This window comes from Cyanobacterium sp. Dongsha4 (genome assembly GCF_036345015.1).
Classification (GTDB): Bacteria; Cyanobacteriota; Cyanobacteriia; order Cyanobacteriales; family Cyanobacteriaceae; genus PCC-10605.
Genome location: NZ_CP084098.1, coordinates 2,825,902 through 2,941,244 on the forward strand (window position 1 = coordinate 2,825,902; position 115,343 = coordinate 2,941,244).

Annotated in this window: 97 protein-coding genes, 1 tRNA gene and 1 riboswitch (1 of these 99 running past the window's edge); of the genes, 55 read left to right on the forward strand and 43 right to left on the reverse strand. The window is 33.5% G+C overall.

Annotated features, from left to right (window positions below; translation table 11 throughout):
• Positions 1-208: 208 nt before the first annotated feature.
• Positions 209-367, reverse strand: a complete 159-nt coding sequence (locus Dongsha4_RS12135; protein WP_330202635.1) for a hypothetical protein — start codon at positions 365-367, stop codon at positions 209-211.
• A gap of 437 nt (positions 368-804) precedes the next feature.
• On the opposite strand from Dongsha4_RS12135, the gene Dongsha4_RS12140 reads away from it, so the two are divergent.
• From Dongsha4_RS12140 to Dongsha4_RS12160, 5 genes are all read left to right on the forward strand, one after another.
• A complete protein-coding gene (locus Dongsha4_RS12140) occupies positions 805-1,002 on the forward strand; it encodes a hypothetical protein (RefSeq protein WP_330202636.1) in 198 nt (65 codons plus the stop codon).
• A complete protein-coding gene (locus Dongsha4_RS12145; RefSeq protein WP_330202637.1) occupies positions 999-4,139 on the forward strand; it encodes an FtsK/SpoIIIE domain-containing protein in 3,141 nt (1,046 codons plus the stop codon). Before Dongsha4_RS12140 ends, Dongsha4_RS12145 begins: the two co-directional genes overlap by 4 nt.
• Positions 4,140-4,232: 93 nt before the next feature.
• Positions 4,233-4,526, forward strand: coding sequence for a nucleotidyltransferase family protein (locus tag Dongsha4_RS12150; protein ID WP_425590760.1), 294 nt, complete (start codon positions 4,233-4,235; stop codon positions 4,524-4,526).
• Between the two features lie 138 nt (positions 4,527-4,664).
• Complete coding sequence (locus Dongsha4_RS12155; RefSeq protein WP_330202638.1) at positions 4,665-4,937, forward strand: WXG100 family type VII secretion target; 273 nt, start codon at positions 4,665-4,667, stop codon at positions 4,935-4,937.
• A 20-nt stretch (positions 4,938-4,957) separates the two neighbouring features.
• Positions 4,958-5,260, forward strand: a complete 303-nt coding sequence (locus Dongsha4_RS12160) for a hypothetical protein (protein ID WP_330202639.1) — start codon at positions 4,958-4,960, stop codon at positions 5,258-5,260.
• A gap of 182 nt (positions 5,261-5,442) precedes the next feature.
• On the opposite strand, the gene adhE is transcribed toward Dongsha4_RS12160, so the two are convergent.
• Together adhE and Dongsha4_RS12170 are read right to left on the reverse strand one after the other, a co-directional pair.
• Positions 5,443-8,082 (reverse strand): bifunctional acetaldehyde-CoA/alcohol dehydrogenase, encoded by a 2,640-nt coding sequence (adhE, locus tag Dongsha4_RS12165; RefSeq protein ID WP_330202640.1) that lies wholly within the window; start codon positions 8,080-8,082, stop codon positions 5,443-5,445.
• Positions 8,083-8,706: 624 nt separating this feature from the next.
• Positions 8,707-8,943 carry a NifU family protein gene (locus Dongsha4_RS12170; protein WP_015218565.1) on the reverse strand — a complete coding sequence of 79 codons (237 nt, stop codon included), beginning with the start codon at positions 8,941-8,943 and terminating at the stop codon, positions 8,707-8,709.
• Positions 8,944-9,966: 1,023 nt separating this feature from the next.
• On the opposite strand from Dongsha4_RS12170, the gene rpoD reads away from it, so the two are divergent.
• The 6 genes from rpoD (at position 9,967) to Dongsha4_RS12200 (ending at position 14,481) form a co-directional block, all read left to right on the forward strand.
• On the forward strand, positions 9,967-11,127 hold the full coding sequence (gene rpoD, locus Dongsha4_RS12175; RefSeq protein WP_330202641.1) for an RNA polymerase sigma factor RpoD: 1,161 nt from the start codon (positions 9,967-9,969) through the stop codon (positions 11,125-11,127).
• A gap of 121 nt (positions 11,128-11,248) precedes the next feature.
• Entirely contained in the window at positions 11,249-11,434 is a 186-nt protein-coding gene (locus Dongsha4_RS12180) for a type II toxin-antitoxin system HicA family toxin (protein ID WP_330202642.1), read from the forward strand.
• Between the two features lie 22 nt (positions 11,435-11,456).
• Complete coding sequence (locus Dongsha4_RS12185; protein ID WP_330202643.1) at positions 11,457-11,666, forward strand: type II toxin-antitoxin system HicB family antitoxin; 210 nt, start codon at positions 11,457-11,459, stop codon at positions 11,664-11,666.
• Positions 11,667-11,787: 121 nt separating this feature from the next.
• Complete coding sequence (locus Dongsha4_RS12190; protein ID WP_330202644.1) at positions 11,788-12,576, forward strand: RNA methyltransferase; 789 nt, start codon at positions 11,788-11,790, stop codon at positions 12,574-12,576.
• A 142-nt stretch (positions 12,577-12,718) separates the two neighbouring features.
• On the forward strand, positions 12,719-13,540 hold the full coding sequence (gene mazG, locus Dongsha4_RS12195) for a nucleoside triphosphate pyrophosphohydrolase (RefSeq protein ID WP_330202645.1): 822 nt from the start codon (positions 12,719-12,721) through the stop codon (positions 13,538-13,540).
• A gap of 122 nt (positions 13,541-13,662) precedes the next feature.
• Positions 13,663-14,481 carry an HAD family hydrolase gene (locus Dongsha4_RS12200; protein WP_330202646.1) on the forward strand — a complete coding sequence of 273 codons (819 nt, stop codon included), beginning with the start codon at positions 13,663-13,665 and terminating at the stop codon, positions 14,479-14,481.
• 74 nt (positions 14,482-14,555) lie between these two features.
• Here Dongsha4_RS12200 and Dongsha4_RS12205 read toward each other — a convergent pair whose 3' ends face one another.
• Positions 14,556-15,140 carry a rhomboid family intramembrane serine protease gene (locus tag Dongsha4_RS12205; RefSeq protein WP_330202647.1) on the reverse strand — a complete coding sequence of 195 codons (585 nt, stop codon included), beginning with the start codon at positions 15,138-15,140 and terminating at the stop codon, positions 14,556-14,558.
• Entirely contained in the window at positions 15,137-15,625 is a 489-nt protein-coding gene (locus Dongsha4_RS12210) for a GNAT family N-acetyltransferase (RefSeq protein WP_330202648.1), read from the reverse strand. Before Dongsha4_RS12210 ends, Dongsha4_RS12205 begins: the two co-directional genes overlap by 4 nt.
• Positions 15,626-15,650: 25 nt before the next feature.
• Here Dongsha4_RS12210 and Dongsha4_RS12215 point away from each other — a divergent pair, with 25 nt between their 5' ends.
• Positions 15,651-16,067 (forward strand): secondary thiamine-phosphate synthase enzyme YjbQ, encoded by a 417-nt coding sequence (locus tag Dongsha4_RS12215; RefSeq protein ID WP_330202649.1) that lies wholly within the window; start codon positions 15,651-15,653, stop codon positions 16,065-16,067.
• A gap of 91 nt (positions 16,068-16,158) precedes the next feature.
• A complete protein-coding gene (locus Dongsha4_RS12220; protein ID WP_330202650.1) occupies positions 16,159-17,220 on the forward strand; it encodes a YheT family hydrolase in 1,062 nt (353 codons plus the stop codon).
• A 92-nt stretch (positions 17,221-17,312) separates the two neighbouring features.
• Here Dongsha4_RS12220 and Dongsha4_RS12225 read toward each other — a convergent pair whose 3' ends face one another.
• Entirely contained in the window at positions 17,313-18,272 is a 960-nt protein-coding gene (locus Dongsha4_RS12225) for a sensor domain-containing diguanylate cyclase (RefSeq protein WP_330202651.1), read from the reverse strand.
• 119 nt (positions 18,273-18,391) lie between these two features.
• Here Dongsha4_RS12225 and Dongsha4_RS12230 point away from each other — a divergent pair, with 119 nt between their 5' ends.
• Entirely contained in the window at positions 18,392-18,718 is a 327-nt protein-coding gene (locus Dongsha4_RS12230) for a YbjQ family protein (RefSeq protein WP_330202652.1), read from the forward strand.
• Positions 18,719-18,788: 70 nt separating this feature from the next.
• Positions 18,789-20,912 carry a DNA helicase RecQ gene (recQ, locus tag Dongsha4_RS12235; protein WP_330202653.1) on the forward strand — a complete coding sequence of 708 codons (2,124 nt, stop codon included), beginning with the start codon at positions 18,789-18,791 and terminating at the stop codon, positions 20,910-20,912.
• A 12-nt stretch (positions 20,913-20,924) separates the two neighbouring features.
• Here the strand turns inward: recQ and Dongsha4_RS12240 are convergent, their stop codons facing one another.
• The 5 genes from Dongsha4_RS12240 to Dongsha4_RS12260 all read right to left on the reverse strand — a co-directional run bounded on the left by Dongsha4_RS12240 (position 20,925) and on the right by Dongsha4_RS12260 (position 24,939).
• Positions 20,925-22,946 carry a pentapeptide repeat-containing protein gene (locus Dongsha4_RS12240; RefSeq protein WP_330202654.1) on the reverse strand — a complete coding sequence of 674 codons (2,022 nt, stop codon included), beginning with the start codon at positions 22,944-22,946 and terminating at the stop codon, positions 20,925-20,927.
• Positions 22,947-23,018: 72 nt separating this feature from the next.
• Positions 23,019-23,252, reverse strand: coding sequence for a hypothetical protein (locus Dongsha4_RS12245; protein ID WP_330202655.1), 234 nt, complete (start codon positions 23,250-23,252; stop codon positions 23,019-23,021).
• Between the two features lie 54 nt (positions 23,253-23,306).
• Positions 23,307-23,684 (reverse strand): 6-carboxytetrahydropterin synthase QueD, encoded by a 378-nt coding sequence (queD, locus tag Dongsha4_RS12250; RefSeq protein ID WP_330202656.1) that lies wholly within the window; start codon positions 23,682-23,684, stop codon positions 23,307-23,309.
• A gap of 65 nt (positions 23,685-23,749) precedes the next feature.
• Positions 23,750-24,313, reverse strand: a complete 564-nt coding sequence (locus Dongsha4_RS12255) for a cupin (protein WP_330202657.1) — start codon at positions 24,311-24,313, stop codon at positions 23,750-23,752.
• Positions 24,310-24,939, reverse strand: a complete 630-nt coding sequence (locus tag Dongsha4_RS12260; RefSeq protein WP_330202658.1) for a methylthioribulose 1-phosphate dehydratase — start codon at positions 24,937-24,939, stop codon at positions 24,310-24,312. The genes Dongsha4_RS12255 and Dongsha4_RS12260 overlap by 4 nt, the downstream gene beginning before the upstream one ends.
• Before the next feature lie 46 nt (positions 24,940-24,985).
• Between Dongsha4_RS12260 and Dongsha4_RS12265 the strand changes: the two genes are divergently transcribed.
• Both Dongsha4_RS12265 and Dongsha4_RS12270 read left to right on the forward strand, forming a co-directional pair.
• On the forward strand, positions 24,986-25,204 hold the full coding sequence (locus tag Dongsha4_RS12265; RefSeq protein WP_330202659.1) for a DUF2997 domain-containing protein: 219 nt from the start codon (positions 24,986-24,988) through the stop codon (positions 25,202-25,204).
• Between the two features lie 141 nt (positions 25,205-25,345).
• Positions 25,346-25,738 carry a hypothetical protein gene (locus Dongsha4_RS12270; RefSeq protein WP_330202660.1) on the forward strand — a complete coding sequence of 131 codons (393 nt, stop codon included), beginning with the start codon at positions 25,346-25,348 and terminating at the stop codon, positions 25,736-25,738.
• A gap of 112 nt (positions 25,739-25,850) precedes the next feature.
• Here the strand turns inward: Dongsha4_RS12270 and Dongsha4_RS12275 are convergent, their stop codons facing one another.
• The 3 genes from Dongsha4_RS12275 to Dongsha4_RS12285 all read right to left on the reverse strand — a co-directional run bounded on the left by Dongsha4_RS12275 (position 25,851) and on the right by Dongsha4_RS12285 (position 26,838).
• Complete coding sequence (locus tag Dongsha4_RS12275; protein ID WP_330202661.1) at positions 25,851-26,168, reverse strand: nucleotidyltransferase family protein; 318 nt, start codon at positions 26,166-26,168, stop codon at positions 25,851-25,853.
• Positions 26,169-26,235: 67 nt separating this feature from the next.
• Positions 26,236-26,619, reverse strand: a complete 384-nt coding sequence (locus tag Dongsha4_RS12280; RefSeq protein WP_330202662.1) for a Uma2 family endonuclease — start codon at positions 26,617-26,619, stop codon at positions 26,236-26,238.
• 9 nt (positions 26,620-26,628) lie between these two features.
• Positions 26,629-26,838 (reverse strand): hypothetical protein, encoded by a 210-nt coding sequence (locus Dongsha4_RS12285; RefSeq protein WP_330202663.1) that lies wholly within the window; start codon positions 26,836-26,838, stop codon positions 26,629-26,631.
• 176 nt (positions 26,839-27,014) lie between these two features.
• On the opposite strand from Dongsha4_RS12285, the gene Dongsha4_RS12290 reads away from it, so the two are divergent.
• The 5 genes from Dongsha4_RS12290 (at position 27,015) to Dongsha4_RS12310 (ending at position 32,788) form a co-directional block, all read left to right on the forward strand.
• Positions 27,015-27,398 carry a DUF1257 domain-containing protein gene (locus Dongsha4_RS12290; protein ID WP_330202664.1) on the forward strand — a complete coding sequence of 128 codons (384 nt, stop codon included), beginning with the start codon at positions 27,015-27,017 and terminating at the stop codon, positions 27,396-27,398.
• Between the two features lie 190 nt (positions 27,399-27,588).
• Entirely contained in the window at positions 27,589-28,026 is a 438-nt protein-coding gene (locus Dongsha4_RS12295; RefSeq protein WP_330202665.1) for a ferredoxin, read from the forward strand.
• 9 nt (positions 28,027-28,035) lie between these two features.
• Positions 28,036-28,215, forward strand: a complete 180-nt coding sequence (locus Dongsha4_RS12300) for a hypothetical protein (protein ID WP_330202666.1) — start codon at positions 28,036-28,038, stop codon at positions 28,213-28,215.
• Positions 28,216-28,264: 49 nt separating this feature from the next.
• Entirely contained in the window at positions 28,265-29,335 is a 1,071-nt protein-coding gene (locus Dongsha4_RS12305; protein ID WP_330202667.1) for a glycerate kinase, read from the forward strand.
• A gap of 87 nt (positions 29,336-29,422) precedes the next feature.
• Complete coding sequence (locus Dongsha4_RS12310; RefSeq protein WP_330202668.1) at positions 29,423-32,788, forward strand: PAS domain S-box protein; 3,366 nt, start codon at positions 29,423-29,425, stop codon at positions 32,786-32,788.
• Between the two features lie 164 nt (positions 32,789-32,952).
• Here the strand turns inward: Dongsha4_RS12310 and Dongsha4_RS12315 are convergent, their stop codons facing one another.
• Positions 32,953-33,498: a hypothetical protein gene (locus Dongsha4_RS12315; RefSeq protein ID WP_330202669.1), complete on the reverse strand. Its 546-nt coding sequence runs from the start codon at positions 33,496-33,498 to the stop codon at positions 32,953-32,955.
• 126 nt (positions 33,499-33,624) lie between these two features.
• Between Dongsha4_RS12315 and Dongsha4_RS12320 the strand changes: the two genes are divergently transcribed.
• From Dongsha4_RS12320 to Dongsha4_RS12330, 3 genes are all read left to right on the forward strand, one after another.
• Positions 33,625-34,005, forward strand: a complete 381-nt coding sequence (locus tag Dongsha4_RS12320; RefSeq protein WP_330205433.1) for a DUF3119 family protein — start codon at positions 33,625-33,627, stop codon at positions 34,003-34,005.
• 43 nt (positions 34,006-34,048) lie between these two features.
• Positions 34,049-35,338 carry a DUF3086 domain-containing protein gene (locus Dongsha4_RS12325; protein ID WP_330202670.1) on the forward strand — a complete coding sequence of 430 codons (1,290 nt, stop codon included), beginning with the start codon at positions 34,049-34,051 and terminating at the stop codon, positions 35,336-35,338.
• 277 nt (positions 35,339-35,615) lie between these two features.
• The gene (locus Dongsha4_RS12330; RefSeq protein ID WP_330202671.1) at positions 35,616-35,885 is read left to right on the forward strand and encodes a YciI family protein; all 270 of its coding nucleotides are present in this window, start codon (positions 35,616-35,618) and stop codon (positions 35,883-35,885) included.
• Between the two features lie 47 nt (positions 35,886-35,932).
• On the opposite strand, the gene Dongsha4_RS12335 is transcribed toward Dongsha4_RS12330, so the two are convergent.
• From Dongsha4_RS12335 to Dongsha4_RS12350, 4 genes are all read right to left on the reverse strand, one after another.
• Complete coding sequence (locus Dongsha4_RS12335) at positions 35,933-36,985, reverse strand: potassium channel protein (RefSeq protein ID WP_330205434.1); 1,053 nt, start codon at positions 36,983-36,985, stop codon at positions 35,933-35,935.
• Between the two features lie 206 nt (positions 36,986-37,191).
• Complete coding sequence (gene aroH / locus Dongsha4_RS12340; protein ID WP_330202672.1) at positions 37,192-37,626, reverse strand: chorismate mutase; 435 nt, start codon at positions 37,624-37,626, stop codon at positions 37,192-37,194.
• Between the two features lie 3 nt (positions 37,627-37,629).
• Entirely contained in the window at positions 37,630-38,451 is an 822-nt protein-coding gene (sppA, locus tag Dongsha4_RS12345; protein ID WP_330202673.1) for a signal peptide peptidase SppA, read from the reverse strand.
• 192 nt (positions 38,452-38,643) lie between these two features.
• Positions 38,644-39,531, reverse strand: coding sequence for a ferritin-like domain-containing protein (locus tag Dongsha4_RS12350; RefSeq protein WP_330202674.1), 888 nt, complete (start codon positions 39,529-39,531; stop codon positions 38,644-38,646).
• Positions 39,532-39,830: 299 nt separating this feature from the next.
• Between Dongsha4_RS12350 and Dongsha4_RS12355 the strand changes: the two genes are divergently transcribed.
• The 5 genes from Dongsha4_RS12355 (at position 39,831) to dacB (ending at position 43,607) form a co-directional block, all read left to right on the forward strand.
• Positions 39,831-41,060, forward strand: coding sequence for a response regulator (locus Dongsha4_RS12355; protein WP_330202675.1), 1,230 nt, complete (start codon positions 39,831-39,833; stop codon positions 41,058-41,060).
• An 83-nt stretch (positions 41,061-41,143) separates the two neighbouring features.
• Entirely contained in the window at positions 41,144-41,320 is a 177-nt protein-coding gene (gene rpmF / locus Dongsha4_RS12360) for a 50S ribosomal protein L32 (protein WP_015219655.1), read from the forward strand.
• Between the two features lie 160 nt (positions 41,321-41,480).
• Positions 41,481-41,542: riboswitch (Glutamine riboswitch) on the forward strand.
• Between the two features lie 38 nt (positions 41,543-41,580).
• Entirely contained in the window at positions 41,581-41,727 is a 147-nt protein-coding gene (locus tag Dongsha4_RS12365; RefSeq protein ID WP_330202676.1) for a hypothetical protein, read from the forward strand.
• A 115-nt stretch (positions 41,728-41,842) separates the two neighbouring features.
• Entirely contained in the window at positions 41,843-41,995 is a 153-nt protein-coding gene (locus Dongsha4_RS12370; RefSeq protein WP_330202677.1) for a hypothetical protein, read from the forward strand.
• Positions 41,996-42,125: 130 nt separating this feature from the next.
• The gene (gene dacB, locus Dongsha4_RS12375) at positions 42,126-43,607 is read left to right on the forward strand and encodes a D-alanyl-D-alanine carboxypeptidase/D-alanyl-D-alanine endopeptidase (protein ID WP_330202678.1); all 1,482 of its coding nucleotides are present in this window, start codon (positions 42,126-42,128) and stop codon (positions 43,605-43,607) included.
• A gap of 104 nt (positions 43,608-43,711) precedes the next feature.
• Here dacB and Dongsha4_RS12380 read toward each other — a convergent pair.
• The 4 genes from Dongsha4_RS12380 to Dongsha4_RS12395 form a co-directional block, all read right to left on the reverse strand.
• Positions 43,712-43,785, reverse strand: a tRNA-Met gene (locus tag Dongsha4_RS12380).
• A gap of 57 nt (positions 43,786-43,842) precedes the next feature.
• Complete coding sequence (locus Dongsha4_RS12385) at positions 43,843-44,574, reverse strand: DUF3153 domain-containing protein (protein WP_330202679.1); 732 nt, start codon at positions 44,572-44,574, stop codon at positions 43,843-43,845.
• Positions 44,575-44,628: 54 nt separating this feature from the next.
• Positions 44,629-45,258 carry a GerMN domain-containing protein gene (locus Dongsha4_RS12390; protein ID WP_330202680.1) on the reverse strand — a complete coding sequence of 210 codons (630 nt, stop codon included), beginning with the start codon at positions 45,256-45,258 and terminating at the stop codon, positions 44,629-44,631.
• 37 nt (positions 45,259-45,295) lie between these two features.
• Complete coding sequence (locus Dongsha4_RS12395; protein ID WP_330202681.1) at positions 45,296-46,078, reverse strand: DUF2993 domain-containing protein; 783 nt, start codon at positions 46,076-46,078, stop codon at positions 45,296-45,298.
• Between the two features lie 229 nt (positions 46,079-46,307).
• On the opposite strand from Dongsha4_RS12395, the gene Dongsha4_RS12400 reads away from it, so the two are divergent.
• Complete coding sequence (locus Dongsha4_RS12400; RefSeq protein ID WP_330202682.1) at positions 46,308-48,797, forward strand: EAL domain-containing protein; 2,490 nt, start codon at positions 46,308-46,310, stop codon at positions 48,795-48,797.
• Positions 48,798-48,881: 84 nt separating this feature from the next.
• Here the strand turns inward: Dongsha4_RS12400 and Dongsha4_RS12405 are convergent, their stop codons facing one another.
• Complete coding sequence (locus tag Dongsha4_RS12405) at positions 48,882-49,586, reverse strand: hypothetical protein (protein WP_330202683.1); 705 nt, start codon at positions 49,584-49,586, stop codon at positions 48,882-48,884.
• A 408-nt stretch (positions 49,587-49,994) separates the two neighbouring features.
• On the opposite strand from Dongsha4_RS12405, the gene Dongsha4_RS12410 reads away from it, so the two are divergent.
• Positions 49,995-52,706 (forward strand): bifunctional acetate--CoA ligase family protein/GNAT family N-acetyltransferase, encoded by a 2,712-nt coding sequence (locus Dongsha4_RS12410; RefSeq protein WP_330202684.1) that lies wholly within the window; start codon positions 49,995-49,997, stop codon positions 52,704-52,706.
• Between the two features lie 112 nt (positions 52,707-52,818).
• Here the strand turns inward: Dongsha4_RS12410 and Dongsha4_RS12415 are convergent, their stop codons facing one another.
• Positions 52,819-53,814, reverse strand: a complete 996-nt coding sequence (locus Dongsha4_RS12415; protein ID WP_330202685.1) for a glycosyltransferase family 2 protein — start codon at positions 53,812-53,814, stop codon at positions 52,819-52,821.
• Between the two features lie 269 nt (positions 53,815-54,083).
• A complete protein-coding gene (psaK, locus tag Dongsha4_RS12420; RefSeq protein ID WP_099435413.1) occupies positions 54,084-54,356 on the reverse strand; it encodes a photosystem I reaction center subunit PsaK in 273 nt (90 codons plus the stop codon).
• A 157-nt stretch (positions 54,357-54,513) separates the two neighbouring features.
• Here psaK and Dongsha4_RS12425 point away from each other — a divergent pair, with 157 nt between their 5' ends.
• The 5 genes from Dongsha4_RS12425 to gltX all read left to right on the forward strand — a co-directional run bounded on the left by Dongsha4_RS12425 (position 54,514) and on the right by gltX (position 64,103).
• Positions 54,514-55,167 (forward strand): phosphoribosylanthranilate isomerase, encoded by a 654-nt coding sequence (locus tag Dongsha4_RS12425; protein ID WP_330202686.1) that lies wholly within the window; start codon positions 54,514-54,516, stop codon positions 55,165-55,167.
• Between the two features lie 380 nt (positions 55,168-55,547).
• Complete coding sequence (locus tag Dongsha4_RS12430) at positions 55,548-58,106, forward strand: EAL domain-containing protein (RefSeq protein WP_330202687.1); 2,559 nt, start codon at positions 55,548-55,550, stop codon at positions 58,104-58,106.
• Between the two features lie 16 nt (positions 58,107-58,122).
• Positions 58,123-60,822, forward strand: a complete 2,700-nt coding sequence (locus tag Dongsha4_RS12435; protein ID WP_330202688.1) for a hybrid sensor histidine kinase/response regulator — start codon at positions 58,123-58,125, stop codon at positions 60,820-60,822.
• Positions 60,823-61,076: 254 nt separating this feature from the next.
• On the forward strand, positions 61,077-62,423 hold the full coding sequence (locus Dongsha4_RS12440) for a diguanylate cyclase domain-containing protein (protein WP_330202689.1): 1,347 nt from the start codon (positions 61,077-61,079) through the stop codon (positions 62,421-62,423).
• A gap of 234 nt (positions 62,424-62,657) precedes the next feature.
• Positions 62,658-64,103, forward strand: coding sequence for a glutamate--tRNA ligase (gene gltX, locus Dongsha4_RS12445; protein WP_330202690.1), 1,446 nt, complete (start codon positions 62,658-62,660; stop codon positions 64,101-64,103).
• Positions 64,104-64,203: 100 nt separating this feature from the next.
• Here the strand turns inward: gltX and Dongsha4_RS12450 are convergent, their stop codons facing one another.
• The 3 genes from Dongsha4_RS12450 to Dongsha4_RS12460 all read right to left on the reverse strand — a co-directional run bounded on the left by Dongsha4_RS12450 (position 64,204) and on the right by Dongsha4_RS12460 (position 68,921).
• Positions 64,204-66,006, reverse strand: coding sequence for a hypothetical protein (locus Dongsha4_RS12450; protein ID WP_330202691.1), 1,803 nt, complete (start codon positions 66,004-66,006; stop codon positions 64,204-64,206).
• A gap of 143 nt (positions 66,007-66,149) precedes the next feature.
• Positions 66,150-66,779, reverse strand: a complete 630-nt coding sequence (locus Dongsha4_RS12455) for a HupE/UreJ family protein (RefSeq protein ID WP_330202692.1) — start codon at positions 66,777-66,779, stop codon at positions 66,150-66,152.
• A gap of 120 nt (positions 66,780-66,899) precedes the next feature.
• Positions 66,900-68,921 (reverse strand): Piwi domain-containing protein, encoded by a 2,022-nt coding sequence (locus Dongsha4_RS12460; RefSeq protein ID WP_330202693.1) that lies wholly within the window; start codon positions 68,919-68,921, stop codon positions 66,900-66,902.
• 343 nt (positions 68,922-69,264) lie between these two features.
• Here Dongsha4_RS12460 and Dongsha4_RS12465 point away from each other — a divergent pair, with 343 nt between their 5' ends.
• The 7 genes from Dongsha4_RS12465 to hypF all read left to right on the forward strand — a co-directional run bounded on the left by Dongsha4_RS12465 (position 69,265) and on the right by hypF (position 78,803).
• On the forward strand, positions 69,265-70,023 hold the full coding sequence (locus tag Dongsha4_RS12465; protein WP_330202694.1) for a biotin/lipoate A/B protein ligase family protein: 759 nt from the start codon (positions 69,265-69,267) through the stop codon (positions 70,021-70,023).
• Positions 70,024-70,155: 132 nt separating this feature from the next.
• Entirely contained in the window at positions 70,156-71,835 is a 1,680-nt protein-coding gene (gene hflX / locus Dongsha4_RS12470; RefSeq protein ID WP_330202695.1) for a GTPase HflX, read from the forward strand.
• Positions 71,836-71,939: 104 nt separating this feature from the next.
• On the forward strand, positions 71,940-72,881 hold the full coding sequence (locus Dongsha4_RS12475) for an RluA family pseudouridine synthase (RefSeq protein ID WP_330202696.1): 942 nt from the start codon (positions 71,940-71,942) through the stop codon (positions 72,879-72,881).
• A gap of 425 nt (positions 72,882-73,306) precedes the next feature.
• Positions 73,307-74,746 carry a Re/Si-specific NAD(P)(+) transhydrogenase subunit beta gene (gene pntB, locus Dongsha4_RS12480; RefSeq protein ID WP_330202697.1) on the forward strand — a complete coding sequence of 480 codons (1,440 nt, stop codon included), beginning with the start codon at positions 73,307-73,309 and terminating at the stop codon, positions 74,744-74,746.
• A gap of 219 nt (positions 74,747-74,965) precedes the next feature.
• Entirely contained in the window at positions 74,966-75,313 is a 348-nt protein-coding gene (gene hypA, locus Dongsha4_RS12485; protein ID WP_330202698.1) for a hydrogenase maturation nickel metallochaperone HypA, read from the forward strand.
• 87 nt (positions 75,314-75,400) lie between these two features.
• Positions 75,401-76,141: a hydrogenase nickel incorporation protein HypB gene (hypB, locus tag Dongsha4_RS12490; protein WP_330202699.1), complete on the forward strand. Its 741-nt coding sequence runs from the start codon at positions 75,401-75,403 to the stop codon at positions 76,139-76,141.
• Between the two features lie 295 nt (positions 76,142-76,436).
• A complete protein-coding gene (hypF, locus tag Dongsha4_RS12495) occupies positions 76,437-78,803 on the forward strand; it encodes a carbamoyltransferase HypF (RefSeq protein WP_330202700.1) in 2,367 nt (788 codons plus the stop codon).
• A gap of 143 nt (positions 78,804-78,946) precedes the next feature.
• Here the strand turns inward: hypF and Dongsha4_RS12500 are convergent, their stop codons facing one another.
• Positions 78,947-79,714, reverse strand: a complete 768-nt coding sequence (locus Dongsha4_RS12500) for an HAD family hydrolase (protein ID WP_330202701.1) — start codon at positions 79,712-79,714, stop codon at positions 78,947-78,949.
• Positions 79,715-79,786: 72 nt separating this feature from the next.
• Between Dongsha4_RS12500 and Dongsha4_RS12505 the strand changes: the two genes are divergently transcribed.
• The gene (locus Dongsha4_RS12505) at positions 79,787-80,260 is read left to right on the forward strand and encodes a CRR6 family NdhI maturation factor (RefSeq protein WP_330202702.1); all 474 of its coding nucleotides are present in this window, start codon (positions 79,787-79,789) and stop codon (positions 80,258-80,260) included.
• Between the two features lie 161 nt (positions 80,261-80,421).
• Here Dongsha4_RS12505 and Dongsha4_RS12510 read toward each other — a convergent pair whose 3' ends face one another.
• Positions 80,422-81,048, reverse strand: a complete 627-nt coding sequence (locus Dongsha4_RS12510) for a M23 family metallopeptidase (RefSeq protein ID WP_330202703.1) — start codon at positions 81,046-81,048, stop codon at positions 80,422-80,424.
• A gap of 175 nt (positions 81,049-81,223) precedes the next feature.
• Between Dongsha4_RS12510 and Dongsha4_RS12515 the strand changes: the two genes are divergently transcribed.
• From Dongsha4_RS12515 to Dongsha4_RS12530, 4 genes are all read left to right on the forward strand, one after another.
• Complete coding sequence (locus Dongsha4_RS12515) at positions 81,224-81,772, forward strand: thioredoxin family protein (protein WP_330202704.1); 549 nt, start codon at positions 81,224-81,226, stop codon at positions 81,770-81,772.
• 395 nt (positions 81,773-82,167) lie between these two features.
• Positions 82,168-85,191: an AAA family ATPase gene (locus Dongsha4_RS12520; protein WP_330202705.1), complete on the forward strand. Its 3,024-nt coding sequence runs from the start codon at positions 82,168-82,170 to the stop codon at positions 85,189-85,191.
• Between the two features lie 131 nt (positions 85,192-85,322).
• A complete protein-coding gene (locus tag Dongsha4_RS12525) occupies positions 85,323-85,802 on the forward strand; it encodes a DUF2752 domain-containing protein (protein ID WP_330202706.1) in 480 nt (159 codons plus the stop codon).
• A 25-nt stretch (positions 85,803-85,827) separates the two neighbouring features.
• The gene (locus Dongsha4_RS12530; protein ID WP_330202707.1) at positions 85,828-86,106 is read left to right on the forward strand and encodes a TM2 domain-containing protein; all 279 of its coding nucleotides are present in this window, start codon (positions 85,828-85,830) and stop codon (positions 86,104-86,106) included.
• Between the two features lie 207 nt (positions 86,107-86,313).
• Here the strand turns inward: Dongsha4_RS12530 and Dongsha4_RS12535 are convergent, their stop codons facing one another.
• From Dongsha4_RS12535 to Dongsha4_RS12545, 3 genes are all read right to left on the reverse strand, one after another.
• On the reverse strand, positions 86,314-87,678 hold the full coding sequence (locus Dongsha4_RS12535; RefSeq protein ID WP_330202708.1) for an NAD-dependent succinate-semialdehyde dehydrogenase: 1,365 nt from the start codon (positions 87,676-87,678) through the stop codon (positions 86,314-86,316).
• Between the two features lie 81 nt (positions 87,679-87,759).
• Positions 87,760-88,680 (reverse strand): histone deacetylase, encoded by a 921-nt coding sequence (locus Dongsha4_RS12540; RefSeq protein WP_330202709.1) that lies wholly within the window; start codon positions 88,678-88,680, stop codon positions 87,760-87,762.
• Positions 88,681-88,788: 108 nt separating this feature from the next.
• On the reverse strand, positions 88,789-90,429 hold the full coding sequence (locus Dongsha4_RS12545) for a DUF3352 domain-containing protein (protein WP_330202710.1): 1,641 nt from the start codon (positions 90,427-90,429) through the stop codon (positions 88,789-88,791).
• Positions 90,430-90,677: 248 nt separating this feature from the next.
• Here Dongsha4_RS12545 and Dongsha4_RS12550 point away from each other — a divergent pair, with 248 nt between their 5' ends.
• A complete protein-coding gene (locus Dongsha4_RS12550; protein ID WP_330202711.1) occupies positions 90,678-91,817 on the forward strand; it encodes a murein transglycosylase A in 1,140 nt (379 codons plus the stop codon).
• Positions 91,818-91,909: 92 nt separating this feature from the next.
• Positions 91,910-93,217 (forward strand): ABC transporter substrate-binding protein, encoded by a 1,308-nt coding sequence (locus Dongsha4_RS12555; RefSeq protein WP_330202712.1) that lies wholly within the window; start codon positions 91,910-91,912, stop codon positions 93,215-93,217.
• Between the two features lie 37 nt (positions 93,218-93,254).
• Here the strand turns inward: Dongsha4_RS12555 and Dongsha4_RS12560 are convergent, their stop codons facing one another.
• The 5 genes from Dongsha4_RS12560 to Dongsha4_RS12580 form a co-directional block, all read right to left on the reverse strand.
• Positions 93,255-93,695, reverse strand: coding sequence for a hypothetical protein (locus Dongsha4_RS12560; protein WP_330202713.1), 441 nt, complete (start codon positions 93,693-93,695; stop codon positions 93,255-93,257).
• 52 nt (positions 93,696-93,747) lie between these two features.
• Positions 93,748-94,287, reverse strand: coding sequence for a GIY-YIG nuclease family protein (locus Dongsha4_RS12565; RefSeq protein ID WP_330202714.1), 540 nt, complete (start codon positions 94,285-94,287; stop codon positions 93,748-93,750).
• A gap of 188 nt (positions 94,288-94,475) precedes the next feature.
• Entirely contained in the window at positions 94,476-94,841 is a 366-nt protein-coding gene (locus tag Dongsha4_RS12570) for a hypothetical protein (protein ID WP_330202715.1), read from the reverse strand.
• Positions 94,842-95,077: 236 nt separating this feature from the next.
• Positions 95,078-95,719 (reverse strand): dTMP kinase, encoded by a 642-nt coding sequence (tmk, locus tag Dongsha4_RS12575; protein ID WP_330202716.1) that lies wholly within the window; start codon positions 95,717-95,719, stop codon positions 95,078-95,080.
• A 7-nt stretch (positions 95,720-95,726) separates the two neighbouring features.
• Positions 95,727-97,052 (reverse strand): FAD-dependent oxidoreductase, encoded by a 1,326-nt coding sequence (locus tag Dongsha4_RS12580; protein ID WP_330202717.1) that lies wholly within the window; start codon positions 97,050-97,052, stop codon positions 95,727-95,729.
• Between the two features lie 142 nt (positions 97,053-97,194).
• Between Dongsha4_RS12580 and ebsA the strand changes: the two genes are divergently transcribed.
• From ebsA to Dongsha4_RS12595, 3 genes are all read left to right on the forward strand, one after another.
• Positions 97,195-97,572 carry a type IV pilus biogenesis protein EbsA gene (gene ebsA / locus Dongsha4_RS12585; RefSeq protein ID WP_330202718.1) on the forward strand — a complete coding sequence of 126 codons (378 nt, stop codon included), beginning with the start codon at positions 97,195-97,197 and terminating at the stop codon, positions 97,570-97,572.
• A gap of 130 nt (positions 97,573-97,702) precedes the next feature.
• Positions 97,703-98,773, forward strand: a complete 1,071-nt coding sequence (psbA, locus tag Dongsha4_RS12590; protein ID WP_015218695.1) for a photosystem II q(b) protein — start codon at positions 97,703-97,705, stop codon at positions 98,771-98,773.
• A gap of 194 nt (positions 98,774-98,967) precedes the next feature.
• Positions 98,968-105,510 carry an Hpt domain-containing protein gene (locus Dongsha4_RS12595; protein ID WP_330202719.1) on the forward strand — a complete coding sequence of 2,181 codons (6,543 nt, stop codon included), beginning with the start codon at positions 98,968-98,970 and terminating at the stop codon, positions 105,508-105,510.
• Between the two features lie 392 nt (positions 105,511-105,902).
• On the opposite strand, the gene Dongsha4_RS12600 is transcribed toward Dongsha4_RS12595, so the two are convergent.
• The gene (locus Dongsha4_RS12600; protein WP_330202720.1) at positions 105,903-108,308 is read right to left on the reverse strand and encodes a phosphoketolase family protein; all 2,406 of its coding nucleotides are present in this window, start codon (positions 108,306-108,308) and stop codon (positions 105,903-105,905) included.
• Between the two features lie 704 nt (positions 108,309-109,012).
• On the opposite strand from Dongsha4_RS12600, the gene Dongsha4_RS12605 reads away from it, so the two are divergent.
• A complete protein-coding gene (locus Dongsha4_RS12605; RefSeq protein WP_330202721.1) occupies positions 109,013-110,776 on the forward strand; it encodes a two-component system response regulator in 1,764 nt (587 codons plus the stop codon).
• A 97-nt stretch (positions 110,777-110,873) separates the two neighbouring features.
• Here the strand turns inward: Dongsha4_RS12605 and Dongsha4_RS12610 are convergent, their stop codons facing one another.
• The 3 genes from Dongsha4_RS12610 to psb35 all read right to left on the reverse strand — a co-directional run.
• A complete protein-coding gene (locus Dongsha4_RS12610; protein ID WP_330202722.1) occupies positions 110,874-113,444 on the reverse strand; it encodes a glycosyltransferase family 39 protein in 2,571 nt (856 codons plus the stop codon).
• 200 nt (positions 113,445-113,644) lie between these two features.
• The gene (locus Dongsha4_RS12615) at positions 113,645-114,982 is read right to left on the reverse strand and encodes a GTP-binding protein (protein WP_330202723.1); all 1,338 of its coding nucleotides are present in this window, start codon (positions 114,980-114,982) and stop codon (positions 113,645-113,647) included.
• A 176-nt stretch (positions 114,983-115,158) separates the two neighbouring features.
• A protein-coding gene (gene psb35 / locus Dongsha4_RS12620; RefSeq protein WP_330202724.1) for a photosystem II assembly protein Psb35 crosses the window boundary here: on the reverse strand, positions 115,159-115,343 show its 3' portion. It continues 28 nt past the right edge of the window; the window shows 185 of its 213 coding nt (coding positions 29-213); its start codon lies beyond the right edge, outside the window; the stop codon is at positions 115,159-115,161.

Genomic DNA, 115,343 nt, shown 5'->3' on the forward strand with positions numbered 1-115,343 from the left:
TTAACATTAAGAAATATTAAAATCTGTTAATTAATATTAACTTATCTTCGGGGTAATCATTGAAAGTAATTAGTAATGGGTCTTATAAGTTAAGGTGATGATGGAGTAAAAATAGGGGATTAGGGTGTTAGGGGCAATACCTTCACCAATTTTACATCAATAAAAAAGCGATCGCACCTCTACAAAAACTCGATCCCGAAGGGATCTGCTACGCAGCACGCACCCTCCGCAAAAACCCGATCGCACCTCTACAAAAACCCGATCGCACCCCCCACAAAGCTCGATCACATCCTCCACAAAAACCCGATCGCACCTCTACAAAAACTCGATCGCACCTCCCCCACAAAACCCGATCACACCTCCACAAAACCCGATCGCACCTCCCCCATAAAACTAAATCACTTTCAGATTGTATTCTTAAAGATATTGGTATATTATTAATGAATATGTCGATATAACTCCCTAAAATCTGATGGAAGGCAAGCACAAATACCTACACTATCAAGACCTCAAAGAATATTATGATTGTTTAAAGATAATTGACGATCAAATTAATCAATTATCTTCTGCTAAACAGGATTTGTCTTGGTGTGAAAGTAAGTTACAGGAAGGTGAGAAGTTAGTTAAATCATTTGGTTTTACTAATCAGAACATAATAAACTTTCCAGAAGTCGCTCTTTACTCAAAAAAATTGAAAAAGAAAAAGTTCAGAAGATTCTAAGTGCTATAAAAGAGGATGGACTGTTAATACTTGAAGGTCAGGAAGGTATTGTTGTATCAAATGAGCAAATAAATTCTTATGTGTTGTCTAAACCAATTTTATTAGAAAAATTAAAGCAATTAACAACAGAAAAATTATTGTTACAAATTGGTATTGTTATTTATTCTATTGTTTATGTAATCGTCATTGCAGGGCTATTATATATTGCTGTATATGTATTGTTATTTATATTTGCTCTTTGGGTTTTAGGTGCTATACTATCAGGGGCTTCAAAAAGATGAAAAAATCAAACAAATCTAGCTCCTCCGAATACTTTGACTTTTTTAATTTATTTGGACAACTAAAGAAAAAGAATGAAGAAATAAAAGAAATAAACAAAAAACTTGCTGATGACAAAAATATATTATATCTAGAAAATACAGAAATACCAAGATTATTGAATGTTATTTCTGAGTGTAAAAATCGAATTATCAAATTCTTTTCTGAATTGAATGAATATACAAAGTTAGCACATAAATTTAAACAAGAAAAAGAAGATGAATTAAAACAAATATTTCATGAAAAATCAGCAAATATTAATCAAATAATCAACAGAATTTCTATTTTAGATGATCCTAATGCCTCTATTAATCTATTAACTTTTCATTGGGATGATCCTTTATGGATTCCTTCCGAAAATGATCCCTCCCATTGGCAACCTCAAATCAATAATTTAGTCCCTGATATTGTCCGCATTGGAGAAATTGAACTAAATAACAATTATAACCCCCTCCGATTTCCCGCCCTTGTTCCCATTCGTGACCTTTCCAAGCAATTACAGGGTAGTAAATCTGGACACATTGCCTTTTATTCTCAGGATGCCAACTCTCGTCAAACCGCCCTTTTAGCCATACAATCCCTTGCTTTCAGAATGATTAGTACCTTCCCCGTGCGAAAATTTAAAGGCATCTTTATCGATCCTGTGGGTATGGGGGACACCTTTCCCTTTGGTAATTTACACGACTTTATCACCAGCCAAAGAATCTATACCCGTGCTGATGACATTCGGGAACAATTACGGGGTTTAACCGAACACATTGAGCAAGTAATTCAAAATTATTTAGGCAGTAATTACCCCACCATCGAAGATTATAACCTTGAAGCAGGGGCAATTTCCGAGCCTTATCGTTACTTATTTATCGCTGATTTTCCCACAGGTTTTGATCAACGTGCCTTAGAAGACTTAAAAAGTATTCTCCTCAACGGTCCAAAAACAGGGGTTTATGTCATTCTACACATCGACAAAAATTTAGAAAAGCCCAGAAATTTCGATTACCAAACCTTTAACGATTTCTGCTCTATTATCAATAAATTTACCAATAATTCTCAGTATCAGATTTATTTTCCCAATATTTCTCAGCCTTTCTCTTTGATTTTAGATAAACCTCCAGCTAACGAACTGTTTAACCAAATGGCAGAAGCCATTAATCAGGCAATCAGAAACGTCAAAGTTGATACCGTCGCCTTTTCCAAACTTTATCCAGATGTTAATTGGTATGCTGACAGTCGCAAAGAAATTAGAACCCCCATTGGTTTGATGGGTGCAAAGGATAAACTAGAATTTTGGTTCGGGGAAAATGAAGACGGAGGCATCGTTAGTAATGGTTTATTAGCAGGAAAACCCGGTGCTGGTAAAAGTTTTACTCTCCATGCCATTATTCTTAGTTTAGCTATGCAATATTCTCCCGATGAATTGGAATTATATTTATTAGATTTTAAGCAGGGAGTAGAATTTCAAATTTATGTCGATGCAGAAAAAGGCGAAAATCGTAATTCTAGGGAAGAATTAGACGAAACAAGGGCTTTACCCCATGCGAAAGTTATTTCCATCGAGAGCGATCGAGAATTTGGCTTAAGCGTCTTAGAATATGTTAATCAACAAATAGAAGAACGCAGTAAACTATTTAAGTCCGCAGGTAACTTTGAAAAAATCTATGAATACCGCAACGCTACAGGCAATAAATTACCTCGTATTTTGGTGTTAATCGATGAGTTTCAATATATGTTTCAAGAAAGTGATCAGATTGCCCAACGCCTTAACGTAGTCATGGAAAATATAGTAAGACAAGGACGAGCCTTTGGTATTCACTTATTAATCGCCTCTCAATCTCCCAATGTGTCTAATATGAATCGCAAAATCTATGACTTTCTCGATTTACGCATGGCGTTACAAATGCCTCAAAACACCGCAGGTTATGTATTAGATGAAGGTAACACTGACGCTATTGATTTATTAGATCGACCAGGTAAAATGATTTATAACCGCAACTTTGGCAACAAAAACTATAACGACATTGGGCAAGTAGCAGACATCTCCGCCGAAGAAAGGCATAAGGCTTTGATTAACATTCAAAACGTGGCAAAAGAAAGACAATATCAACGCCCCGAACCGCTAGTGTTATTCTACGGCTCAAAACCGACTCAATTAAAAGATAATCGCCAATTAGTGCAGTTAATGAAAATGAATCAATGGTTATCTTTAAGGGAATTAAACAAAAAAGTAATTAAAGATCCTGATTGGATTGTACCAGAAAGCCCCGGAGTATTTTGGTTAGGTGAACCCATGCGCATCGGCAATCACACTCAAGGAATATTTCGCCGTCGCCCTCGTAGTAATCTGTTATTAATAGGAAATTCGGAAGAAACCATTTTCGGCATTATTGGCGGTATTTTAATTAGTTTAATCCACTGCTATCAACCGCAAAAAGCAAAGTTTAATATCATTGATTTATCCATCGAAGATGAGGATAATTATTGGACAGAAATGACCGTTAATTTTAGGGATATGTTTGCTGAATTTTTCCCTGTTAAAATTGCTAAAAAATATAGTGATAAAGAACAACAAATAATTAAAGCTGAAGCCCTATTAAAAGAAACTTTTGAAGAATTTGAAAGAAGATTAAAACTAAGAGATGAAAACCCAGAACTTAACCCCGATGAATTAGGAGAATCATTATTTTTTGTCTATGCCATTGGAGGAATAAATAAAGCCTCAAATTTACGCCCTGTCATGGGAAGGAGAGAAGAAGAACCTTCCGAGGATGCTCAAAAAATTCTGGAGTTAATTTCTAAAGGTTCAGAGTTAGGTATTCATACTATTTTATGGTTAGAAGATATGAAAGGTTTTGCCAAACTGAGTGCTAATAATCGCCAGTGGTTAGGAAACTTTGATTTGCGAGTAGGTTTAACCATGTCAGGGGATAATTCCCGTTTATTATTAGGAGAATCTTTTGCAGAAAAATTACCCCGATTAAGGGCATATTTTAAGGATGATTCTTTAAGCATCGATTTAGATAAATTTAAACCTTATGCTGTCCCCAGTAAAACAGAAATGCTTGAATATAAAAATAATTTTAAGAAAAGGAAATCGCCCGAATAACAATTAAATTCTCCCCTTTGTTTAAGGGAGATTAGCGGGGATAAAATTCTTTTTTTAAGAAGAGTTAAGACGGATAAAATTGGAACTATTATTATGATGAATAAACAACAAGTTATCGATATTATCAAAGTACATCAAACACAAATCCATGATTTTGCCGTTAAAGAATTGTTTTTATTTGGTTCAGTGGCAAGGGGAGAAGAAACAGAAGATAGCGATGTTGACTTTTTAGTCAATTTTAATCAACCAGTAGGATTATTTACATTATTGAAATTAAAAAGTTATTTAGAAGATTTATTAGGGTGTTCCGTTGATATTGGTACATCTGAATCCTTACGTCCTCATCTAAAAGAAACAGTATTAAAGGAGGTTATTCGTGCCATTTAAGCAATAAGAAATATGGTAATTTATTAATCGCTTTAGCAGATTTAAGCTATAAGCCTTCTCAATTTATTGCAAGGCAACGAAAATGCTAGAATATAAAAATAATTTAAGGGATATTTTAAACTATCAGGGGAAAATTTGATGACACAGGATATTGATATTGATATTGATGAATTAAAGGAATTTATTGATGCTTTACAATATTTTCAATATGTCATGAGCGATCGATTTCAAGCAGTAGAATCTGATTGGAATCGTTGCGATGAATCTTGGGAAGGGGAATCAAAAAAACGTTTTACTGATGATTTTGAAGAAATGCACAGTCAAGTGAAAAGAACTTTATTAGCAGGAGAAGATGCCTTGGAATGGCTAAAAAAATATTATCAAATATTAAAAGATTTTGAAAAATTTTAATAACAATATAGGAGTAAAAAATGGCTGAACAAACAAAATTTAACCGACAAGATGCTGAAGATTTATTAAGACAATTACAAGAGTTTAATTACATTTTAAACGATGAATGGGTAAGAGTTTTAAATAAATGGAGAAATCTTGAATTATGTTGGCGTGACAAACAATTTGAAGAATTTGAGCCTCTTTTTCAAAAATTTAAAGCTAACTATCGAGATGCCGAATATAATAGTGAAGAATTTATCCGTTTTATTAAAGAACAAATAGCCATCAGTGAAGAAAGACAAAGAGTATTAAGTAATTTTCAGAGAATTAGAAGCTCATAATATTAATCGGAAATAAGAAAAAAATTAAATCATAGCGTTTATCTGAATGCTAAAGACATGACAATTATCCGTATTCGGGAATGGGAAATAAGCTGTATCTGCATTAGCATTAAAAAACTACAACACCTCAATACCCCAATACCTCAACACCCGCAACCTGAAACCTAACCTTTGTATAGCTTTTAACCCAAACTACTTAATTCTTCTGGTTGGTGATAAAATTGAGATTCGAGATTAAAGCCACGATATGCCATGATATACAATTCCTTCATGTCCTTAATTAGAGGATAACGGGGATTTGTACCAGTACATTGATCATCGAAGGCTTGTTCTGCTAAACTTTCGATCGCATCATAGAACTGTTGATCTTCTATTGATAACACTTCTCGGATGGTAAGGGGAATATTTAACTCTTTTTTCAAGTTTTCTACTGCTTCGACGAGTTTCTCAACTTTTTCATCCTCTGTTATACCCCCTAACTGTAAATAGTCCGCAATTTGGGCATAACGAAATTTAGCATTAGGATACTTATATTGAGGGAAAATCGCCTGTTTAAAGGGTGCATCCGTCGCATTGTAACGAATAACGTGGGAAATCATCAACGCATTAGCCAACCCGTGCGGTACATGGAAACTTGACCCTAATTTGTGAGCTAAAGAGTGACAAATTCCCAAAAAGGCGTTAGCAAAAGCCATTCCCGCAATAGTCGCTCCGTAGTGTACCTTTTCCCTTGCTTTGAGGTCTTTCGCTCCATTATGATAGGCACTGGGTAGATATTTAAACAAAAGTCCGATCGCTTTTAATGCTAAACCACTGGTAAACTCGGTGGAATAAATGGACACATAAGCCTCTAAAGCGTGGGTTAAAGCGTCAATGCCTCCAAATGCCGTTAAACTCTTGGGCATATTTAACACCAATTCAGGATCAACTATGGCAATATTTGGGGTTAAAGCATAGTCAGCAAGGGGGTATTTCATGCCCGTTTTTTCATCAGTGACGACAGCAAAAGGGGTTACTTCTGAGCCTGTGCCTGATGTGGTGGGAATGGCTACCATAATCGCTTTTTTGCCCAATTCAGGTAAATCATATACCCGTTTGCGAATATCCATAAACCGAGTGGCGATGCCCTCAAATTCGATGTCTGGGTGTTCGTACATTAACCACATCACTTTTGCCGCATCCATCGGTGAGCCTCCCCCCAAAGCGATAATAACATCAGGATTGAAGCTGTTTAACAGAGCTAAACCACGATTGACGGTGGCAAGGCAAGGATCAGGCTCAACATCGTAGAAAATGTCGTATTTTATGCCCATTTGCTCTAAAACGCTCTCTATTTTCTTGGTCATACCCAACTCATAGAGGGGTTTGTCGGTGACGATGAAAGCCTTTTCTTTTCCTGCTAAATCCCCTAAAGCAACGGGTAAGCTACCGTATTTGAAGTAAACCTTCGGCGGTACACGAAACCAAAGCATATTTTCTCGCCGTTCGGTGATAGTCTTAATGTTGAGCAAATGTTGCACTCCCACGTTACCACTGATGGAGTTACCGCCCCAACTACCACAACCGAGGGTTAAAGACGGATCAAGACGGAAGTTATACAAATCCCCGATCGCACCTACGGAAGAAGGAGTATTTACTAATACCCTAGCAGTTTCCATTTTACTTTCAAAATAAGCAATTTCTTTGTGTTTATCAGGACTAATATAAACAGAGGATGTATGCCCTTTTCCGCCAAATTCGACCAATTGAGCCGCTTTTTCCGTCCCATCTTCAAAGGTATCCGCTCGATACATTGCTAAAATGGGAGATAGTTTTTCATAAGCAAAAGGCTCATCATAACCTATTTTTTCTACTTCTCCAATTAATACTTTGGTATCGGTTGGAATGGTAATATTAGCTAGTTGAGCGATTTTTTGCACGGACTGCCCTACTATATCAGCATTAATCCTACCATCTTTGAGTAAAATATTCCTCAATTTATCGATTTCTTCATCTTTGAGAAAGTAAGCTCCCCTAAGCTCAAATTCTTGTCTAAATTCGTCATAAATGGCATTTTCCACTATAATCGACTGTTCAGAAGCACAAATCATGCCATTATCAAAGGTTTTACTGAGCATAATCGAAGATACAGCCATTTTGATATGGGCGCTTTTCTCGATAACGGCGGGGGTATTTCCAGCCCCTACCCCTAAAGAAGGATGTCCAGAGGAGTAAGCCGCTTTCACCATTCCCGGTCCTCCTGTGGCAAGAATTAGCTTAATATCTGGGTGTTGCATCAACGCTTGAGAGGCTTGTAATGTCGGTTCTTCAATCCATCCGATTATATCCTCTGGCGCACCAGCCGCGATCGCCGCATCTCTGACAATTTTTGCCGCTTCGATGGTACATTTTTTCGCTCTGGGATGGGGGGAGAGAATAATTGCGTTGCGAGTTTTGAGGGCTAAAAGGGTTTTAAAAATTGCGGTAGAAGTGGGGTTAGTAGTGGGAATAATTCCTGCGATTACCCCTAAAGGTTCGGCTATTTTTTCGATGCCATAACATTCATCTTTTTCGATAACTCCGCAGGTTTTTTCGTCTCGATATTTGTTATAAATAATCTCAGAAGCAAAGTGATTTTTTATTACTTTATCTTCAACAATTCCCATGCCTGTTTCCTCACAAGCCATTTTAGCTAAGGGGATTCGGGCAGAGTTTGCCGCTAATGCAGCCCTTTTGAAGATGCGATCGACTTCTTCTTGAGAAAAATGTGCATACTGTTGTTGAGCTTTTTTAACATTACTAATTAACTGCTCTAAAACTGCTAAACTATTAGCAAATTCCATAAGAAATAACTCCTATTTTTTAGGTCAAATGTAGAGATATATTGATTAAGAGTTGGAAGATAAAAAATCAATTTTTATTCTTTAACTTCATTATAGACAATTCTATAAATTGAATTATTTATTTTTTATTAAGCTATTTCTCTATTTCTTCCAAAAATTATCCCAATGCAACATATTTGGGTTTTATAACAGTTTGATTAAGATTAACATTTCACAAACAACATTAGCTATTATGGCTCTTCTGCAGTGATTGGGGCAAATTATTATAAATTAACTATTTTAATTAAACCTAAAACTTGCCATCTGAAACCTTTTTTTAGGGATAATCCATCATATCTCAAGTAAGATAGTTACTATCATTCTTTACCAAAGAATTTTTAATTTCAGGGTGTAAATATTTGTGTTGAAAACCAATAAATTAAATATGCGTTGATGAAAAAGTGAATGGAGGTTTTTTACTCTTAAGTAATGAATTACTATACTATCCAAACTCACAATATTATGTTACGAGAAGAAAATTCTTGCCTGTTGCCTACTTTCACTCAGATTAAGCGGTAGAAGTTATAAACTTCCTGAGTATAACAAGGGGCTTAAACCCCTCGCAAATCCATCATTACTAAAAAATTAAATTACTTGCTCTACTTCGGCAATTTCGGGGATATATTCTCTTAAACGGCGTTCAATACCCATTCTAAGAGTCATAGTAGAACTAGGACAAGAACCACAAGCTCCCTGTAATCTTAATTTTACAGTGGGTCCATCAATTTCGACTAATTCCACATTTCCACCGTCTGCCATGAGATAAGGGCGTAATTCATCTAATACTTGTTCCACATTTTCAGGTGTTAATGCTAGAGACATAATCGCTATTTCTTTTTCTTAATAACTTTTCCCACTATGATAACTAAAACCAAGACAATTAAGTTGAGCTGAATTGTTAAGCACGTTTTTAAACACATTTTAAAGATAGAGTGTTGGTAAATTAAACCATGATTGATGAAAGAAGCGATCGCACATTTTTAACTCAACTATATTACTGGTAAAGGTTATGGTCTAACATTACATTAAAACTGTTGCCCGTTGACCAATTTCACCCACCTCAAGTTATGCTTTTCCAGAGTATAATGTCACCCAACTAATCCTATCTGAAGGAAATCCATTAAAATTCGATGACAAATTATCAGTAAAATTACACAGACTATGCCCAAAATCGAAAAGGTTTGTTAACCTAGTGGTCAGGGATGATTAAGAAACAATCATAATTTACATATGTACCATAAAGAACATGAAGGCTCTATGATAGAAAAGTATCGTTTCTGGATGCTATTTTCTGTGAAATTCATTACAATATCTGAAGATTTTAATAATCAGACTTATTAAAAACTCCATGATGTTTATTTATATTGATATAAAAGTTTTAGGAGAATAACAAGATAAAGGGATTCAAGAGTTAATGGAAAAGAAGGAAAAGGAGGTAAGGTTAGTCAGCAATGAGAACCCTCAACCCTTCCTACTTTCTGTTAGCCAGAATCAAACACTTTTATCTTTCGCTGATCTACAAGTATATCAGACTGTGGAATTTTCCAAAATAAAAAGAAACAGTCGGCTAGACTTGCCTTGATTTATAAAGGTTAAGGTTATTAACTTCAGGTTGATTCCTGAATGTCTTTTCTCTAAAGTAAAACATTCACTAACTATATTTAGATGACACTACCAATTAATTTTCACTCTCTATTCGCTAATATCGATGCAATGGTGAGGGTTTTGTTGGTGTTAATTTATGGTGAAGTTGTTTTGGAGGAGAGATAATTTGTTGTATTTATTTTTTTGATTATCTAATCTATCTTCTCAGTAAATTTTCAGAAGGAGTACGAGGAAAACGGCATGACCCAAGCACAAGAAATTTTAGCAACTATCTCACCCGTTAATGATTTAGAAGAAATGTTCGATTATAATTCTTCGGTTTCTGGCAGGGAAGGAGAATTAAGTGAGATGATTGTCGAGGCTGATTCCATTGGTGTAGCAGATGTTAGTAGTAAAAAATCCCGCAAGTTATCTGCTACCCCCCGTCGTCGAGGTCAATCGAAGAAAAAGCCCTTTACGGAAGATTCAATTCGTGTTTACCTACAAGAAATAGGACGTATCAGGCTATTACGCGCCGAGGAAGAAATTGAGTTAGCTCGACAAATTGCTGATTTATTGGATCTTGAGTATATTCGTTCTACTTTAATTGAACATTTGGGGCGTGTGCCAACGGATGAAGAATGGGCGATCGCATCTGATATGCCAAATATGCGTCAATTTAATCGTCGTTTGCATATTGGACGCAGGGCAAAGGATAAGATGGTACAATCCAATTTGCGTTTGGTGGTATCTATCGCTAAAAAGTACATGAATCGGGGTTTATCTTTTCAGGATTTGATTCAGGAGGGTTCACTTGGTTTAATTCGAGCCGCCGAAAAATTTGACCACGAAAAAGGTTATAAATTTTCCACTTACGCTACATGGTGGATACGACAAGCAATTACAAGAGCGATCGCAGATCAATCTCGAACTATTCGTCTTCCCGTGCATCTTTATGAAACCATTTCTCGCATCAAAAAAACTACTAAGATGCTATCTCAAAAAATGGGACGCAAACCCACAGAAGAAGAAATTGCCGAAGATATGGAAATGACCATTGAAAAGTTACGCTTCATTGCAAAATCAGCACAATTACCCATTTCTCTGGAAACCCCCATTGGTAAGGAAGAAGACTCCCGTTTAGGAGATTTTATCGAGGCAGATGGAGAAACCCCAGAAGATGAAGTATCTAAAAATTTATTGAGAGAAGATTTAGAAAATGTGTTAGACTCCCTTAGTCCTCGTGAAAGAGATGTTTTAAGACTGCGCTACGGGTTAGATGATGGCAGAATGAAGACTTTAGAGGAGATAGGGCAAATCTTCAATGTTACCCGTGAAAGAATCAGACAAATTGAAGCTAAGGCTTTGCGTAAGTTACGTCATCCTAATCGGAATAGTATATTAAAAGAATATATCCGATAGATAATTGCTTGAGTTCGGAATTAGGAGTTAGGAGTTAGAACTCACATTTTCCTCATTATTTTGTAGTTTACAGGAAATTAATGATTAAATTACTGGTGAGTTTGCGACTTTAAAGATTTATATGAAAGTAAAAGAAATTCTTAAAATCATCGAAGAAGACGGTTGGTATTTAGTCAGAACAAAAGGTAGTCATAGACAATACAAGCATGATATTAAAAGAGGATTAGTTACAGTACCTGGCAAGTTATCGGATGATTTAGCTTTAGGTACAGCTAATAGTATTTTTAAACAAGCACAAATAAAATAATTCAACTACAGGAGTAAATTTTATGCGCTATGCGATCATAATCGAAAAAGCACTATCAAACTATTCTGCTTATTGTCCTGATTTACCCGGATGTGTTGCTACGGGTAATACTATGGAGGAAATAAAAAAAGAAATGGCAGATGCAATCTCCTTCCACTTAGAAGGGTTGCGAGAGGAAAATTTACCAATACCATTACCATTATCTGTAACTGATTATATTGAAGCTAGTTAGGATAATGGGAAGAAATATATTTAGGTGGTGGTGATGCGGAGTGTTATTCTGCTCTTATGATAAGTGGGTGAGTAAAATTAATTGTATATTTTACGCTAAAAATTAATTTAATATATTTTTTATGTTAACCAGTGCGCAGAATCCTCTTATTAAACAAGTTCGCAAATTACATAATAGTAAAGAAAGACATAAACAAAATTTGCATCTATTAGAAGGCACTAATTTAATTTCTGTGGCATTGGAAGTCAGTTATCCCTTAGTTACGGTGTTAACTACTGAGTTGTGGCAGAAAAAAAATCCCTTTTTATGGGAAAAATTACAGAGTCAAGGGGAAAGAGTTGAAACAGTTTCTGAAGAGGTGATGACGAAACTAGCAACTACTGTCAATCCCGATGGGGTAGTGGCAACTGCTAAAAGGAATTCGGTGGTGTCTCAACCTCGGCAAAATTTACAATTGGGGTTAATTCTCGATCGCATCCAAGACCCCGGAAATTTAGGTACTATTATTCGTAGTAGCGTGGCCATGGGTGTGGACTTTATCTGGTTAAGTGGAGATTGTGTCGATTTGGATAATCCTAAAGTAATGAGGGCTTCGGTGGGGGAATGGTTTAAGATTAAGGCAAAGGTAGAAGATAATTTATCACTTTTAATTACTGACTATCAAAAAAAAGGTTATCAAATTATTGCCACTGATTTACAAGGAGATATAAAACCTTGGCAAGTTGATTTAACTGCCCCCACGATTATACTTATGGGAAATGAGTCCAGAGGATTGTCGGCAAATTTAAAAAACTTAGCCACTCACAAGCTCAAAATTCCTCTACTTAATGATGTGGAATCCCTTAACGTTGCGATCGCATCTTCTTTGATCTTACATGAAAGAATGAGACAAATTGAAGTTTGGAGTTAAGGGATTGGGGGGTTAGGGAGAAGTTAATTCAACCCTGTTTTTTTGTCTTAATTGTTATTGTTAACTTTTAATTGTTAATCGTCTTTATCCTGTATCAATTGTCAACTATTATTTGACATTATAATCACCCTTTGAAATCATCATGACCAAATTTGCCAGTCACCCTAATCAAAAAATCTTAACTGCACTAGAACGCTTGATCGACATAGTAGCCAAGTTGCGATCGCCTCTAGGGGGATGTCCATGGGATTTAGCCCAAACTCAAGAATCTTTAATTCCCTACATTATTGAAGAAGCCTACGAAGCAGTGGACGCTATTCACTCTCAAAATCAGGCAGAAATAGCCGAAGAATTGGGAGATTTACTCTTACAAGTCGTTTTACAAGCACAAATTGCCCAGGAAAATGAATATTTCACCCTTGAAGATATTGCTGAGGGTATCAGTGAAAAACTAATTCGCCGTCATCCCCACGTTTTTGGTGATGTTGAGGTAACAAGTGAGGAAGAAGTACATCACAACTGGGAAAAAATTAAGCAAGAAGAAAAACAAAAAACCCATGCTTTATTAAGTGAAAAACTCAAAACTTATGTGCGTAGCTTACCTCCTCTGATGGCAACCTTAAAAATTTCTAAACAGGCAGCAAAAGCGGGATTTGAGTGGGAAAACGTAGAAGGAGTTTGGGATAAGTTTCAGGAAGAATTAAAAGAATTTCAAGAAGCTATTATTAAAGGTGATCTACAACACGCCGAAACGGAGCTAGGTGATTTATTATTTACAGTAGTTAACTTAGGGCGTTGGTATGGGATTGACCCCACTGTTGCCCTACAGGGAACAAATAATCGTTTTATTCAAAGGCTTTCCCTCATGGAGCAAAAATGCGATCGCCCCTTGCAAGAGTATTCATTGACTGAATTAGAAGCTCTCTGGCAATCTGCAAAGAAACAATTATCTATTGACGAGTAATTAGTAGAAGTCAGAAGTTTTTAATTCTTAATTCTTAACTATTGCCTTGTCTTAATTACTAATTACTGATTTTTAACTGCCTTTGCCCTGTGTTTTAATTAATTAACATTTACTATAAAAAAATGACAGATATAAAATTGCTAATTCTCGATATTGATGGTACGATTTCTGGGAAATCTAATCAGGTAACAGAAAAAGTAAAAAATGCCATTAAAGAAGCCCAAGAAAAAGGGGTAAAAGTTGGTTTAGCTACAGGGAGAATGTTTTGTTCTGCTTTAAGATTTCACCAAGAAATTAACGCTGACTTACCTATAATTGCTTATAACGGTGCTTGGATGCAAAGAGTTGATAATCAGGAAATACTTTTACATCAGCCTGTAAATAAAAACATTGCTCAGGAATTAATGCAATATTTTAGGGAAAAACAAATAGATAATGAATTAGAAATTCATCTTTATTATGATGATCAATTATATGTAGAAAATTTCTCAGAAAAAACAGATTTTTATGTTACTAGGTCTGGAATTAATTTTAATGTAGTAGAAAAATTAGAAACTTTATTAAATAATCATCCCACAAAAGTTTTAGCACAAAGTCCTGATGCTGATTTTATCGGCAACCTTTTACAAGATTTACAAATTCGTTACTCCACAGATGAACTATATTTAACTCAATCCAATCCTATTTATTTAGAAGCAACTCAAGCCAATGTCAATAAAGGTTCAACAGTAAAGTATCTTGTGGAAAAAATCTTAGGTTATAACCCCCAAGAAGTTATGGCAATTGGTGATAATTACAATGATTACACCATGTTGGATTATGTTGGTTTGGGTATTGCGATGGGGGATGCACCCCCAGAAATTAGGGCTATTGCGGCGGGAGTTACTCAAGATGTGGAAAATGATGGAGTTGCAAATGCGATCGCATCTTATATTTTATAGAAATCTTTGATTTATAGGTATTTTGGACTGTCACCTGTTACCTACTCTCAGGGACACTACTCCTTCATCAACCCCTAATTATCTTGATTATCAGCAATAAATTTCGCCGCTAAAACTCCTCCTAAAAAACCAAATAGATGAGCTAACCATGAAATACGAGGGTCTGTTGGTAATACGCCCCACACCATTCCACCATATAAAAAAATAACAATTAAGGAAACGGCGATAGAAGGGATATTTTTTTGGAATAAGCCCCTAAACATCAAAAATCCCAAAAAACCGAAAATCACCCCACTAGCACCCACCGTAACTGAGTTAGGAGAAGCAAATAGCCAGACTCCTAAGCCACTCACAATCATTGAGAAAAAAGTAACGATGAAAAAATCACTGGTTTTCCTTAACATGGTTAAGAATCCTAATATGATAAAAGGAAAAGTATTAGCGATTAAATGGGGTATATCTCCATGTAAAAAAGGGGCGAGAATGATGCCTCTTAAGCCTGTCAAATTTCTCGGTATAATTCCCAAATAATCGAGGCGATCACCGAAGAAAGTTAGATTTATAATTTCAATTAACCAGAAAATAATGACAAAAACGCCGAGGATGGTAAATTGAATTTTTACCTCTTTTGCCAATGCTTTTAAATTCTCATCGCTCATGAGTCTGATGTGTATGGAATAATTTTTTCCATTTTATAACGATCGAAGGCAACATCTCCATAATTTACTATTTCCATTTCAATCACGGTAAAACCGCAACGGGTAAAAACAGGATAGGAAAAAAAACTCGCTTCCGTAAAAAATCTCTTTATTTGTCGGTTAACACCTATATTTAAAACGTAATTTAACAGTTTAGTACCGTAACCCTGACGGGTATAATCTGGATGAATATATAATGAGGCGATATGTCCATTTTTGCGCAAACCGCAGAAACCAACTATTTGTTGCCTAATCAATAGTAAATATGTATCGGGATCGAAAATAAAATATTGAAAACTGTTAAAATTATCAGGGGCGGCAGACCATGCTTCTACTTGTGCAGGAGAATATAAGCTAGGGGCAAGTTTTTTAACCGTATAACGGTATATTTGTCTAAGGGTATCAAAATCCGCCAATGTTGCCATTGAAAAACTCAATTCTTCCATTTTTTTGTTTAATTATTTTACTGTTATGAAACTTCACCAACAAGTAATCCAAGTCAAAACTAGCGGTAAGTGCTTACATAAGATAACCTCTCAGGTGAATGACGTGGTCATTAATTCAGGTATTAAGACGGGTTTATGTACGGTTTTTATTCTTCATACTAGCGCAAGTTTAATTATTCAAGAAAATGCCGATCCTGATGTATTAGCTGATTTGAGTAGTTTTTTTAGTAAGTTAGTGCCTGAAAGTGCTGATTATCTCCATAGTGCAGAAGGTGTTGATGATATGCCTAGTCATATTCGCTCTGTCTTGACTAGCACTTCTGAGAATATCATAGTTCGTCAGAGGCGTTTATGGTTAGGTACTTGGCAAGGATTATATTTATGGGAACATAGGATGCGATCGCATCTTCGCCAAATAGCTGTCCATATTCAAGGGGAATAATTTTAGTTCGGGGTTGGAGTATTACGGTTAGTGTTAATTAAACACTCTTGCCCTTTTACCTACTACTACTTTTTTGATCAACCTCAAATATATGTGGCATTACGAACCGAGTATTTTTTTGCGTAGTGGTTTAATTCAAACTCTCTATATTGCCCTTTTTGCTCACAGAAATTGGCAGAAAACCATAAAATATAGTGAGCCGAATTATCAAGAACATATATTCTATGGTGCGAATAATGTACTCATTTATGGTTTAATAGCAATTCCTCCTCATGCTCAAGGTACGATTATTGCTACTTATGGCATTACAGGAAGTTTACAAGACCAATGGTTTTTAAAGATTTTGTCGGCTAAGGCATATGCTCAGAATTATGCGGTAGTTATGTTTGATTGGAGAGCTCATGGTAAAACGGCTTTACTTTCTCCAACCTTAACCTCTGATGGGTTATATGAAGGACAAGATTTTCTGTGTATTGCCTCTCAAAGTAAAAAATTAGGTTGCCCTCCGCAATTTTGGTTTACAGGTTATTCTCTGGGAGGAAAATTAACGTTATGGGGATTATATGAGGCATCCCATCTGAGTAAGTATGAAGATTCCTTAGAGTTATCACAAGAAGATATAGGCGGAGGTTGTGCGATTTGTCCGAGTTTGGATGCTTGGCAATCCTTAAATTATCTGGAAAATCATCCTGTAGGTAGTAAATTAGAGAAGGTAATTACCCGTAATTTACGACAATTGGCAGAAAAAATATTTCAAGCTCATCCTCATCATTTTAATCAACAACAACTCGATCGAGTCAATAGTATAAAAGAGTTCGATCGAAATTTAGTTATTCCTCAATTAGGTATTGATAGCTTAGAGGAATATTATCGACTTAGTAGCCCTCTGAGAATCATACCCCAAATAAAAAAACCGACCTTAATCTTATATGCTAAAGATGATCCCATGTTTGCCCCTAGCTTAATCGAAGAAGTTATAAAAGTAAGCGAAAACAATTCTTGGATTGACCTCACTCTTACAAAATACGGCGGTCATGTCGGTTATATTAGTAGTAAAAACTGTCAACGACAATGGAATGATCAAGATAAATGGTGGGCATGGAATCGGTTTTTAGAATGGATTACCCATTCTCAGAAGAAAAACAAAAAATAGAACCCTACTTAAATTGAAAACACTGACTCCTGAGTTTTGGATTCTTCCTTAACCACCACATCACAATTCAAATCAAATTTCTTTGATATAGTTTATTCAAAATTAGGTAGAGACTTTTCTAAATTATTAATGATAGAATTATAGTCCTGATTATATTCAGGAATAATCGTTAAAATTTCTGCGACGCACTGAAAACTTTTTTGGGCATTTGTTATTTTTGCTAAGGATTTGAAAATATTTTTTTTCACCCATAAAGCACCAGCACCATTCGTATTAGGAAGCATAATCATTATTTTATTATTCCCAAAATAAGCACCTAAATCAGCAGGACGTTTTATTTCTTCTTGAATAAAATAACCGATTTTTGCTAAGATTCTCGTATTAAATTCAGCTTCAAATCTTAATTTTAATAAAATTAATGAAAGAGGTTGTTTTTCTCTTGCTAATCTTCTCCATTCATAATCCAAACAATCAATAAAAGCTGAATAATTTGCTAAACCAGTTTGATCATCAAGAAGGGAATAAGATTGACATTGTTGCTGTGTTTCTATTAACTTATCAAAGATAATTTTTCGCTCTATTGCTAAAGTTAAAATACTAATAATTTCATCAATTTGTTTAATTTGTTCTTCTTGCCATTTACGCTCATAATTATAGTCATAAATAGATAAAATTCCCCAAAAATCAATATCTTCATTGACGGTTATAACTTGAGGTGTTTTTAGCTTAATGGGAAACAGTAATTCTGCTCTTTTTAAGGGATAAGTATCTTCCGTTAAATCATCACTGTCATGGGTAAAATAAGATTGTTGATTCTTCTTTATTTTTCCAATTAAAGAATCACTAATTTCATACAAATTATTTTCTTGAAAGGAATCTTTTTTTTTTGAAATTAGCTCTGAACCATTGATAATATTTTCTAATTCACCCCTAGAATTAAATTGACTAATAAATACTTGATCAACTTCTAAATCATGTTTGATTTTAGCAAGAATTGATAATATAAATGGATTAGGATCAATGGAAGAAAATAGTTGATTAAGGTCAATCATGGACAGTCATTTTCTATTATTAATTGATGATGGCTGGAGAAATTCTATTACTGTTGTTATTATATAATAATCTGAGCTTATTTAAAATTAGAAATTAAATTATATTTTCTTTTACCATAATGATTGTTACTACCACAGATAATATTCAGAATCGAGAAATTTCTTCTTACTTAGGTGTTGTTACAGCAGAGGTAATTTATGGCACTAATGCTTTAAGAGACTTTTTTGCGGGAATTCGTGATATGTTTGGAGGACGTACTGGTAGTTATGAAAAGGTTTTTGAAAAAGCCCAATTAGAAGCCATTGAAGAATTAAAAAAACGGGCAATTAAACTTAATGCGGATGCAGTTATCGGTATAAAAGTTGATACTGGTACAATTAATGTAGATCAAGAAGGTGTATTGTTATTGGTTACTGCCACTGGTACTGCGGTTAGTTTACAGTAGTGGTTATTGAGCCAAGTTGAGATGCTGAGTTTTGTTGATTGCAAGTCAGACAGAGGTAGGAATTTAGATAATGTCATCCTTACGCCAATCATTAAAGAAATACTTTGGTTATGATAGCTTTAGGGAAGGACAAGAAGAAATCATCCAAAATGCCCTCAATAATAATGATTTACTGATAATTATGCCCACTGGGGGCGGAAAATCTCTTTGTTTTCAACTTCCTGCTTTACTAAAAAAGGGGGTGACAATTGTTATTTCTCCTCTAATTTCCTTAATGCAAGATCAAGTTACATCGTTGCATGATAATGGTATTGGGGCAACTTTTATCAATAGCACCCTTGATTTTCAAGAAATTAAGCACCGGGAACAATTAATTCTTTCTGGTAAAATTAAGTTACTCTATCTTGCTCCTGAAAGGCTTATTAGTGAGAAGTTTCAGTCATTTTTAAATACCGTTGCCAAGACTAATGCGATCGCATCTTTTGCTATTGATGAAGCTCATTGTATATCTGAGTGGGGTCATGATTTTCGTTTGGAATATCGGCAATTAAGGCAATTACGTCAACGTTTCCCGCAAATACCAATTACGGCTCTAACTGCCACGGCAACCCCCAGAGTGCAACAGGATATTATTCAACAGTTACGGCTTCGTAATCCGATTATTCGTCGCTTTAGCTTCAATCGTCCTAATCTTTATTATGAAGTAAGACCACGAGAAAAACGCAACTATCACCAAATTTTGCAGTTAATTAATTCTTTAGAAGGTTCTGGTATTATTTATTGTTTAGCTCGTAAAACAACAGAAGATTTAGCCTATAGACTTCGTCAAGACAATATTTCTGCTCTACCTTACCATGGTGGCTTAACCGATGAGATGCGATCGCACCATCAAGATTGTTTTATTCGAGATGATGCCCGTATAATGGTTGCTACCGTAGCCTTTGGCATGGGTATAAATAAACCTGATGTCCGTTTTGTCATCCACCACGATTTACCTCGTAATATTGAAAGTTACTATCAAGAGTCAGGACGAGCGGGGAGGGATGGAGAACCAGCAAAATGTATTCTGTTATATAATCCTAGCGATGAATATAAAATCAATTATTTCATCAAACAAAAAGAAAATATCAACGAACAAAAACAAGCACGAGAACAACTTAAAAAAGTACAAGAATATGCAGAGACAAATTACTGTCGTAGAATAGTTCAATTAGGCTATTTTGGTGAAAAATATAAAGGGGATTGTGGCGGTTGTGATAACTGTTTAAACCCCAAAGAATTTATTGATTGGACTATTGAAGCTCAAAAATTTTTATCCTGTGTTGCTCGAACTAAAGAAAAATTTGGCATGAACCATATTATCAGCATTTTAAGAGGAGCAAAAAATCAAAAAATTTATCAATATGGACATCATTTATTATCCACTTATGGTATAGGAAAAGACCATACAACTAAAGAATGGCAATACTTAGGAAGATCTTTAGTTTATCAAGGCTTAGTAAGTCAAAGTAACGATGGTTATAAAATTTTAAAACTAAATAATGAAAGCTGGAAAATTTTACAACATAAAAGGAAAGTAACAATAGCTTTAAATAATGAGCAAAATAATAATTCTCAAGACCTAGATAATCCCAGAAAATTAGAAACAGAAATTTTACTATCCAGACTAAAAAAACTAAGAAAAAAATTGGCAGATGAAGAAAATATCGCTCCGTATGTTATTTTCGGTGATTCTACCTTAAAAGTCATGGCACAACTACAACCAATTTCCTTAGAAAGTTTAGGCAAAATATCTGGAGTTACAGAATATAAATTAAACAAATATGGAAACTATTTTCTCAGAGAAATAATTTCTTTTAATCATGAACAACCTGTAATAACTCCTTTACCTTCTCATACTCATATGAAAACATTACAATTCTATCAACAAGGTTTAACAGTGAGGGAAATAGCACAAAAAAGAGGCTTAACAGAATCAACAATTATTAGTCATTTCTGTGAATTAATTGAATTAAATCAACCCGTAAATATCGATGAATTTGTTAACCTAGAAAAACAGAAAAATATCAGTGAAGCCCTTAATAAAATAGGAGATAAATTTCTCAAACCTATTAGAGACTATTTAGGTAGCGAATATAGTTATGATGAAATCAAATTAGTTAAAGCTAAATTAGCTTCCTATAAAATTAAATAAATATTAGTAGTATTAATCCTTGATGAAGAGAGATTCTAAATAACTGTAAATTCCTCCACTATAATACAAATCATCAATTTTTACATAGCCTTTATTACCGTCAATTTTTATTTCAGAAGTAGGGATAAAACCTGCAAAAATTAGTTTATAATTTGGTTGAGCTTCGGAGATTTTTTGCTCACTTAAAACACATACTAAAAGGCTATTTTTTTCTATTTCAGCTTTACTAATTGACCATGAAATTTCCGTTAAATTTCCGCTACGGGTTTTAACCTGAATACCGATATTGGGATAATCTGTTAAGGTAAAGTCCACACCGCCATCACCATAATTATATAATTCGTAATCAACTTCGGTGACGAGATTTCCTAAGCGATGTTTTAATAGTGCTTCTCCTAATTTTCCTGTTAAATTATTAACGAATAGTTCAACGGATTTTGCATTTTGTTTAAATTTTTTATATTTATCTACCATCTCCCAAGAAAATGCCCTTAATTTTGCTGTTTCTTCGGTGGAAATAGTGGTTATTTCGCTATGGCTTCCTTCTAATGGGGATTCTAATAAATAGCCTTGTTTATATCTAGTTATAAAGTCTTTTTGTTGAGTTAATAAGTGGTTAAATTCTGAGATTATAGGAGATGATTGATAGTTTTTATTTAATAGGGTATTATCAAAGATTGTACCTGTCAGATTAGCACTATCAAAATTAGCTTTTAAGTTATAGCATATATAAACATTATCGAAATTAGCTTTTACACATTGACTATATCTAAAATTAGCATTTGTTATATTACATTTCTGCAAAATTGCATTATCTAAAATAGCCAAATCAAAAATACTTGAATATAAAGAACTTTTAGAAAGATTACTGTCAGATAAATTTGCTTGACTTAAATTTGCTTCAAAAAGAGTTGCTTTTGTTAAATTAACTCTTTTCATATTAGTTCTGTTTAAATTTGCATTTGATAAATCAGCTTCTTTTAAACAAGCTCCCTCTAAATCAAGATTACTTAAATTTAAACCTCTTAAATCACTATTTTGTAAATTAGCAAACTTTAAATTAATATATTTAAGTTGCTCAGTATTAATGTCTCTTAAATCGACAAAATCCAAATCTAATGGATACTCTAAAAATGTTTTGCTATTTTCATTAATCAAATTATTTATTAACAACCAAGCTATATATAATTTATTATTTTCAAAAACACTTTCATCGCCAATTATACCTCTTAAATTAGTATGATTAAATATTGCTGTTGCCAACTTAGTTCCACGAAAATCGACATTATCAAAATTTGTTTTTAACCAAATATAGCCACTGCTAGTTGTAAACCATTCATTCCAATGTGGATCAATTCCAGCTTTTGTTGAACTAAAATTTGTATTAAATAATGCACTATCAGTAAAATTTAGATTTTTCAAATCGGCAGATATAAACTCAGCATTAGTCAAATCGGACTTAGTGAAATTACAATTTATTATTGAAGGATAATGATAATGAAAACTAGGTGAATATCCTTCCAAATTTTGCATTTTTTTGAAATTGAATTTACTATTCTTTAAATTGCAGTTACTAAAATTAACATTAATTAATTTTGAAGCAGAAAAATCTGTCCCTTGTAAATTACAATTACTAAAGTTAATCTCTTTGAGATAACAAAAACTAAGGTCAAGATTTTGTAACTTATTCATGTTAGCTTGACCATTTACTATTCCCCAAACTTTATACCATTTAGAGTCAAGTCCCTGACAATTATCAATTCTAGTCTTATATAAGTATGTCCACTCTAATGATGAGTTATTTAATAATGCTTTTTCTAAATTGGTATTGGTAAAATTTGCTCCTACGAGATAAGAATACTCTAAATTTGCTCCTGTTAAATCAGCATCGCTGAAATCTGAAAAGGTTAAAATAGCACCTCTTAAATCAATATCTTTCAAAGATGCCCCTCTTAAATCTAGTTTTCCAAAAACTTTGCCCCGAAAATCTCTTTCGCCTTTTGCGTAACGCTCTAATAATTCTTGTGCTTCCATAATGTTTGAAATAGGATTAATTTTAATTAGTTATTAGCTATTATTTATTGTTTATTGTTTATTATTGATTAATTAAGATTCATCACTTAAATCCGCTAATCCTTTAATGATAAAAGTTTTATTTTCAGGAAATTCTGCCACTAATTTTAAACCTCCTCCTAAACCCTGAATATAGTTAGCTAAATAGGCTTTGCGTAATTCTCTTAATGTGATTTCTTCTGCGATTAATTGATTAGCTTCTGCTTGTATTTCTGCTTGTTCTTCAGGGGTAAAGTTTGCCATCATTTCTGATAATGTTTTAGTCATTTTTATCTACTTCCTTCGTTTGAGATATTTTGCAGAGTAGAAGCAACGAAACTCTCAAATTCTCATGTATCTTGCCGCCGCCGTGCAGGTTTCTTGGATTTCTACTGCATATAGGTTGGGCATTCCCATCGATTCTAATTTATTATATAGCCAAAGCGCGATCGCCTCGCTAGTGGGATTTTCTAAGCCCAATGATTCATTGAGGTAGTAATGATCTAAATATTGATCTAAAATAGGTTGTATATAAGCCTTAATATCACCATAATCCATAACCATGCCTTGTTTAGTGCCTTCGCTGACTAGATGATTACTACGGACATAAATTCTTGCTTTCCAACTATGCCCGTGTAACCTTGCACATTTTCCGTCATGGTGAGGTAATTTGTGGGCGGCTTCAAAGGTTATTTCTTTGTAAATAATCCATTCATCCATTTCAGTTAAGGGTAAGGAGTAGTCAATTCAATCGAAAGGAATACAGAGATTAGGGAAGATTTGTCTTAAGAGTCTAAACGAGAAAAATGTTGGGCAATGTCACTCCCCGTAAAATTAGCAACCCAACCTTCAGGATTATTAAAAAAGCGAATGGCAGTAAAATGCGGATTTTCCCCCATATCAAACCAATGACGAGTATTAGCAGGTACACTAATTAAATCTCCTCTAGTGCATAATACCTCAAACACTTGGTTATCGAGATGAAGACTAAACAATCCCCTACCATCCACAAAAAATCTTACCTCATCTTCGCTGTGGGTGTGTTCATTTAAGAATTTTTGTCTAAATTCCGCCTTTTGGGGATGATCTGAGGTTAAACTAACTACATCAACAGTTAAATAACCCTCCTCATCCATCAATTGTTTTACTTCCCGTTGATAGGCGTTTAATACTTCCTCTTGAGACACCCCAGAAGTTAAATTTTCCATGGTTTGCCACTGTTGAAAACGCACCCCCACTTCTTGCAGTTTATGGGCAATTTTGCTGATTCTATCCACTTCAGGAATACTATCACTATCAAAAATAGGTGTAGAGGGTTGATTATCTAAAAAGATTTTTAATGCTGTCATTTTCCGCCTTTAATCCTCATTATTTCTAATTCACACTTCATTAAATATTCTATCGCTTCTAAGTGGCGCAAGGCAGAAGCCATATCTTCCCCCCAAGTATATACCCCATGCCCTTTAATTAAATATCCCCAACAAGGCACACCAGTATTCAAATAATTAATCACTTCTTGAGCTAAATTGGCTATATCTTGAGTATTCTCAAAAATAGGAAGTGCGATCGCATCTTCATGAGTAGTTATACCACTAAAAGCCTTTAATAATTCGTATCCTTCTAATTGCCAATTATTATTATTTGTTATTAAACTAATGAGAGTGCTATTAAGAGAATGGGTATGTAAAACCGCTCCAATAGAGTCATCAAAACCATAGAGACTGGTATGGAGGAGGGTTTCAGCAGATGGTTTCTGGGGTGTTTGGGGTTTACCATCAAAATCAACTATCATAATATCATCGGCGATTAACCTGCCTTTATCTTTACCTGAAACGGTGATAGCACAATAATGGGTATCTAATTTTTGAGAAAAATTACTGCTAGTAGCAGGAGTCCATCCCTGAGAATATAAGTAGTTAGCAGTAGAAATAATAGATTGACAGGCTTGATCAAAGTCTTGTTGAGAATAAACCATAGGTTAAAATGAGAAACAATAATTTAGCTAAGGGGAAAATGAATCTATGTCTATGGAAACACTAGAATTTATAATATATCCTGATGGTAGAGTGCAAGAAAAAGTCACGGGCATTATCGGCAAATCTTGTCAGGAAGTAACGGAAGCTATTGAGGCACAATTAGGCAGGGTTATCTCTCAGGAAAAAACAGGAGACTATTATCAGGAAAATTTAGAAACTACTAATCAGGTTAATCATCATCAAACAAATAATTATAATTGGTAATTTTAAGGTAAGGGTTGAGTTATTTCAACCTTTATTCTATAAAATAATTATTAATTGAAAAATCTTTAAATAGTTTATATCTTATAAATTTATTAAGCGAATCCTCTTTATTTTTTATGACTCATCTCAGATTTGTAAATTATGTTAATTTTTTGTAAAAAACAGAAAAAATATAGCAATATTGTTCTTTTTAGAAATTTGCTAATCTTATTAATTCTTTCCTTATATGGTTGCCAATATAATAAAATATTTACTACAGAAAAAAATAACCAGAAAATAGAACAAAATTCTCAAGATTTATTAACGGATTCTTATACAGATAAAATAAATCAATCTACTTTCGATAATATAAAAGAAGGGATGACCTTACAAGATGTTCAAAATTATCTAGGTGTCAAAGGTTATAGAGGTGTAGCAAAAAGCGGAAATATAGAAATTGAAAGTTATTCTTGGTATTCAAGAGATGGATCAAAACTGATTAATGTTGCTTTTCAAAATGGAAAAGTAATATCTAAAACAGGAGCTGGATTTTAATAGTTTTTTCTAAGTTAGTTAACAAATTCTATGCCGCTTTAGTATTATTATTCATGATTCTTTTTTTGATACATTTTGCTTACACTTACCTATAAACTTACACGGATAAGGACTAACTTTCATATTGAATCACCGCTTCTTTGATAACTTTATCTCGAAAATAAGGACTTAATTCTTCTTTTGTTCTCAGGTCAATTTTTCGCCCATTAAATAATGTTGATAATACTCTTTCCATCTCTGATAATTTAAAGAATGTGGGAATATAATCGGCTTTAAATTCTACTAAAAAATCAATGTCACTATTTTCATTAAAATCATCTCTTAAAACTGAACCAAATAGAAATAATTTACTAATATGATAAAGTTGACAAAATTTATCTAATTTTTTTCTTGGTACGGTTATAGGTAATGACAATAATTGATTATTCATAATTTATTCTTCTTTATCGAGGTTTTTTGTGAAGATTTATCGAAAATAGTTATTGAATTATGTATTGCTATTTATTTGTAAACTTAACCCGTTTATATAAATCTGCCAAACTAATTTCTACCTCAACAGATTCTAAAGTTAACACATCCTCTTGACTCATTAATTCTGTTAATAACCATTGATTTTTACCTACTTTGCGATACAATTCAACCCGATAATCTTCTTGATCAATCAAAATATATTCTTTTAATTCAGGAATAGTGCGATAAAAGGCAAATTTTTGATTTTTGTCAAATCCCTCCGTCGAATTTGATAAAATTTCTGCAATTAAGCAAGGATTTGTCACCGCCGTTTGTTTCTCATTAGTAAATCTTGGCTCACCTTTAATTACCATAACATCAGGATAAAAATAATTCTCACCATCAGGAGGTAATAATTTCATATCACTCACAAAAATCTCCTAACTTTGATTATTGATTTCTAAGGGTAATAGACGGCTAAAATTAACCCCTAAACGATTATGATTAGCTGAAGCATCTGCCATTTTAATGATTTCTTCTTCGATAAATTCGTTTTTCTCCTTGCTGATTTCTTCTTGTGCCAGATATTCTTCAACGGTGATAGGAGATGTCTTAGACGTAGTCGCACCTTTGGTGATTGCCGTTACCATGTTAAACCTCGACTTTCGCTACTGGTATATTAATCAATTATCTTCTCTTTTTCGCTTCAATTATAACTAATCACACACTGTTCAAAAGAAGGTCTTTACAACCCTGATTTTTTGTTAAACTTAATGAATATAATTTTCATTTTGTCCGATTTAATCAAATTTAGTCATAAAAAACTATGTCTCACTTTAGCAGTATAAAGACTCAAATTCGGAATCTGGAATCATTACAAGCCTCTTTAAATAATTTGGGTATTGAGTGGAAAAATGGTCCTTTTAGCGTCAGAGGTTATCAAGGACAAACTACCCAAGCCCAAATAGTTATTGAACAAGAGAATAACTATGATATTGGTTTTGCTTGGAATGGTCAAGAGTATGAGTTAGTCGCTGATTTACAATACTGGCAACAGCCTTGGACTGTTGATGGTTTCTTACAACGTGTCACTCAAGGTTATGCTTTGCAGACAGTACTTCAAGAATCTTCTAAACAGGGCTTTTCTGTCACTGAACAACAAAAAAACAATGATGGTTCAATCCGTTTAGTTGTTCAACGTTGGAGTTAATCTCTTTTCTCTTTTTTACTGAAATTTGGGTTAATTATCCCGATTTCTGCTTGTTATATAACTTGAATACTCACCAATGATTGCGATAGACAAGGTTTAGATACGGATTTCCCATTCTACCTTGTTTATCCCAAAACTATTATATAGACAAACGATTATTATTACCATTGACAGTTTAATTTTTTTTATTATGTTAGATCAAGGGGATAGAGAATCAAAAACAGGTTTTGAACCAGAATTAGGAGGCATTTGGCGAGATAATCCCGATAGAAGTGGTTTTGAGCCAGAGTTAGGCGGTATTGAGAGAGAAAAAGGTGTTTATGTGGATGAGGTGACTTGTATCGGTTGTAAAAATTGTGTTCATGTCGCTCCCAATACTTTTTATATTGAGAATGATTATGGGCGTTCTAGGGTGTACAATCAGGATGGGGATACAGAGGAAATTGTTCAAGAAGCGATCGATACTTGCCCTGTGGACTGTATTCACTGGCTAGACTACACAGAAATCAAGAAAAAAGAAGAAGAAAGAAAATATCAAGAAATACGTCCTTTAGGTTATCCCCAAGTCCATAAATCGGGAAAAACTACGAATAATAATAAATCAAAAGTTAACCATTCACATATTTGAGGAAAAATCATGGCTGATCAAAAATCATCATCTCAATTATCTTGTGTTGCTCTAAGTCTATTAACCCCACCCATGGTTTTAGGGCAAATGTTGGGAAGCAATGTGATGAGTTTGTTGGTGGATATGGGGAAGGCTAGTGAAGAAATTTTCCGAGGGGAGAGATTGCCAGTTTTAAAAAATAATAATTAATGTTGTTGTAGAAAAAAATTACCTATACTCACTTTATTTAAGAGGTAATATGAATATATTATCTAAATCAGAGTTTAACTATTTAATCCTAAAGATTATTGAAAGGAAATCATTATCTTCCTCTGAGCAAGAAATATTAAAAACATTTACTCCTCATTCAAATTATCCATTTACCTATAATCAAGAGCCTGATTTATACCGAGAAAAACTTAATCTTTTACCTCTTATATATCCTTCTTTAAAAAAGATTTTACAGCAGTTAAATTTTACTGAATCAGAGAATTATGTAACAACTATTTGGTTTTTTTGGTTGCCCCTAGCATTGGAATTAGCTAATTTATACCAACAAAAATCTCATCCTATTATTATGGGTATTTTAGGGGGACAAGGTACGGGAAAAACTACTATTACAAAAATTCTTTCTTTAATTTGGCAATATTTGAATCTGTCTAGTGTTGCCATTTCTCTTGATGATTTATATAAAACTTATCAGGATAGAAAAGAGTTATTAAAATTAGATTCTCGTTTAATTTGGCGTGGCCCTCCTGATACTCATGATGTAAAATTAGGTCTTGATGTGTTAACTGCATTGAAAAATCGCCAATATCCGGTTAGTATTCCTCGTTTTGATAAATCTCTCCATCAAGGTAGAGGCGATCGCATCTCAGGAGAAATAGTCAATCACGCTGATATAATCATTTTTGAGGGCTGGTTTGTGGGAGTGAAACCCGTTGAAGAAGAAGTATTTAAAAATCCTCCGCCCCCTATCATAACAAAAAGCGATCGCACCTTTGCCCTTGACTGTAATCGAAGACTCAAAGAATATTTACCTCTTTGGGAAAAACTAGACTATCTGATGATACTAAATCCTGACGACTATCGCTATAGTCTCAAATGGCGCATAGAAGCCGAACAAAAAATGATAGCTCAAGGAAAAACAGGCATGAATAGTCAAGAGATAGAAGAATTTGTTTTCTACTTTTGGAAAGCATTGCACCCAGAAATATTTATCAAACCTTTAATCGAAAATCCTCAATCTGTAAATTTAGTTGCAAATATCGACACTAATCATCAAGTTAATCAGATTCTTAAACCATCGGAATTACACACAAATACATAAAATTTGTTGACAAAAATTAAAGAACAAACGATAAAAAAGTAAAATTATCAAATGTATGATTATTAATTAATCTATGGATTCAGCATAATGGAACAAAAATATAAGGTTATTACCAAAGATACTTTTCAGGAATGGCAAAGAATTATAGATGCGATAACCAATATAGCAGGAGTAACAGTAGGATTAATTACAAGAGTCTTAGGTAATCAGATTAAAACTATTGTTACCAGTCAAAATGCTGAAAATCCTTATGTTAAATTTAGTCGAGACTCTGTTATCGGTTCAGGAATATATTGTGAGCAAGTAATCAGAAATAAAAAAAGATTAATTATTAATAATGCCTTAACAAAACAAAACAGGGAAAATAATTTTGATTTACAGTGCAACCTTATTTCTTACCTAGGTTTTCCCCTAAGATATTCAGATAATCGCATCTTTGGGACAATTTGTTTGCTTAATAATCGAGAAACTTGTTATTCTGATGATCTTATCTATCTTCTGGAGAAAATGCGAGATGTGATAGAGTCTCAAATTCATGAGATAGAAAATAATTGGTTAGATCAATTATTCGTTAATAAATCATTGTTGAAGACGATTTTTGATACTATCCCAGTGGGTATCGGTTTGTCAGCTTTTCCCCCTAATTCGGCCGTTTTTTATGTAAATCCTCAATTTATTAACTTGTTTGGTTATATTACCAACGATATTCCCACTATCAATGATTGGTTTAACATTGCTTATCCAGACCCTCATTATCGCAGTCTTTCTTATAAATTATGGTTCAAGATGATTTTACAGGCAAGACAAAAAAAAGGAATTGTTGAGCCCCAAGAATTTCATATTACTTGTAAAAATGGAGATGTGAAGGATGTGTTAATCAGCGTCAAAATATTAGATAATATGATCCTCTCATCATTTGTTGATATTACGAAACAAAAACGCACAGAAGCACAATTAAGACTAAGTGAAAAAAGACATAGATTGTTAGCCGAATATGCCACAGATAATATTTGGACAATGACTCCTGATTTTCAGTTTGACTATATAAGCCCTTCTATTGAATATATAAGAGGTTATACCCCCGAAGAAGTTCGCCTTCAAACATTTGAACAGATTTTAGTTGCTCCTGATTCACTATTCAAAGGGTATCAACGGTTAAAAGAGGTTAGTCAATGTTCTCCTGAAAACGCGCCAAAATACGGTTTTAGGGATGAATTAGAGCTTTTGTGTAAAGATGGGTCTAGTGTGTGGACAGAAGTAATTATTACTCCCGTTTTTGATGAGCAGGGAAACTTAAAACAAATACAGGGTATAACCAGAAATATAACAGAACGCAAACAGAAAGAAGAAGAATTAAAGCAACTACAGCAAGAATACCTAAAAATTGTAGATAATGCCCCCATTGCGATCGCAAGTTATAATTCCAATAAAGAAGATCCAGAAATCACATTTCTCAATAAGCGTTTTCATGACATTTTCGGTTACACCCTGACAGATATGCCCACAATGTCAGAATGGGCTCAATTAGCTTATCCAGATGCGAACTATCGCACGAAAGTATTGAGTCAGTGGCATGATTTGGTCGAAAAGCAAAGAAAGACTGGCAAACGTGAATCATTACAATGTAAGGTTGTCAACAAATACGGCGAACAATTAGAAATATTATTCAGTGCTACTGCCCTAGAAAATCAAGTCTTAGTGTCCATGTTAGACTTAACGGATTTAAAGCAAGTAGAGTCAGAATTAGAAAAAGCTCGTCAAACCTTAGCACAAACTGCCCTCGCTATAACAGAAGCCATACCAGTGGGGACTTATACTATGGTTAAAAAGCCTGATAGCCCAATGGCTTATTTTTCCTTTATGAGTGAGCGTTTCTTAGAATTAACAGGATTGAAGCGAAAAGAAGCTGAAGAAGACCCTCTCAAGGGTTTTGCCTGTGTTCATCCCGATGACTATGATGCTTGGGTGGCATTAAATGCAGAGGTTTTTGCGAAGAAAACTCCCTTTTTCGGAGAAACTAGGGTTGTGATCAATGGCGAAGTGCGTTGGATTACTGCTGAATCTGTTCCCCGTGATCTTCCAGACGGCTCAACGGTTTGGGAAGGTGTTTTAACAGATATAACAGACCGTAAAAACTACGAATTTGAACTGAAAAAAGCCCATGATCAAATTATTCAAATTAATGCAGAGTTAGAAGAAAGAGTTAAAGAAAGAACTTTTGAACTAGAAGAAAGAGAAATTAGACTAGAAAAAACCAATCAAGAATTAATTAAAGCTAATCGTCTTAAAGATGAGTTTTTAGCAATGATGAGCCATGAATTACGCACCCCTCTTAATGCAATTTTAGGAATGACGGAAATTCTCCAAGAAAAAATTTATGGGGAAATTAACATACAGCAAGAACAAAGTTTAAAAACTATCGAAAATAGTGGACAGCACTTATTATCACTAATTAATGATATTCTCGATGTCACTAAAATCGAGGCAGGAAAAATTGATCTCAATTTAAAAAATATCTCTGTTTATTCTCTGTGTGAATCAAGTTTGGATTTAATTCAGGCTCAAGCTCAAAAAAACCAAATACAACTACAAAGTATTTTACCTCCAGATTTACCCGAAATTTACGCCGATGAGAACCGTATTCGTCAAGTTTTGCTCAATTTGCTGAATAATGCGGTAAAATTCACTCCAAATTACGGTCAAGTTACTTTAGAAGCTATTTATCCTCCTCTTTCTGATAATCAAGATTCTCATCATCTTCGTTTATTAGTTACAGACACAGGAATTGGAATTGCGAAGGAAAATATCAATAAATTATTTCAACCTTTTGTACAAATTGATAGTAATTTGAATCGTCAGTATGAAGGCACAGGATTAGGATTGGTTTTAGTTAAAAAATTTGTCGAACTTCATGGGGGTAAAGTTAGCGTTAGCAGTCGATTGGGATGGGGTAGTTGTTTCTTGATTGATTTACCCATTGCCCGAAATCAAGTTAAGCACAAGATTTCAACCTCTATCAATACCAATATCAATACAAGCAATACAAGCAACAGTAGAATAGAAACAAAAATAAATAAAAAACAACCTCTGATTTTATTAGCAGAAGATAATGAAGCGAATGTGATTAGTATGCAAAATTATTTAGAAGCTAAAGGTTATCGTCTTTTTGTCGCAATGGATGGACAAGAAGCAATATCAGCTTTGAGCGGAGAAAAACCAGACTTAATCGTTATGGATATACAAATGCCGAAATTAGATGGAATTCGCGCGATCGAATATTTGAAACAAAATTCTGACTACCGTAATATTCCCATTATTGCTTTAACAGCCCTAGTAAGTGAAAATGACCGAGAAAAATGCCTCAAAGCAGGAGCAGATGAGTATATGAGTAAACCTGTAAGGTTAAGAGATTTAGCTAATCATATTCAAAGATTATTGACACCTCTAAGTTAAATCTAAAACCATAAGAGTTTAACACTATTCAAACCTGCCACCCACTACCAACCTAGTTTACCTCACACTGTTTTTATCAAAATCTATTGGTTTTAACTCCGAATCCCGAACTATTATGATACCTAGCACCTATCCAAATAAAACTACTTTCTCTTGAGTAACTCCTAATTGTAAGAAGGGAATAAATCTTTGGGGAAATCTTCCGCACTTAAACAAGTCTCCATTGCTTTTACTGGATTAGAGGCTTGAGGAGTTCGAGATAATGCAATAACACACTCAGATTGCCTAGCGGGTAAAAGACTAGCCTGACAAGTGCTTAACGCCATCATTAAAGGAGATTGACTATTATCACCTTCCACTTTTGCCTGAGTATTTTTATTACTAGCAGTCAGTACAGTATTATTGATACTAACAACACAGTTACCTAAATCCACAGGTCTTCTAACTTGATAACAACTGGTTAAAGCATCCTTCGCACTGATACTTGTAGATTGACTGATATTGGTAACGCAACTAGATAATTCTCTAGGCACGAGGGCATCAGCACAACCCGTTTGAGCGTCTTCTATGGTAACTCCACTAGCGGTTAATTCTCTTAAACAAACATCAAATTGATTTTCCGCTCTGACACTATTAGAAAAAAACGCTAAATTAGCCAAAGAAAAAGCACCAGATATAGTAATAGTAGCTAGTTTAAGAAGATTATTCATTAGTCAATTATCGATTTTTATAATTTTATAGATAATCATAAAACAATATAATGGAATTAGTTACTCTTCAATCATTTTTTGGTACAATCTACATTAATTAAAACTATCTACAAATTGAATATTTCTGTGAATAGTACGACTTTAACTTCCGAAACCATTGAACTAACACCCCGTTATAATCTTCCAATTTTCATTATTATTTTAGGTGTTGGTTTGAGTCTTGTGCAAATGTTTGTCGGTATTATTACTATTTTATTTGGCTTTTTTCTACTTATACAAGCTAATATTATTAAGTTAAAATTTACTCCCAAGGCTTTGGAAGTTTATCGTCAACAAAATAAAATTAGAGAGTTTCCTTACACTGATTGGCAAAACTGGGCGATTTTTTGGCAACCCGTACCTATTTTATTTTATTTTAAAGAAGTGAAAAGTATTCATTTTTTACCGATCATTTTTGATCCTATTACCCTTAAAAAGTGCTTAGAGAAATATTATCCCTTACCATAATCAATAAAAAAAAGAGAGCAAATATTTAATTAATAAATCAATTATGTCAGAAATTAATAAAGAAAATCAAAACCAAAATTTCAGTATCGATGACTTTGATCATGAAGATGATTTATGGACTGATCAAGCAGAAAATAATGACGAGAATCTTCCTGATTTAGAGTTACCTTTATCTGAAGATGAAATTAATTCTGAAATAATTTCTAGTCATGAAAACAGCGAAAATAAAGAAGATATTAATCAGGATAATTCTTTTAATGAATTGGAAATAGAATCTGAAATAGAAAATTTACTAATAGAAGAATCAGAGATAAAAAACACCGATATTGATGAAAAAGTAATTAATAATCAAATACAAACAGAAACAGTCAAAGAAAATAAAGAGGAAATTAGTATAAATCCAGATAAGTCCGTTAGTGAAATTGAGCAAATAAAAAAACAACTTCTTCAACAACAAGAAGAAATAAGTAATAACATTAATTTGTTAGTAAAAGAAAGATTACAAGAGCTAGAAAATAAAAAACAAAATTTAGAAATAACCATTGAAAAATTAGAGCGTAGAAAAGAAAGAATAAATCAAGAAATGAAAGGCTCTTTTGCTGGTATTTCTCAAGATTTAGCCATTAGAGTACAGGGATTTAAAGATTATCTTGTGGGTAGTTTACAAGATTTAGCGGCCGCCGCCGAGCAACTAGAATTATCTCCACCATCACCCCAAACATGGGAAAATGAGTCTCCTCCAGTTGTAGCAGAGAATGAAAGGGGTAAAAATTCCAATCCTCAATTTGTGGAAAAGAGTTTTAAAGAGGAAACAAGAATCATTCGCCGTCTGTTAGATCAATATCGTACCAAACCAGATTATTATGGGTCTCCTTGGCAATTACGCCGTACCTTTGAACCAATACACGCCGAAAGGGTTTCAGATTGGTTTTTCTCTCAGGGCGGTAGGGGTGCTTTATCTAGTATGGGTTCTCGACTACAAAATATTCTCATTGCCTCTGCGATTATTTCCATTTTATATCAACTATACAGCGATCGCACCCGTGTATTAATTTTGGCAGACACCCCCGAAAAATTAGGGGAATGGCGTAGAGGTTTACAAGACTGTTTAGGTATTTCTCGCAGTGATTTTGGCCCCAGTCGAGGAGTTGTTTTATTTGAAACTCCAGAAGCACTTATTCAAAAAGGCGATCGCATCGTTGCTCAAGAGGACTTACCCTTAGTAATTATGGATTTAGATGACGATAAAGTGAGCTTATCATTATTAAAATTCCCGCTTTGGTTAGCTTTTGCACCGCAAAAAATGGTACAATCCCAAGATTATTACTACTAACGTTAAGCAATTATTTCGTTTAGTATATTGAGGTTAGGTTTCAGGTAGCAGGTTTCAGGTGTTAGGGGATTGGGGAAGAAGGGGCTTAGGATTTTGAGATATTAGGGGATTAGGGAGAAACCAATTCTGAAAGTGCTGAAGTTGATAATTACTAATTGTTTATTACCTTTGCCCTTTTTACTTTGTCCTTTGCTCATTCCCCATTCCCGATCTAAACTAAAAATTGTAACTTAATTCACCAACGCTGAAAAAAACTAACTATTTATTTTGATTAAGTATGGCAAAATATATTTTATTTGGTAGCTACTGTGAAAATGCTTTAGAAAAAAGAACTCCTTATCGTCAGGCACATTTAGAAGGATTAGCAAAACAAAAAGAAGAAGGTATATTAGTTACTTTAGGCCCAACAAAAGACAATACAAAAGTTTTTGGTATTTATGAAGCCGATAGTCAAGAAACTGTGGAAAACTTAGTTAAATCTGATCCTTATTGGCAAAATGGTATTTGGACTGAATATGAAATTAAAGAGTGGATTCAAGCGTTTTAATTAATTATTATTTGCCAATTAATTGTCTTCGCCCTTGTAAAATTTATTTACTCTCTCTTTCTGGGAATTCTAGGAGCGGAGATGGGCATTAAAATACCATTTAAAATTCTTAATTGTTCTGCCGTACCCATACAAATAAGGGAATCACCAGCTTCAAGAATACTTCCCCCTGTAGGTCCTGCGATTAGAATACCATTACTACGACGAATAGCAACCACTAAAGCTCCTGATTTTGCCCTTAAACCAGCTTCGATTAAAGTTTGTCCTAAACAAGGGCAGGTGTTTTCATCCAGCAAAAACTCTTCTAAATAAATAGATTTTTCCCCACCGCTTAAAATACCGTCAACAAAATCCATTACTTGAGGACGCAAAGCTGCAGAGGCGAGTCTTTTTCCCCCTGTAATGTAAGGAGACACAACCGCATCAGCTCCCGCCCTTTCTAATTTTTTCACAGCTTCTTCGGTACTAGCACGAGCGATCGCTCTTATGGTAGGATTAAGAGCCTTAGCGGAAATAACGGTATAAAGATTATCTGCATCAGAACTTAAAGCCGCAACCACACAAATAGCCGTTTCGATTTTTGCCATTAGTAAGCATTCATCAAGGGTGGCATCTCCCTGAAGGGCAAGATAGCCCATCTGACTGGCTTTTTCCACTTCTTCCTGCTCTGAGTCAAGGATAATAAAAGGGATTGCTTCGGCAGTAAATTCTTTAGCAACATAAGAACCCATCCGACCAAAACCGCATAATATATAATGTCCTGATAGTTTGTCAATCACGTTTCTTTTTTGTCTTAAACGAATACCTTGTTGGAAATAACCTTGTAAAAATGCTTCGGTAAAACGATTCACCATGTAACCAATGACGATAATACCCGTCAAAATCAATCCCATAGTGAAAAGGCGCGATCGCTCATCAAGGGGGTTAACTTCGCCAAAACCAACGGTTGATAGGGTTATCATGGTCATATAAGCGGAATCCAACAATGACCACTTTTCTACTAACCAATACCACAAAGTCCCTCCAATAAAAACACCTGCCAACCCTAGAGAACTGATAATTAATTCCTTTCTGAGTCTTTGATAGTAAGGATCAAGAATATATTGCTTTTTTGTGGGACGGTGAAAAAAGATAGCTTGTAACTCCTAAACCTGAAAGTTTACTGAGAAGGGAAAACCCCATTTTCATTTTACTTAGATTTGACCTTTTGATTAAACATTCAGTGACTTCCAAGAGTTTGTTATAGTCATTTCGCACCCTTGCCCTTTACCCATGACCAAGAAAATTTATCCCGAACTCAGGTCAATTATTTATTGCCCATAATCATATGAGTTAGATTCCAGTCAGGACGAAGATTTCTGGCTTTTCTTAGATAGGGATGATATATTTCTGCTTGAGGTTTATCTGTATTGAAATAAATTAAAACCCGAATACATTTTTCTAGGCTACCTCTCACCTGCATTTGTTGTAAATCCAAAAGAGGTACATTTTCCCATTGAGGATTTTCTCGTGCGATCGCAGCTGGAAAAGTTGCATCTAAATCAGGAGTAACAGTAAAAATTACACTTACAATCTCTTCATAGTCAAGTTGATTCCGAGTTTCAATTTCTGTTAACAATTCCGCTACAGCCTCTCTCATAGACTCAATAGTATTAGCGTCGGCAGTAGTTGCCCCTCGAATTGCTCGTACTTTAGTCATCAACGGTTTACTCATTGCTCCGATTTGTTGCCAATTTTCCATAATTTAAGGACGATATAGCCATAAAGGTTGACCACTGGTAGCCAGTTCAAATTCTAACCAATTAATAGCAGATCCTACACCTGATTTTACCTGACCACGACCACTAAAAACTCGATCGAGCAGAGATTTAGGTTCTTCAATAGTATGACATTCTGTCTTCTCTGGATCAAGTCCTACTAACTCACAAGCCCAACGACGGGCATCTTCTTCACTACCAAGGCGATCCACTAATCCGAGCTTTAAAGCCTGTTCTCCGCTAAAAATACGACCATCAGCAAAATTTTTAACCGTTTCCACACTTAGCTTTCTCCCCTCGGCTACAGTTTCCACAAATTGTTGATAACTACTGTCAATCAATTGCTGTAAGATTTCCTCTTCATCGGTAGTTAAATCTCGATCAAAAGACAATATATCTTTATAAGGGCCTGATTTAATTACTTTAAAAGAAACCCCCACTTTATCCAAGAGTTTTTCTAAGTTATTGCCCCGAATAATTACCCCCACACTGCCAGTAATAGTGCCGGGGTTTGCCATGATATGATTTGCCCCTACTCCGATATAAACGCCTCCAGAAGCAGAAATATTACCAAAACTAGCAACTATCTTGATTTTTTCTCCCAATTTTTTCAAAGCAGAGTATATTTCTTGAGAATCCCCAACTGTACCACCGGGGGAGTCAATTCTTAGCAGTAAAGCAGGATATTTTCTCTCTTCTACTTCTTCTAATGCTTCTAATACTCTTTCACGAGTAGCAGATGCGATCGCACCATTGATTTCAATTCTAGCAATTTGTTTACGAGTCGAAGGTTTAAAAGGCCAAATCATTCTTTAAGTATTTCTAAATTTTTTTGGTTAACAATTATATACATCCAAACAATTAATTATAACTCACCTACTCATTCTCAACACAATTTAACCAAAATGAATATGACCTTGTGCTGACTTTTAGGGGGAAACGAGCAGGAAAGAGAAAAAAGTGAGAAGAATTGAATTAAAAACCACTGAACTCAGATTAATTTAAGTTATGCTTGTTTTAACTGAATTAGAAATGCTTTTACTATTTTTCTCAGGAAGAATCCGAAGAACTTGATACGCCAATTTTGATAATCGAGGAAATAGCATCGGCTGTAATAAATTGCGATCGAATTTTGCCATTCGTTTTTCATTTTCTGCCAAGCAGGTAGCAAAAAATAATTTGGGAGTCAAATCTTCCATAAAATGACTTGCACCAGAAGCAGTGAAAGGATTCACCTCACCTTCTTCTTGAGTACCACCCAAATCAACATCTCCAAAAGAATCAACTAAGTTACGAATAGCACCCAAATAAGAAAGAAAAGTATTCACTCCTCTAAGTAAAGGAAACCCCTTTCCCGATTGAATTTGTAAATAAGTAACCCAGTTGACGAAAAAGACAATATGACGGGCTTCTTCATCCAGAATCGGATCAAAAATGGTGAAAAATGGTTCTGGTAAATACTGTGCTTGTCTAGCAATACCAAACATTCCAAAAGCAAAAAATGAATCTAAGCACTCCCCAAAACCAAATTCGATAAACTCTTTTTGAATATCTTTGGGTAATTCTTCTTTTTCTGGGGGGGCAATATCTAATTGATAATGATTGATCAGGTATTGAATTAATCTTCCATGACGTTGCTCTTCTCTACCTTGTAGTGCGATCGCATCCCGTATTAAAGGATCATCAATCGTATCCGCAAAGAAAGACACCATCCTTCCAGCCTCTTCCTCAATAGTTAAAGCCTCTCGCCAAAAAGGAATACTTTTCAAACGATTCAAATGAAATGAATCTAGCTCAGGCCAAGGTAAATCTTCTGGCTCGTAGTGAATATGACTATCAAGAAAAGTTTGACAAAATAATTTTTTGTGTTCTTTACTGCCTAATTTCATAGATTAATCAGAGGAAAATATAATCAGTAATAATTTAACTCAAAACTATTAACGTAATTAATAAATATTTTAAAGTTCACTAAATGTTAATAAACTTTTAAGGTTATATTTAACCTAGGTATTAATAAAATCAATAACACTCAAACGAAAATTTAATCAGTCATATTTAGTAATGAAATATTAAAAAGCCAAAATTTGTCATACTAGCAATAGCAATCAAACTATCATTCCTTAACAATAGCTCTCATTGTTAATTTCGTCATTTACCAACTAAAGTTAATATCATAAAAAGGAAAGAAATGAGTAGTTCAGGAGTATTTAAAAAAGCACTACTATCTCTGAAAGGGAAAAAATTCACAGGAAGAATTGATGTCAAAAAAGCAGACGGAAAAGAATGGCGTGTTTATTTTTGCTTAAGTCGTTTAGTCTGGGCAGATGGCGGTTATCATCCTTATCGTGAATGGCAAAGGTTGCTAGAAAAATATTGTCCTGATTTAGATACCCATCTTTTAGATATTCAAAAATCCAAAGAATTTGAATGTTGGAACTATCATTTAATAGTCTCTTTATTGCAAAGATTTTTAATTACTAAAGAACAAGCATTATCCCTGATTAAAGTTAGAATTAAACAGGCTTTATTTGATATTTATCAAGCAGAATTTCTTGAAAAATTAAAATATGATGTCATTACCATTGAAGATAATTTTCCAGAAGAATCAGGCTTAAAAACCTCCGTTAGTTTACTAAAAATCGAACCAATATTAATGGAGTTAGAACTAGAATGGCAACATTGGCAAAAATTTGGTTTAACCCATTTAATTCCCCATTTTGCACCTGTTATTAAAAATCCTGTCTTATTACAACAACATTTTAAAGGAAAAGAAAAAACCTACAAAAAATTAGTTTCTTTACTTAACGGGAAGTATCCTTTAACAGAAATAGCAGATAAATTAAACCTAACTATTTTTAAAATTACCGTGTGGTTAAAACCCTATTTTGAACAAGACTTAATTACTTTAGTCGAAATTGAGGATCAACCCGTTGCAATTACTCTAATTGGTGTCACAAACCAGAATTATAAAATAACAAAAACTACTTATCAACAATTAATCGTTTGTATTGATGATAGCTCACAAATTTGTGAAATAATGGAACATATTATCACTGATGCAGGTTATCAATATTTCTCTATTAGAGAACCTCTAAAAGCCTTACCACAAATATTGAAAAGAAAACCTGATTTAATCTTTTTGGATTTAGTCATGCCTATTATTAACGGTTATGAACTTTGTTCCCAAATTCGTCGTGTCTCTGCTCTGAAAGATGTACCTATCATTATTCTTACTAGCAACGATGGTATGATTGACAGACTCCGAAGTAAATTAGTCGGTGCTAATGGGTTTTTAGGAAAACCAATTGATCAAGAAAAAGTTTTAGCAAAGATAAAATATTGTTTGTCCGGCAAAAAAACAACCTCCGCCCTTGACTCCCCTGAAATGTTAGAGTTAACGACTGATACGGGCAAATAAACTATTGTCACTATCTATCAACTATGGTTACAATAGTAAAATTGTGTCAATAACTAAAATACTTATTATATTATTTAAAACCTATGGCAGTACCTAAGAAGAAAACATCTAAATCTAAACGTAATCAACGTCGCGCTCATTGGTTTAAAAAAGCAGAATTACAAGCTCAAAGAGCCTTATCTTTAGGTAAATCTGTTTTAACCGGTAAAGCAAACGGTTTCGTTTATCCCACTAAGGAAGAAGAAGAAACAGAAGAATAGTTGTTTTATTTCTTGAGAAATGAGGAATTAGTAATTAGGAATTAGTCAATACGCATAAAGTAGTTTTTTCAAAAACTCATACTCACAGTCTTTACAATTTGTTAGGGAAAAAAGTTGTCAAATTTGATACTTTTTAGTTATATTAAAAGGGTAAGGATAAATCGTTCATCTGCTTAACAGTCAGACGGAAGTAAGAAGTAATAGCTTCTGAAGGAACGCGCCTCGAATCTAAACTCATCGAAAATTAGAGGAGGCGAATTATGAACGCTAAATTCAATAATAACACCAACAATATCAGTTCTATTGGTCAACAAGCACGTTTATTAATGGTTGACAATCGTCAACGTAAAAGTAATCGTCAAGCTACTATGTTGGAAAGAGCATCTGAACAAGTAGGACTTCAATAGTCAATATCACTAAGCATAGGCAGAAGAGAAAATAGATATAGATTTGCTTTCCTGATTTTATCCTCTATTTCTCTCATTACATCTTTATTTGAATTTATATATAGGAGAAAAGAAAATGATTAGTCAAAAAACCCTCGAAAATGCCCGTCAAGCACACAGAACAAACTTAATTAAAAGTTTAGAGCATCGCATAGAAGTGGCAAAAGCAAAAGGTCAAACTGCTTTAGTTGAACAATTAGAAGCAGAAAAACTTTATTATCTTAAATAGATTAATGAGATATTGTGGCGAAAAGCGTTTTTATTGACGCTGCATTTTACTCATAATTATTGAATAATAATATAATTGCTAAATGTCGGGGATTGTTTCTCTGACATTTTTCTATTTATGGGTTTTGTTAATGATTAAAACAAATATTTTCTATAGAGCATTATTGAGTATATTAATCGGTTTTTATAATATTTTTTCTTATAGTTTAAGTAGTAAAGCAGAGATAAAAGAATCATCAGAATATAATCAAAGTCAAGTTTGTATTGAAGGTTTAGAATCAACTATTAATAACATTCTTAATCAGTCAGAAAGAAGTAAAGAAAATTGGGGTATTTTAATCGAAAAACTTAATCAAAATAAGACTTTATATAGATTAAATGAGAATAAATATTTTATTCCAGCTTCTAATGTTAAATTGTTCACTACAGCTTCTTTTTTATTAAATTTTGGGGAAAGTTTTACCATAAAAACTCCTATCTATATTAAAGGAAAAGAAGAATTTACAGATGAATTAATTATTCTGGGAAAAGGTGATCCAAGTATTACTAAATCTGACTTAGAAAATATAGCAGAAAAACTACAACAGTTAAATGTTAATCATGTTAAAAATTTAATTCTAGTAGAAGATTCTCCCATCAAATATCCTTTCAATAATAGCTGGGAATTTTCAGATTTATATTTTTACTATGCTGTTCCTATTAATAGTTTTATTTTAGAAGAAAATACTGTCACTCTCAGTTTAACTCCTAATCAAGTCGGTAAACCAATATTATTAAAATGGTCTGATAAATTAGCAGGAAAACAATGGCTTATTATCAATGAGGGGATAACTGTTAATGAAGATAATGAATATAGTATTAATTTAAAGCCTATGGGTTTGGAATCTAGGTTAAGAATTGAGGGAAATCTCCCTATTAATAATGGTGAGGATAATTGGTGGTTATCTATCCCTAATCCTGAGCAATATTTTCAAGATTCTTTAATTGCAATTCTGCAAAATTATGGTATCCAAGTGGAAAAAACGGAAATTATTGGTCAAAAAAATATAGATTTAAGTGATGCCAATTTGTTGTTAGAAATTAACTCTCCTAATAGTAAAAATTTAATTGAGGAAGTTAATCAAAATAGTAATAATTTATATGCCGAAATTTTATTAAGTTATTTAGCAACTAATCCAGACACAAAGTTTATTGCTCAGAAAAAGATATTAGAAAATTTAGGGCTATTCTCTCATGATTATTCACTAAAAGATGCTTCTGGTTTATCCCGTCAAAATTTAGTGACTCCCAGAAGTCTTGTAACTTTATTAAAATTAATGGATAAAACTGAATATGCAAAAACTTTCAGGGATTCTTTGAGTTTGGCGGGTGTTAATGGCACTCTTAAAAACCGTTTTCAGAATGAGGATATGATCAATAACGACTTATGGGGAAAAACTGGAACTTTAACAGGGGTGTCTGCTTTATCAGGCTATTTACAAGCTAAAGATGACGATATAGTTTTTTCTATCATGGTGAATAACTCCTCAGCACCAAGCAAAGAGTTAAGAGACACTATTGATAAATTAGTAGTTACTGTTGCCCAATCACAACATTGTAAAAACTACAATTGACACCACAATTCTAAGGTACAAGAAAACCCTAATCATATAATCACAAGCAACTACTTGAAAATTTTGCTTCAATCTTAAGTAAAACCGCTATAGATTTAATAAAATGGCGGGAGGCGGATTTGAACCACCGACCTTCGGGTTATGAGCCCGACGAGCTACCTGACTGCTCTATCCCGCGACGCATCTACTATGTTAACGTCTTTTTTTTACAAATGCAACCCCAACTTGAATATTTTTAAGTAAGAGGGAGTTTTTGGTATTTGAGATAGAATCCTAAAATGATGAAAAGCGCGATCGCACTTGCTCCTAAACCGATATAATTAGGAAGCCAGAAGACGGCTTGTAATTGATTAATTTGTCCTGCGGATAATTGAATATTGTATTGATTGTTGGGTAGTTTTTCCCATTGGGTAAATTCGTTGGTGGTGAGTTTAGCACCCAAAGGAAAATCAAACTGAATTTGTAAGTTAATTAAGTCTCCAGAAGAAATGATGATATTACCTTCACTGGATACCACTCCCAAAGGAGTTAAATCTGCATCAAAATTAAGGGTATTTCTCTCCAGAAACAATAAATTATTTTGTTTAATGGACATCTTTGCAGATAAATCCAAAAGGCTATTAGAATTATCATCTGAGATTTTTTGAGAAGATTTATCCCCTAATGTAGAAACAAAAAACTGGTTGAATTTCTTAACCAAATCTTGACCATTACTAAAAGGAATTGTAACCACTAATTCATCTTGAGAAAGCCGTTTACTCTTTCCTTGTAATTTTAATGCACGACGTTCAATACTATTTAACCACGCATTCCCTTCTTTTTCACTAAAGTTGGTTAGTTGTTCACCCAATTTGATATGTTGAATCATTGTACCATGATTAGCCTGTGGGAATTGAATACCGACATCATAGCGAACACATCCAGTTAAACAAAGACATAAGGCTAAAAAAATAAATATCTTTTTCATGGAGATAAATAGAATTATTAATAAATTAAATTACCGTTATTGACAAAAATATATCTATTCTGGTGAAGAATTAGAAGAGGCAAAAGATTGAACAAAAATTTCTCTTGTCATAGGTTGCTCTATAATTAATCCTTCTCCTCCTAAAACATCCAGAGGTTGCCCTTCTACACTAATCCAAACACTAGCATTAGGATCTAAACTAGTAGCAGTATAAATAACTTGTCCCAATCTGGAAATCATTGACTCACTACCCCCGCCGAGGGTAAATTCTTCCGATAAGTTTAGGTGAATACCATCTTCTTTTACTTCTAAATTCTCTAATTTTGTATTAGGGGGGATTGCACTATCTTGACTTTCTTCTTCAGATAATAATTGATTGAAAGCAGTAGTTAAGGTTGACTGAGGATTTTTTTCTATTTTAAGAGGAATACTTTTGGGAGTTAATTGGAGATTTTCATCTAATAGATATATAGCAACTAGCTGTTTTTGATTATTAGTTGGATTGTTGGGGATTACTTCTACATCTGTAGGAGGAGTGTCATCTGGTTGACTAACTTGATTTTTCGACTCTAGGTTACTATAAGCATACCATGCGGCAAAAGTCCCTACTGCTAAAACTGTAGTGGCAATGGAAGCAATAATTTTAGTCGAGAAAAAAGAATTTGGTTTTTGATCTTTTGCCATAATTGTTACTGTAATTAATACTGACTACTTAGTTATTTTATGGGGATTGGTTATCAAGATGAACAAATCCTGCTATTTCCAATTGATTATCCTCTATATTGAATTTTAATAGCCTTGCAATAATGCCATATTTTTCTAGTTTTTGTAAGGTTAACTGAGTATTTATGTTATCAGCAAATCCTTGTAATAGTTTAGATGATAGTTGTCTGTCGTTTAATGTTCCTTTAACATCCGTAATTTCTAGTTTATGACCTTTAACTAAGTCTAGGGTAAATTCTAAACTAATATTTAACAATTCTTCTTTTCTGATGGGTAATTTGGCTTTGGTATCGATGCGAATACGGTTATTTGTTTGTAAATCTAGGTTTAGATCTATAATTTCAACATCGGATTCTTCTGCTAATTTAGTCATAATTGACTTTGCTTGAGAAGAGGTTAGCATTTTGTTTAAATCATTTTGATTAATAATAATTCTTCCTGCTAAATTAAGGGGTGAATTTAATATTTTTTTCCACTCATTTTGTTCTATTTTCTTGAGATTTCTTAGTTGAGATAAGTTAAGGTTAATTTCATCGGTTTCTATCTCGACTAATTTTAAGGAAATATTCTCACTAGGTTGCCATTCTTTGAGACTAATTTGAATAGAATCTGCTTTTCCTTTTAAAAGTTGATGGGTGGGAACACTATGAACTCTAACATCTATTTGTTTTACTTCTTCTGAATTTTTTTCAATTACTTTGGTTAAAGAATTATTAACAAATAATCCCCCGAAAGATAAGCTCGATACTATAATGGTGAGTATAGTAGTAAAAATTTCCATATTATTTATTTTTTTTAGTTCACTTTTAGATCTTTTTATCTATTAGCTTTAATATTGTACATATTAATATTATTTTTTGTTAAATATTCATGTTGTTCTGTTTAATCTTGGAAATATTAAATTAATCAATAAATATAATTATTGCTGGGCTTATAGGGTAATAATCAATATAGTAAATTTGATGATAAATTTTTGATAGTTTTTTATTACCACTTTTAAATTTCAGAAAATGAGTGTTAAATTACGAAGGAATGAGGGAGATAAATTGATTGATGAAATCCTACCTACTAAAAAAGATTATTTTTTAATTTATATTGTTGATGATGACAAAATAAATTTGAGTTTAATTGGTCGTTTTCTTCATCAAAGTGGTTTTAATATTGTTACTCAAACAGATATTTTTCAGGCAATTCGAGAAATTTCTCAATTAGTTCCAGATTTAATATTGTTGGATATTTTAATGCCTGATATTAATGGTTTTACAGCTTGTTCTTTGCTGAAAAAATCAAGTAAAACTAAAGATATTCCCATCATTTTTTTAACTGCTTTAGATAGCTCAGAAGATAAAATTAAAGGATTAGAATTAGGTGCGATCGATTATATTACAAAACCAATTTATTATCCTGAACTTTTATCAAGAGTAAATACTTGTTTGAAAATTAGTAATTTAGCAAATAGTTTAAAGACGCAAAACAGGCTTTTAAAATCAGAAATAGAAGCGAGAAAAAATGCTCAAATATCACTACAAAAAGCGGAAAAAAAACTAAAGACAATTATTAACAATCATTTCCATAGTATGGTTGTTTTGGATTTAGATGGAAAGGTGTTATTTCTTAATGAAGAAGCGGAAAAATTATTCGATCGCACTCATGAACAAATGGTGGGAGATACTTTGGGTATTCCCTTAGAATTAAATAAAATTAGTGAGTTAGAAATACTGCGATCGCAATCTGAATTAATTACAGTAGAAATGAGAGCAGTACCAATTATTTGGAATGATAATAATGCTTATTTAATTTCCTTTATTGATATTAGTGAAAAGAAAAAAATGGAGCAAGAATTAAAAATATTATATCGTGCTTCTGAACAAAGTCCAGCTTCAATTGTTATTACTAATGTAGAGGGAAATATACAATATGTTAATTCTAAATTTGAAACTATTTCAGGATATAAAAAAGAAGAAGTAATAGGTAAAAATCCTCGTGTTTTAAAGTCAGGTTATACGGATGATACAGATTATAAAAATCTCTGGAATACAATTAGTAGTGGCAAAGAATGGCAAGGAGAATTTCATAATAAAAGAAAAAATGGAGAATTATATTGGGAGAGAGCTTTAATTTCACCAATATTTAATTCTGTAGGATCGATAACCCATTATATTGCAGTAAAAGAAGATATAACAGAAGAAAAACAGCAACAAATTCTTTTAAAGTATCAAGCAAAATATGATTATTTAACAAAAATTCCTAACCGTAATTATGCCTTAGAAAAAGTACATAAACTTTTAAATCAAGCTCAAGAAAATAAATATAATGTTGGTTTAATGTTTATTGATTTAGATCATTTTAAAGAAGTAAATGATACTTTAGGTCATGATTTTGGCGATGAGTTATTGGTTGAGGCAACCATGAGGATGAAAGGAGAATTACGTAGCACTGATTTATTAGCGCGTTTAGGAGGAGATGAATTTTTTATTGTTATTCCCATTGTCAATAGTCGCAATGAGTTACAAATTATTGCAGATAAATTAATTCAAATTTTAAAAAAACCTTTTTATATTTTTCAAGAGAAAATTTTTATTTCCGCCAGTATTGGAATTACTATTTTTCCTGAAGATGGAGAGGAATTAAAACAACTTATTCGCAATGCTGATTTAGCTATGTATCAATCAAAGAAGAATGGTAGAGATCAGTTTCAATTTTATCAGTATGATATGAATAAGGTGGATATAGGAAAATCTACTTTAGAAAAAAATTTTCTGAATGCCATTAGTAATGATGAATTTAAAATTGTTTACCAACCAGTCATAGATATTTCTACTGGAAAAATTGTTAGTGCAGAGGCTTTAGTTAGATGGGAAAATAAAGATTTAGGTTTAATATATCCAGAAAAATTTATTCCTTTTTTAGAGAAAAACGGGTTAATTTTGGTTTTGGAACAATGGATATTGGAAACTATCATCAATGATTTAAAATCTTGGGAAAGATATGAAAATTTACTTATCAGCATTAACTTATCTGAGTATCAGTTTAAAAATGCAGAAATGGTTAATAGTATTAAATACTTTATCGATAAAAAACAACTCCAGCAATGTAATTTGTGTATAGAAATCAAGGAAGAATATTTAGAGGAAAACAAAAAATTTATTGATACTATTTTGAATGATATTGCTTCAATTAATATTGAGTTTTGTTTAGATAATTTTGGTATGGGTATAACATCCATTTCTAATCTCAGTAAATTTCCTTTTAAGCACGTAAAAATAGACCAATGTTTAGTCCAATCCCTACATAGAAATTCTCAACATAAAAACATGATTAAATCAATTATTGCCGTGGCTAATATTTTGAATATTAAAGTTACCGCCAAAGGAATAGAAAGCAAAGCACAATTAGATTCTTTGAGGGCTTTAGGTTGTCATTATGGACAAGGTTACTTTTTTTCTCAACCATTATCAGCCCTTAATTTTATTACTTATTTAGCTAAGAGCTCTGATTAAATATATTGGTTGAATAATAGAAATATTTATCCCTAAATATCCATTGGTGGGCGATGCCCACCCTTTTTGCATGGGCTAATTTATTTACCAAGAAACATTGGAAGTTACGGTTAAATCTAAATCCTCCTGAGTGTTAATGGAAATCAATTCTCTATCTCTTGTGCCACCAAATAAAAATCCTGCTAAAGCACCAAAACCTGCACCTCCTAAAACTTCCTCAGTTGCGATCGCTTTATCTCCTGTCACTGCTGATATAATAGTAGCGGCGGCACTTCCTGCCAATGCACCTTGCCAAATAGCGTCAGTGTTTCTACCATCAGATATTTTTTCTGTGCGGGTTACAATCTTAGAGTTAGCCTGAATAGAATACTGCTCACCATTAGGTAAAATTACAGTATTACCAACAAATCTTGAACCACTACCTGCAGGGCGAACTTCTCCAACAACCTCACTACCACGGGGAATCACAACAGTACCTGAATTATTTTTCACATCACGAGTAACCACTAAGGTAACAGGTAAAGTTTCGTCTTTAGTTACAAGTATTTTTTTTGCTGACGGTAAAGTAGTGGGAATAACAGTACCTGAATTTAAGTTAGCAGAATAATAGGTAGGATTTTTTCTATTTTGATTGACTTCGTTTTTGCGTTCCCATCCCGGAGGAGCAGATCTATAATATTTATCAGGTCTAGCTTGTACTGAAACAAAACTACCCACTAAAGTAGTTAAAGAAAGACTTAAAACCATAAAACGAAGAGTTTTTGAAGTAAGAGAAATAGATTTAAACATAACTAAATTACCCAAAGTAACGATAAACTATTTTTTTTGACGGGAGTAGTTTCAATTTGTTCCAACTTTAAATATTGAACCTGAGTTCGAGATAAATTTTCGTCTATGAGTAATGGCGAAAAGGGCAAGGGGCAAAGGTAATAAATAATTAAATAATTAGTAATTGGTAACTTCAGCACTTTAATAATTAGTTTCTCCCTAAAAACCCCAATCCCCTAATACCCTAAGCCCCCACTTTTTTGCTACTAAGTATTATGTGAAATATAAAGTAATCATAAATTATCGTCAGGCAAAAAATCAACTGAGGTAAGCTGAAAGTAAGGATTAGAAAATAACACTTATAACCGAAGAAAACTGCTACGCAGTAGGCATCTCAGTATAAAAAATAAGCCAACACGAGGAATAATTATGGCAACAGAAAAAGCCCATGACATAATGCGGTATCACCACAATCCCTTAAACTTCATGTTTGCTCCCAAATCCGTAGCCTTAATAGGAGCTTCAGAAAAAGAAGGCAGTGTCGGGCGTACATTACTTTGGAATTTGATTACCCATCCCTTTGGTGGCACAGTTTTTCCCGTCAATCCCAAGAGAAAAAGTGTTATGGGAATTAGGGCTTACTCCTCTATTCAGGATGTGCCTGAAACTGTTGATTTAGCAATTATCGCAACTCCTGCAGTAACCATTCCCGACATTATTAGAGACTGCGTTAGGGCAAAAGTGAAAGGAGTAATCATTATTTCCGCAGGATTTAAAGAAATTGGAGCAGAAGGTTTAAGATTAGAAAAAGAAGTTCTTGCAGAAGCAAAAAAAGGTAACTTAAGAATAATTGGCCCCAATTGTTTAGGTTTAATATGCCCTCCTACGGGGTTAAATGCCAGTTTTGCTAGTACTAGTCCAAGAACAGGAAATGTTGCTTTTATCAGTCAAAGTGGGGCTTTTTGTACGGCAATTTTAGACTGGAGTTTTGCAGAAAATCTTGGTTTTAGCGCTTTTATCTCTATTGGTTCAATGTTAGATGTGGATTGGGGCGATCTAATTTACTACTTTGGTGATGATCCTTTAACCAAAAGTATAGTAATTTACATGGAATCTATCGGTAATGCTAGATCCTTTATTTCCGCCGCAAGGGAAGTAGCTTTATCAAAACCGATTATCGTCATTAAAGGAGGGCGCACCCAAGAAGCGGCTAGGGCGGCGGCTTCCCATACGGGGGCATTAAGTAGTAGCGATAAGGTATTGGCGGCGGCGTTTCGTCGTAGTGGGGTTTTACAAGTTGATACGGTGAAAGAAGTCTTTAACATGACTGAGATTTTGGCAAAACAACCTCGCCCCAAGGGTAGGAATTTGACTATTTTAACTAATGCAGGAGGCCCTGGGGTTTTGGCTACAGATGCACTAACATGGGGACAAGGAAAATTAGCCAAATTAAGCGACAATACCATCGAAGAGTTAAATAAAATTCTTCCTCTCCATTGGAGTCATAGTAACCCTATTGATATTTTGGGGGATGCGAATCCTGAACGTTATGCTAAAGCCCTTGAAATTGCGGCAAATGATCCCAATAGTGATGCTTTATTAGTCATTTTAACTCCTCAAGACATGACCGATCCTACTAAAACGGCAGAGGCATTGGTGAAAGTGGCACAAAATATTAAGGATAAACCCGTGTTAGCTAGTTGGATGGGGGGAGAAACCGTTGCCAAGGGTTCAGAAATTCTTAATAATGCCCATATTTATACTCAACCTTATCCCGATGATGCCGCTCGTTTATTTAATTTGATGTGGCGTTATAGTTATAATTTACGGGGTTTATATGAAACTCCCAGTTTTGGTGAGTCCGATGATTTTATTAATCGTGACATTGCGGAAAATATTATCAATCATGCCCGTGAGCAAAATCGCACTCTTTTAACGGAATATGAGTCTAAGCAACTGTTAAAGGCTTATGGTATTCCCATTATTGAAACTATTATCGCTGAAAATGTAGAAGATGCGATCGCATCTTCCGAAAAAATAGGTTATCCAGTGGTGTTAAAACTCCATTCCGAAACCATTACCCATAAAACCGATGTGGGGGGAGTCAAACTTAACCTGAAAAATGGTGATGAGGTAAAACAAGCCTTTTTAGATATGCAGAGTCGCATATCAGCTAGCGACTTTTTAGGGGCGAGTGTACAGAAAATGGCTAACCTTGACGGTTACGAATTAATTTTAGGTAGTACCGTTGATCCTCAATTTGGAGCTGTAATCTTATTTGGTACAGGGGGGCAATTAGTAGAAGTGTATCAAGATCAGGCGATCGCACTTCCGCCTCTCAATACAACTCTTGCCAAGAGGTTAATGGAACAAACTAAGATATATAAAGCATTAAAAGGAGTTAGGGGTAGGAAAAGCGTTGATTTAGAGAAATTAAAACAGATTTTGGTGTTATTCAGTCAATTAGTTCTCGAACAACCTTTAATTAAGGAAATTGACATTAATCCCCTATTAGTATCAGAAAATCAACTCATCGCCCTTGATGCAAGGGTACTATTATATGATTCGAGTATTTCTAAGGAAGATATAATTCCTCCTGCCATTCGCCCTTATCCGAATCAATATCTCTCTTATAGTCAGTTAAGTAACGGTAGGGAGGTGATAATTCGCCCCATTCGCCCTGAAGACGAACCAGAAGCGGTCAATTTTTGCCGAGATTTGTCTCAAGAAAGCGTTTATTTACGATATTTCCACTCTATTAGCCATAAATCTCTTATTTCCCACGAACGTCTTGCCCGTATTTGTTTTATCGACTATGATCAAGAAATTGCTCTAGTGGCAGAATCTGTGCAACCTGATAGTAAGGACAAAGAAATACTTGCGATCGCCCGTCTAAGTAGGGTACATGGGACACCTGAATCTGCTGAATTAGGGATGTTAGTGAAAGATAAATGTCAAAAACAGGGTTTAGGTAGTATTTTAGGGCAAAAACTCATCGAAATAGCCAAACAGGAGGAAATTAGGTCGATTATTGCAGAAATTCTCCCTGAAAATATAGGGATGCAAAACCTTTGTCAAAAGCTAGGTTTTCGGTTAGACAAGCATTCTGATGTGGTTAAAGCTGTTTTACAATTAAACTAACCTGAGTTCGGGATAAATTTTCATTTATGGGTTACGGTAAAAGGGCAAAGAGCAAGGGGCAAAAATAAATAATCATTAATAATTAATAACTCTTAACTCCGAACCCTGACCCCTAACTTTTATATTCAATAATAGTTACTTTTTGCTTATTTATTCTTTTCCACCAATATTGAGATTGTCCTATAACTTGTGGAAATTTAGATAAAACACACCAATAAGCGTATAATTTTGCATTTTCTATTGTATCACCAAAATTAATTCTATAGCGATATATTTTCCAAAATAACAACAAATAAATCAAGAATAAAAATAAACTTAAGCCCTTAGTAAAGTAAGCTAAAATTATGGTAAAAAAAGGTATAATAAAACCCCATAAATAACCACTTTTATGTTCCTTTATCATGTAATTTTCGGGCGGTTTTCCGTGCATAGCATAACCTTCTGCGATCGCCCATCCACCTCTAATACTACGTTTCCACCACTGACTAAATTTGTACATAGCCGCATCGTGATAAGTCATATCTAAATCAAGTCTTTCGATTTTCCAACCCCTTTCCCTCAGACGAATGCACATTTCAGGCTCTTCCCCACAAATTAGTTCTTGTTTATAACCATTAACCTCCTTTAATGCAGAAACCCGAATTAAAGCATCACCGCCACAGGCTTTTGCCTCCCCAATGGGAGTATTCCATTCCATATCAATAAGACGATTATAAAGGGATTTTTCGGGGTATTTTTCCCTTCTTCTTCCGCAGACAATAGCTAATGAGGGATTTTCTTCAAGTCTTTCCCTTGCTTTGTCTAACCATTGGGGATGTAATTCACAATCACCGTCAAGGAATTGGATATAGTTAATCTGAGGATAATGCTTGATTATATATTCTAATCCTGTATTTCTGGCTCTAGCGGCGGTAAAAGGTATTGATAAATCCAAATTGAGGACTATTGCTCCCAATTTTTGAGCATTATTTACACTATCATCCGTTGAACCTGAATCCACATAAATAATCGGATTTGTCTCTGGTAGTACATTTTTAATCGATTGTAGAGAATTGATGAGGCGATCGCCCTCATTTCTACCAATGGTGACAACGGCGATAGAAGACATAATAATGATTCTCTTACTTTAAGTATGATAAATTATTGCTGAATAACAAAAGAAATGAGTACTGGCTCTTCTACAGTTGTCATGATAAATTATTGGAAAATAACTGTTATAAACCTTATAAGATATGGGGTAAATCATAACAAAAATGAATTTTTTATAAATTAACAGTTTTTATTTCACCTGACACCTGCAACCTGACACCTTTTCCTAAGCAATAATTTACATGACGAGAAGTTAAGAGAGCCTCACTTATTACCTATTACCATTAACTATAGTAGCCCTGCATTGGATAATCCGAGGATAAATCCAGCACCAAGAATATGACCAAAGCTAAGAGTCGCTAGTAATTCAGGTAAACCAAAATTTTTCCATAAAGCAGGTTTGCCAACGGGTAAATCTGGGCCTACTCCAGCATTTTGAATGGCAAAACGTCCGATAAAAACTGCCACCAAATTAGCGGCAATCATCACTATTGCTACATTGTAGTTCCATTCTACAGTTTGAGGAATATTTGCTAAAAAACTTAATTCTATTAATGTCATGGTCTTTTTTTTGTTTGATTTATGTTAACTATTTTTGCTATGTTAATAGCTATATTTACTTTTCCTTTTAAGATCTTAAATAAGATTAATCATTTTTATTGCTTTTTATTATTAATTTTTATTACATTCTTATTACTAAAAATTGCCCTTAAATATTATGCGTCTGAAAATATGTGGTATTACTAGCGTGGAACAAGCGGATGCGATCGCCTCTTTGGGTGTGGATACATTAGGATTTATCTGTGTAGAAAACTCTCCTCGATACATAAAGTCCGAACAAATAAAAACTATCACAAGTAAAATATCTTCAGAAATCAGTAAAGTGGGGGTGTTTGTCAACCAGAGCATTGAGAATATTCTCGATATAGTCGAAAAAGCAGGTTTAACGGGAATTCAACTTCATGGAGATGAGCCTCCTAGTATGTGTACGACATTAAGGGAATCTCTACCAGATTTAGAAATTATTAAAGTATTTCGTTATCAAAATTCTGATTCTTTAGCCAAATTAGATGATTATTTATCTGTAATTGATACTATACTCTTAGACACCTATCAAAAAGATATGTATGGTGGCACAGGTAAAACCTTTAATTGGTCTGAATTAGCAGATTTTAGACCTCCTCGCCCTTGGTTGTTAGCAGGGGGATTAACTCCTGATAATGTTTTATTAGCCTTAAACACCCTAAAATGTGATGGAATCGATGTTTCTAGCGGTGTGGAAACTAATCCGGGAGAAAAAGACTTAAACAAAATTAAACTTCTGCTAGAGCATCTTAACTCTTTTAAAGTTCCCTTACATTCATCGAATTAGTATGGTAAAAAAATTAGGGCGGGGTTAGGAAAGAGTGGGGTGTTAGGGCTCGGAGGTGTCAGAGTTTTGGGGTATTGGGGAGAAACGAGAAACGAGTGAGGAGTTAGGAGTTAGGAGTTAGGAGTTATTAATTCTTAATTCTTAATTCTTAAACCATTGCCTATTGCCTATTCCCTATTGCCTATTCCCTATTTACCTTTGCCCTTTGCTTTATCAATTTTAAGTTGGTTTATCTCATAATTAATAGTAATCAATATCGAATTGCAGTGTAGAATTGAGTAATAATTGTAATGTTTTCATTTTCCTCCGAATTTTGACTACAATTTTCAATTGAGTGAGACTTCTGTAAAGAGTTAAATATCATCCCTTGAAATCCTACCATGAATAGCGACTATATAAAAACAACCTCTCATACTGACTTACAACCAATAACTCATGTTTTAGTATTAGAAGACGACTCTTCCCGCCGTACAATTATTTTAGAAGAAGCTAACTATTCGATTGGTAGAGATCCACGCAACAAAATTATTCTATCATCTAAGAAAGTATCCCGTTTTCATGCCACACTCTTAAGACGTACAGATACAAAAAATCGTAGTTTTTCCTATTGGTTGCTTGATGGAGATTTACAGGGTAATCGTAGCACTAATGGTATTTTTATTAATGAGAAAAGATGTTTAGTGCAGGAGTTGAAGCACGAAGATACTATCCGTTTTGGGTTTGAAGTTCAAGCTAGTTATTATGTTCTTAATAGCGTTGATGATTTAGCTTTATTGCAGTCAGGGGATTTTGAAAAAACGTTAGAGTCTGATAGCACAGGGGCAGAAAAAGCACCAGCAAAGAAAAAGGCAGAAAAAGCTAGTAAGCAGACTTTAGTGATTTCTGAGGCTAATTTGGAGTCAGAGAGAGACAATATTCAGGATTCGGAGGTTGCTAAGTTGGCTTCTTTTCCTGAGTTGAGTCCCAATCCGATTATTGAGTTAGATTGGAATGGTAATGTTACTTATCTAAATCCTTCGGCAACTAATAAGTTTCCTGAATTAAAAAATAATACGGTTGTTAACACTCATCCTTTACTGTTAGGTTTGATTGATAATATTACTACTCATGGTAAGAATAATAAATTATTTGTCAGGGAAATTCAGATTAAAGATCAGATTTTTGAGCAGTATCTTCATTATTTGCCCGATAAAAAACTCATTAGAAGTTATATTTTCGATTTTACTAAGCGTAAAGCCTTAGAAAGTCAGTTACAAGAAAGTGAGCAGAGATATAGGGCTTTTATTAGTCAAACTAAAGAAGGTGTTTTTCTAGTCGATGCCAATAACAAAAAAATCTTAGAGGCAAATAATGCTTTAGCTGATTTGTTGGGTTATAGTCTGGATGAGGTTTATTCTCTTAAGTTGTATGATTTGATTGATTTGTCAACGGCGGTTTTGGATGAGCAGGTAGATTTTATCTTAAAGTCGAAAAAGGATAAGGCTGTTGTAAGGGAGTTTGTTTATAAGAGTAAGAATAAGTTACCTCTTGAGCTAGAGTCTAACGTCATTTGGATTAGTTATGGAGATCAAGTTATACTTTCTTTTACGGTTCGCCCTGTTACTAAAAATATCAATCAACAAACTTATATTCAGGAAGAGGGATTGTATGATTTAGAGACTGGTTTACCTAATCGTCAATTATTTTTAGAACAGTTAAAAACTGCCTGTGCAAATATTCGTAGGCACAAGGGGTTATTATGTGTTATTTTTCTGGAGTTAGAAATATTAGAAGAAGGAAAAGACACTCTTGGTTATAGTTTAAGGTCAGGAATTTTAGATGGTTTCGCTAAACGTTTGAGGACTTCTTTAAGGGCAGGTGATACCGTTGCCCATTGGGAATCTTCTCAGTTTGTTTGTTTATTGCCTCATGTGAGGAGTATTCAGGATGTGGGTAGAATTTGCACGAGAATGTTAGAAGCCTTAAAACCTCCTTTCTTTTTGGAAAATCATAAGATACACACAAAAATTAGTATTGGAGTCTCTTTAAAGGAATTAGAGGAAAAAAGTGCAGAAACTCTTTTAAATCAAGCACAAACAGCACTTTTCAGAAGTAAGGAATCTGGCAAGAATAACTTTAAGTTTTTTGATTCTCAAAGACAAGGAGAAATAGAGCGTTTTTTACGTATTGAGAAGCTATTGGCACACGCTTTGGATAGAAATGAGTTTACTTTACAATATCATCCCCAAGTTGCCATTGATTTGGAAAAAATTACGGGTATTGAAGCTCTTATTCGTTGGGAGCATCCTGATTTAGGTCGTATTACACCTGATCAATTTATTCCTATGGCGGAGGAAACAGGGTTAATTGTGCCGATGGGAGAATGGGTATTGGAAACTGCTTGTCGTCAGAGAGTGGCTTGGCAGGGAAGTTATCTGGATGATCAACCAATTTGTGTTAATGTTTCTACTCAACAGTTTCAACAGCCTAATTTTGTGATGATGGTGAAAGGTGTTTTGGAAAAAACCAGTCTTAATCCTTTTTTCTTGGAACTGGAAATTAAGGAAACTACCCTTGCTGAAGATAATCCCACTATGGTGAAGATTTTACATGAGTTGGCAGATTTGGGAGTTAGAGTTGCTTTGGATGATTTTGGTACGGGTGTTTCTAGTATTGGTTATCTTCGACAGTTTTCTTTCTCTACTTTAAAGCTCGATCGCCCTGTAATCAAGAAGATGCGATCGAATCCTCAAGATAAAGCCCTAGTCCATGCTATTATCACTCTGAGTAAAAGTTTTGATAACCTGAGAATTGTTGCTGAGGGAGTAGAAGAAAAATCACAAATAGAAGATTTAATTAAATTGGGTTGTCAGGAAATACAGGGTAATTGGTTAACTCCTCCTTTAGTAGAACAAGACATGACAGAATTTTTAGCTAATTACGGTTATATTAGTAAATAAAATTCCAGACTTTTTTATGTCTTTACGCTCACGTATTATTTTATTATTTATTCTGCCCATGATTAGTGCAATGGGCTTGTTTGGCTATATTTCCTTTCGAAATAGCAATAAAGCAATGGAAAAATTAGCACAAAAATTACAAGGAGAAATTAACGAAAAAGTTAGTGAGCAATTAACTGAATATTTATCAACCCCTTTATCAATTAATCAAATTAATTTAGATAATCGTGAACTAGGAATTATTGATTTTGATAACTTTTCTTTAATGGAAAAATATCTTTGGTATCAGATTAATCAATTTCCTAATATTGGTTTTATTGGTTATGCTACAGAGACAGGAAACTTAATAGGAGTAGAAAGATTAGATGATAAACAAATAGAAATTAATATAATGGATGATTCTTCACCTTACAATTTAAAAATTTATAATCTGGATAAAAAAGGTAATAAAATAGCTCAAAAAACAGTTATTCCTAATTTTATTAATCAACAAAGACCTTGGTATCAAAAAGCTGTTGAAGCGAGAGAAGCAACATGGAGTGATGTTTTTATTTATCAAGGCACTCCTCGCCTTGCAATTTCTGCTGTTGTGCCTATTTATAACCAAGAGAATCAATTAGAAGGAGTTTTATTTAGCGATTTATTACTATCTTTAATTAGTAATTTTTTACGAGATTTATCAATTAGTAAAACAGGAGAAATTATTATTGTAGATGGTGATAATTATTTAGTGGCTAGTTCCCTAGAAAAACCATTTTTTATTGCGAATCCCGATGCAAAAAAAATTGATCAATTACCAGAAAGGATTAGTTTAGAAAATAGTCAACATGAAAAAATTAGACAATTATCTACTAATATAAATAAAAAATTTAGCTCTTTAAGTAATTTAAAAGAATCACAATTTTGGCAAGTTAAATTAGATAATCAATATTATTTTATTCAGGCTTTTCCCTACAATAATTATCTAACCGAACCTTGGTATATTCTAATTTTAATTCCGAAACAAGACTTAGTAGGAGACATTGAAGCTAATACAAGATTAACTATTTTAATTTGGTTTTTTATCCTTTTAATTGCTCTTTTTCTTGCTTTATGGACTACTAACTACATTACAAAACCTATCTTACTACTCGATCGCGCCTTGAGCAATTTTCAAAAAGGAAATCATCAATCTCCGATTATTTTAAAACGTCGAGATGAATTAGGACATTTAGCTATCGCATTTAACGAAATGACAAGTGAGATACAGGAATTAGTACAAAACTTAGAAGAAAAAGTCAAAGATAGAACAAAAAAACTGTCAGAGGCAAAAGATAAAGCAGAAGTAGCGAATCAAGCCAAGAGTGAATTTTTAGCGAATATGAGCCACGAATTGCGCACCCCCCTCAATGCAATTCTTGGATTTGCCCAAATTATGCGTAAATCTCCCACATTACCAGAAGAACATCAAGAAAGTATAGAAATAATTAATCGTAGTGGAGAACACCTATTAACTTTAATTAATAATATTTTAGACCTATCAAAGATTGAAGCAGGGAAAATTACTTTGAATAAAGAGAATATCGATTTATATAAACTATTAGATGAAATTGAAGATATTTTTAAATACAAAGCAGAAAAAAAAGGCATACATTTAATTTTTGAAAAACTGGATAACTTACCTCAATTTATTAAAACTGATGCACCTAAATTACGACAAATAATTATTAATTTAGTCAGTAATGCCATTAAATTTACAGAAGAGGGAGGAGTTTCTCTTCAGGGAACAATAAATAAACTTAATAATAGTGAAAACAAAGTAGAATTATTATTTATAATTAGAGATACAGGAAAAGGAATTAAACACCAAGAATTAGCTACTTTATTTCAACCTTTTACTCAAACAAAATCAGGAAAAGAAGTCAATGAAGGTACAGGTTTAGGATTATCTATTAGCAAAAAATTTGTTGAGTTAATGGGGGGTAATATCAAAGTTAGTAGCGAGGAAAATGTAGGTAGTATTTTTTCTTTTACGGTTCAAACTGAAATAATACCAGACTATGAAGTTAAATCAAATCAGATAATGCCCCAAGTAGTTGGTATTGAAACCAATGAAAAAATATATAAAATATTGATAGTAGATGATAAAGAAATCAACTGCCAACTATTAGTTAAATTATTACAACCCTTTGGCTTTGAATTAAAAGAGGCAAATAATGGAAAACAGGCAGTAAAAATTTGGGAAACATGGCAGCCTCATCTAATTTTTATGGATATGAGAATGCCCATTATGGATGGTTATGAAGCCACAAAAATTATTAAGGGTACAACTAAAGGTAATGCTACAGCTATTATTGCTGTTACTGCTAGTGTTTTAGAGGAGGAAAAAGCGATTATTTTATCGGCTGGTTGCGATGATTTTGTGCGTAAGCCCTTTCGACAAGAAACTATATTTTCAATGTTAAGCAAACATTTAGGAATCAACTTTATTTATGAACAAATAGAAGAAAATCAATCTACAGAAATTATCTCGGAATTAACAGCAAAGGATTTTGTGGTTATGCCTCAAGACTGGTTAAAAAAATTATATAAAGCTAGTATTGATTTAGATGAGCAATTAATATTAGACTTAATTCAAGAAATACCAGACTCTCATCAGTCTTTAATTCAAGGATTAAAAAATATTGTTGACTCTTTAGAGTTCGATCGAATCACTACTTTAATTGACGAAATTTAATTTATAATTTTTAACAAGTGTTTTTTTCTCTATTTCTGAAAATTAATCTCCTAAAAAATCAAAAATAATGGGAAAAATATATAGTAGTCCTAAATCATTTATGAAATGTGGACTATTGACCTTTTTTGTTAACCATACACTTAAACATGACATTCTGTTCTGGTCAATAAATTTTATCCCGAATCGAGTTAAGATACCATTTATTTTATCACCAAAAAATTAACACCACTAAAATATAATTGCTACAAATAGATATGTTAGATAGAGAAACCTATGATTTATTAATAGTAGATGATATTGCTGAAAATATTAAAGTATTAGCTAATATTCTAACTCATAGTAATTATAATGTGAGAAAAGCACTAAGCGGAAAAGTTGCTTTAAGGTCGATAAAATCGAGTCCTCCAGACTTAATTTTATTAGATATTAAAATGCCAGAAATGGACGGTTATCAAGTATGTCAAATTCTGAAAGAAGATCCAGAAACAAAGTCAATTCCTATTATTTTTATTAGTGCTTTAAATGAAGTTTTTGACAAAGTAAAAGCCTTTCAAATGGGAGCAGTAGATTATATAACTAAGCCATTTCAAATTGAAGAAGTCATTGCTAGAATTAATAATCAATTAACTATTCAAAAACAGAAAAAATTACTACAACAAGAAATAGAAAAAAGAAAAGAAACAGAGGAGATACTATATCAATCACGAGCATTATTAGCCAGTATTTTAAATACCTCTTTAGATGGAATTGTTGCCTTACAAGCAGTGAGAAAACCTTTTAGCACCCATATTGACGATTTTCGCTGTTTGGTGGTTAATCCTGTATTTGCCAAAATTATTAATCGTCATCGAGATGACTTAGTCGGTAAATTGGTAGGCAAAAAAATAATGTCAAAAATTGATCCTAATTTATTTAGTAAACTTGTAGATGTTGTTGATAATGGGGGAGTTTTAGCAGAGGATATTTGCTTTAAACACAATAATCAGAGTCGTTGGTATCATTACATCGCCACTAAATTGGGAGATGGTTTCTCCGTTACCATTAGAGATATTACCCGCAGAAAAAAAATGGAGTTGCAATTAGAATCTCTTGCTAAAATAGACGCATTAACTGCGATCGCAAATAGAAGACAGTTTGATGAAATTATAGCCAATGAATGGCAAAGACACCAAAGACAACAACAGCCATTAACCCTAATTATTGCGGATGTGGATAATTTCAAAGCCTATAATGATAATTATGGACATCCTCAAGGAGATGAATGTTTATATCAAATTGCCCAAGGAATTAGTAGAAGCGTCAAAAGGGCAGGAGAATTAGTAGCCAGATATGGCGGAGAAGAATTTGCGATAATCTTACCCAATACTTCTCCTCAAAAAGCTATCAATTTAGCTAAATTAATTCAGAAAAATATTAGAGAATTACAAATTATTCATGAATATTCCCCTACCAATGAAGTTATTACCCTTAGTTTAGGGATAGTAACCATGATTCCTTCATTAAATAGCGACTACGAAAGAATGATAAGTATAGCTGATCAAGCCTTATATCAAGCGAAAAATAGTGGTAAGAATAAAATTGTAATGGCAAAACCAGAGTAAAAAGGGAAGGGGCAAAGTAAAAAGGGCAAAGGGCAAAGGTAAATAGGGAATAGGGAATAGGGAATAGGGAATAGGCAATGGTTTAAGAATTAATAACTCCTAACTCCTAACTCCTAACTCCTAACTCGTTTCTCCCCAATACCCCAAAACTCTGATACCTGAAACCTGACACTCCAACACGGTGATTTCGATAGAATAGAAGACTGCAAGAAATATTTATGATTGTTAAATTTTATGTCCGTTAGAGTTAGAATTGCACCATCTCCCACAGGTAATTTACATATCGGCACAGCGCGCACAGCAGTTTTTAATTGGTTATTTGCCCATCGTCATCAAGGTTCGTTTATCCTAAGAGTAGAAGATACGGATTTAGAACGCTCTAAGGCTGAATATACTGAAAATATTAAATCGGGCTTACAATGGTTAGGATTAAATTGGGATGAAGGTCCTTTTTTTCAAACAGAAAGATTAGACTTATATCGTCAAGCTATTCAAACTTTATTGGATAAGGGGTTGGCTTATCCCTGCTATTGCACTCCCGAAGAATTAGAGGCAATGAGAGAGCAACAAAAAGCTAATAATCAAGCCCCTCGTTATGATAATCGTCACCGCAATTTAACCCCTGAAGAAATGGCAGAATTTGAGGCTCAAGGGCGTAAACCTGTGATTAGATTCAAAATTGATGATTCTCAACAAATTGTCTGGAAAGACTTAATCAGAGGCTCTGTGACGTGGCAGGGTAGCGATTTAGGGGGGGATATGGTTATTGCCCGAATGCCTGAAAAAGAGGGCGATCGCTTCGGACAACCGTTGTATAATTTAGCGGTAGTGGTGGATGATATAGACATAAATATTACTCATGTAATTCGAGGAGAAGATCATATTGCCAATACAGCGAAACAGATTTTGTTATATCAAGCCTTAGAGGGAAAAGTGCCAGAATTTGCTCATACTCCCCTAATTTTGAACTCTGAAGGCAAAAAACTGTCTAAGCGAGATGGGGTTACTTCCATTGATGATTTTCGGAAAATGGGTTTTGTCGCTCCTGCTATTGCTAATTATATGACTTTATTGGGATGGACTTCCCCAGATGGAGAGGAAATTTTTACCCTTGATGAGGCGGCGACTAAGTTTAGTTTAGAAAGGGTGAATAAAGCGGGGGCAAAGTTTGACTGGGATAAACTAGATTGGATTAATAGTCAATATCTTCATCAAATGTCTGCGGAGGATTTATTACCTTTAATAACTCCTTATTGGCAAGAAGCTGGTTATCAATTTAATCTTGATACTGATGAAAATTGGTTATTAGAAATTACCGCTTTAATTGCCCCTAGTTTAACTCGTTTAACTGATGCTGTAAAAGAAGCCCAATTATTTTTTAATAATGATTTTTCTTTATCCTCAGAAGCCCAAGAATTTATCCATTCTGTTGGGGTAAAAGAAGTTTTAGAGCAAGTTATTAATAGCCTAAATGAAGATTTAACCATTGACTCTGCTAATGCTATTATTAAACAAATAACTAAGGATTTAAAAGTTAAAAAAGGTTTAGTGATGCGATCGCTTCGTGTTGGTTTAACAGGAGAATTACATGGGCCAGATTTATTACAAACATGGTCATTACTTCATCAAAAAGGAGTAGATAAAAACCGTTTACAAATCGTTTTAGAATCTTTAAACTAAGCAGAAATTAACCTGAGTTCGGAGTTAGGAGTTATTAATTCTTAATTCTTAAACCATTGCCTATTCCCTATTCCCTATTCCCTATTTACCTTTGCCCTTTTTACTCCTTGCGAATAATACGGCGAGAATCACATTTTTCCCTTACCTCTTCCTTGCTGAGATTAAATTCAGCTTTCACAGAGTAATTTCTTCCCTCATGGAAACTAGAGTTATAAAGAAAAGTTAGAGGGGTAAAACCCACTAAACAAACTTCTTCATTTTCTTTAATATCTGCAATAATTTCTTGATCAACTCGACTACTCATGAATTTCTCTAATGACATAGCATTAGGATAAGTAAAGTCCCAACGAGTTAAAATAGCAAAAATCATTAACACCATTGTGGCAACATAACCATAATTTTCAGGTTTTAGCCATTTATTTTTAGTAATAGAATAATGATTAATTAATAAGTATAAATTTAAGGAAATTAACACTATTATCCAGTACATATAATAACGTAATTGATAAGCAAAAGGTAAAAATGGTGTTATCAAACTTAAAATAATTATAAATATTAAAGCCGTTCTAGTTTCTGGGTTATTTTTCTTACATAAAAACGCAAATAAAATCAAGTTAAATATTACATAAAAAGCGAAGTATCCACCCATGCCAAAACTATCTGCTTCCAAGGGTACATAATCCATCGCAATAGTCCAAGGCCAAGGGCGACGCTCATCAAAAGCACCTATTTCCAACAGAGAAAATATCCATCTTTGAATTGGAGACATAGATGCGATCGCATCTGCCATATAAGTAGAACTAGGTACAACTGTGTGGTTTAATTCATAGCCAAAAAGAGAAACTTTTAAAGGATAAAAAGGATTTTGATAAAACCATAAATTTTTAACCTCCGTTGCGAAAATTAATAACCCAGAAGCGAAACTAATTATTAATAATTTGACAATATTTTTTACTTTATTGACAGGATTAAAGCGATAAAAAATTAACCATAAAATTCTAGCCAAAACCACCAAAATTAATAAAAATAAAGGAGGAACTAAAAGATATTTACTGTTAGCGGCAATGAATCCACCAATGATAAAAACAATAATATTTTTAGGTTTAATAAAATCTTCTTTAATAAAAAATAAGTAGGTAATTATAATAGTAATAGAAAAACCAATATTAGTAAATAAATCTACATAAGCACTGGTAACAGCAATATGAAATAAAGGAACAGCTAATAAAGCTAAAGATGATAAATAGTAAGGAATTTTCAGATAATTTTTAACAAAAATAAGATAACCAATGAAACTAAAAAAACTAACTAAATTTGCCCCTTGAGGACGCTCTAAACCAAACAACCACCAAAAAAAACCCTGCAAAATATTGGGCAACATAGTAGAAGTATTGTAAAAAGGTTCTCTTTCAACTTCAAAAACATATTCTTGAGGAGAAACCAAGCCCCAAAAACGAGCGGCAAAAGGTAACTGATACATCCAACTATCGCCATTAGGCCAATCCACCGCCACAATGCTTTTTAAAGCTAAAAAACAAACAATTACTCCCGCAAAAATTTGTAAAGCCTGAGAGTTATTAATGGTAATAATTCTTTTAAGAAAAGGATTGATATTTGGGAATAAATTGATGTTTCTTGCTAGAGGTATTTTAACACAAATTAAACCAACGATTATTACTAATAATCTGATGTAGCGAAAATTACCACCAAGTTTTAACCAATATCCTACTAAGCCTAAAAATAAGGCAAAAGCCATAAGATTTAAGCCGATAAAAATTAATTTATTTTTTTCTACTACTTTGGATAAATTATCAGAAATAAAAGGAAATTTACCCTGCAATAAATAAAAACTAGCAACAGAAATTATGATGGCAAGAATCGCACTAACTAGAGGAACAAACATTATAGTTATAGAATTAGTTTCAGCTAATCGCTAAATTATTTTAACCGTTTTACCGAAAAAAAATAAGATGGAATTATTGGATTGGGGTAGTGAGGGCAGTGTTGAAAAACTTAACGCAACTTAATATTTAGATTGAGTGAAACTTATACACCGAAAAATCCAGCAGTAAAAATAATACCCATACCGCAGAGAAGATAACCTACAAATTTGAGATTCAAGGCAGATGAAGAATTCTTTTGCCAATATTTTCCTAATTGATAAGCCGTGAAACTAATAAAACTCTGAATAATAGCAAAACCTGCTAAATAGGATATTAAGGGTGTTGTTTGCGCTCCAATAATGCTTTCTCCATAGGCATAACCATGAAAAATACCTGCAACTATAGCTAAACTTACCACCACAAATTGAGGTAAAATTCTGTCTCTGGTTAAAAGGATACCTGTCACAAAAACAGATAGAGAAATAATTAATTCTGGTAAGGGTAAATCAATACTCATTAAGTGTATAACTGTACCTAAAATGGAAGTTAAAACAAAACTTAAAGGTATAGTCATACCCAAAGAAAAGAAACTAGCTAAAAATCCCACTCCCACCACAAAGGCTAAATGATCTAATCCAATGATAGGATGGGCTAAACCAGACATAAATCCGGCAAAAAAACTATTGGGTGTTTCTCCTCCCATAGCATGGTGAGCATATGCAGGAGTTGCAATTAATAAAAGTAAAATTGTCGATAGGATTAATCTACTGTTTCTTGATAAACTTTTCTTCATTTGGACTGCTCCAAAAAATTGTGAATACCTAATCATCATATCTTTAAACAGTCTTTTCTCTTTACCCATGAGGGGGAATAATAAGTAATGAGTAATATGTTATTGAACTTAGGTTGTTTATTACAGCCAAAATGGTACACTTCCATCTGTAGCATGAGGGCGTAATCCCCTTGAGGCTAGAGTAGAGATTTTATCGGCATAATAAGTCGTAACAGGTAGCCTAGGAGGGCGTTCTGAACCATAATGGAGTAAAGTTAAAGATAAAACAGAATGCAGGGCAGATTCTAGGGGAAAAGGAGGATGAGTACGAATTTTTAGCGGACGTGGTGTGCCCATATTAGCGGAGAAATCTGATGAGACTAATAAGGCCTCTGTTTCACTTAATTTAAAAATACTACCTTTTGGAGCATTTTTTGTTTTACTATCTTCCCTAGCATATAAGCGAGGATTACCATTTTTAATAATTTCCACAAAATAAAAAGTGGCGTTAATATCCTTACCCCATGCTAATAATGATTCTTTTTCCTGAAGAGGTAGTCTGCCATCACGATGAATGACAATTGTTTTATTAGAAAATTCTTTAACGGGAAACATGTCTTGTAGAATATGACTAGGAATTATTTCTCCTTCTAGCATCGCATCACGGATACTATATCGTAATAGTTCGCCATTATTAAAATAAATTCTCGCCATAGCAGCACTGTTGATAGTGCCTGACAAAGCACGTTTTTTCTGACGAGAAACATCTAAACCTATAACAAAATCTGCATATTTGAGTGGATGAGCCAAAATATAGGGTATAGTTCCTGTTTTGGCTAAAATTCCTAGTAAAATGTTTTTCAAAGCATATTCATTGTTGATAGTTTCTGGTCTAATTACCTGACTAGGAATGTCATTTTTTAAGGTAAGATGTTTAAACTCTTCGTAAAGAGTCCGCTCATTGTTTTTTCCTTCTATTTTTCCTTTAATAATTGCTAGAATAATATTCGGTTTTCTTTCTTTTAATCTCTCGATCGCACTTTCTAAATTAAATCGACTAAGACTATGTATATTTTCTTCCCCTGCTAAGTTTAACTCATAGCCTAAGCCCTCTTTTCCCAAATTTTTTCTAATATTACTTCTTAAATCATCTAAGTTCAAATTAGGTACAGTATTTAAAATTCCAATTCTTATCTTCTGATTTTGAGAAGGTTTATAAACTCCAAATTTTTTCACAGAATTAAAGACATTTTTGTTATCTTGATGATTATTAGCAAAAAGTAATTTAGGAGAATAATTGAGCTTGTCTTGAGTGAGAAATAAATGCTGATGACGACTAGAAGCGTAAGCGTTGCCCACCAAATTAGTTTTTTTAATTAGTTCAATAATGGGAATAAGAAATTTTATTCTTTTATCCGAAGTAATTTGTAACTTTTCACTAATTTTTAGTCGTTCATAATCTTGATTATAAATTCTGATTTTCAAAGCATTTACTACATAATGATAAAGATTATTAGTTTCCACAATTAATTCTTGATCATTAGCTTCTGTAATAATACGCCGCATTCTATCGCTGATGGAATAACTTAAGAGTCTTTGTCGATTATTATTTTCCCCTAATCTGCCGATGATAGAAGTTATTGTCATAGCGGATTGAAAATCTGGTTTTGTTATGTCTGTAACGTGAAGTCCTAATATTTCATTTTTATTCTCGATCTTACTTAAGTAGTCTTTTAGTGTTTCTTTATAGCCTAGTCTTGATTTAAGAGAAATAGAGACAGAGGGATGATTATTGACAACATAACCATATTTCTCACATTCATAGGTAATAGTATATTTGCCTTTATTTTGAATAAATTTCTTCAGGATTTCTCTGATATTAGGATTAATATCCCCTAGTAAGCTATGAGCTACGAAGTCAGCTATACCTTGATGGGATGGAGTTATTTTATCATTGGGGATTATTGATTGTAGAGAGTTTTTAAAAATATCATCTTTACTTTGCCAAAGTAGAGTGATGAAATCATTAAATTTAGCCTCCTGTTGAGGAGAATCAGTAATTAAACATTGATTTATTCTATCCCAATACCAATGACCAGAGAAATTTTTTTGTAATTGATATTGAAGTTTTCTACCCACTTTATCTTTATTTTCTGATGTCATAGTTGCGATTGAATAAGTGGAAAACTTGGGTAAAGATTTTAGTTGAATAGGGAAAATTTCAGCAAACAATTCCATCGGCAATTATTAATATTTAGACTATGTACTACTCAAATAAAAGTATTTTAAACTATAGTGATCCCATTGAAGTTATGAGATTATTATGAGGTCTTTTTAACTAGATTGAATTAAACATTCTGTAACCTTATCAAGTCTTGATTTTAAGAATAAAACAAGCATAGAGTGCGGAAAATATTAATACTCTAATTTTCTCAGAACTAAGATAAAAAAGTAAGTAATTCCACTTAGAATAGATAGAAACTTATCTGTGTCTCTAATCTCGAAAATGTTTCTTAATCAAAAACCTGTCTGGCGATTAATTCCTTTATTTTGTGCTAGTGGGAAACTACAAATGGCGATCGACCTTTGGTTGCTTCAGCAACACAAAGAAAAAAATACTACTCCATCTCTCAGGTTTTATACATGGAATCCCCCTGCTATTTCTATCGGGGTTAGCCAAAAAAAACATATTCCTTCCCATTGGCAAAATTTAACCTATGAAAATCAACCCTTAGAAATTGTTAAACGCCCCACAGGAGGCAGAGGGGTTTTACACTTAGGGGATTTAACTTATAGTGTTGTTACTTCCTATTCTCAAGGCACTGTCATAGAAACTTACGAGGAAATTTGTCAATTTCTAATTTTAGGGTGGGAAAAGTTGGGTTTATCTCTTCATTTAGGGAAGCCCAAACAAAAGTACTTAAATTCAGCAAATTGTTTTTCCTTAGCTACTAATGCAGATTTAATGGATGATGAGGGTAATAAATTTATTGGGAGTGCTCAGTTAAGACAAGGTAAATATCTTTTACAACATGGTTCAATGATGGTAAAGTGCGATCGCACAGCACCACTAACTTACCGCACTCTATATGAACAAGTATTTAATTCATCTCCGCCTCAAATCAATATACCTAGTGGTTTAATTATGCCAAAGATAGTCAATGTTTTGGTAGAAGCCGCCGCCGAGTGTTTTCAATGTCATTTTGAGATACAACCTCTTTCGGTGGAAGAAATTACAGAAATTACCGAAACAATGGTGATATAAATTTTATGTGAAGATTAAGAGCAGGTATCAGGTTTTAGGCCAATGGTTGACATAACAGAAAATAAATAATTTGATAGATTTTATATATCAGGGCGAATATAATCCCACCAATATACCAATTATTAATAGTTAATGTCTATCGAAACAATTTACGGAAACTTACAAGGATTAAAACCTAACCAACTCAAACAGTTACAAAAACTATATCATCAAAGAATAAGCGGCGATCGCATCTCTACCATTGACCTCGCCGAAAGAATAGCCGCCCTGTCCACCGAGTTAAAACAACCCCTGAGCGTATATCTAAATCGCCGTGGCCAAGTCATGAGAGTGGGAGTCGGTACGCCCCGTCAAACCCAAATTCCTCCCCTAGAATTGCCCCGTTACGGTGAGCTAAGACTGTCAGGGATTCGTTGTTTAAGCACCTCATTAAAACCCACACCGCCGGGTGAGGCCAGTTTAACCGCAATGGTAAGACAAAGACTAGATGCTTTAGTTATATTAACCCTCACAGGACAAGGAATAATCCGTAAAGGAGGAGGGGCTAGGGGATTTGTGGATAAAGCCTATTTATGCCATTTGCTACCCCTCAAAGATACTGATAATTATTGGGATGTATCACCTCCGCAATCTTTAGATGATATAGTCGAACAAGATTTTCTCGATTTAGTTACTAACTTAGAAGCAGAATTTAGCCGAGAATTTATTGCTCAAGAAGTTTCACCCCAACAAGAAAGAGTTTTATTAGTGGGTTTACAAACAGGAGATAGAGACGAACAAAAATTCCAAGATAATCTGCAAGAATTAGCCCTACTGGTAGATAGTGCAGGAGGAAAAGTCTTAGCCACCATCGAGCAGAAACGCTCTCACCCTCATCCTCAAACCCTTGTAGGTGCTGGAAAGGTGGAAGAAATCGCCCTACAGGTACAAACATTAGGAGCAAATTTAGTGGTATTTGATCGGGATTTGTCCCCCGCTCAGGTACGCAATTTAGAGTTACAGTTAGGAGTCAGAGTGGTCGATCGCACCGAAGTAATCTTAGATATATTTGCCCAGAGAGCTCAGTCAAGGGCAGGTAAATTACAAGTAGAATTAGCCCAATTAGAATATATGTTACCCAGACTGACAGGAAGAGGACAAGCCATGTCTCGATTAGGTGGCGGTATCGGCACTAGAGGCCCTGGTGAAACAAAATTAGAAACAGAAAGAAGGGCTATTCAAAAAAGAATCACCAGACTACAACAAGAAGTAAACCAACTGCAATCCCACCGCTCGAGACTGCGTCAACAAAGACAAGCCCATGAAATAACTAGCGTTGCCATTGTCGGTTATACCAATGCAGGAAAATCTACTTTAATTAACACCCTTACCAACGCCGATGTTTACACCGCAGATCAATTATTTGCTACCTTAGACCCCACCACCAGAAGATTGACTATTACAGACCCTAACACATCTGATACAACCACATTGTTAATGACCGATACCGTGGGTTTTATCCATGAATTGCCCCCTCCCCTTGTGGATTCCTTTCGAGCAACCCTTGAAGAAGTAACCGAAGCGGATGCACTATTACACGTTGTGGACTTGTCTCATCCTGCTTGGGAAAGTCATATTGAATCTGTTAAAGCAATTCTTGCCCAAATGCCTCTAGCCCCATCCTTAGAATTAATTGTCCTCAACAAAATAGATAAGGCAAACAGTGAACATTTAACCATTGCCAAGGAAAAATATCCCCAAGCGGTTTTTATTTCTGCCCAACAACGTCATGGTTTAACCACACTGCGCGATCGACTTTTACGATTGTGTTAAGGCAAATAGTTGATAATTAATAACTCCTAACTCTCCAACACCAGTTAGTGTTATGCTTTGGACATAACCACATAAGTATTTTGAGAAATAAATTTAAGCTGAGAATGACAAGTGAGCAGTACCAACAAAAATTAGTTGTCGATAAAGGAGGAATTAGAATTGATGTTTGGTTAGGAGACAATATCGACAGTATATCTCGATCGCGCCTACAAAAACTCATTAGTGAAGGACAAGTTATCGTTAATGAGCAAGTATGTGAGAGTAAGAAAACCATATTAAAAGCAGGAGATGAAGTAATAGTTAGAATACCGCCTCCTGTTTCTTCTCATCTTATCCCCGAAGCTATCCCCCTAGATATTCTTTATGAAGATGAATATTTACTCATTATCAATAAACCTGCTAACTTTGTGGTACATCCAGCACCGGGTCATAGTCAGGGAACTTTAGTAAATGCTTTATTATCCCATTGTCCTGATTTAAAGGGTATTGGTGGTGTTGAACGTCCTGGTATAGTTCATAGACTAGACAAAGACACAACAGGGGCGATGGTAGTAGCTAAAACAGAGCCAGTTTTACACCATTTACAGGGTCAAATCAAGGCAAAAACAGCAAAAAGAGAGTATTTAGGGGTTGTTTATGGTTCTCCTTCTGTTTCAAGCGGTATCGTGGATTTACCCATCGGCAGACATCCATGCGATCGCAAAAAAATGGCAATTTTATCGGAGGAAAAGGGAGGAAAACCTGCTGTTACCCATTGGCTATTAAAAGAAAGAATCGGTAATTATAGCTTAATTCAGTATCAACTAGAAACAGGCAGAACTCACCAAATTAGGGTACATAGTAGCCATATAGGACATCCTATCATCGGAGATCCTTTATATTCTCATGGTAAATCTGTAGGAGTCAATCTTACAGGACAAGCCCTACACGCTTTTCGTCTTACTTTAACTCATCCTATCACTAATAATACTTTAGAAGCGATCGCACCTTTACCCCAAGAGTTTGAGAAATTATTACGCATTTTAAGACTAAAAATTCATGGCTAGATAAGGGGAGATTAGTTAGGCAGGGCTGTTTCATTTTCAAATTTTCTGGTTAAGGCAGGGAATGGGGAATAGGCACTCTTGCAATAGTTTTTAATGGTTTATGGTTATAAATTGATAATCTCAACATTTTTAACTACTTCTTAATCCTCAAAGCTCTAAAACCCTATATTCTTTTACTGGCAATAGTTTTAGCGTTTTTGTATTTCTACTTTGAAACAGCCCTGAGATTAGTTAGGGGGATTAGGGTATTGGGGGGAAATTTCTTTTTTATCTTAAATCTTAACTCCGAACTCCGAACTCCGAACTCAAATTATTGCCCTTTTTACTTTTAAAACATTCTTAACAATTGAACCCCGATAAATTTTATAACCTGATAGTAGAGAAAAAAATAATTCTTGAATGTAAATAGCTACAAATCAATCTTTATGAGTCAGAATTTAATTACAGTAGCGTATATTGGTGCTAGTGCTTTGTTTATTCTTAGTCTAGCAGGGTTATCTAATCAAGAAACTGCCCCCAAAGGTAATATATACGGAATTTCAGGAATGGCGATCGCATTTATTGCCACAGCCTTTAGTCCACAAGTAACAAACTATACCACGTTGATAGGGGCAATTATTCCTGCGGTAATAATTGGGGCAATCTTAGCCAGTAGAGTGGCCATGACGGCAATGCCAGAGTTAGTGGCAATTTTACACAGTTTTGTCGGTTTAGCCGCCGTTTTAGTGGGGGTAGGCAATTACTTACAACCTGAATCGGGATTAGTGGGTGCAGAAGCCTTTATTCATCAAATAGAGATTTATGTGGGAGTATTTATCGGTGCGGTTACTTTTACTGGTTCAATTGTCGCTTTTGGTAAATTAAGAGCAATTATTAGTTCAAAACCTTTGATGTTACCTGCTAGACATCTACTAAATATAGGAATGTTAGGCGCAACCATTTATTTGGGTTATGATTTCCTTCACTCTGAATTTGGCTTACAACCTCTCCTCATTATGACGGGTATTGCCTGTTTGTTGGGAATCCATCTTGTCGCCGCTATTGGTGGGGCAGATATGCCAGTGGTTATCTCTATGTTAAATAGTTATTCTGGATGGGCCGCCGCCGCAGCAGGTTTTATGCTCAATAATGATTTATTAATTATTACTGGTGCTTTGGTGGGTAGTAGTGGGGCGATTTTAAGTTATATCATGTGTAAAGCGATGAATCGTTCTTTTATTAGTGTTATTCTAGGAGGATTTGGCGAAGGAAGCTCTAATAAGAATAATTCTGTTCAAAAACAAGAAGTGGGAGAAGCCGTCGCTACTAATGTGGAAGAAGTTGCCGATTTATTAGTTAGTGCTAAAAATGTCATCATTACCCCCGGTTATGGTATGGCTGTTGCTCAGGCACAACAGGCGGTTTCTGAAATTACCAAGATACTGCGCGATCGCAAAATTAATGTCCGTTTTGGTATTCACCCCGTAGCAGGACGTTTACCTGGTCACATGAATGTATTGTTAGCAGAAGCAAAAGTTCCCTATGACATTGTATTAGAAATGGATGAAATTAACGAGGATTTTCCCGATACTGACGTGGTTTTAGTCATTGGAGCTAATGATACTGTTAATCCTAGCGCTTTAGAAGACCCCAATAGTGCGATCGCAGGTATGCCTGTATTAGAAGTGTGGAAAGCAGAAAATAGTATTGTGATGAAACGTAGTTTAGCCACAGGTTATGCTGGAGTGGATAATCCCTTATTTTATAAGGAAAATACAAAAATGCTCTTCGGTGATGCTAAAGCCAATCTTGATGCTTTATTAGTAGTGTTGAGAGAAAAAGTTAGCAAAGGAAAAACTAACAATAAAGTTTTAGTAACAGCATAATTGAGATAAATAATTAAGTAATGAGTAAAAGTTAATTAGGGTGTTAGGGCATTGGGGTATTGGGGGAAATTTCTTTTTTATCTTAAATCTTAACTCCGAACTCAAATGATTGCCCCTTGCCCTTTTACTTTTGCTTATTCATGACAGTAAAGGGATTTACCTTTTTTTACTAATAGGTAATATTTAACGAAACTAGCTATACAATGTGGTACTAAAATCATGCACGAATTAAGCATTATGGAATCTACCCTCGAAATAGCAATTAATTACGCAAAGCGAGAAAGGGCAAAAAGTATTAAACAGATTTCCTTGAAAATAGGAGAATTATCTGGGGTGATTCCTTCGGCACTAGAATTTGCTTTTGATGTGATTACTAAAAATACCATTGCTGAAAATGCAATTTTAAAAATCGAAAATATCCCTGTTTGTTGTTATTGTCAATCTTGCGAAGATAAATTTTATCCTCCTCTTCAATATATTTTTGAATGTCCTTTCTGTCATCAATTAAGCCATCATATTTTACAAGGAAAAGAAATACAATTAAGTTCATTAGAAATAGAAAATTAAATTAAATACTCAATATTTTTTAACATCAAATATCTAATTTTATAGATAAAATAAAAGTATAGTTAATTTAAGTAAATTTTGACTAATATGTGTACTGATTGCGGATGTAGTGTCACTCCTGATATAGTTAAAATTAATAATAAAATCGAATATCAACATCAATTAAAAACCTTAAATATTCATCAAGATATTCTTTCAAAAAATAATCATATTGCCAATCATTGTCGAGATTTATTCAAGCAGAAAAATATTTATACTTTTAACATTTTATCTTCCCCTGGTTCAGGAAAAACAACTTTTATTCAAAAGACTTTAACCGATTTAAAAAATATTTATAAAAGTGCCGTTATAGTGGGAGATTTAGCAACAGATAATGATGCCCAAAGATTAAAACAAACTTCTGCTCAAGTTGTGCAAATTACCACAGGTAATATATGTCATTTAGAAGCTGAGATGATTCGTCAAGCCTTAAAAGAAATTAATTTAGATAATTGTCAATTATTGATGATTGAAAATGTCGGTAACTTAGTTTGCCCCTCTGCTTACGATTTAGGAGAAAATAAAAGAATTGCTTTATTATCCGTGACAGAAGGAGAAGATAAACCCTTAAAATATCCTACCTTATTTAAAAGTGCAGATGTGGTAATTATTAACAAAATAGATATAGCAGAAGCAGTAGAATTTAACCAAGAATTGGCTCTTAAAAATATTCATCAAATTGCCCCTCAAGCTAAAATTTTTATGGTATCTTCTCGTAAGGGAAATGGAATGAATAATTGGTATAATTATTTACATAAAATAAGCATAATAAAAACCACAGTAATTTAATATCGCATTTATCAGAATCTGAGGTTGTTTAATTGTGGTATTAAACATTGTTGAATCACTAAAAATATCTAACACTCAAAATATTATTAAGTGCCTAGACAAAATAGATTGTATATTTTAAAATTAATCCAAATCTTGTAAATACTTCGTTAATCGTTGCCTTTCTTAAGGTAAACATACAATTAATTTTACTCGCTCACTTATCATTCCCTATTCTCGAATTAAACTAAAAATCGTCGCTTAATTCACCAATGCCCCTGAAACCAGCCCCAACCTGAGATTACATCTGTTATATATGAGTTTAAGTAGATATGAAATCAAAATAAGCGGTTTAGTGCAAGGAATAGGATTTCGCCCTTTTATTTATCAATTGGCACATAAATTAAATATTAACGGTTGGATAAATAATTCCTCTGAAGGAGTGACAATTCACATAGAGTGTAGCCCCGAAACACTTAATTTATTTATTGCTAAAATTCACCAAGAAAAACCTAAACAATCCTATATTGAAAACTTAGTAATTAACCCTTTAAATTTTGTTGGCTATAAATCATTTATAATTAGAGATTCTAAAAGAGTAAATAAACATATTTCTGCGAATATTTTACCAGATTTAAGTGCTTGTAATGATTGCTTAAAAGAGTTATTTGATTCTCAAAATCGTCGCTATCGTTATCCTTTTATTAATTGTACTAATTGTGGTTGTCGTTACTCTATAATTAAAAAGTTACCTTATGATCGCATCTTTACAACAATGAATAAATTTAAGATGTGTGAAGAATGTGAGAAAGAGTATAAAAATCCCCTTGATAGACGTTTTCATGCTCAACCCAATGCCTGTGAAAAGTGTGGACCTCATTTAGAATTATGGAATCACAAAGGAGAAATATTAGCTAAATTTGATCAAGCCTTAAAAATAACTTGTGAGTTAATAAAACAAGGTAAAATTTTAGCAATTAAGGGCTTAGGAGGATTTCATTTAGTCGTTGATTCTAGGAATAAATCAGCAGTAAATAAATTAAGACAATTAAAAAATAGACCTGATAAACCCTTTGCTTTAATGTATCCTAATTTCGATAAAATTACTCAAGATTGTTATGTTTCTTCCTTAGAAAAAAAAATATTATTATCTTCAGCTTCTCCTATTGTTTTACTAAGAAGAAAAAAAGAAAATAGTCTTAGTTTGATTTGTTCAGAAATTACCCCTAATAACCCTTATTTAGGTATAATGTTGCCCTATACGCCTTTGCATCATTTATTATTAGCAGAGTTAAATTTTCCCATTATTGCTACTAGCGGAAATCGTCAAAGTGAGCCTATTTGTATTGATGAAACAGAGGCTTTAGTTAAATTAAATTCCATTGCTGATTACTTTTTAGTTCACAATCGCCCTATTTTTTCTCCTATAGATGATTCTATTGTCAGAGTTGTTGACAATCAAGCTGTTATTCTTCGTTGTGCTAGAGGTTATGCTCCCTTATCTATTGCTCTTAATAATCAAAACATAGCCCATAATAAAAATATTTTAGCATTAGGAGGACACTTAAAAAGTGCGATCGCACTTAAGATAGATAATAAAGTTTTTCTCAGTCAATATTTAGGTAATTTAGATAACCTAGAAAATGAAGAATTATTAAATAATACTACCCAAAAATTAAAGAATATTTATCAAATTACACCAGATTTGATAACCTGCGATTCGCATCCAGATTATTACTCAACTAGATACGCAAAAACAATAATTAATAAATTTTATAAAGAAGAAAAACTCAGTAAAAATGAGGATATAAAAAATTCTATTTCTCTAGTACAAGTACAACATCATATTGCCCATATTTATAGTGTTATTGCTGAACATAATTTAAAATTACCCTTATTAGCAATAGCATGGGATGGCACAGGATATGGCTTAGATAAAACTATTTGGGGGGGAGAGTTTTTTTTAATTACAGAAGAAAAAATCCAAAGAATTGCAACATTTTCACCTTTTCCATTATTAGGAGGAGAAAAAGCAATAATTGAGCCAAAAAGAATTACACTAGCCTTATTATTTCAAGTATTTAAAGCAGAAAACAATTTAGAAATGATCATTAATAAATTAAAAATCAATCAATATTTTAGCACTCAAGAATTAGCTATTTTAAAAAAAATGTTAGTTAGGCAAATAAATAGCCCGTTAACATCTAGTGTGGGACGTTTATTTGATGGTATTTCCTGCTTATTAAAACCGAGAGAAATAATAACATTTGAAGGACAAGCTGCAATGGAATTAGAATATTTAACTAATGACATCACAACCACAGAAACTTATCCTTTTAGTTGGCAATATAATGCAGATAAATGTAATTATATTTATTGGGAAAGTATCGTTAGAAATATTGTTAAAGAATATCTTGATAAGCAATCAATCAATTATATTTCCGTAAAATTTCATCAAACTTTAATTAAAATTATATCAACTATTGCGGAAAAAGTTAGACTCAAAAATATTATTTTAGCAGGAGGTTGTTTTCAAAATAAATATCTCTTAGAGAATACAATTGATAACTTAAGAAAAAATAGTTTTCAAGTTTACTATTCAAAAAAAGTACCTATTAATGATGGAGGTTTAGCATTGGGACAAATATTATTTAGCTTATCACCGAATCTAATAAAATTTTAATAAAAACTGAGAACTATTATTTCTAAAAATTTTACCTGATTTGAATTAATTATCTTGTCAAAAAAGGGAAAGATGATAGTATCTTAGTATTTTTTTTATGGTTTATTTTTTACAAATAATGTAGCAGTGCTATATAAATTAAATTATTTTAGATTACGCCACTTATCTAAAGATAATAACTGAATATGAGATAAATTTTTTGCTTTTTTTCTAACATAATCGGTGTTATAACCCCAACTGGCTAAAAATAATTTTACACTTTGTAAATCAGATTGTTGATAAACTAATTCTAGGGCTTCAAGTCTATCTTCAATAAAGTAAACTTCCTGAGGATTAACTTTTTCAATATCAATAATAGAGCGTATGGTTTCATATTTAGGGCATTTTGCTTCTTTGCCAATAATCGCTACTGAAGGTAAAAATATTTCCTGTTTTTCTAATAATTTTCTGGTAAATGTTTCAGATTTAGTAGTAACAATATATATTTTGATACCCTCGTTGATTAACTTCTTTATATGTGGAATTATGCCCTCATAAAAACTATGTAAATTAAGCCAATTTTGCAAATTTTCCTCAATTTGTTTTTGTCGCACTTCATCCAAAGTTTTTATCAGAGTTTTAATGGTTATTCCTTCTTTTTCTATAGTTTTTATAGCCTTTTCTCTAATTACTTGCCAATGATTTAAAATATTATCAACAGTTTCTCCTTCGTCAATTAAAGTTCTTAAAAGTAAAGGCATTTCCCAGCCTGTTTCTACCACAGGACGCAAAATATTAAATTTTTCCTGTAATAATTGCCAATTAATTTCTCTTGTTTGCCAAATTTTCTGATAAACTAATTTACTAGAATAAAAATATTCTAATAATCCATTACAAATCACACCATCAAAATCACTTACTAATACTTTCATTTTATTTCGTTCAAAAAACGATAAGTTTTGTTATTTATACGATAATTACTAATTAAAAATCTGTCAATTTTTATGACTACTATTATTAAAATTAATCAAACTCAAATTCACCAATTAGATTTATCTCCTGTTGTTAATGTGATTGAAAAATTTGATAAATCTTCTGAAATTCTTAATTTAGAACAAGAAATCACTTTTCAAATTGATTATGCCCGTGAGGAAACTGATCCTCGTGAATTATCGGAAATTTCAGAGGTAAGGTTGTGGTTTATTGCCTTAGATAGTCTTTATCCATGGTTGCCTTTTTGTCTTAATTGGAGAGAAGGAGAATTAGCCCGTTATGTAGCGATGTTAGTACCTCATCAGTTTAATCGTAGTGAGGGAATACAATATAATCAGGAAGCCCTTGATATATGGATAATGCAGAAAACTTTTATTCTACATCGTTGGTTAAAACAACAAGGCATCAAAACCAATTCTCGCCTCAAAGCGATGACACAAATTTTCGGTTATGACTTAGATGATTATTTGTTTGAATTACTATAAGTAACCTATCAAAAAAGACAAGAGCCACCCCTCCCTGACCGCTACGGGTCAAGAAAAAGGTGGCTATATCTCTATAAAATAATTATAACAAAATTTTATTTTTATGTCAATAGTTTTTTTGTTCTTTTTTGATTTATTTAGAATAAGTAAATTAGTATATTTTAGGTTCTTTGAGCAAACATTTGTCTAAGAATGTCGGCGGGATCGATGCGATCGCCTTTATATCTTAATTCCCAATGTAAATGGGGGCCGGTGGTTCTTCCTGTCATGCCAACTCTACCAATTCTTGCCCCAGAAGGGACGTTTTGCCCTTGTCGAAGAATAATACCGCCAGAACGATCAAGCAAGACTAATCCTTGAGAAGTTTGTTCCACACTACCCATTAAGTGACAATAAACATGAGTCCAATTACCAGAGCGAATTTTAATCATCGTACCACAAGCAGTATGATCGGATAAGTGAATAATTTGCCCACCCCACCAACTACGAACATAACTTCCTAGGGGAGCGGCTAAATCTAAACCACCGTGAAATTGTCTTTGTCCAGTGACAGGGTGAATACGATAGCCAAAACCAGAAGTATAAGCCTGAAAATTTTCGACAGGAAAAGAGGCTTGTCGCCAAGATGCTCTAACGGGAATAGTTTGAGCTTGTAAAGACTGATTTTTTGACAATCCCAGAGGATTAAGCAATCCGAAAGTTAACCCGATAATCAAAAAAAAAGTCAAATAGGGTTTATGGAAAATTTTGGGGGGCTTTTGTTTGCCCAGAGGGGGGAAATCTAGCATTACTCCTCAATGTCACCAATAAAATTGATATTTGCTTTTGATGAACAAAATTAATTGCGAGTTTTATTTTAGCTCAAACTCTGCCCGAGTAATTTTTTATCTTTGGTTGTTAGATCTAATCTACCAATGGATAATAGATGAAAACTAAATAAATGAATTGATTAAACTAAAAACCATGACTGATAGCCCTAATACTGTTAACAAAATTCGCAATCTTGTAATTGCTTTAGTTGCGATCGCACTCGCCATTACTTTAGTCTTTGCATCACAAACAAAAGTAAGTAGTCAATCCCTTGAAGCCCAAGCTCAAAAAGCAACCAACTTAGACATTGCCTTAAATAATGGTAAACCTAGCCTAGTGGAATTTTATGCCAATTGGTGTACCAGTTGTCAGGCGATGGCAGGAGACTTAGCCCAACTCAAAGACAATTTTGAGGATAAAATCAATTTTGTCATGCTCAATGTGGATAATAGCAAATGGCTACCCGAAATCCTTAACTATGGCGTTGACGGTATTCCTCACTTTGTATTTTTTAATGAAAACGGAGATGCGATCGCAGATACCATTGGAGAGCAACCTTTTACCATCTTTGAGGAAAATTTACAAGCATTATTAAATCATCAATCCTTACCCTATGCCAACTCTAGGGGCAATATTTCCGCCTTTAACCCAGAAAATAAATTACAAACAGGAAATCAAGACAATCCCAGAGATCATAGATAATTAATTAATCAATTGAATGTCCCTTACCCCTTGCCCTTTGTTACCTAAGTTCGGTGTGAAAAACGTTTTGGAATAAGGCACTGAGAGCGATTGTTAATTCTGTTTGTCCCGATAAAAACTATTAAACTTAGGAAAAAAAGATGTAATTTCAATTTATCTATTATTTTTATCAACACATCTAAGGCTTAACTCCGAACTCTGGTTTTGTCCTTTTCTCCATCACTCATAGATTAAAATTTATCCCGAACTCAGGTCAATTATTATCGAATTGGTATTTAAGCCTCTCAAAATACAGTGAGATTTGTGAGATTTTTAGACCGAAAAAAATTTATCAAAATTTCCCTTAATAACGATAATTCTTTTATAATTGATTACAATGCTATTCTAAATTCCTAATGATCCCTCGTAAATTAATTCTCAAAAATTTCTTAAGCTATCGTCATGCAGAATTAGACTTTGCTGGTTTACATACCGCCTGTATTTGTGGTTCTAATGGTGCAGGAAAATCATCTTTATTAGAAGCTATAACTTGGGTAGTTTGGGGCAAAACTCGCACCGCTTCCGATGATGATTTAATCCATTTAGGGGAAAGAGAAACAAGGGTTGATTTTGAATTTATTTATGATGAACAACATTATCGTATTATTCGCACCAGACAGAGAAAGAATGGAAGCACTTTAGATTTTCAAGTTATTAATGAGCAAGGGTATAAATCCATTGGTGGAAAAGGATTAAGAGATACAGAAAATAAGATTAAAGAATGCTTAAAAATTGACTATGATACTTTTACTAATTCTGCTTATTTAAGGCAGGGTAGAGCAGATGAATTTATGTTAAGAAGTCCCGCCGAAAGAAGAAAAATACTGGCAGACTTATTAAAGTTAGATCAATATGAAAATTTAGCTAATGAAGCGAAAGAATTAGCGAGAGATTTTAAAATTCAGGCTGAAGAAATTAGTCGCAATTTAGAAGAAAATAGAGAAAAATTAGAAGAGAAGCAATCATTTCATATAGCTATTGATGAAACAGAAAAAGAATTAGCATATTTCCAAAAAAAACAGACTACTAATCAAGAAGAATTACAGAAAATTCAGCTTCTAAATAATCAGAGAAGTAGCTTAAAAGAAAGATGTGATTGGCAACGAAATCAAGTTCAAACCACTGCTCAAAATATTCAACGGTTACAAAAGGAAAAAGCAGATTTAGAAGAAGAAATTAACAAAATTACCGTTATTTTAGCTCAAGAAGAGGATATTAATAGAAATTATGAACAATGGCAAAAATTAAGGGAAAAAGATGAGGCTTTAAATACTAAGTTTAATCAATATCAACAATTATTAGAAGAAAAACAAACTTTAGAACAATCTTTGCAAAAAGAAAGTAATGATTTAATTTTAGCGATTCAAAGGGAAAAGACAAAGTTAGAAAATTTAATTAATCAAGAAAGAGAATTAGAGGCAATAGTTAACAAAACATCTAACTTAGAGGCAGATTTAGAGAAACTTAATATCTGTCGTCAAAAACTAAGTCAATTAGATGAAATTCAGGTACAAGCTAATACTTTATTGCAACAAAAACAGTCATTAGAAACAGAAATAAATAGAGAAGAAGCGATGTTATTAGCTAGATTAAAACAGTTAGAAAATGAAGAGAATAATATACAAACTAAATTGAATCAAGTTCCTCAAATACGACAAGAATTTTTTACCTTAGAAGCAAAGTTAAAAGAAATAGAAAATACCAGAAATTATCAAAAAAGAGTACAGGAAAAAGGAGAACAAAGAAATCTTTTAATTCAAAGATATTTAGATAATCAAAGCAACTTAGAAAATCAAATTAAAAAACTCAATGAAAAGTTAGAAACTTTAAATCAAGATCATGCGGTTTGCCCTTTATGTGAGAGAGAATTAGATGATACTCATTTAGAATATGTGATTAATAAAACTCAAAATGAACAACAACAAATAGTTTCCCAATCATCTTATTATGAAATAGAGATTATCAATTGTAAACGAGAATTAGAAAATTTAAGAAAAGAATACGCTCAATTAAATCAAGAACTAGCTTTAGAAGATAGTCTTAAACAAGATTATGCTAAACTTGAAAATCAATTAGATTCTATTGATGATACTTATAATCAATATGAATTAATATTAGAAGAAAAAGCAGATTTACAAAACAAATTAGATACAGGTAATTATGCTCAAGATAATCAAAGCAAATTAAGAGAAATTATCGAGCAAATTAATAACTTAAACTATAGTCAAGAAAACCATGCTTTATTAAGAAAAGAAGAGGCAAATTTACGTCGGGTAGAATTTCAGCAAAGTAGAATAAAAGATGCTCAAAATCAATTAAAAAAATTAGCTCAACAAAAGCCAGATTTACAAACAAATATAAAATCTTTAGAAAACAGTTTAGAAAGTCTCAGAGAAAATTCCCCTTTACAATTACAATTACGCCAAATTGAGGAAGACATAAAATCTTTAAATTACGATCGCACCTATCATCAAAATATTAGAGAACAAGGGCAACAATTGCAACCCTATCAGCTACTTTATGGAGATTTACAACAGGCTAAAAAACAGTATCCCCAGTTAAGCACAAGACAAACTCAAATTGAGACTAATTTAACCCAATATAACCAACAAAAAGAGACAGGAGAAAAAGAATTAAATAGTCTTCAAGAACAATTATCATCATTAACTGATTATAGTCAGGAGTTAGCGAAACTAGAACAAGAAGCAAATAATTGTCAGGAAAATATCAATAGATTACTAACAGCCAAAGGAAGATTAGAACAATCTTTAACTAATTTAAAAGATAGAGAAAATGATGTTAAAGAATTAGAAAATCGTTTACAAAAAATCCAGAAAAAATATCGTATTTATCAGGAATTAACTATTGCTTTTGGCAGAAAAGGTATTCAGTCTTTAATGATTGAAAATATTTTACCCCAATTACAAGACGAGGCAAATCATATTTTAAATAGTCTTACGGGTAGTCAATTAAGTGTACAATTTCTCACCCAAAAACCAAAAGCTAGTCGCAGTAAAAAATCATCATCTCAGTATATAGATACTTTAGAGATTATCATTTCTGATGCTCAAGGAACGAGGTCTTATGAGACTTATTCGGGGGGGGAAGCCTTCCGTATCAATTTTGCCATTCGTCTTGCTTTATCCCGTATTCTCGCCCAAAGAGCAGGTACTCGTTTACAATTATTAATTGTCGATGAAGGATTTGGTACTCAAGATACAGATGGTTGTAATCGTCTCATTGGAGCTTTAAATGCGATCGCATCTGAATTTGCGTGTATTTTAACAGTAACTCACGTTAATCAATTTAAAGAAGCCTTCCAAACCAGAATTGAGGTATATAAAACTCAGGAAGGTTCAAAAATAAAACTTTCTAGTTAATAATTAAAGTTATCAGAAGGCAATGTTACCTTAAATTATTAGAATTTACTTCCCTAAAAAATAATTTATATTTATGTTAGAATTTTACTCTTTTCTATTTTAAATAATTATATTGATAAAACTAAATAACAATGTTTCGACAAACTAAGATTAAGTTATCTAATTCAGACATAAAAATTCGTTTTTTTCAGTTTTTATTATTAACTTCTCCTTTAGTTGCTTCCTATTTTTTCAGCTATAGCACTTATAAATCTCCTTTTTCTTGTCCCATTCTTGCTTTTACTGGTATTCCTTGCCCTAGTTGCGGTTTGACTCGATCTTTTTTATCTTTAACAAGGGGAAATGTATGGGAATCTTTTTCTTATCATTTATTTGGGCCTGTTATTTATAGTAGTTTAATAGTTTTTAGTTTGCATTTATTATTGGAAATTTTTTATAAAAAGAAAATAAGAAATAAATACTCCACTGTTATTAACGATATAAAGATTAAATACTTGATTTTAGTTAGTTTTATAATTTATTATGTGTTTAGATTATTATATCTCCAAATAAATGGTGATTTGATCAACAATTTTCAACACTCTCCTTTAGGAGAAATATTATATAGGTAGATTTTAAAAGCTAAAGAGGAAAATTATGACTAATTCTAATTCAGAGGTTAATAGTAAAAAAGTTACTGCGGGAATTTTAGGTATTCTTCTAGGTGCTTTAGGGATTCATAAATTTTTGTTAGGCTATAATACCGAAGGTTTAATCATGCTATTAGTTAGTATTCTTACCTGTGGTTTTGGTTCGCCGATTATGGGTATTATTGGTTTAATAGAGGGTATTATTATAGAGGGTATTATTTATTTAACAAAAACTGATGATGAATTTCGTATAACCTACCTAGATAATAAGAAAGGTTGGTTTTAATTTCATGAAAATATTAAATAATAATAAATTAACAACAAAAGTAATTTTCCTCATCATTGGCATGGGGTATTTTTCCCTTTTTTCACAGTTGAATATTTCTCCTTTTTTGAGAGGATATATAGTTATCATTCCTGTGCAAATTTTGACGATAATTTATTTTGCTTATTTTTACTGGAAAAATAAAGAGTAAAGAGTAATTAGTAAATTTTATTTTTGCCAAACAGTTTTTATATTCATAAATTCAAGCATTCCCTCTATACTTAATTCTCTGCCATAACCTGAGCGTTTTATCCCACCAAAAGGAAGACGAGGGTCTGATTTTACCATACCATTAATAAATACTGACCCTGCTTCTATGTCTCTAACGGCTAAATCTATTTCTGTCTGATTATTTGTCCAAATTGACGCTCCTAATCCAAAATTGGTACTATTAGCTAAAATGATCGCATCTTCTATATTTTTCACTGTAAAAATTAAGGCTACAGGTGCGAAAAATTCCTCATTCATCCCGGGAGAATTAACGGGAATATCGGTCAAAATGGTAGGAGGGTAAAAATAGCCTTTTCCTTCTAGGGGTTTTCCTCCGATTAACACTTTTGCACCCTTAGCGATGGTTTCATCAACCTGTTGCACTATATCTTCTAAAATGTTAGCAGTGGCGAGGGGGCCTATATCAACGGTTTCATCAAAGGGATTCCCGATTTTTAGTTTTTGATACTCTTGTCGTAACAATTCTGTAAACTTAGGTGCGATCGCATCTTCGAGAATAAAACGTTTAGCGGCGATGCAGGATTGCCCATTATTAAGCATTCTGGCGGTGACAGCGACTTTTACCGCTTCTTCGATATTAGCAGATTTAGTCACGATAAAAGGATCACTTCCCCCCAATTCCAAGACACTTTTTTTCAACTCATCCCCCGCCACAGAAGCAACTTTCCTTCCTGCTAATTCACTACCTGTAAGGGTTACGGCTTTTACTCTCTTGTCTCTTAACACTCCTTCTACCTGATGTGAGGTTATTAATAATGATTGAAATACCCCTTCAGGAAAACCAGCCTCCAGAAAAATAGATGCGATCGCATTTGCACATTGAGGTACATTAGAAGCGTGTTTTAATAAGCCCACATTCCCCGCCATGAGGGCAGGAGCGACGAACCTCAAAACTTGCCAAAAAGGAAAATTCCAAGGCATTACGGCTAATATAACCCCCAATGGTTGATAGTATATAGCACTATAGGAAGCATCAGATGCGATCGCCTTTGGTTGTAAGAAAGATTCTGCATTTTCAGCATAGTAACGACAAACCAAAGCACATTTTTTAATTTCTGCTAATGCTTGTTTGATGGGCTTACCCATTTCCAGAGTAATTATTTCCGCCCATTTTCTGGCATTATTTTCCAAAATTTCTCCTGCTTTGAGGAGTTTTTCTCGGCGATGGGCAAAAGAAGTTAGCCGATATTGTTGAAAAGTTGTTTCCGCTAGATGTAATTTCGTTTCGATTTCTTCTGCGGTTAAAGGAGTAAAAATTTTTAAGGTTTCTTCCGTGGTTGGATTAACTGTTGCAATAGCCATAATCTAAAAATTAAGAATTATAAATTCACTGCACCCTAATACCTCATCTCCTGAATCACTCAACTTATTTTTTGTAATAACCTAAGACAAAAATGCAAAAATAGTTTCCTCAACTGATTTTGCTAAAGCCTGTAAATGATAGCCTCCTTCCAAGCCGAATATGATGTTATCGGTGACTTCTAAACAATATTTCGTCAATTTGCCATAGTCTTGAGGAAACAAACACATATTAGCTAAAGGATCGTCAAAATTGGCATCATATCCTGCACTTACTATCAATATATCTGGTTGAAACTCTTTCAAGAAGGGAATTACCTGTTTTTGAAAATAAACTTCATATTCTGCGATGCCACTTCCTGCCTTGACGGGGATATTTAAAACATTATTATATAAACCTTTTTCCTCCGCCATACCAGTGCCGGGATAGCAAGGGGATTGATGTAAAGAGCAATAGGCTATATTAGGATTAGATTCTACTATGGCTTGTGTACCATTGCCATGATGTACGTCCCAATCTAAAATTGCCACTTTATTTATTCCTTCCCTACTTATAGCATAACTAGCCGCGATCGCAGCATTGGAGAAAAGACAAAAACCCATTCCTTCTGAAGCAGTAGCATGATGTCCGGGGGGACGTGCTAGGATAAAACAAGGTTGATGATGGGTTACTATTTGGTCAATACCATCTAACCATGCACTAACAGCTAATAACCCTACATAATAACTATTAGCAGAAACGGTCGTATCTGGATCTAATTTTCCTCCTCCTCTTTTGGCGATAACTTTTATCCTTTCAATGTGATGCCAATCGTGAATTTTTTCTACCCAACTGAGGGCTAAACCCTTTTCCACAGGAGTTGGATGTATCCAATTTAATTGATTTTTAAGTTGTTGACTATCTTTTAATATTTGATAAATATTAATTAATCTATCAGGTGATTCTGGGTGGAGTCTTCCTGTTTTGTGGTTTAAAAATTCTTCGGAATAAATAATGGTTATCATACAATTAAAACTGCAATTATGTAAAAAATTTAAACACCTTTAAAAGACTTTTATTTATCAATCTTTAACCTAATATATATACCGATTAAAATTATTATTCATTACTTACTAATTCAATTCAGTTTTTTTGATCAAGGAAATATTTAATTCTACTTTATTAGTTGTATCATCTATATCAGAGCTGGTAAGGGCAAATGCTTTAATAGAATCAGATAATGCTCTCATTTCTGGGGTAAATTCTTCATAAAAATTGGGATCAATATTAAGAGCAACATCGAGAGCTTTTTGATAATCAAAATAGATATAACCATAATTATTTTTTGCTAGGGAATCTGTTGTTATCTTAAAGTTGTTACTATTAAGAATTGAGCTATTTTTCTTTAAAGTTTCATTGGGGTTAAAAGTTTTTCCCAAGGTAAGTAAAAAATTATTATTATCTAACCAAGCATAGGAAGTAATAGTTGTTTGATAGTTATTCCATTCCGTGATATTAATTCCTTCTATTTCTGTACGATTAATGGACGCAAAAGGTAAAAATTGAGCCATATTTTCTAGTTTACTTAGAGTATTTTCTCCTTGATTCTTATTACTACTTTCTAAGAGAAGTAATCCATAAAAGTTATTATCAAATAATGGTTTTTCAGGATTTCCAGCCACTGCAAAAGCAAATTCTCCATCTAACCAGCTAAAAATATCATTACCCAAATCCAAGTTAAGCCATTGATTTACTGCTATTTCTGTTTCACTTATTAATTCATTTAATTCTGGAATATTTTTTCTTTCGGTTTCTAGTTGTTGCCATAGTTGATTAATCCCATTTCCATTAATCATAAAAATACTATTTTCTGGAATTTTTCTTAGTAAATTTTCTGACACTGGTTGACGATTATTTTGATTTTCTAAAGGTTCAGATAATTTTACTAAAGTTGTAAATTTTAATCCATGATCTTCTATACTCATATTCATAAATATAGTCTTAATTTTATTTAGTTGTTTCTCTACTTGCTCATCTAATTCTCCTTCTGATATACTATCTTTCAATGCTTTTAATAAGATGCGATCGTACTCTGGAAAATAAATAGAAATGACGGCATTATTATTGACCAAATTTTGAGGATAATTATTAGCTAAAGATATTTCTCCTTTATGAGTATCAATGATTTTTTTTACTACTTCTTGTTGATCACTTATTACTAAATAATTATTAAAAAAAGTAGCCCAAATTTTTTCACTATTTTCTATATCAATTTCATAAACATTAATGCCATTATATTTTGTTTCTACAGGGTTTGTTTGTAAATTATTCTTATATTTTTGAAAAAAACTATTAGCTTTAAATTTATTACTAACTCCCATAATTAAAGCAACATTAGAATCTAATCCAGCAGGAGAGGAGGGTAAAACTGCCACACTAACTCCTCCTAACCAAGGTAAAATATCTTTTTCTACATCAATTGTTTGTGTTTCTTCTGTCAAACTTTCATCTATCAATTCTTGCAGATTTTGAGTTAGAATTTCTTGAGCAGAATTTGTCCCAAATTGAGTTATTTCTTCCCACTGCTTAGGATTTGTAGAAATAAAACCAGTAGCATAAGCAGAAGCAGGAGTTATCATCGCACTACGGCTAGGTGTTAATTCTTGCCCGATAAAATTACGTCCATAGTAATAGCCTCCTGCAATACCAACAATACTAAATAATAGTAAACTAAAGCATCCACAACCAATTCTGCGGGAATTTGATTTAGTCATGATTTCCTCCCGACTTTACCTATATGTTCAATGTATAAAATTTCTTGTAAATTGGTGCTTTTTGGGAACAAAACTTAATTAAAATTAAGTCTCGGACTATAATTAGAGATTAACAAAATTTTTCTTACTGATAAGATGTTAAAAAATAAGACCCATAATAAGTGTAAATAAATATTGGCTTTAATACTTAAATATTTTAAATTTTACTACAATAATTATTCTCTATTTAGATATAAAAAACTATAAAAATGAAAAAAAAACAGCTATATAAAATCTTCCTTTTAACTTTTATTTATAATTTTATTTATTCTCTATCTCCTTCTATTAGCTATCCTCTAATACAGGTTAATAATATACCTCAAAACTTAATCGATGAAAAATTATTTACCGATGATAAACAAAAACTAATTCAGGGTATAAATCATAGTTTAAGCTATTTAGAAACTGCCAAAGCAAAAGAAGTGTATGAAAATTATCCTCTCAAAGAGTTTTCTCGTGAAAGGGTTATTGCTTCTTTAAAGCGTTTTCGGCAATTGTTAATAAGTGCTAAAACTCCCCAACAATTACAAGCATCGGTAGAAAGGGAGTTTGTTTTTTACAAATCCGTAGGCAGTGATAGTCAAGGTAGAGTTGATTTTACTGGTTATTTTCAACCTCTTTATCCTGCCAGTCGCCAAAAAACTGATGTTTTTCGTTATCCTCTCTATCGTAAACCTTCTAATTTTGATTCTTGGCAAACTCCCCATCCTTCCCGTAAAGATTTAGAGGGAAAAGACGGTTTAGGCAATAATAGTCTTATTAAAGGTTCTGAATTAGTGTGGTTGCGCGATCGCCTCCAAGCCTATCTAGTACAAGTACAGGGGTCTGCCCAACTACGACTAACAGATGGTACAATAATGACTATTGGTTATGATGGCGCCACTGATTACCCATATACAAGTCTAGGGAAAGAGTTAATTAATGATGGCAAAATACCCGCCGAAGAAATGAGTTTACCTCGCTTAATGGCTTACCTAGAAAATAATCCCCATGAGTTAGAAATTTATCTCCCTCGCAATAATCGCTTTATTTTCTTCACCGAAACCAAAGGCAAACCAGCCACAGGCAGTTTGAATGTACCTGTTATAGATGAAAGGTCTATTGCTACAGATAAAAGTTTAATGCCTCCGGGGGGATTAGCTTTGATTTACACTCGCATCCCTCAGATTAATCAAAATAACGAGTTAATTACTCCCATGACTGCCCGTTATGTGTTAGATCAAGATACAGGAAGTGCTATTAAAGGAGCGGGGAGAGTTGATATATATTTTGGCACAGGGGATATAGCAAAAAGTAAAGCTGGTTTGGTAGATTGGGAAGGAGAGTTGTATTATTTACTTTTAAAGTAGGTTGGGACAAAATCTAAGGCTATATGGTTTTTTATTTCTGTTTTTCGTTACCTAAACCCAAATCACTATTTTATAATTAAAAACGAGTTTTTATGAATCATTTATATATTTATTGCTTTAAAATAAGTAAATTTACCAAAATAATCTTAATTTTATTATGTTGTTTTAATTTATTATTTGTTACTGGTTGTCAAAATATTAATAATCAACAAATTTCTGACAATACCATTACTAAAATAACCTTCTGGCATGGCATTAATCCCCCTGAAAATAGAGAGATTTTTAATGAATTATTGGCTGAATTTAATAACAGTAATCCTGATATTCAGGTAGAGGCTTTATATGTTGGGCAACCTGATGAGCAATTACCAAAAATTATAGCTTCGATCGCAGCTAATCAACCTCCTGATATACTATGGTATGTGCCTCAATTAACAGGTAAATTAGTAGAATTACAGGCTTTAAAACCCCTACAAGATTGGTGGAATAATTCCTCTATTAAAGAAGAAATTGATCCTGCTATGTTAGCTACTATGGAATTAAATGATAGTATTTGGTCTGTACCTTTTGCAACTAACAATACGGCTATGTTTTACCGCCCTAGTTTATTTGAAAAAGCAAGTATAGCAAATACTCCAAAAACATGGGATGAGTTTCAACAAGTAGCAGAAAAATTAACTATTGATAGTAATAATGACGGAGTTAACGAACAAAATGGAGTATTATTAGCAGTAGGAAAAGGAGAATTTACTGTTTTTGTTTGGTTGCCTTTTATCTTCAGTGCCAATGGTGAAATTATTGCCGATAATAGTCCTAATATTATTAATGAAGGTACAGAAAAAACTTTACAATTAGCACAAGAATTAGTTACTAAAAAAGTAGCTATTTTATCAGCACCAGATCGAGGTTATGAGTTAGATAGTTTTATTAATGGTAAAGTGGCGATGCAAATAACAGGCCCTTGGACTTTGGCACAATTGAATCAAACTGGCATTGATTATGATGTTTTTCCCCTACCAATTATTAATCAACCTGCCACAGTTTTGGGAGGAGAAAATTTATTTGTTTTCAAAACTAATCAAGAAAGAGAAGAAGCTAGTTTAAAATTTTTAGAATTTATTTTAAGTGAAAAATTCCAAACACAATGGGCTTTAAAAACAGGTTATTTACCCATTAATATTAATGCTCAAAACAGTCCAGAATATCAAGAATTTGTCCAAGCAAATCCAGTGATTAAAGTTTTTTTAGAGCAAATGAAATATGCTAAATCTCGCCCTATTATTGCCCAGTATCCTAGTCTATCAGAAAACTTAGGAAGAGCGATCGAATCTGTCTTATTAGGCGAAAAAACTCCCGAAAATGCCTTAAAAGAAGCTCAAAAAAGACTTGATTTAGAATAGAATTTCACAAAAAATATTTCCTAAAATCTCCATAATCCTAAAATGTGGGATAAACCTTACTGGTAAATCCCGTTGCTTTAAATTGCTTAAGTTTAAGAGGAGTTGGTTGATTAGATGGTACACTAATACGTAATTCAAAATTACTAATTCCGGGAGGCACTTCTGGTAATGCCCCTAGACGAGTACGATTTTGTAGAGCAGGTTCATTATTTGCATCATACACTCTGCCAAAAACATCAGCATCATAAAGAGTTTTTCCTGAAGTATTGTTTGTTTTCCCCGTAATGAGATAACAAGTCGCAGGTAAAGCACTACCTCCACTGGTTACACTTCCTTCTCCAACCCCCGGAGGGCAATCTTTGTAAGACACATCAGTAATTTTAATTTGCACCAATGCTTCTGCTGGGGGGGTAATGATAAAGCTAGAAAGTAGAAGAAAAAGAGAAAAAGTAAATGTAACTATAAGACGATAAAACATAAATGATGACCTTTCAATACTTATATTTTTTCATTGTAAAGGTAAAAGATATTTATTTTAAGTCTAATAATCCTTCCTCCTTTAACTTCGGATTGAAACGAATTTCCATTGTTACCCCCTTCAAATTTAATTTTTCTTTAATATCTTCTTCTAACTTACGGGCTATTTTTTTGAGAAACTTTACCTTACTAATTTCATCTAACCTTTGATATTCCCGTGTTTCATCCATTGTCATTGTTAGTTTTGCGTCAATAGGTTGTATCCATAAATGCTCTTTTTCCCCATTACCCTCTGGTATATCTTGATTTTCTGCTAACCAATTTTGTTTAATTTCTTCTAAAATTGTTCGATTGGGGCGATCGAAGCTATATAATTTTAACCAAGAACAATTATCAGATTGCCTTACTAAATGTTGCTTTAAGCTCAAAAATAAATTGCGAGAATAACCTATATATCTTAAATTTTTGTTTTGATCAAAAATAGCATAAATACCAATTTTGCCCTCCAATTCTGAAGAAATTTTGCCCGTATCATCAAGATAAGGAAGAAAAGACAAATCAGTTAATTTGGGTAAAGATGAAGAGATAGTCATAAATATGAAAAAAAAGCTAACAACATTTGTGAAATAAGCAATCACTAATTCGGTTTTGCTGAAAAAGTGTTTAGGCAAAGTTAAGCAAAAGGCAATTAGTAAATAGTTGATAATTAATCATAAAAACTCCCGACACAAATTGCAAAGGGGCATCAGCCCCCACTTTTAAAATTAATTTAATTATTTAATTATTTGCCAATTTTAGAAGCCATACCCTTAAAAGGTTTGAGACTAGGGCCTGGGCGACGACGGGAAAAAGGGACATTATTAGTAACATATTTTCCAGCGTAATTTTCCCCTTGAGATTGAGCATTATTACTTGTATCTTGACTGGAATAATTTTTGATAGCTTTCACCCAATCAGGCACTTCATACGCTACATCTTTCTGTGATGCAGAAACAGCAGGAGTTGCATTTGTCTCAGCATCACCTTCAGAGACGGTAGTTTCTGTTTGATTACCCTCTACTTGAGTTTCAGTCTCATTAGTGTTTTTATTTTCGGCTTCAAAAAAGTAATTATCTTTTTTCTTACCAAATAGTTTGTTTAGTACCATTGTTTCTCCTTATATATTTGGTTGTCAAACTTTATTCTTAAAAATGTGCAATTTTTTATAGACAGACAAACACTTTACTGACTATATCATCACCACCATGAATATATCAGATTTTTGATTGCTTTTTACACAGTCTTAATAAGTAAAGAGATTTTCTTTTTCTCTTCGTTTGAAAGTTTAAGTTTTTCACCTATCAAGATAGCTTATTTTTGATAAAACCCTATCCTTTTCAATAGTCATTTATACCTATCACTGTTTAAAAAATCAATAATTTGTTGATGGATTTCGGTTTGCGTTTGACAAGCATCAATTTTTAAATAAGAATATTTATATTCATTAATGATTTTTTCAAAATTTTGTCTAACTAAAGTTAATTTTTGTTTGTTTTCATATACCTCTTTAAAAGGACGATTTCCAATTCTACTTAAAGCGACATCTACAGGAATATCAAGATAAATTAATAAATCTGGAGGCGGAAAATTTTGATTTAGATTAGCAACAAAATCGAAGTCAGATTCAGTTTTTCCATTATAAGCAAGAGATGAAAAATAATATCTAGTCGTAATAACATTAATATTTTGTTCAACCAATTTTTTAACTCCATCGATGTTATTATATAGATGAAAATGACGATCTGCAGTAAATAAATAAGCCATTTGTTGCTCAAATAAATCATCGCTTAAAAATGATGGTGGACTAGCTAAAAATTCTCTTAAAAGTTTACCTATTTTTCCATTAGAAGGCTCAGGACTTAAAACAGATTTTTGATTTTGAGAAAGAAAATATTGATGTAACAAATCTGCTTGAGTAGAACTACCAGAGCCATCAATACCTTCAAAAACAATAAAATAACCTCTATTCTCTTGTTCGCTAATCATAATTAATTTAACTACGTTTATATAACAAAAAAGTTTCACGAATACCCATTATAATATTATTTTGTTTCTTTTCTTTTTCTAAAAACTTTTCTTTTATTTGATTGGCAATTTTGTAAGTATATATATTATTAAAATTTTCTTTAAATAAATAATTTATACTGTACCTATTTTGTTTAATATTTTTAATTACTATAAAAAGCTCCTCTAAATTTTTTCCTAATCCATGAAACCCCAAAATCAAATTATCATTACTAATGATTAATTTAATGAAACTACTATAGTGATGATAGTTAAAATTAACATCAAGTTTAATAATATAAAAATTATTATGATATAGCTGTAATGCTTGTTTTTCTGTGTAACCAATGCGATGAATTCTAGGATTGGTGTTTAAACTATAACTAATATTTTCATAGTCAACCTTTTTAAGAGGAAAAAATAAACTATTATCAACTGCTATTTTTGCTTCATATTGGTTCAAATTATCCAAAGTATAGCCCCCTAATATTTCTCCACAGGCATAAATTTTTGAATTATGAGTTTGCAGTCTCTCGTTAGCTAGAATATTGTATCCTTGCCATTTTAAGCCTAAATCATTACCTAAATCTTGATAGTCGTCATAACTTATATTTTTTTCTGTATTAATAATGAAATTGTTTTCATTACTAATATTTTGATTCGTTTCTAATTTATCCGCATTAGCGTTACATATTTTTATTCCCTTAGCTTCCAAAATTAATTGCAATTTCCAAGATATATCTTTATCTTCTGTAGGTAATAATTGTTTATTTTTAATAGGTAAAATTATTGATTTATTAAGTGAAGTTAATTGTTGTGCTAAATAGATGGCCTCTAAGTTACTTCCCTTAATTGTTACAGATGCGATCGCACTATTTAGTATATTCTTTAAATCTGAAAAATTTTCATAAATATTGACTTTATTGGTCTTTAAGCTATAAGTAAATTCTAAATTTTGACTCAATATATCTGTTATGATAGCCACTGGAGAACTAAAAGTATATTTTCCCATTGATACTTTAATTTTTCTGTTTGTCTGAGAAAAAGAAGAAACTGATTCTTTACTAAAAATATCCAATCCCGCCAATTTTAAATTTTCTATTTTACAATTTATTTTCTTTACTTCTTGACTCAAGATATTATCAATTAATCTTAATCTATCAATGTTTAAATCTAATATTATATTTTTTGATAAAAAACTAAAATTTGAATTGTAAATTATTGCAACTCTTGCACCTAAATTCAAAGCATATTCTGCCGCACTAATAGCAGATTCATTTAAACCGATAATGATTAAGTCATAATTTATTTTCATAGATAGTTGTGTCTAGTTGGAAATTAATTTTCAAAAATCAGAAAACGTAATCGAAACAAACAAAAATGTAATAGAGTGTCAAAGTAAGGGTATGATTGGTTATAGATCAGACTTAAATAGTATGTGGTAAAGATAAGATCAAATGTCCAATATTGAAAAATTGCAACCTGCTAATAAAGATGATACAAAAATGTATCTGCCTTTTTACAATAAAGAGCAACAAGAAATCTTGCCCTATGCTTTGAGTCTATATCAACAAGGATACTTAGAAGGAGAAAGAATCATTGAAGGACAACAGAGTATCCCCTTTGTAGCTATTTGGTATGTTTCTCGCCTTCCTTATGAAATAACCAGATGCAGAATTCAGTTTGAAGGAAGTGCCGAGTTGAGCTACGAAGTAAACTTGTCTAACTCAGAATTTATTAAGTATCTAATCCTGCTCATCAAAAATTTCAAACAATCTCGGCAAACAGACTTCTCTCAGAAATTTTATCGTAAATTACTCCGCCTTGATGAGTAATAAAAAGAAATTTTCAAAAAAAACTGAAAACCCCTTGACAAAACTTCATAAAAACGTTAATATTTTGCTATAGTGAGAAATCACTTAATTCATAACGTACCTCGAAAATTCATACATAAGTAATCATAAGATGACTACCACTTTACAGCAACAACAACAGCTTTCCGCATGGGAGCAGTTCTGTCAGTGGATCACTTCTACCAACAACCGTTTATATGTAGGTTGGTTTGGTGTGTTAATGATCCCTTGTTTATTAACTGCAACCACTTGTTTCATTATCGCTTTCATCGCAGCTCCTCCCGTTGATATTGACGGTATTCGTGAGCCTGTAGCTGGTTCTTTATTATACGGTAACAACATCATCTCTGGTGCAGTTGTTCCTTCTTCCAACGCTATTGGTTTACACTTCTATCCTATCTGGGAAGCGGCTTCCTTAGATGAGTGGTTATACAACGGTGGTCCTTACCAATTGGTAGTATTCCACTTCTTGATCGGTGTATTTTGCTACATGGGTCGTCAGTGGGAATTATCCTACCGTTTAGGTATGCGTCCTTGGATCTGCGTTGCTTACTCTGCACCTGTATCTGCGGCAACTGCTGTATTCTTAATCTACCCCATTGGACAAGGTTCTTTCTCTGATGGTATGCCTTTAGGTATCTCTGGAACTTTCAACTTCATGTTTGTGTTCCAAGCTGAGCATAACATCTTAATGCACCCCTTCCATATGCTTGGTGTAGCTGGTGTATTCGGTGGATCTTTATTCTCTGCGATGCACGGTTCTTTAGTAACTTCTTCCTTAGTGCGTGAAACCACTGAAACCGAATCTCAAAACTACGGTTACAAATTCGGTCAAGAAGAAGAAACCTACAACATCGTAGCGGCTCACGGCTACTTCGGTCGTTTGATCTTCCAATATGCTTCATTCAACAACAGCCGTGCGTTACACTTCTTCTTAGGTGCATGGCCTGTAATCGGTATTTGGTTCACAGCAATGGGAATCTCTACCATGGCATTCAACTTAAATGGTTTCAACTTCAACCAGTCTATCTTAGATAGCCAAGGTCATGTAATTGGAACTTGGGCAGACGTATTAAACCGTGCAAACATCGGTATCGAAGTAATGCACGAGCGTAATGCTCACAACTTCCCCTTAGACTTAGCAAGTGCAGAGCCTGTATCTGCTCCTGTAATCAACGGATAAGTTGTATAGGTTGAAAAATCAAAACAATTAAATAAATAAGCAAAAGGCACTCTCTATTAATTTAGGGGGTGTTTTTTGTTGTCTAATCGGTTTTGGAGATTTATCAGGTTTTTGTTTTGTTAAATTTATGATCAAAGAAGTTTCATTGTTAAACTAATATTAAAGTAAAAGCAAAACTATCCCTACCAGTTGTCATGAATTCACTTAATCAAGCCTATCAATTATTTATTGATGAAGTCCCAGAACTATTACAAGAAATAGAAAACGGTTTACTTAATTTGAACCATGATAGAAGAGTCGCAGTCATTCATGGGATGATGAGGGCCGCTCATTCTCTTAAAGGTGGGGCGGCTAGTGTTGGCTTACAAGGGATAAAAAATATTGCCCACAGATTAGAAGATTATCTGAAGGCTTTATATAATGAAGATTTGATTATAGATACCGAATTAGAAGATTTATTTTTAGAAGCATTTGATAGTTTAGCTGTACCTCTAAAACAACAACTGGAAAATGGAGATTTCGATCGCACTTCAGCCCAAAATAAAGCGGAAGAAGTTTGGCAAAAGTTAGATGCAAAATTGGGTAATGCGATACAACAAGTGAAAGATTATCTTCCTTCCTCCGAGGATTTGGGCATTGATATAGTGGCTTCTATGTTTGAAGTGGATATTGCCCAAGAAATTCGTCGCTTAAAAGGAGTGGTTGCCTCTCCTGAAAGTTTTAATCCTTCCCAAGAATTGAGAGAATCCTTAGAAATTTTACAGGGATTGGGAGAAGTGGTTAACTTACCGGGTTTTTCTTTAATTGTTTCCATGACACAACAGGCTTTTGAAAAACATCCCGATAAAACTATTATCATTGCCGGTTTATTAGTACAAGATTTAGAAGAAAGTAGAGAAATTGTACTAGGAGGCGATCGCATTTCTGGAGGAAACCCCTGTTCTAACTTACTAGCTTTAGCCGAAGATAATCAAGCACAAGTAGAAGCAAAAGTTCTGCACAAAATAGCTCAAACCCAACAAAATACCGTCAGTGTAGAAGATCCTGTTTATCAATTTTTCATGGCAGAAGTACCAGATTTACTTCATGAAATTGAAGCAGGTTTATTATCTCTCAAAGAAGATAAAAGTATCAATAATATCAATAATATAATGCGTTCTGCTCACTCTCTTAAAGGAGGCGCGGCTAGTGTTGGCTTAGACAACATTAAAGATATGGCGCATAAATTAGAAGACTATATTAAAGCCTTATTTGATGAGAGTGTGATTGTCAACGATGAATTAGAGACTCTTTTTCTCTCAGGATTTGATTGTCTCAAAAATGCCCTTGAGGAGCAGAAAAGCGATGGTAATTATTCCTTGCAGTGGCAAGATGAAGCCGAAGCTGTATGGCAACAGTTGGAAAATAAACTAGGAGATATTGACAACAGCAATTATTTACCCTCTTCTGCTGATTTAGGAGTTGATATAGTAGAATCACTATTTGAAATTGATATTGCTAGAATTATTGAACAATTACAAGAAAACTTAGAAACTTGCACCACTGAAGAATTAAAAATAAGTGTTACACCTGTGCTTGAGGTGTTAATTGGTTTTAGTGAAATCGGCAACATGAAAGGTTTAAAAAGCATTGTTGATACAACCTTTGCCGCCCTTACAGAAAATCCTCACAAAATTAAACAAATAGTAAAATACCTGATTAACGATTTAATTCAAGCTAGAGATGATGTTTTATCGGGTAATTCCACCCAAGGAGGTAAACCTTCCCCAGAGTTAGAAAAATTAGCTCATAATGCCCCTGAAGATTTGGAAGAATTAGTAGAAGGGGATAACCTTTTTCATCCAGATTCAGAAAATAGCGAAGATAGTAGCCTCTTAGATTTTGCTGATTTGGCATCAGAAATTAATAGTAATTTTGATCAAGAAGGTGAAGAAAATATTTTTGATGTTTCTGTTGATAATTATGAATTTAATTTTACTCCCGAAAATGATCATCAAGAAGAATTACCCGATTTAAGCAATTTAATACAAGAAAACCATACAGAAGATATTTTTGCGAACTTTAGCAGTGAAAGTAACCAAGAAGAAAATTATCCAGATTTAGATATATTTATGGATAATATCTTTGGGGAAGATAACCAAGAAGATGACTCTATATCTATACAACAGAAAGAGTTACAGGCACAATCTTACAAATTTTTTATGGAGGAAGCCGTAGAATTAATTGCTTTAATTGATAATAATTTGGAAACTGTTTTCCAGACAAGAGATATTAATGATATTAACGAGGTAGCAAGGGCGGCACATTCTCTCAAAGGAGGTTCTCGCAGTGCTGGTTTAGAAGAAATTGGCATGATTGCCTTAAGAGTAGAAAAAAGTCTTAAAGCCTTGTTTAACGACGATATACCCCTTGATGAAGCGAGAAAAATCTATCTGAGAGACATTTATCAAACTCTCCGTCAAGCCATTGTTGCCAGAATGGAAAATCAAGAATTTGACGAGAAATCCGCTATGGATAGGGTAAATGCCCAATGGGAAGTTTTTGAATCAGAATATGGGGAAGAAATAGCTAAATCGGAGGAATTTTTACCTTCTTCTAGTGATTTGGGCATTGATATTGCCACTTCCATTTTTGAGGTAGATGTGCCTGAAGGTATTGCCAATCTACAACAAGCGTTAGATTCTGGGAATGCAAACGACTTGCAAGATACTCTTTTAATGCAGATAGAGGTGTTTTCTGGTTTTGGTGAAATGTTAGGCTTACCCGGATTTACGGCTATTTGTGAAACGGCAAATAAAGCTCTAAATAATAACCCTAATCAAATTGTCTCTATTACTCAAGCCTTTATTGATAATTTACAGGAAGCTCATCATTTAGTGATAGAAGGCGATCGCACCTCTGGGGGAGAACCGAGTACAGACTTATTAGTTTTAGCAGGAGAATCTGCCATTACACCATCAGAGGAAATATCTACTGCCGTAAGCGAATCCACAGAAAAACCCATTGATACAAGTGATCAAGCCTATGGATTCTTCATCGAAGAAGCCCCAGAGTTATTACAGACTATTGAAACAGGGCTGTTAAACTTACGGGAAGAGCGTACCACCGCAAAAATTCACGAAATGATGAGAGCGGCTCATTCTATCAAAGGAGGGGCGGCAAGTGTTGGTTTAGAAGCCATAAAAACTATATCTCATGAATTAGAAGATATTTTCAAAGTTCTATATAACCCCGATATTGATATAGATACTGACTTAGAAAGCTGGTTATTGGAAGGATTTGACTGTCTGCAAAATGCTCTGACAACCCAAATGGAAACAGGTACTTATCAACCTCAAGAAAGCCTAGAGGAAGCATCCCAGATTTGGGCAAAAATTCGCACTAAACTAGGGGCATATTTGGATCGTGCGGACGATTATATTCCCTCATCTTCTGATTTAGGAGTCGATATTGTTCAATCAATGTTTGAGGTGGATGTTGAACAGGAATTGCAACGGTTGAAAAATGTGCTAGAAAATCCCTCTAGTCAACCTTTAGGTGGAGAATTACGAGCTACCCTAGAAGTCTTTTGTGGATTTGGCGAAATGCTGAATTTACCCGGATTTGCGGAAATTGCCCAATTGGGTTTACAGGCCGCCGAGACTAATCCCGATCATATTTTAACAATCATCAATGTTATTATTCGAGATGCAGAAAAAGCAAGAGATGTAGTTCTAGGAGGCGATCGCACCCGTGGGGGAGAGCCTAGCGAAGAATTAAAACGCCTAGCACAAGGAGATAATAACCTAGAAGCGGAAGATAATATTTTCTTCCTTGATAACTCTGACGATATTACCGAAGATGAACCTTCTTTAAATGAAGTTTTTGGAGAAGTGCTATCTACTCCTGAAGAAATTTTCCCCGCCATTGATAAAGATACTCACACCACGATTCCTCCTTTAGAAGATGTTTTCCAGCTAGATTTTGATCCTAGTCAGTTAGAAGCATTAGATCAAGGAATTGCTGATAATGATGACGATGAAACTCCCAACCTAGAGGAAATTTTTGCCTCTGAGTTTAGCGAGGAAGAAATCAACCTCCTTGCCAACGCTTCTGAATTGGCCCTTGAAAATGATAAAAATAACACTATTCCCAGTCTGGATGATGTTTTTGTTGCTGATGATAGTAACTTAGTTAACACTCCAGAAGAATCAGAAGATAGCCCCCTTCCCCTTGATGATGTGTTTGCCAATCCTGATTTTAGTTTAATTGAAGCTGATGAAGAATCAGAGGAAGAAGATATATTATCTTTGAGTGAAATTTTCTCCAATGTGGAATTACCCTTAGAAAATAATCTCGTTGAAGTTGATCAGGTAGAAGAAAGCACAACCCCTGAAGAAGTTATTGCTCAAGATCAAAATACCATCAATGATCAACCAGAAGATATTTTTACCCTTCCTCCTGAAGATGAAGAATCGTCTCATGTCTCAACAACAGAGCAAAATTCTACTGATGAGGAAGAAAAACAACCCATAGAAGCTAAAACTCCCAAAGAGACTCATAAACAAACTATTATTAATCTTTCTCCCGAAGAAAGAGAAGTTCTCTTGAGTGCTAAAGGGGAAAACATTGAGCAAACAATTCAATCAATTGCGGATATATACGATAAGTTACCGGGGCTAAAATCCTCAGAACAAATAAAAGGAATTTCCAAAAAAGAAGAATCCTCTTCTGAAAAAACATCTATTACCCCAGCATCGACGGCGAAACCTGCAACTCCTTCTCCAAAAAGTAATTTAACTATTAGAGTAGATTTGGATCGCTTAGAGAGAATGAATAACTTAATGGGTGAGTTATCTATCAATCGTAATGGTTTATCTCTACAAAATAACAAATTACAAAATGCCGTTAAAGAGTTAATTGAAAGATTTGCTAATTTCCAACAAATGGCAAATAACTTAAGAGATTTATCTGATAAGATGCTCGTTTCTCCTGAGAAATTCGCTCCAAGAGGACAGGTTAACGCTAATAATAATTTTTCTCTTGCTTCATTAACTAGCGAAGATGATGATTTAAGTCTTCATTCTGCTTTTGATGCTTTGGAAATGGATCGTTATGACAATCTTTATAATCTTACTCAAGGTTTAATCGAACAAATGATTCAGTTAGAGGAGGCAGTGGACGATATTGGTTTATTTGCTTCTCAGTCGGGGCAGACGGTAGAAAACCAAAGACAAATGCTTAATCGTCTCAGAGATGAATTAATGTGGGCAAGAATGCTTCCTTTGGGGGAAATTCTCAATCGTTTTCCTCGAGTTCTCAGAGATTTGTCTGTGAAGTATAACAAAAAGGTTAATCTTAAACTTAGCGGTACAAGTGTATTAGTTGACAAGGCGGCATTAGAGAAATTATATGATCCCTTAGTGCATTTGATTCGTAATGCTTTTGACCATGGAATTGAAACCCCAGAATTGAGAAAACAAAGAAATAAACCTGATGTGGGTACGATCGAAGTTAAGGCTTATCATCAAGGTAATCAAACCATTATTGAAATTCGAGATGATGGTGGGGGTTTAAATTTACAAAAAATAGGTCAGAAAGCAGTTGAGAAACAGTTAATAACTTCTGAACAGTTAGCTGTAATTACCAAGGAAAATTTACTAGATTTGATTTTTGAACCGGGATTTTCCACCGCTTCGGCAGTCACAGAAATCTCTGGCAGAGGGGTTGGTTTAGATATTGTTCGTTCTCAGTTGCGATCGCTCAAAGGAACTATCAGCGTGGATTCTGAACCTAATGTTGGTACTACTTTTATCCTCAGACTACCTCTTACTTTAACTATTGATAAACTTTTAGTATTGTCGGCGGGAGTTCATTTCTATGCTTTGCCTTCAGATAATATTGTGGAAATTGTAGTGCCTGAAGATGAACAAATTAAAATTTCAGGAAATAAACGCTTTTTACACTATGAACATAGAGTTGTACCTATATATCCTTTAACGGATTTACTGGAATATCGTTGCTATTTATCAAACACCGCTAGTGTCAATCAGAGTTTAGAAATTTTGCCGACTCCTGAAGAATGGGGTAAACCATTATTATTAATTAATTTAGGACAAGAGTTATTCGCTATGGAAGTTGATCACCTAGTGAGTGAACAAGAATTAGTTATTAAACCTTTCGGTAAGGCTTTGACAGCACCTAGTTACACTTATGGTTGTACAATTTTAGGGGATGGTACGTTAATTCCTGTTATCAACACAACTATTTTATTAGCTAATTATTTACAGGTGAGTTCTGGGGGAACAGTTGCACCTCGTCGGGTTGCTTCTTCTACAGATAATGTTGTGCAGTCTCAATCTTTCCAAGTGTCTTCGGTTTTGGTTGTCGATGATAGTGCGGCTATGAGACGAACTTTGGCTCTTTCTTTAGAAAAAGCAGGTTATCGAGTGGTACAGGCAAAAGATGGAAAAGATGCGATCGAACAATTGCAACAGGGTTTAAGTGTAAACTTAATTATCTGCGATATTGAAATGCCTAACATGAACGGCTTTGAGTTCCTAGGACAAAGAAGACGCTATCCTGAATTTAACAAAGTACCAGTTGCGATGCTAACCTCTCGTAGTAATGATAAGCACCGCAAACTAGCGACTCATTTGGGGGCAAATGCTTACTTTACTAAACCTTATATTGAACAAAAATTCTTGGAGTCAATTCGCAACTTGGTAGAAGGACAAAAGTCTGCTGTAACAGCTTAGTTTTATTTGGGACTTGACTTGAGTTCGATATAGAATTTTCGGTTTTGGAAAGGTGTCAGGTATCAGGTTAAAGAATTGATAAAAAACACATCTTTATTGATTTTATTATTTTCAATCTTTAGATTAACTAAACAATTTGATTAGAAAATTAAACCTAAAACCTGCAACCAGCAACCTGAAACCTAACCATACCTGAGTTCGATGAAAAAAGTATCGAAAAATAAAGCGCCCTCGAGTTATCATCGAGCCAATTTTGGAATAAAAAATTATTAAATTTAGGAAAAACTCATTTAAAATCAATTTATTCAGCTTTTTTGTCAATAATTATTACTTTTAACTCCGAACTCCGAACTCCGAACTCCGAACTCAAAATTTTGCCTCTCGCTTTTTTCTTAATAAGGCCATTTCCAGTTAGTCATCTCAGGTTTATCGATACCATGGGTATGAGCATAGTTTAAATGATCGATGATTTCATTTTTCATTCTTTCTTTTAAATATGCCGCCCGAGAACCAAGTTTAGGAACACGATCAATTACATCAATCACTAAATTGAAGCGATCGATCTGGTTCTGAATAGCTAGTTCCAAGGGAGTGTTAATGTTACCCTGTTCTTTATATCCTCTGACATGGAGGCGATCGCTCTCTCTGACATGACGGTAGGCTAATTTATGAATTAACCAAGGATAACCGTGAAAGTTGAAAATAATGGGTTTATCTTCTGTAAACAGAGTTGTAAAGTCAATTTTTGACAAACCATGAGGATGTTCGCTATCATCTTGAAGTTTGAATAAGTCCACTACGTTGATAAAACGAACTTTGAGTTCAGGACATTCTTTTCTTAAAATTGCCGTTGCCGCTAAAGATTCCATAGTGGGAACATCTCCACAACAAGCCATGATGACATCAGGATCATCCGCAGAAGTGCCTTGATCATCATTACTAGCCCATTCCCAAATACCAATTCCTTTGGTACAGTGTTTTACTGCCTCTTCTATGTTGAGATACTGTAAATGTTTTTGTTTGTCGGCAATAATGACATTGACATAATCTTTACTGCGTAAACAGTGATCTGTCACACTGAGTAAACAGTTGGCATCAGGGGGGAAATAAACCCTTACCACATCAGCACTCTTGTTGGTTACTAAATCCACATATCCGGGGTCTTGGTGAGAGAAACCATTATGGTCTTGGCGCCAAACAGTGGAAGAAAGTAAAATATTAAGAGATGATACAGGTGCTCTCCAAGGTACTTTATTTTTGCATATATCTAACCATTTAGCGTGTTGGTTAAACATAGAATCCACCACATGGGCAAAGGCTTCATAGGTGTGGAATAAGCCATGACGACCTGTTAAAAGATAGGTTTCTAGCCATCCTTGCAGAGTATGTTCGCTCAACATTTCCATCACACGACCATCAGGAGACAATTCGCCACCGTCTTGGTCTTCAGGTAGATAGTCTGCCATCCAAACTTTTTTCGATACTTCATAGATAGGATTTAGGCGGTTAGAAGCGGTTTCATCAGGACCAAAGACTCGGAAGGTGGTCATGTTTTTTGCCATTACATCCCGTAAAAAGTTACCCATAACTTTGGTGTTTTCTACTTCTATTTTGCCCGGTTCAATGACATCGATGACATATTTAGGATCTTTAAAATCAGGTAAGTTTAAATCTTGGCGTAATAAACCACCATTCGCAACGGGATTGGCACTCATACGGCGATCGCCTTTCGGGGCCAATTCTTGCAGTTCGGGGATTAAAGTACCATTTTCATCGAATAACTCTTCTGGTTTATAGCCTTTCATCCACGCTTCTAACATCTGTAAATGTTCGGGATTACTGTGCATATTTCCCATAGGTACTTGGTGCGATCGCCAAAACCCCTCTACTTTGCGACCATCAACGGTTTTAGGACCAGTCCAACCTTTAGGAGAACGAAAAACAATCATAGGCCACCTAGGACGTTTTGGTACTCCTGTGCGTCTAGCTTCCTCTTGAATAAGCCTAATTTTACCAATACATTCTTCTAACACTTCCGCCATTTTTTGGTGCATTATCATGGGGTCATCTCCTTCCACAAAATAGGGTTCATAACCATAACCAACAAATAATGCCTTTAACTCTTCATGGGAAATACGAGAGAGAATAGTGGGGTTAGCAATTTTGTAACCATTAAGATGTAAAATGGGCAACACCGCACCATCACGGATAGGATTAATAAACTTATTAGAGTGCCAAGCCGTTGCTAAAGGACCTGTTTCTGATTCACCATCTCCCACCATTACCACAGAAATTAAGTCAGGATTATCTAAAACTGCACCGTAAGCATGGGAAACCGAATAACCTAACTCTCCTCCTTCATGAATTGAACCAGGAGTTTCTGGGGTGACGTGACTGCCGATATGTCCGGGGAAAGAAAACTGTTTAAAAAACTTGTGCATTCCCGCTTCATCTTGGGTTTTATCGGTGTAAATTTCTGAGTAAGTACCCTCAAGATAAACGGGGGCAAGAATACCAGGAGCACCGTGTCCAGGTCCTGCTAAGTAAACCATATTTAGATCATATTTTTTGATTAAACGGTTTAAATGTACATAAACAAAACTTAACCCCGGACTAGAACCCCAATGACCTAATAAACGATTTTTTACGTGTTCAGGTTTGAGAGTTTCTTTAAGTAAAGGATTATCTTGTAGATAAATCATGCCAACGGCTAAATAATTACAAGCACGCCAGTAAGCATCTATTTTTTTTAATTCTTCTGTACTTAATGCTACAGATTTTTCTATTGATTGAACCATGAATTTCTCTATTATTTTTGTAATTGCTTTTATTCTATCTAATTTTACTTTTTGTGCATTGATTTTTCCTTAAGAAAATATTTTATTTTCCTTAAACAAAAGTTAAGATGTGATCATATTAATATTTGAAGATATTTTATTTAAAGCCATAGCAAATATCAGTTTATATGACATTATTTGAAGAGACTATGACAGTAGAAATTTTCAATAAATAAAAATATCTGAGTTACTTTAATTACTATAGAATATAATGTTATCCTCGCTACTTATTCATAATGATGATTGTTAAAAATTCTTTAGGTTAATAAATTTAAAATTACTTAATCTATCTTTAAATAAAAAAATAGTTAATAATAATTTGCCCTGATAAACAATCTTAAACAACAAATGCTAATTGTTTTTAATTACCTACTATCTATAAATATCTGCTTACTCTAAATACTATTAAATATCTTGTTATAATATTAATTAATTATAAGTTTGCATTTATTTTTGGTGTGGTGGTTCTATAATGTATTTAAGAGAAAAGTGTGCAGTAAATAAGTTTAGTTAATTCTTGGTGACATTATTTATTCACTACAATAATTAATAATTAATTGCATGATAAAATAAAATATAGGTAACATAAAAAAATAAAATATATACCTACAAAGAAAGCGACATCGGAAAAGAAGTAAATAAGATTAAAATGGGAGAATTATGTGGTGTCTTTTAATCAGAGAAATAATGCCCAAAAGATATTGATAGTAGATGATCAACCAGAAAATATACATATCTTGATGGAAATACTGGGAAAATTTTACAAAATTATTGCGGCAACTAATGGGCAAAAAGCGATCGAACTTGCACAAAAGCATCCCCAACCAGATTTAATTCTCCTCGATGTAATGATGCCAGATATTGATGGTTATGAAGTTTGCCAACAGCTTAAAAATAATTTTAGAACAAAGGATATTCCGATTATTTTTGTTACGGCTTTGGGTGAAATTGACGATGAAATGAAAGGTTTAGAAATTGGTGCAGTCGATTATTTAATTAAGCCGATTAATCCTTATATTGTACAGGCAAGAGTTAAAAATCATTTGACCATCCGCACCCTTTATCAAGAATTACAAAAAGCCAATTCTATTTTAGAGGAAAAGGTGAAAGAGCGTACAGCTCAACTGGAAAAAATGATTATGGTAGATAGTCTGACTGGTTTACCTAGCAAGGTTGCGTTGGTTGAAGAAATTAAAAGTATTATGGGTACTAATTCTCTTTTTGCCCTAATTCAATTAGATTTTAGTCGTTTTAGTCTTATTAATAGTTCTTTGGGTCACGAAATAGGCGATCGCTTCTTACAAACAATAGCATTACACATTCAGAAATGTTTAAGAGAAAAAGATTTTATTGCCAGAATGGGAGCGGATAATTTTTATTTATTATTAAGAGAAAGGGAAAATAAGGAAGAAATAATTAAATTTACAGAGTCTATTTTAAATAGTTTTAGAAATTCATTTAAGGTAAATGAATATGAGATATTTGTTAATTGCAATTTAGGGATTGTTTTTTCAGATAAAAACTATAAACAAGAATTAGAGTTGTTAAGAGATGTTGATACAGCTTTACATAAAGCCAAGCAAAAAGGACAGAATAAATATTATATTTTTGATAGTAGTATTAGAGAAATAGCACAAAAAAGATTACAGTTAGAATTAGATTTGAGAAAAGCTATTAAAGAAGAACAATTTACAGTTTTTTATCAACCGATAATCGATTTATCCAAAGAAAAAACCTATGGTTTTGAAGCCTTAATTCGTTGGCAACATCCTACAAGGGGGATGATTTCTCCTTTTGAATTTATACCCTGTTTAGAAGAATCTGGTTTAATTACAACAGTGGGATTATGGGTGTTTGAAAAAGCCTGTCAACAGCAAGTTATTTGGCAAGAAAAATTTTCTCATCCTCTTTATATTAGTATTAATTTGTCTCCCTATCAATTTTCTCATCATTCCTTACTTAGAGATATAGATGATATTATTGAAAAAACAGGCATAAATCCAGAGTATATAAAAATAGAAATTACCGAGAGTGCATTAATAGAAAATATAGAAAAAGCGATTAATATTCTTAATGATTTTAAAGCGAGAAAAATAAAAATCAGTTTAGATGATTTTGGTACAGGTTATTCTTCTTTAAGTTATTTGCATACTATTCCTGTCGATTATTTAAAAATTGATCGCAGTTTTATTCGTAATAGTAATAATAATCAAAAAAATGCAGATTTAGTAGAGATAATTATTCTGTTAGCCCACAAATTAAAAATGAAAGTAATAGCCGAAGGTTGTGAAACAAAAGAAGATTTAGAAAAACTGAAAAACTTAAATTGCGAATATTCTCAAGGTTATTTTTTCTCCAAACCAATACCCACTCAAGAAACTATCCAATTTTTAACGACAACTTATCAGACTTTGGAAAGTTACAACTAAATCTAAGTTAAAGATAGGCAATAGGCAACGGGCAACAGGTAAGAGTTTTTCGTAACATCAAATTGTAAACTTTGTCAGTATAAAAAATAGAAATGATTTAAAAAACATCTTGAGAAACTATGTTTTGGTAAATTTGCCATGCTTTTAATAGATTGCCCTGCATCAAAGCGCTAATTCCTTCTAAGTATTGAAACTCTTTTACCTCTGGTTGCAATTCTAAAGCCGGTTTTAAAGCTTTTTCTCCTTCTTTTCCTCGCCAATCATAGAGATACAAGAAACTTAAATAAGCATGGTTAAAGGCATTATCTGGATTTATTGTAACTAATTCCTGAGCAGATGCGATCGCACCTTCAACATTTTGTTGTAACACTTGAGCAAGAAGAAGGGTATAAAGATAATTAATATTTTCCTCTTGTTGAAGTCGATATTTCATTGCCTTTTGTGCAGCCTTCAGATAATCTTGGGTAGGATCATACTGATTAATTCTACCAACTTGAGCGAAAACAGGATCTAAACCTTCAATACCTTGAGATAAATTGGGGGCAAATATCCTTAATTGACTGATTAAATCTAACTCGCTATCAGTTGGAATAGGAGGAGAATTTTGAGCAACTTTAACTACTATCTTAGGTAAAGAAAGAGGATAACTTTCTCCATTTTTTTTATCTAAATAAGTCGCTTTTAAAATATAGTCTCCATCAGGCATATTATTAGGCACAAACATTGCCGTATTTTCTGTGATTAAAAAATCTTTACTGCTATCAAAATTACCAATATTTAAAGAGTGTAAATTACCCATTGCTAAAGCATGATCATGAGTCCATTTTTGTTGAGGATTAGTCACAGATTGCCAGTCTAAAATGAGAATTCCTTTAACTAAATTATCCCATGAGCCAGACCATTGATAACTAACGGGAATCTTTACACCTTGTTTAAATATTGGAGGAATATTTATTTCCACTAAATTAAGTTTACTATTATGCGTATTAAGAGGTTTTACTTCATTGCTTGGTAACTTTTTATAATATAATTTTAATTGACTATCATCAGGTAAAGACCAATTTTTTACTAAAGTAAATTGACCATTATTTTCTACTTGATTAACAATTATTTTTTGAGAGTCTGGAATTGAACCCTGATAACCAGTCTTAGTTAAAAACCAATCCATTGAATTAATATCTTGAGGGATAAATTTTTCATTTGTGCCTACTTGTCTGCCAAATACTTTAAAACGAGGAATTGAACCATAAAAGGAAATATTATGTTGGTTAATTTCAGGAGTAGAAGGTAAAACTCCTATATTTGCCCTTAAATAAGGAGTTGTTTCTATAGCGGCAGGGATAATTTCAGGGGTTGCCCATGGCTTTCCCATATAGGGAAAATTTTGCATTTTAGGACTAAGTTTTGCCGTTAACCAATTACCTCCTAAAGGGAAATAATTAAACATCATTAAGAGAATAGAAATAAAGACTAATACTATTTTTATAATCCGTTTTCCTTTTCCTTGATAGCTATAAATTAAAGCAGAAATAATTAAAGCTAATACTGGTATTAAAGGTAATATATAACGAATATCTTTATTAATATTTAATGAGGATAATAGATAACCACCTATTAGATATACTCCCAACCATATAGTTACTTTAATGGTTTCTTTTTGATGGCGTTGATTTTGATAAAAATTGCTTCCTAAAAATGACCAGATATTTTTATATTTAGAGGATTTTAAACTAAAATATTTAACAATTAAATAAACTAGACCAAATAAAGCAAATAATGTAACTACCCATGACAGTAAATAAGGTAAAATTTCCCCGTAGAAAGTCCATGCTTTAAGGGTATTTAAAGGGGGGTCTCCTTCAATGATAGCAGAGTCTATAGTTGCCCTTTTTCCAGAGGTAAAAATTAATAACCAATTGGTGCGATACCAAGGGTAAAAAATAATAATTGCACAGGTAAAACTAATAAGTAATTGAGTCAGTTTTTGCCACTGACGAAGAAAAAGAAGATTGAAAAAACTATAGGTAATGGGTATAAAAATAAAGAAAGCAAAAGTTTGTTTTAATAAGACTCCTAAACCGAAAGAAATTCCTGATAAAATACTAAGCAACCAAGAGTATTTACCATGATTAAAATACCAATAACTAAAACAAGTAAAACTAAAAATAATGATAACTGTCAGGGGAAAATCTAGGAGAAATTCAAGACGATAATAGTATAAACTAGGGATTAACTGAATTAAAATACAGGCAAATAGAGCTATTTTGTCATTAAAAAATAATCTTCCTAATAAAAATAAAGAGATTAATAATATTAAATTAAACAGTGATAAAACAAGATTTCCATGATCTACACTTCCCCCTAAAATCATAAAAAAAGGGGAAGTAATAATATACATTAAAGGCGGTACTTTATTCGAGAGTAGCCAAAATTCCCGCCACCATGCACCATCAAACCATCGGGGATTTCTCAACGCATCTTGATAAACCGTCACCCCATTCAAATATTCAGAAGGATCCCACGCAGGTATGGTATTATCTAAACTGAACCAAATGCGATCGCATCCAAAACTAAAAAGCCAAATTAACAATAAAGAAATAATAACTTGATTTCGAGTCAGACTACTATTCTTGTTTCCCCTTAGCTTTACTCTTGTGGTTAACGCCATGAAAATCTTGATGATTGTGCTACTTATCAAGCAACTACTATAGCAACAAATCGATGGAGTTAAAAGGGCAAAGGGTGGTAAAGGGCAAGGGGCAAAGGTAAATAGTTGATAATTAATAACTTCTAACTCTTAACTCCTAACTCATTTCCCTAACTTCTGCAACCTGCAACCTGAAACTTGACACCTCATCCCCCAACTGCCTATCCTCTCAAACGGGATATAATCGCATCAGGGGGAGATTGAGCAATAATTTCTCCAATCACCGTATCTAAACCATAATTTCCCCATGTACATCCGTTCTCTAAATAAACTTGGGTACTCTTTCCTACTATATAAGAACCATAAGCTGCGATCGCACCTTGAGTCAAGGCAGTAGAGGCAATCATTGTAAAACCAGAAGGATTTTCCCATAAACTGCTAATAATTGCCCCAGTTTTAGCCCACCCCAACATCATCATAGAAGCCACCTCCCCCAACAAGAGACTACCGAGACTTTTAATGATAGTTTGCCATAACCTTCCTGCTTCATAACTGGTGATAGGTAAACCGTAAAGCCTAGCCAAAGCACGAATCATCATCAAATCAGAGACAAAACCTCCCATTAAATCCAGAAAAGCAATGGGATTTACTGCCACAATCAAAGCCTTATACTTGCCATAACGCCAAATAATCTCCTCCGCTTCCTTACCCCTCATCTCAATAGTTTTACGGGCAATATTTTTCTGGGCTACTTTTGCTTGAGTTAGAGAATTAAGTGCTAATAAAGCCTTACCCTCACGGTTAAGAATTTGTAAGATTTTTTCTTGTAAAGGTTGAATCATTGGTGCTGGATATTCCCATTCTTCGCCAACACTACCATCAGGCAATTCAATTCTTACGGGTAGGGGTTGCGGTTGGGCAGAAATTAACACGATTTCATCAGGGGTAAATAAAGGCTTATGGGTTTGATTGCTTAACTGTTGTAATTGTTGATAGATAGTATCTAAATCCGTTTCGGGAAATAAATCAATTTTATTAAAAACTAAAATTAAAGGTTTTAAAGCCTGTCTTAACTCCAATAAAGCCAAATATTCCGTGCGAGTAATATCCCCTGCAATCACAAATAAAATTAAATCCGCTTGGGCAGAAATTTCCCTTGCCATATTTGCCCTTGTTTCGCCGTCAATTTCATCTAACCCCGGAGTGTCGATTAACTCTATCTTTACTTTGCCACTGGGGGGATTCCATGAAACCGATTTAGGCCATTTGGTGACACCATTAATAGGCCCTGTATCTAAAACTTTTTCTCCCAGTAAAGCATTAATTACGGAAGATTTTCCCCGACTAACTAAACCAAAAGCGGCTATTTTAATGATTTGTTGCTCTAACTTTTCACTAGCTGCCCTCAACGCCCTTAAATCATCTCTTACCGCCCCCTGTAAGTCTGCATTTGGGGGATAATTCCAATGACGGCGTTGACTAGAATACCATGATACAGACTGTTGTAAGCTCGTACGGGCTAAGGAATATAAGGAAGTAACAACGGGTTTAGATGCCATGAGGAATTTACAATTTAGAGTTTGGAGTTTAAAGCTATAGTAACTAAACTTTGTTCGATATAAAATTTATAAAATTTTCGGTGGTGTAAGAAAAGGGCAATGAGTGAATAGTGAATAGTTGATAGGAAAAAAATTCTGACTCCAGACTCGGTGACTTCTAGTTATTACTCATTTTTTTATTCTTTATTTTCTTCATTTTCTTTGGTTTTGACTTCGGGAATAAAGTTTGGTTTTTCTGCATCTTCCCAACCAACAGGACGTTTTGAGCTATACCATGCGATCGAACCTATTACAACCGCCGCAATAAAACCCACCACATAAACAGCAACGAAATATACGGGAAATTCCCCTGCAACAGCTA

Coding starts and splice junctions, on each gene's coding strand:
- Dongsha4_RS12145 (WP_330202637.1), top strand. CDS start 999: ATGAAAAAATCAAACAAATCTAGCTCCTCCGAATACTTTGACTTTTTT.
- Dongsha4_RS12150 (WP_425590760.1), top strand. CDS start 4,233: ATGATGAATAAACAACAAGTTATCGATATTATCAAAGTACATCAAACA.
- Dongsha4_RS12155 (WP_330202638.1), top strand. CDS start 4,665: ATGACACAGGATATTGATATTGATATTGATGAATTAAAGGAATTTATT.
- Dongsha4_RS12160 (WP_330202639.1), top strand. CDS start 4,958: ATGGCTGAACAAACAAAATTTAACCGACAAGATGCTGAAGATTTATTA.
- adhE (WP_330202640.1), bottom strand. CDS start 8,082: ATGGAATTTGCTAATAGTTTAGCAGTTTTAGAGCAGTTAATTAGTAAT.
- Dongsha4_RS12170 (WP_015218565.1), bottom strand. CDS start 8,943: ATGTCTCTAGCATTAACACCTGAAAATGTGGAACAAGTATTAGATGAA.
- rpoD (WP_330202641.1), top strand. CDS start 9,967: ATGACCCAAGCACAAGAAATTTTAGCAACTATCTCACCCGTTAATGAT.
- Dongsha4_RS12180 (WP_330202642.1), top strand. CDS start 11,249: ATGAAAGTAAAAGAAATTCTTAAAATCATCGAAGAAGACGGTTGGTAT.
- Dongsha4_RS12185 (WP_330202643.1), top strand. CDS start 11,457: ATGCGCTATGCGATCATAATCGAAAAAGCACTATCAAACTATTCTGCT.
- Dongsha4_RS12190 (WP_330202644.1), top strand. CDS start 11,788: ATGTTAACCAGTGCGCAGAATCCTCTTATTAAACAAGTTCGCAAATTA.
- mazG (WP_330202645.1), top strand. CDS start 12,719: ATGACCAAATTTGCCAGTCACCCTAATCAAAAAATCTTAACTGCACTA.
- Dongsha4_RS12200 (WP_330202646.1), top strand. CDS start 13,663: ATGACAGATATAAAATTGCTAATTCTCGATATTGATGGTACGATTTCT.
- Dongsha4_RS12205 (WP_330202647.1), bottom strand. CDS start 15,140: ATGAGCGATGAGAATTTAAAAGCATTGGCAAAAGAGGTAAAAATTCAA.
- Dongsha4_RS12210 (WP_330202648.1), bottom strand. CDS start 15,625: ATGGAAGAATTGAGTTTTTCAATGGCAACATTGGCGGATTTTGATACC.
- Dongsha4_RS12215 (WP_330202649.1), top strand. CDS start 15,651: ATGAAACTTCACCAACAAGTAATCCAAGTCAAAACTAGCGGTAAGTGC.
- Dongsha4_RS12220 (WP_330202650.1), top strand. CDS start 16,159: ATGTGGCATTACGAACCGAGTATTTTTTTGCGTAGTGGTTTAATTCAA.
- Dongsha4_RS12225 (WP_330202651.1), bottom strand. CDS start 18,272: ATGATTGACCTTAATCAACTATTTTCTTCCATTGATCCTAATCCATTT.
- Dongsha4_RS12230 (WP_330202652.1), top strand. CDS start 18,392: ATGATTGTTACTACCACAGATAATATTCAGAATCGAGAAATTTCTTCT.
- recQ (WP_330202653.1), top strand. CDS start 18,789: ATGTCATCCTTACGCCAATCATTAAAGAAATACTTTGGTTATGATAGC.
- Dongsha4_RS12240 (WP_330202654.1), bottom strand. CDS start 22,946: ATGGAAGCACAAGAATTATTAGAGCGTTACGCAAAAGGCGAAAGAGAT.
- Dongsha4_RS12245 (WP_330202655.1), bottom strand. CDS start 23,252: ATGACTAAAACATTATCAGAAATGATGGCAAACTTTACCCCTGAAGAA.
- queD (WP_330202656.1), bottom strand. CDS start 23,684: ATGGATGAATGGATTATTTACAAAGAAATAACCTTTGAAGCCGCCCAC.
- Dongsha4_RS12255 (WP_330202657.1), bottom strand. CDS start 24,313: ATGACAGCATTAAAAATCTTTTTAGATAATCAACCCTCTACACCTATT.
- Dongsha4_RS12260 (WP_330202658.1), bottom strand. CDS start 24,939: ATGGTTTATTCTCAACAAGACTTTGATCAAGCCTGTCAATCTATTATT.
- Dongsha4_RS12265 (WP_330202659.1), top strand. CDS start 24,986: ATGTCTATGGAAACACTAGAATTTATAATATATCCTGATGGTAGAGTG.
- Dongsha4_RS12270 (WP_330202660.1), top strand. CDS start 25,346: ATGTTAATTTTTTGTAAAAAACAGAAAAAATATAGCAATATTGTTCTT.
- Dongsha4_RS12275 (WP_330202661.1), bottom strand. CDS start 26,168: ATGAATAATCAATTATTGTCATTACCTATAACCGTACCAAGAAAAAAA.
- Dongsha4_RS12285 (WP_330202663.1), bottom strand. CDS start 26,838: ATGGTAACGGCAATCACCAAAGGTGCGACTACGTCTAAGACATCTCCT.
- Dongsha4_RS12290 (WP_330202664.1), top strand. CDS start 27,015: ATGTCTCACTTTAGCAGTATAAAGACTCAAATTCGGAATCTGGAATCA.
- Dongsha4_RS12295 (WP_330202665.1), top strand. CDS start 27,589: ATGTTAGATCAAGGGGATAGAGAATCAAAAACAGGTTTTGAACCAGAA.
- Dongsha4_RS12300 (WP_330202666.1), top strand. CDS start 28,036: ATGGCTGATCAAAAATCATCATCTCAATTATCTTGTGTTGCTCTAAGT.
- Dongsha4_RS12305 (WP_330202667.1), top strand. CDS start 28,265: ATGAATATATTATCTAAATCAGAGTTTAACTATTTAATCCTAAAGATT.
- Dongsha4_RS12310 (WP_330202668.1), top strand. CDS start 29,423: ATGGAACAAAAATATAAGGTTATTACCAAAGATACTTTTCAGGAATGG.
- Dongsha4_RS12315 (WP_330202669.1), bottom strand. CDS start 33,498: ATGAATAATCTTCTTAAACTAGCTACTATTACTATATCTGGTGCTTTT.
- Dongsha4_RS12325 (WP_330202670.1), top strand. CDS start 34,049: ATGTCAGAAATTAATAAAGAAAATCAAAACCAAAATTTCAGTATCGAT.
- Dongsha4_RS12330 (WP_330202671.1), top strand. CDS start 35,616: ATGGCAAAATATATTTTATTTGGTAGCTACTGTGAAAATGCTTTAGAA.
- aroH (WP_330202672.1), bottom strand. CDS start 37,626: ATGGAAAATTGGCAACAAATCGGAGCAATGAGTAAACCGTTGATGACT.
- sppA (WP_330202673.1), bottom strand. CDS start 38,451: ATGATTTGGCCTTTTAAACCTTCGACTCGTAAACAAATTGCTAGAATT.
- Dongsha4_RS12350 (WP_330202674.1), bottom strand. CDS start 39,531: ATGAAATTAGGCAGTAAAGAACACAAAAAATTATTTTGTCAAACTTTT.
- Dongsha4_RS12355 (WP_330202675.1), top strand. CDS start 39,831: ATGAGTAGTTCAGGAGTATTTAAAAAAGCACTACTATCTCTGAAAGGG.
- rpmF (WP_015219655.1), top strand. CDS start 41,144: ATGGCAGTACCTAAGAAGAAAACATCTAAATCTAAACGTAATCAACGT.
- Dongsha4_RS12365 (WP_330202676.1), top strand. CDS start 41,581: ATGAACGCTAAATTCAATAATAACACCAACAATATCAGTTCTATTGGT.
- Dongsha4_RS12370 (WP_330202677.1), top strand. CDS start 41,843: ATGATTAGTCAAAAAACCCTCGAAAATGCCCGTCAAGCACACAGAACA.
- dacB (WP_330202678.1), top strand. CDS start 42,126: ATGATTAAAACAAATATTTTCTATAGAGCATTATTGAGTATATTAATC.
- Dongsha4_RS12385 (WP_330202679.1), bottom strand. CDS start 44,574: ATGAAAAAGATATTTATTTTTTTAGCCTTATGTCTTTGTTTAACTGGA.
- Dongsha4_RS12390 (WP_330202680.1), bottom strand. CDS start 45,258: ATGGCAAAAGATCAAAAACCAAATTCTTTTTTCTCGACTAAAATTATT.
- Dongsha4_RS12395 (WP_330202681.1), bottom strand. CDS start 46,078: ATGGAAATTTTTACTACTATACTCACCATTATAGTATCGAGCTTATCT.
- Dongsha4_RS12400 (WP_330202682.1), top strand. CDS start 46,308: ATGAGTGTTAAATTACGAAGGAATGAGGGAGATAAATTGATTGATGAA.
- Dongsha4_RS12405 (WP_330202683.1), bottom strand. CDS start 49,586: ATGTTTAAATCTATTTCTCTTACTTCAAAAACTCTTCGTTTTATGGTT.
- Dongsha4_RS12410 (WP_330202684.1), top strand. CDS start 49,995: ATGGCAACAGAAAAAGCCCATGACATAATGCGGTATCACCACAATCCC.
- Dongsha4_RS12415 (WP_330202685.1), bottom strand. CDS start 53,814: ATGTCTTCTATCGCCGTTGTCACCATTGGTAGAAATGAGGGCGATCGC.
- psaK (WP_099435413.1), bottom strand. CDS start 54,356: ATGACATTAATAGAATTAAGTTTTTTAGCAAATATTCCTCAAACTGTA.
- Dongsha4_RS12425 (WP_330202686.1), top strand. CDS start 54,514: ATGCGTCTGAAAATATGTGGTATTACTAGCGTGGAACAAGCGGATGCG.
- Dongsha4_RS12430 (WP_330202687.1), top strand. CDS start 55,548: ATGAATAGCGACTATATAAAAACAACCTCTCATACTGACTTACAACCA.
- Dongsha4_RS12435 (WP_330202688.1), top strand. CDS start 58,123: ATGTCTTTACGCTCACGTATTATTTTATTATTTATTCTGCCCATGATT.
- Dongsha4_RS12440 (WP_330202689.1), top strand. CDS start 61,077: ATGTTAGATAGAGAAACCTATGATTTATTAATAGTAGATGATATTGCT.
- gltX (WP_330202690.1), top strand. CDS start 62,658: ATGTCCGTTAGAGTTAGAATTGCACCATCTCCCACAGGTAATTTACAT.
- Dongsha4_RS12450 (WP_330202691.1), bottom strand. CDS start 66,006: ATGTTTGTTCCTCTAGTTAGTGCGATTCTTGCCATCATAATTTCTGTT.
- Dongsha4_RS12455 (WP_330202692.1), bottom strand. CDS start 66,779: ATGAAGAAAAGTTTATCAAGAAACAGTAGATTAATCCTATCGACAATT.
- Dongsha4_RS12460 (WP_330202693.1), bottom strand. CDS start 68,921: ATGACATCAGAAAATAAAGATAAAGTGGGTAGAAAACTTCAATATCAA.
- Dongsha4_RS12465 (WP_330202694.1), top strand. CDS start 69,265: ATGTTTCTTAATCAAAAACCTGTCTGGCGATTAATTCCTTTATTTTGT.
- hflX (WP_330202695.1), top strand. CDS start 70,156: ATGTCTATCGAAACAATTTACGGAAACTTACAAGGATTAAAACCTAAC.
- Dongsha4_RS12475 (WP_330202696.1), top strand. CDS start 71,940: ATGACAAGTGAGCAGTACCAACAAAAATTAGTTGTCGATAAAGGAGGA.
- pntB (WP_330202697.1), top strand. CDS start 73,307: ATGAGTCAGAATTTAATTACAGTAGCGTATATTGGTGCTAGTGCTTTG.
- hypA (WP_330202698.1), top strand. CDS start 74,966: ATGCACGAATTAAGCATTATGGAATCTACCCTCGAAATAGCAATTAAT.
- hypB (WP_330202699.1), top strand. CDS start 75,401: ATGTGTACTGATTGCGGATGTAGTGTCACTCCTGATATAGTTAAAATT.
- hypF (WP_330202700.1), top strand. CDS start 76,437: ATGAGTTTAAGTAGATATGAAATCAAAATAAGCGGTTTAGTGCAAGGA.
- Dongsha4_RS12500 (WP_330202701.1), bottom strand. CDS start 79,714: ATGAAAGTATTAGTAAGTGATTTTGATGGTGTGATTTGTAATGGATTA.
- Dongsha4_RS12505 (WP_330202702.1), top strand. CDS start 79,787: ATGACTACTATTATTAAAATTAATCAAACTCAAATTCACCAATTAGAT.
- Dongsha4_RS12510 (WP_330202703.1), bottom strand. CDS start 81,048: ATGCTAGATTTCCCCCCTCTGGGCAAACAAAAGCCCCCCAAAATTTTC.
- Dongsha4_RS12515 (WP_330202704.1), top strand. CDS start 81,224: ATGACTGATAGCCCTAATACTGTTAACAAAATTCGCAATCTTGTAATT.
- Dongsha4_RS12520 (WP_330202705.1), top strand. CDS start 82,168: ATGATCCCTCGTAAATTAATTCTCAAAAATTTCTTAAGCTATCGTCAT.
- Dongsha4_RS12525 (WP_330202706.1), top strand. CDS start 85,323: ATGTTTCGACAAACTAAGATTAAGTTATCTAATTCAGACATAAAAATT.
- Dongsha4_RS12530 (WP_330202707.1), top strand. CDS start 85,828: ATGACTAATTCTAATTCAGAGGTTAATAGTAAAAAAGTTACTGCGGGA.
- Dongsha4_RS12535 (WP_330202708.1), bottom strand. CDS start 87,678: ATGGCTATTGCAACAGTTAATCCAACCACGGAAGAAACCTTAAAAATT.
- Dongsha4_RS12540 (WP_330202709.1), bottom strand. CDS start 88,680: ATGATAACCATTATTTATTCCGAAGAATTTTTAAACCACAAAACAGGA.
- Dongsha4_RS12545 (WP_330202710.1), bottom strand. CDS start 90,429: ATGACTAAATCAAATTCCCGCAGAATTGGTTGTGGATGCTTTAGTTTA.
- Dongsha4_RS12550 (WP_330202711.1), top strand. CDS start 90,678: ATGAAAAAAAAACAGCTATATAAAATCTTCCTTTTAACTTTTATTTAT.
- Dongsha4_RS12555 (WP_330202712.1), top strand. CDS start 91,910: ATGAATCATTTATATATTTATTGCTTTAAAATAAGTAAATTTACCAAA.
- Dongsha4_RS12560 (WP_330202713.1), bottom strand. CDS start 93,695: ATGTTTTATCGTCTTATAGTTACATTTACTTTTTCTCTTTTTCTTCTA.
- Dongsha4_RS12565 (WP_330202714.1), bottom strand. CDS start 94,287: ATGACTATCTCTTCATCTTTACCCAAATTAACTGATTTGTCTTTTCTT.
- Dongsha4_RS12570 (WP_330202715.1), bottom strand. CDS start 94,841: ATGGTACTAAACAAACTATTTGGTAAGAAAAAAGATAATTACTTTTTT.
- tmk (WP_330202716.1), bottom strand. CDS start 95,719: ATGATTAGCGAACAAGAGAATAGAGGTTATTTTATTGTTTTTGAAGGT.
- Dongsha4_RS12580 (WP_330202717.1), bottom strand. CDS start 97,052: ATGAAAATAAATTATGACTTAATCATTATCGGTTTAAATGAATCTGCT.
- ebsA (WP_330202718.1), top strand. CDS start 97,195: ATGTCCAATATTGAAAAATTGCAACCTGCTAATAAAGATGATACAAAA.
- psbA (WP_015218695.1), top strand. CDS start 97,703: ATGACTACCACTTTACAGCAACAACAACAGCTTTCCGCATGGGAGCAG.
- Dongsha4_RS12595 (WP_330202719.1), top strand. CDS start 98,968: ATGAATTCACTTAATCAAGCCTATCAATTATTTATTGATGAAGTCCCA.
- Dongsha4_RS12600 (WP_330202720.1), bottom strand. CDS start 108,308: ATGGTTCAATCAATAGAAAAATCTGTAGCATTAAGTACAGAAGAATTA.
- Dongsha4_RS12610 (WP_330202722.1), bottom strand. CDS start 113,444: ATGGCGTTAACCACAAGAGTAAAGCTAAGGGGAAACAAGAATAGTAGT.
- Dongsha4_RS12615 (WP_330202723.1), bottom strand. CDS start 114,982: ATGGCATCTAAACCCGTTGTTACTTCCTTATATTCCTTAGCCCGTACG.